We start from the raw sequence: 112,324 nt of genomic DNA, 5'->3' as shown, positions 1-112,324 counted from the left end.
GAATCTGTCACCCTCCATTCCCTCGAACCGGCTGAAGTCCAGCGGCTCCCCGATGACGATGCCGATCCGGCGCACCTTGGGGATGCGGGTGCCGGTGGGCATGGCCTTCTCGGTGTCGATCATGGCCACGGGGACGACGGGGACGCCGGCCTCCAACACCATGCGGGCCACACCCGTGCGACCCCGGTACATCCGGGCGTCCGGGCTGCGAGTGCCCTCCGGATAAATACCGAGCGCTCCCCCGCCGTTCAGGACCGCGAGGCCGGTGTTCAGGGAGTCCTCGGACGCCTTGCCCCCGGAGCGGTCGATGGGCAGCTGGCCGGTGGCCTTGAAGAACTGCTTGGTCGCCCAGCCCTTGAGGCCGGTGCCGGTGAAGTACTCGCTCTTGGCGAGGAAGACCACCCGGCGCGGCACCACCAGAGGCAGGAAGACCGAGTCGATGAAGGACAGGTGATTGCTCGCCAGAACGACACCGCCCTCCTTGGGGATGTTGTCCAGCCCGATCACCCAGGGCCGAAACAGGCCGAGCAGCAGCGGGCCGGCCACAACATTCTTCATGAACCAGTAGAACATCGGTGTCCTTAGATAAGCGGATGCCGGCCGGCGCAGTCGCGCAACACGCGGTGGAGAAACACAGCCAGCCTACTCACCGGTGACGTGTCGGCGGGCGAGGTCGGCGGCGCCGACGACGCCGGCGTCGTTGACGAGTTCCGCGATCGCGAACTCTGCCTCGGGGTGGTAGCCGCGGGCGGGCAGGTTGGCCAGGTAGGCGGTGCGGATCGGCTCCAGGAGCTGCTCGCCGGCCGCGGCGACACCGCCACCGAAGACGAACACCTGCGGGTCGAGCACCGCGGCGAGGCTGGCGCAGGCCTGGCCGAGCGAGGTGCCCAGCTGGCGCAGCGCCGCGAGGGCGCCGGGGTCGCCGTCCTGGATCAGCCGGCCGATGTCCTTGCCGGTGAGCTTGCCGCGCTTGCCACGGGCGGCGGCCAGGCCCAGGCCGATGCCGCCGGCATCCGCGAACTCGTTGGCGATGCGGGCCAACGCTCGGCCGGAGCCGTACTGTTCGATGCACCCGTGCGCGCCGCAGCCGCAGGGCAGGCCGTCGGGAACGACGCGCATGTGGCCCAGCTCGGCGCCCACGCCGAAGCCACCGCGGAACAGGCGGTCGTTGGAGACGATGGCGCCGCCGACGCCGGTGCCGATGGTGAGGGTGACCATGTCGCTGTACAGGCGGCCGGCGCCGAAGCAGAATTCGGCCCATCCGGCGGCGTTGGCGTCGTTCTCGACGATGATCGGCAGCGACAGGCGCGACTCGAGCTTCTCGCGCATCGGTTCGTTGCGCCAGTTGATGTTCGGGGCGTAGTACACGGTCGACTGGGCGGCGTCGATGAACCCGGCAGCGGCGACACCCGCAGCGATGACGTCTTCGCCGGCGGAGAGATCCTTGATCATCTCCACGACAGCGTTTTCGATCTCGCTCGGGTTCGCGGCGTCGGTCGGTCTACGATCCGACTTGATGATGGTTCCGAATTCGTCGACGAGGGCACCGGCGATCTTGGTTCCGCCGATGTCAATCCCAATGGCGTGCACGAGCGCACCTTTCGTTGGTGGAGCAACAGGAAGTTCTTCAGGTCGGCTCAAAAAAGGAACGGGGCACGCAGCGACCTGATCGACCACGCAAGGCACCCCCTAGAGTGTAGTAAATGACTACGCCGCCGGGAGAATCGCAGGTTCGTGTCGATTCAGCGGCTAGAGTGGTCGCACTTACCCGTCCGGTGCCAAAGGAGTTACCGTGAAACAGTTCGATGAGCCCGCCGTCGTCCCCGCAGACCCGAACGCGAACGTCACCGACCTGTTGGTCGACCGTCTCGCCTTGACCCCGCAGCTGGTTCTGTTCTCCCGGCCCGAGAACGGCGGTTGGCTTCCGGTTACGACCGCCGCCTTCCACGCCCAGGTCGTCGCCCTGGCGAAGGGGTTCGTCGCCGCCGGTATTCAGCCCGGCGACAAGATCGGCCTGACCTGCAAAACCCGCTATGAATGGACCCTGATCGACTTCGCCGTCTGGTTCGCCGGCGCGGTGCTCGTGCCGGTCTACGAGACGAGTTCGCCCAGCCAGGTGCAGTGGATCCTCAGCGATTCCGGTGCGACTTCGTTGATCGTGGAGACCGCGGACCACTTCGCCCGATTCGATGAGGTGCACCCCGAGCTGCCCGACGTTGAGACGGTCTGGCAGATCGACCTGGGCGACCTGGACAAGCTCGCCGCCAGGGGCGTCGATGTTCCGGATGCCGAAATCGAGCGACGCCGTCGCCTGGCCGTCGGCTCCGACATCGCCACCCTGATCTACACGTCAGGCTCCACCGGCCGGCCCAAGGGATGCGTGCTCAGCCACGCCAACTTCGTTGAGACCAGCCGCAACGCCGGGATCGCCCTCAAGCCCGTTCTCACCGACGAGAACGGCGCATCCACCCTGTTGTTCATCACCACGGCGCACGTCTTCGCCCGCTTCATCGCGGTGCTCTGCGTGCACGGTGGCGTCCGGGTGGGTCACCAGCCGGACACTCGGCAGTTGCTGCCGTCGCTGGGCAGCTTCAAGCCGACCTTCCTCCTCGCCGTCCCCCGGGTCTTCGAGAAGGTCTACAACTCCGCCGAGCAGAAGGCCGAGGCCGGCGGCAAGGGGAAGATCTTCGAGGCCGCCTCCGAGGTCGCCGTGGCGCACTCCAAGCTGGTCGAGGCCGGCGAGCGGATCCCGCTGGGCATGAAGATCAAGTTCGCGCTGTTCGACAGGCTGGTCTACAGCAAGCTGCGCACCGCGATGGGCGGCAACGTCAAATTCGCGGTCTCCGGCTCCGCGCCGCTCGGCGCTCACCTGGGCCACTTCTTCCACAGCCTGGGCATCGTCATCCTCGAGGGCTATGGCCTGACCGAGACCACGGCCCCCGCCACGGTGAACCTGGCCACCAAGTCCAAGATCGGCAGTGTCGGCCCGGCACTGCCCGGTGTCTCGGTGCGGGTGATGGACGACGGTGAGATCGAGGTCAAGGGTGTCAACGTCTTCACCGAGTACTGGAAGAACCCGGAGGCCACCGCCGCCGTCTTCGACGACGGCTGGCTGAAGACCGGTGATATCGGTGCCCTCGACGACGACGGGTTCCTCTCGATCACCGGGCGCAAGAAAGAGATCATCGTGACCGCCGGCGGCAAGAACGTCGCTCCGGCAGCCCTCGAAGACCCGATCCGGTCGAACCCGCTGGTCGGCCAGGTCGTCGTGGTCGGCGACCAGAAACCGTTCATCGCGGCGCTGGTCACCCTCGACCCCGAGATGTTGCCGGTCTGGTTGAACAACAACCACGAAGACGCCGGGATGTCTCTCATGGACGCGTCGGTGCACCCGAAGGTCCTTGCCGAGGTCCAACGGGCGATCGACCACGCCAACGAGACGGTGTCCAGGGCGGAGTCCATCCGCAAATTCGTGGTGCTGCCCATCGAACTCACCGAGGCCGCAGGCTACCTCACGCCGAAGATGAGCATCAAGCGGGACGTGATCCTCCGGGACTTCGCCGCCGAGATCCAGAACCTCTACGGTGCGAACCCGATGACGGCAGCCGTGCCGGTGCGCGAGACCGCACAAGACTAGGCGCGCACACACGAACGAGCTGCCCGGCTACAGCGGGGCAGCTCGTTCGTCTGTGTTGGCAACAACCTCTACAGGTTAGAACCAGTCGGACTCGCGCACTTCCTTCATCGCCGCACGGCGGTTTTCCTTGTCGAGCCGGTCCAGGTAGAGCAGCCCGTCGAGGTGGTCGGTCTCGTGCTGCAGAGCCTGCGCCATCAGGCCCTCGCCGGATACCGCGACGGGGTTGCCGTCCAGGTCGATGCCGGTAACCCTGGCGAACGGGTAGCGCTTGGTCGGGTACCACAGGCCGGGCACCGACAGGCAACCCTCGTCGACCATCGCCGGCTCCCCCGCCAGCTCCACCAGAACCGGGTTGAGGATATAGCCGATGTCCCCGTCGATGTTGTAGCTGAAGGCACGCAGGTTCACGCCGATCTGGGCCGCGGCAACGCCGGCCCGGCCCGGCAGCTTCACGCTGTCCACCAGGTCTTCGACGAGGCTGCGCACCCGGGCGTCGATGGTGCCGATCGGCTCTGAGCGGGTCTTGAGGACGGGATCGCCCAGCAGGCGGATCTGGCGTTCGGGCACGGGGAAACTCTCTTCGGGATGAACGGATGGATCAGATGAAACGGATGGAACGGATACGGTGCGAGGGAGTCAAGCGCGGCGCTCGGCCGGCAACCCTTCGACGACGAGGGCAGCGAGGGTACGCGCGGCCAGTCGGGTGATCGGCTTGAGGTCCTTGAAGGACACCACACTGCCGGCGGCCAACTGCGGGTCGTACGGGATCCGCACGATCTCGCGTACCCGGGACCGGAAGTGCGACTCGATCTCCTCGAGCTTGACCAGGTTGGTGCCCTGGGTCGCGGTATTGAGGGCGACGATGGCGTTGCGAACGAGTTCACCGTAACCGTTGGCCTCGAGCCAGGTCAGCGTTTCGGAGGCCAACCGGGCCTCATCGACACTGCCGCCGGACACGATCACGATGGAATCGGCGCGCTGCAGGGTCGCTCGCATGACCGAGTGCACGATCCCGGTGCCGCAGTCGGTCAGGACGATCGAGTAGAACCGGGCCGCCAGGTCGGCGACGACGTTGTAGTCGTTCTCGTCGAACGCCTCGGACAGGAGCGGGTCGGTGTCGCTGGCCAGGATGTCCAGACGGGTCTCGTCCCTGGATACCAACGCCGAGAAATCGGTGAAACCGCCGATGGAGGCGGCCTTGGTCACGACGTCGCGCACCGTCGACCTGGTCTGCTTGGAGACCCGTTCGCTCAGGGTGCCGCGGTCGGGGTTGGCGTCGACGGCGATGATGCGGTCTTCCCTGGCGTCGGCCATGGCCATCCCGAGCAGTGCGGTGACGGTGGTCTTCCCCACTCCGCCCTTGCGGGTGAGGATCGGGACGAACCTCGCGCCGCCCTCGAACTGCTTCTGGATGCGTTCGTCCATGGCCTGGTGCGCGCGCACGGCGGCCGAATCGCCCAGGTTGACCAGGTGGAAGGTGGCGTTGTAAACGAACCGGTTCCAGCTGCCGTTCGGCGGGCGCCGGGTCTTGCGGTTGATCTCCAGCAGCCGGTCGGAGGTGAGCATCGATGCGGATTCCGGGGCGACGGCATCCGTTCGGGTGCGGTCGCGCCGGCTGGCCGTTGCCGCGCTCGTGGGTCCGATGCTGCGGGACAGCGCTGCCGCTGCGGTGCCGCTCGCGCCCAGCGGAGCTGTGACGCCTCGCGCCGGCTGCGGGGTGACGATCTCGATGGTGTGAGTGCCGGGGTGTGCGCCCGCCATCGGGGTGGCCGGGTCGTGCGCGGCGCGGGGCGCGACAGCGGACCTGGGCAGGCCGGCGGCGCCGAGCGAGACGAAGCTCTCCGGCAGGGCGGCCGCGAGGTTGTCGAAGGTGTGCGGCGGGAGTTCGCTGTGGTACTCGTCACCCGGTCGCGCTCTGGCAGCGCCGGACACCGGCGACCCGGCCCCTGCCGGGGCCGGGCTCAGCTGGCCGTCGCCTTCATCGTGCGGTTGGGCATCGTCTGTCCGTCGATCTGTCACAGCAGACTCCTCGTTTTTTCGCGGGCCACGAATGCGCCCCAAATCAGGCCTCAGCCTAGCGTGGCCGCACCACTACGAGCAGGTCACCCGCGTCGACCTGCTGGGTGGCGGGGATCGCGACCCTTTCGACGACGCCGGCGATGGGCGAGGTGATGGCTGCTTCCATCTTCATGGCCTCGATCGAGGCGACGCTCTGGCCGGCGGTCACGTGGTCGCCATCGGCGACCTGCAGGGTGACCACACCGGAGAACGGTGCGGCGATCTGGCCGGGCTGGTTGGCGTCGGCCTTCTCGGCCGCCTTGCTGACCACCGCGATGCTGCGGTCACGCACGAAGACCGGACGCAGCTGCCCGTTGAGGATGGTCATGACGGTGCGCATGCCCTTCTCGTCGGCCTCGCCGATCGCCTCGAGCCCGACGTAGAGCCGCACACCCTTGTCGATCTCGACCGAGTGTTCGGTGCCCTGTCGCAGACCGTAAAGGTAGTCGACGGTGTCGACCACGGACAGGTCGCCGAAGAGTTCGCGGATCTGTTGGAAGGTCCGGGTGGGAGCCGGGAAGAGCAGCTGGTTGAGCATGGCGCGTCGAGTGGGGCTGTCGGCGTCGAGGGCGGTACGTTCCTCGTCGGTCAGCTCGGTCGTGCTCACCCGGATGCTGCGGCCCTCGAGCACCTTGCTGCGGAAGGGCTCCGGCCAGCCGCCCGGCAGGTCGCCGAGTTCGCCGGCCATGAAGCCCACCACGGAGTCCGGCACGTCGTACTTGGAAGGATTGGCTTCGAAATCGGCCGGGTCGGCGTTCACGGCCGCGAGGTACAGGGCCAGGTCACCGACGACCTTGGAGGACGGAGTCACCTTGGGCACGCGGCCCAGGATCTCGTTCGCTGCCGCGTACATGTCTTCGATGAGCTCGAAGTCATCGGCGAGGCCGAGCGCGATGGCCTGGGTGCGCAGGTTGGACAGCTGCCCGCCCGGGATCTCGTGCTTGTACACCCGGCCGGTGGGGGCGCGGAGGCCCGATTCGAAGGGGTGGTAGACCCGGCGCACGTCTTCCCAGTACGGCTCGAGGTCGCAGACGTTCTGCAGGGAGATGCCGGTGTCCCGTTCGGTGTGAGCGAGCGCGGCCACGAGGGAGGACGCCGACGGCTGGCTGGTGGTGCCGCCCATCGGGGCGCTGGCCACGTCCACGGCGTCGGCTCCGGCCTGGGAGGCCGCCAGCAGGGTCGCCAGCTGGCCGCCGGGGGTGTCGTGCGTGTGCACGTGCACCGGTAGGTCGAAGCGTTCGCGGAACGCGGTGACGAGCTTCGCGGCGGCGGCGGGCCGCAGCAGCCCGGCCATGTCCTTGATGGCCAGGATGTGCGCGCCGGACGCCACGATCTGGTCGGCGAGGCGCAGGTAGTAGTCGAGCGTGTAGAGGTCCTCGGCAGGGTCGAGCAGGTCGCCGGTGTAGCAGAGCGCCACCTCGGCAACGCTGTCGCCGGTGTTCAGCACGGCGTCGATGGCCGGGCGCATCTGGTTGACGTCGTTGAGAGCGTCGAAGATGCGGAAGATGTCAACACCTGAATCGCTGGCCTCGCGGACGAACGCATCCGTCACCTCGGTGGGGTACGGGGTGTAGCCCACGGTGTTGCGGCCGCGCAGCAGCATCTGGATGTTGATGTTCGGCAGGGCCTCGCGCAGGGCGCCGAGACGCTCCCACGGGTCTTCGCCGAGGAAGCGGAGGGCCACGTCGTAGGTGGCACCGCCCCAGGCCTCGACCGAGAGCAGTTCGGGGGTGAGCCTCGCCACGTAGGGAGCCACGGCGACGAGGTCCTTGGTGCGCACCCGGGTGGCCAGCAGCGACTGGTGGGCGTCACGGAAGGTCGTGTCGGTGACGGCCAGCGCCGTTTGGGCGCGCAAGGCGCTGGCGAAGCCGACCGGGCCGAGCAGCTGCAGCTTCTGCCGCGAACCCTCCGGCGCCGGAATGGACAGGTCGAGCTTGGGCAGCTTCTCTGCGGGGTTCAGCAGGGTCAGGGGCACACCGTTGGGCTGGTTCACGGTGACGTCGGCGAGCCAGTTGAGGATCTTCGTGCCGCGGTCCTTGGAAGCCCGGCCACGCAGCAGCTGCGGACGCTCGTCGATGAAGGAGGTGCTCAGGTCGCCGTTGGCGAAGTCGGGGTCTTCCAGCACGGCCTGCAGGAAGGCGATGTTGGTGGAGACGCCGCGGATGCGGAACTCGGCCAGCGCGCGCTTGGAGCGGGTGACGGCGGACGCGTAGTCGCGGCCGCGGCAGGTGAGCTTGGCGAGCATCGAGTCGAAGTGCGGGCTGATCTGCGCGCCGGGGTTGATGGTTCCGCCGTCCAGGCGGATGCCGGCGCCTCCGGGCGAGCGGTAAGTGGTGATCTTGCCGGTGTCCGGGCGGAATCCCGCGGTGGGGTCCTCTGTGGTGATGCGGCACTGCAGGGCGAAGCCACGCAGTTTGATCGTGTCCTGGCCCAGGCCGAGGTCGGCCAGGGTCTCCCCCGCGGCGATGCGGATCTGGGACTGCACGAGGTCGACGTCGGTGACTTCCTCGGTCACGGTGTGCTCCACCTGGATGCGCGGGTTCATCTCGATGAACACGTGCTGGCCGGCGCGTTCGCCGACGGTGTCGAGCAGGAATTCGACGGTGCCGGCGTTGACGTAACCGATCGACCTGGCGAAGGCCACGGCGTCGGCGTGCAGTCGCTGACGGATTTCCTCCGGCAGGTTGGGGGCCGGTGCGATCTCGATGACCTTCTGGTGGCGGCGCTGCACCGAGCAGTCGCGCTCGAACAGGTGCACGGTCTCGCCCGTGGCGTCCGCAAGGATCTGCACCTCGATGTGGCGGGGCCGCAGCACGGCCTGCTCGAGGAACATGGTGGGGTCACCGAAGGCGCTGTTGGCCTCGCGCATGGCCTCTTCGAGGGAACCGCGCAGGTCGGCCATGGAGGCGACGCGGCGCATGCCGCGTCCACCGCCGCCGGCGACGGCCTTGGCGAAGATGGGGAAGCCGATCTCCTCTGCGGCCGCGATGAGCTCCTCGACGTCTCGCGACGGCGCGCTGGACTTGAGGACGGGCACACCGGCAGCGATGGCGTGTTCCTTGGCGGTGACCTTGTTGCCGGCCATCTCGAGCACGTGCGAGCCCGGCCCGATGAAGGTGATGCCGGCGGCCTTGGCCGCTTCGGCGAGCTCGGGGTTCTCGGAGAGGAATCCGTAGCCGGGGTAGATGGCGTCTGCGCCGCTCTCCTTGGCCACCCGGATGATCTCGGACACATCGAGGTAGGCGCGGACGGGGTGTCCGGGTTCGCCGATCTCGTAAGCCTCGTCGGCCTTCAGCCTGTGCAGTGAATTGCGGTCTTCGAACGGGAAGACGGCGACGGTTTTCGCGCCCAGTTCATAGGCGGCGCGGAACGCGCGGATTGCTATCTCTCCACGGTTGGCGACGAGGATTTTGGTGAACATAGAGACCTTTCGATCCGGGAGCGGCACACAGCTGACGGTTAGGTTCTCTAAGACTAGTGAAGGTAACGTATCTACTTGTGCACGTACTTAGCGTTAGCTCCCTCAAGGGAGGGGTAGGCAAGACCACGGTAACCCTTGGTCTGGCTTCTGCCGCCTTCGCCCGCGGTGTTCGGACCCTCGTGGTCGACCTCGATCCGCAATCAGATGTCTCTACCGGGCTCGACATCCAGCTCGCCGGCCACCTCAATGTCGCCGACGTGCTGGCTTCGCCGAAGGAAAAAGTCGTTCGGGCCGCCATCGCGCCCAGCGGCTGGACCCGCGGTCGCCCCGGCACGATCGACGTCATGATCGGCAGCCCCTCCGCCATTAATTTCGACGGCCCGCACCCCAGCATCCGGGACATCTGGAAGCTCGAGGAGGCCCTCTCCACGGTGGAGAAGGACTACGACCTCGTGCTGATCGACTGTGCCCCCTCGCTGAACGCGCTCACCCGCACCGCGTGGGCCGCCAGCGACCGGGTTGCCGTGGTCACCGAGCCCGGCCTGTTCTCGGTGGCCGCCGCCGACCGTGCCCTGCGCGCGATCGAGGAAATCCGTCGTGGCCTCAGCCCCCGACTGCAGCCGTTGGGCATCATCGTCAACCGCGCCCGCACCGCGTCACTGGAGCACCAGTTCCGGATCAAGGAACTGCGCGACATGTTCGGACCGCTGGTGCTCAGCCCGCAGCTTCCGGAGCGCACCAGCCTGCAGCAGGCCCAGGGCGCCGCGAAGCCCCTGCACACCTGGCCGGGCGACAGTGCCCAGGAGATGGCGCACTACTTCGACCAGCTGCTGGACCGGGTCCTGCGCACCGCACGCATCGGCGAGTACGCGGAAGTCCCCGCGCGCTAAGAGCTCTCGAGCTGTGAGAAAAGCCCCGAAACGCGAGCGTTTTCGGGGCTTTTCTCACAGTTCGTGCGGCTAGGAGACCTTGCGGGAGACGCGACGGGCGGCGAGCTCGTCGGACGGGTCGGCCGTCTGGGTGTCGAGTTCGACGAGGGTGGTTTCCACCTCGCGCAGGACCTTGCCGACGGCGATGCCGAAGACACCCTGGCCGCGGCTGACGAGGTCGATGACCTCGTCGTTGGAGGTGCAGAGGTAGACGCTGGCGCCGTCGCTCATGAGGGTGGTCTGGGCCAGGTCGTTGACGCCAGATTCGCGCAGCTGGTTGACCGCGGTGCGGATCTGCTGCAGGGAGATGCCGGTGTCGAGCAGACGTTTGACGAGCTTGAGTACCAGGATGTCGCGGAAGCCGTAGAGCCGCTGCGAGCCGGAGCCGGCCGCGCCGCGAACCGTGGGCTCCACGAGTTCGGTGCGGGCCCAGTAGTCGAGCTGGCGGTAGCTGATACCCGCGGCGCGCGCCGCGACGGCACCCCGGTAGCCGGAGTTCTCGTCGAGCTCGGGCATCCCGTCGGTGAAGAGCAGCCCCTGACCGTACCGAGACGAATCATCTCGGGGATTGAGTTCACTCATACAGAACGCCTCTCGGGGTGGATGCGAACCTTCAGGCCGCACTTCAACGTTAGCGAGACCGACGGCCCCTACCGATGACATCCGCCCGAACGTGTCGGCGTGTCGAGAGAACGCTGGTTCTCGGTGCGTTGAACTTTCAGTCTACGACTTATTTGGTCAGGCGGCCCAGGGCGGAGCGGATCAGGCTGCCACGGATCACTTCGAGCTGCCCGGCGATCTCCACGGCCATTTCGGCCGCCTTGGCGCGGCTGGAGGCGTCTTTGCGGCGGGCCAGCGGAACCAGGGCGCTCTCGATCAGGCCGAGCTCGCGTTCGGCCGCACCGCGGAAGCCGCGGAGGTGCCTGGGTTCGATCCCGCTCTGCTGCAGGTCGACCAGGGCGCGGAGCACCTTGAGGGCGTCGTCGCCGTAGTGTTCGGCCGGCACGATGATCGACGCGGTGACGGCGTCGTGCAGAAGAGTGGAGGAGGCTCCGGACTCGCGCAGGAGGTCCTCGCGGGTGAAGCGTCGCGCGATCACGAGCATGCTCGGACCGGGTGCCCCGCCGCCGGGAAGAACCGGTGACAGGCCCGCGTCGAGGTCGTCGAGGTAGGCGCGGATCACCTTCAGCGGCAGGTAGTGGTCGCGCTGCATCGACAGGATCAGGCGCAGCCTGTCAACGTCGCCGCCGTTGAACTTGCGGTAGCCGGACTCCGTGCGTGCCGGGGAGACAAGCCCCTGTTCCTCAAGGAACCGCAGTTTGGACGGGGTCAGGTCCGGGAATTCCGGTGTCAACCGGGCCAGGACCTGGCCGATACTCAAGAGTGACGTCGCGCCCGGCAGTCTGGCCTGGGCGGAGGACGCCGACACTAGTCGCTCGCCAGGTGAACGAGGTCGAGCCGCGAGGCGTAGAACGTGAGGCGGAATTTGCCGACCTGAACTTCGGATCCGTCGGTGAGGACGGCCAGGTCGATGCGTTCGCCGTCAAAATAGGTGCCGTTGAGCGATCCCAGGTCTTTCACCTGGAAGATGCGGCCGTTGCGCAGGAATTCGGCATGGCGACGCGACACCGTGACGTCATCGAGGAAGATGTCGGCATTCGGGTGTCGTCCCACCGTGGTGACATCGGCATCCAGGAGGAAACGCGCACCCGAATTGGGACCGCGGCGCACCACCAGGAGGGCTGACCCTGAGGGCAGCGCCGCAATGGCCTCCTGCTCCTCGACGGTGACGTTGGCGTCGAGCGCGGCCAAGGACGCCGCGAACTCCTGGCTGAACGTCATCGTCGTGTCGACGTTGCCCGTGGCATTCTCAGGCGCCACCTTACGCACGGGTTCTTTCTTGTCGTCGGGATCGACCACGGTGCACCTCCTACTGGGTAAATCGTATCGGATGGAACGGACCTTCAAGCGCGCGGAAGCCGAATCACCCGAACCGTTTCAATCGCGTAGATGGCCCCGGCCCACCAGTAGAGGTAGGCACCCCAGAGACCGAACGCCCAGCCGACGGGCTGCGACCACCAGGACAGCTCGGGGAACGCCTGGCCGAGCATGATCATCGGGAGGGCATAAAAGAGGCAGAACGTGGCCACCTTGCCCAGCTGATGCACAGGAAGCGGGCCGAAACCATGGTTGGCCAGCACAACTCCCAAGCCGAGCAGGAACACATCGCGACCGACGACGACGGCAACGATCCACCACGGCACCAGATCGCGAAAGGCGAGCCCGACGAGTGCGGCAAAGATGTAGAGCCGGTCCGCGGCCGGGTCGAGCAGTTGGCCGAGCCGGGTGATCTGGTTGAACCTTCGCGCGATCACGCCATCGAGGTAGTCGGTGAGGCTGGCCACCGCGAGGACCAGGAGCGCCCAGGCGTCCTCACCGCGCACCAGCAGGGTGAGGAAGACCGGGACGAGCGCCAGTCGCAGGAAACTGAGCACATTCGGGACCGTCAGCACCCTGGAGCTGAGGTGAGGTGGAACGGGCCCGGTCACGACACGAGTCTATCGAGCGGCCACGGAAGAGGCTCAGGCTTCTTTCCTGGCGGCGGGCTTCTTCGTGGCGGCCTTGGTCTTGGGGGCACCGGTCTTGGTTGCTGCCGTCTTGGTTGCTGCGGTCTTGGCGGCACCGGTCTTGGCGGCACCGGTCTTGGCGGCACCGTCCCCGGACCGGCTGCGGTCGACGCTGCGGCGCAGCGCCTCCATCAGGTCGAGCACCTCTCCCCCGCCGGCCTCCTCGTCGGCACCGCCGAAAGTGGCCTCGGTGTCGATCGCGTCACCCTTCTCGAGCTTCTCTTCGATGAGGCGGCGCAGTTGGGCCTGGTACTCATCGGTGTAGTCGCCCGGGCTGAAATCGGCGGCGAAGGAGTCCACCAGGGCCGCGGAGAGGTCCAGCTCCCGGTCGGAGATCTTCACGGCCTGCTCAAGCGCCGGGAACTCGGCCACCCGCACCTCGTCGTCCCAGAGCAGGGTCTGCAGCATCAGAACGCCGTCGCGCACCCGGAGTGCGGCGAGCCGCGTTTTCTGCCGCAACGCGAAGTGCACGATGGCGGTGCGGTCGGTCTGCTCCAGGGTGCGCCGCAGCAGCACGTAGGCCTTGGGCGAGGAACCGTCTGGCTCGAGGAAGTAACTGCGGTCGAACATGATCGGGTCGAGCTGGTCGCTGGGCACGAATTCGACGACGTCGATCTCGCGGCTGCGTTCCTCTGGCAGGGACTTGAGGTCGGCATCGGTGATCACGACGGTCTTGTCGCCGTCGGTGAAGGCCTTGTCGATGTGCGCGTAGTCGACGACCTTGCCGCAGACCTCACAGCGGCGCTGGTAGCGGATGCGTCCGCCGTCAGCGTCGTGCACCTGGTGCAGTTCGACGTCGTGGTCTTCGGTGGCGCTGTAGACCTTGACCGGCACGTTGACCAGCCCGAACGTGATGGCGCCCTTCCAGATTGATCGCATCGTTCGTCCTCCAGAGCCCAGTACACACCCGTCCTATGGGGTGAGGCTAGACCGGTGGGCGGGCGTGGAGCAAGCTGGGCACATGGTGACTGGCGCGGGGGCTGCGGGGAATGGCGCTGTGAGCGCCGACGGCGCTCAGCGGGAGGTCGTGACGGTGGGTGGCCGCCGGGTCACCCTCACCCATCTGGACAAAGTGATGTACCCGGAGACCGGCACCACCAAGGCCGACATCCTGGGCTACTACGCGGCGGTCGCGGATGCGCTCATCCGCCATGCGCGGGACCGGCCGGCGACCCGCAAGCGCTGGGTGCACGGCGTGGGCACGCCCCAGGAGCCCGGGCAGGTGTTCTTCCAGAAGAACCTGGCCGAGGGCACGCCGGACTGGGTGGAGCGCCGGGAACTCGCTCACAAGGCGCGCACCACCGTGTACCCGCTGGTGAACGATCTGGCCACCCTCACCTGGCTCGCCCAGATCGGCACCCTGGAGATCCACGTGCCGCAGTGGCGGTTCGACGTGGCGGGCGCCCCGGCCCGCCCCGACCGGCTGGTGCTGGACCTGGACCCCGGCGAGGGCGTCGGCCTCGCCGAGTGCGCGGAGGTGGCCCGGTGGGCCAGGGCCCTGCTGCTGGACATGGGCCTGGACACCCTGCCGGTGACCAGTGGGAGCAAGGGCATCCACCTGTATGCGGCGCTGGACGGCAGCCACACCTCTGAGCAGGTGGGCCAGGTCGCGCATGAACTCGCGCGGGCGTTGGAAGCGGACCATCCAGGAGAGGTGCTCAGCGCGATGACCCGGTCGCTGCGGGACGGGAAGGTCTTCGTGGACTGGAGCCAGAACAGCGCGAACAAGACCACTATCGCGCCGTACAGCCTGCGCGGACTGCTGCGGCCGCTGGTGGCGGCACCGCGAACCTGGCGGGAGCTGGAGTCGCCCGGACTGGAGCAGCTGGATTACCGGCAGGTGCTGAAGCGACTGGAACGACGCCCCGACCTGCTGGGCCCGGTGGCGGACGCCATCGACGCGGGCGCCGGCTCGGCCTCACGGACCGACGAGGACCGCCTGCACCAGTACCGCAGCAAGCGCGACGCCCGGCGCACCCCTGAGCCCGTGCCGACGGCGACACCGCCCGCGCCCGCCGGTGGTGGCGGGGCATCGTTTGTGATCCAGGAGCACCACGCCAGGGCCCTGCACTTCGACCTGCGCCTGGAACAGGGCGGCGTGCTGGTCTCGTGGGCGCTGCCCAAGGGCGTGCCCGCCGACCCCACCCACAACCACCTGGCCGTGCACACCGAGGATCACCCGCTGGAGTATCTCGAGTTCCAGGGTGATATTCCGGCGGGAGAGTACGGCGCCGGCACCATGTCGATCTGGGATTCCGGCACCTATTCGCTGCAGAAATGGCGGGACGATGAGGTGATCGTCACCCTGCACGGCAAACCGGACGGCGGTCTGGGCGGTGCCGAACACGAGTTCGCGCTCATCCGGACCGGCGGTGCGGAGTCACGCAACTGGCTGATCCACCTGATGAAACCGAAACGACCGGTACCGGCCGGCGGGGGTCCTACCGAGGCCCGATACTCCCCCATGCTCGCCAGGCTGGGCAGCCTGCGCGAGCTGTCTGCGGAGTCCGACTGGGCCTACGAGATGAAGTGGGATGGCATCCGGATGCTGGCCTACCTCGACGGCGGCGGGAAGGTGCGCTTCCTCACCCGGAACGGCAACGACGTCACGGCATCCTTCCCCGAGCTCGTGGACGACCTGCGAACGGCCGTGGGAACCGGCGGCGCCGTGCTCGACGGGGAGGTCGTGGCCCTGGACACCACAAACCGGCCCGACTTCTCACTGCTGCAGACCAGGCTCGGGCTCACCGATGAGGGTGATGTGCGCCGGGCGCAGCGGCGGGCCCCCGTGCACTATTTCGTCTTCGACCTGCTCGAGAACGACGGCGCTGCTCTGGTCGACCAGCCGTACGCGGAGCGCCGGGCGGCCTTGGAGGCCGGTGTGACGGCCACCGGAACCGTGCAGGTGCCGCCGTCCTTCTCCGGCGATGCCGCCACGGTGCTGGCCACCAGCCGGCAACTCGGCCTGGAGGGACTGATCGCCAAGGAGACCGGCAGTACCTACACGAGCGGACGCCGCACCGACCGGTGGGTGAAGATCAAACACGTCAGGGCACAGGAGGTCGTGATCGGCGGCTGGCGGCCCGGAAACGGGCACCGCGGCGACACCTTCGGCTCGCTTCTCGTGGGCGTGCCGACGGCCGGCGACACAGCCCGTCTGCGGTACGCCGGGCGGATCGGCACCGGCTTTCGCGACCGCGACCTGACCAGCCTGCGCCGCCGGCTCGACGAGCTGCCCACGACGGACACCCCGTTCGACGACGTTCCGTCGGAGGAGGCGTCCGACGCCGTGTGGGTGCGCCCGGTGCTCGTGGGCGAAGTGGAGTTCGCCGGGTGGACACCGGCCGGCCGGCTGCGGCACCCGAGCTGGCGGGGCCTGCGCCCAGACAAAGCGCCCAATGATGTGGTGCTCGACGAGGCGATGCCGGCGGACGCGGCGCCGGATGCCGCGGCGCGGGATGCCGCGGTGCCGGAGGGGACGGCGCCCCGATGACCGCCGCCGCATCCGCCCTGCTGGTGTGCCTGAGCCTGTGTGGGGCCGCCATCGCCACAACCTGGCTGCTATCGGTTCTGACCCGGGAGTACTCCTGGGTGGACCGGGGCTGGTCGGTGCTGCCGCCGGTCTATCTGTGGGTGTTCGCCGTCACTGGCGGGCTCACCGATCCCCGGCTGGTCGTCATGGCCGTGCTCGGCACGCTGTGGGGCCTGCGACTGACCTTCAATTTCGCGCGGAAGGGCGGCTACCGGCCCGGCGGGGAGGACTATCGGTGGGTGGCGCTGGGGCGCAGGATGAGCCGGCGCCAGTTCGCCCTGTTCAACCTGGCGTTCATTTCCGGCTACCAGAACCTGTTGCTGCTGCTCATCACCCTGCCCGCGTGGATCGGGCTGCAGCACCCACAGACACCGTTCGGCGCCGCCGACCTGGTCGCCACCGTGCTGTTCCTCGCCTTCCTCGCCGGGGAAACCGTGGCCGATCAGCAGCAGTGGGACTTCCAACGCTCCCGCACCGTGCTCCGTGCGCGGGGCGGGGCCGACCCGGGGTTTCTGCGGAGCGGACTCTTCGGGTTCTCCAGGCATCCGAACTACTTCTGCGAGATCGCCCAGTGGTGGGTGATCGCCGGCTTCGGCGCCATCGCCGCCGGCACCTGGCTGCAGCCGGGTGCACTCGGCGCGGTGTTGCTGACCCTGCTCTTCGCGGGATCCACCGCCTTCACCGAGAGCATCTCGGTCTCCAGGCATCCCGGCTATCGGGCCTATCAGCGCGAGGTCTCCGCCCTCGTGCCGTGGCCGCCGCGCCGACCGGCGCCCGACTCGGTGGGCGCATCCGCCGGCGACGGCCCGGTCAGACCAGGCGGTCCCTGAGCGCGGGCCAGCTGGCCGCGAAACCCGGATGCAGCGGCAGCTGCTGCACCTCGGCCGGCGCCACCCAGCGCAGTGCGATGCTCTCGGTGTCACTGATGATCGGGTCGAACGGTTCCAGCGCCCGGACGACCACCGTGGTGTACGACCAGAAGCCGAGGTCGACCACCGAACTGAAGCTCAGCCTGAGCAGGTGCGCGGGAACACCGGCCTCTTCGCCGGCCTCCCGGATCGCGGCGTCGAGGGCGCTCTCGTTCTCGTGCCTGGCGCCGCCCGGGACTCCCCAGGTGTCGCCCTGATGGCTCCACAGGGCACGGTGCTGCAGAAGGACACCGAGGTCCGGATGGTGCACGAGCAGACCGGCCGCCCCGTACCGGCCCCAGAACCTGGCACCGTCGGGGCCGTAGACCCACGCATCACCGCTCCCGCTCATAACTCAAGCATGCCGCACCCGCCAGGGAACATCATCCGCTCGCCGGGTAAGATCGAGCCAGGCGGACACCTCGCCGCCCCTCCCAAAGGACTTACGAGCATGACCTCTTCCACCCCCGCCCCCGCACTCGACGCCGCCGGCCTCGCCCGCTATATCGACCACACCCTGCTGAAGCCCGAGGCCACCCAGGCCGACGTGGCCGGCCTCATCGCCGAGGCCGTTGAGCTCGGCGTCTACTCGGTCTGCGTGTCGCCGTCGATGTTGCCGCTGACCCTTCCCGCGGATGCCGACCTCAAGGTCGCCGTGGTCTGCGGTTTCCCGAGCGGCAAGCACGCCAGCTCGATCAAGGCTGCCGAGGCCGCTCTGTCGGTGTCGCAGGGCACCGACGAGGTGGACATGGTCATCGACATCGGTGCGGCCAAGGCCGGCCGGTTCGATCTCGTCGAAGCCGACATCAGCGCCGTGCGCGCCGAGATCCCCGCACCCCTGATCCTCAAGGTGATCATCGAGTCCGCCGCCCTCACCGACGACGAGATCGTCGGCGTCTGCCGCGCGGCCGTGGCCGCGGGCGCCGATTTTGTCAAGACCTCTACAGGGTTCCACCCTGCCGGCGGCGCCACCGTGCACGCCGTGCGCCTGATGCGCGAAACCGTCGGCGATGCCCTCGGCGTCAAGGCCTCCGGCGGCGTGCGCAGCCACGCCGACGCCCTCGCCATGATCGAGGCCGGCGCGAGCCGTCTCGGCGTGTCCGGCAGCAAGGCCGTGCTCTCCGGCGCAGCCGTCGAGGCGTCGGCCAACCCCGCAGCCTACTAGCGGCACCCGGGCCTGACCCCGCCACGAACGTCACGGCGCGGGTTAGCCCCGGCGGCACGTGGTAGTCGCGGCGGCCTGCGGTCCAACCCGGGCCGTCGGAAATACCACGTGCCGCGAGGAACAACCTGTGCCGTCGGAGACGACCCGTGCCGAAGGCACCATCCGACAGGGGTCAGAAGGCGGGCGGCTAGACCGAGACGATGGTGTGCACGGGTGCGTCGCCGATACGGCTACGACCGTCGAGCTCGGCCAGTTCGAGCACCACGCCGACACCGATCGTCAGGTAGCCGGCCCGTTCGATGAGGCGCGCGGTGGCCGCGACGGTGCCGCCGGTGGCCAGCACATCATCCACGATGAGCACCCGGGACCCGGCGGGCAGCTGCCCGACCTCCAGTTCGAGGCGTGCCGAGCCGTACTCCAGGTCGTACTCCTCCGTCAGCACCGTGCCGGGGAGCTTTCCGCCCTTGCGCACCGCGAGGACCGCGCACTGGGCGGCGTAACCGATGCCGGCCGCGAGCAGGAACCCACGGGCCTCGATGCCGGCCACGGCGTCGAACTGGCCCCGGTAGCGCTCACTCAGGTCGTCGATGATCGCTCGGAAGGCCACGGCATCGGCGAAAACCGGGTTGAGGTCACGGAACAGGATCCCGGGTTGGGGGAAGTCCGGATACGAGGCGAGGAGGGTGTGCACGTGCTGGGCGGCGGGAATAATCACGTACTCAAGGGTACCGCCCGGTTTCCTCGCCCCTCGGCCACCAGCAGCCGCCGCAACCCGCGAGTCAGGGTGCGGTGGGGGCGTCGGTGTCGGGCGCGGCCGAGTCGGCCGGCTCGTCCATCGCTCCGCTGAGCTCGTCGAGGAAACGCACCACGGCGAGCTGCTCCGGCGCGGTGAGCTTCTCGGCGGCGGCCAGCATCCGCTGGTGTGCCGCTCCCAGGGTGCGCCGCATCTCGTCGTGAGCGCGCCGGGTAGCGTGCAGCACCTGCGCACGCCGGTCGCTGGGGTGCGGCTCCCGGCGCAGCCGACCGGATGCCTCCAGCCGCGAGAGCAGCTTGGCCGTGGCGGCCGAGGTGATGCCGAGAACGGCGCTGAGGTCCTTCGGGCCGATCGGCTCCGAGCGCTCCTCCGCCGCGATCAGGTGCCGCAGGGCGACCAGGTCGGAGTCGTTCATGTCCATGTCGGAGCGCGCCCGGATGCGCATCGCCACGTCGGCCGCGCGGAACCTGCGCACGGCGCGGAGCACGTCGACCGCGGTGACCCGCTCCGGGCCGGCACCGGAGGCGGCATCCGGGTACCAGTACGCGTCGGAACCGACTCGACTCGGCTCCGCGGCGGGTACGACGGCTGGAGGCATAGGCACCATGCTAGCCTCGAATATCGCTAACTCGGTTAGGTACTTTTTCGGGTATCTTGGCTGCACGAGAGGAAGTCCCGTGATGCACACAGCAGAACACACGATCGAATTCGACACCATCGAATCTCGGCACGCCGCCCCTGCCGACGATCTGGTCGTTCTGCTGGACGAGGAGGGTCGCGAGATCGGCACCGCCGCCAAGAGCAGCGTGCACGGCGCCGACACCTCCCTGCACCTGGCGTTCTCCTGCTACGTCTTCAACGATCGCGGTGAGGTCCTGGTGACCCGGCGGGCACTGACCAAGAAGACCTGGCCCGGCGTCTGGACCAACTCCTTCTGCGGCCACCCGGCCCCGGCCGAGACTCTCACCGACGCCGTGCACCGGCGCGCCGACTTCGAACTCGGCCTCGACATCGACCGCATAGACCTGGCCCTGCCCCTGTTTCGCTACCGCGCGACCGACAGCAGCGGCATCGTCGAGAACGAGGTGTGCCCGGTCTACCTGGCGCGGGCATCCGCGGATCCGGTGCCCAACCCCGACGAGGTCATGGAATTCACCTGGACCCAGCCCGAGACCCTGCGGCGCTCGGTGCTGGCCAGTCCGTTCGCTTTCAGTCCCTGGATGGTGTTGCAGATGCGCGAACTGGAGACCTTTCGTGCATGAGATCGCGACGCTGGGCGTCGAAACCGAACTGCACAGGTTTTTCGCCGCGGCCCGGTTGCGCGCCAGCGACTACGGCGACCACTACGTCGCGCTCTGGGATTCCCTGGACCAGGCCAGCCGCGGCGGCAAAAGGGTCCGGCCCGCCCTGGTGCTGGCCGCCTACGACGGCTTCGGCGGCACCGACCGCACCCTGTCCACACCCGTCGCGGTGAGCTTCGAGCTCCTGCACACGGCGTTCCTGATCCACGACGACGTGATCGACCGCGACCTGTCCCGCCGCGGGATGGCCAACATCGCCGGCCGGTTCACCGAACGTGCCATCGCGCACGGTGCGGCAACCGGGCAGGCCGAGGCATGGGCCGCCACAGCGGCCATCCTCGCCGGCGACCTGGCCCTGAGCGAGGCGCATCGCGCTCTGGCCCTGCTGCCGGTGCCCGCCGAACTGCGCGGCCGGCTGCTCGATCTGCTCGACCGGGCCGTGTTCGTCTCCGCAGCCGGCGAACTCGCGGATGTGACCAACACCGTCAGCCGGGACCCCCTCACGATCGACCAGGTCGTCACCACGCTCGAACACAAAACGGCGATCTACTCCTTCGAGGCTCCCCTGCAGGCCGGCGCGGTCCTGGCCGGCGCGCCGGAGGAGGCCATCGACGCCCTCGGCCGGTTCGGCCGCCTGATCGGTGTCGCCTTCCAGCTCACCGACGACCTGCTGGGCGTGTTCGGCGACCCCGCCAGCACCGGCAAGAGCGTTCTCGCGGACCTCCGCGAGGGCAAGCAGACCGCCCTGATCGCGCACGCCGGCGCCACCGACCGGTGGCCCCTGATCGCGCCGTTCCTGGGCAAGGACGACCTCACCGAGGCCGAGGCCGAACTGGTGCGCGGGCACCTCCGCGACTGCGGAGCCCCTGACACCGCGGATGCTCTCGCCCGAGAGTACGCCAGCCGTGCGGTTGAGGCCCTGCAGGGCCCGCTCATGCCCAACGAGCTGCGCGCCACCCTCACCCAGCTCGCCCTCAGCGCCGTGACGCGGCAGAAATGAGCCGCGACACGGCCGGTTCCCTGGTCGGCGCGGAGACTACGGGCCTGGACAGCTACAACGCCGCCGCGCTGGCCAGCGCGAATACGGTGATCGCCCAGTACTCCACCTCGTTCGGCCTGGCCGCCCGACTGCTCGCCCCGGCCCGGCGCGACGAGGTGCGCAGCATTTACGCGCTCGTGCGCATCGCCGACGAAATTGTCGACGGCGCCGCCAGCGGGGCAGGCATCGACCTGGCCGGACAGCGCGAGCTGCTCGATGATCTCGAGCACGAAACCGAACGCGCGATGGCGCGCGGCTTCAGCACCAACCTGGTGGTGCACGCGTTCGCCGTCACCGCCCGCCGGGTCGGCATCGACCCGGCCCTGACCCGCCCGTTCTTCTCCTCGATGCGTCGAGACCTCGACCCGGCCCCGTTCACCGAGGCGGGTGTCGCCGAGTACATCTACGGGTCCGCGGAGGTCGTCGGGCTGATGTGCCTGCGCAGCTTTCTGCGCGAGTCCCCCCGGACACCGCAGGAGCAGGCCGTCCTCGAACACGGTGCCCGCAGCCTCGGCGCCGCGTTCCAGAAGGTGAATTTTCTGCGCGATCTGGCCGCCGACCGGGATGCGCTGGGGCGCAACTACTTCCCGGGTATCGACCTCACCCGGCTCACCGAACCGCAGAAGAACCTGCTGCTGGACGACATGGATGCCGACCTCGACGCGGCCGCGCGGGTGCTGCCGCTCCTGCCTCCTGGAAGCCGCCGCGCCGTCACCGCCGCCCACCGGCTGTTTGCCCGGTTGTCTGCGAAACTGCGGGAGACACCCGCCCAGAGTTTGATGAGCACCCGCGTTCGGGTGCCGGATCCGGAGAAACTGATGATCGCCCTCTCGTCCTCGCTCGGCCCGCAGGCGTGGCGACGGTGAGCGGCCAAACCGGCCAGACCCGCCCCGCCCCGACCAGAACAGCGCCGGCCGGACACGCGCCGACCAGGACAGTGGTGATCGGGGGCGGCATCGCGGGCCTGGCCAGCGCGGCACTCCTGGCCAGGGAGGGCCACCAGGTCACCCTGCTGGAGGCCCACGACACGCTCGGCGGCCGGGCCGGCTTCTGGGAGGCCGAAGGTTTCCGCTTCGAGACCGGTCCGTCCTGGTACCTCATGCCGGAGGTGTTCGAGCACTTCTACCGGCTGATGGGCACGAGCGCGGCCGAGCAGCTGCAGCTGACCCGCCTCGACCCCGGCTATCGGGTGTTCTTCGAATCGGACACCGAGCCCGTGGATGTGCGCGCGGAGCGGGCCGACAACATCCGTCTGTTCGAGAGCCTCGAACCCGGTGCCGGTGCCCGCTTGGAGAAGTACCTGGCCAGCGCCAAGGAAACCTACGACATGGCCGTGGACAGGTTCCTGTACACGAGCTTTGCCTCCTTCAAGCCCCTGCTGGTGCAAGACGTGCTCTCCAGGATGGGCCGGCTCGGCCGCCTCCTGCTGCAGCCGCTGGATAAATTCGTTGCCGGCTACTTCCGCGACCCGCGCATCCGCCAGATCCTCGGCTACCCGGCTGTGTTCCTCGGCTCCTCGCCCGACCGGACCCCGTCGATGTACCACCTGATGAGCCACCTCGACCTGGCCGACGGTGTGCTCTACCCGCAGGGCGGCTTCAGCCGGCTCATCCAGAGCATCGTGGATCTGGCCCGCGCGGAGGGCGTCACCATCGAAACCGGTGCCACCGTGCAGGCCATCCGCAGCGGGCCCACCCCTGCCGGCCGGCGCGCCAAGGCCGCCGTCGAGGGTGTCACCTACACCAACGCGGCCGGTGCGACGGTGCGACTGGATGCCGATCTGGTCGTCTCGGCCGCCGACCTGCACCACACCGAAACCGAGCTGGTCGAACCGGCCAAGCAGACCTACCCGGAGCGCTGGTGGCAGAAGCGCACCTCGGGCCCCGGCGCCGTGCTGGTGCTGCTCGGCGTGAGCGGCGAGCTGCCCAAGCTCGCTCATCACACCCTGTTCTTCACCGAGGACTGGGCCGACAATTTCGACCGCATCTTCGGCAAGGAGACCTCGGTGCCCAACCCGGCGTCGTTCTACGCCTGCCTGCCGAGCGCTACCGACCCCGGGGTGGCGCCCGACGGTGCCAGCAACATGTTCCTGCTCATCCCGGTGCCCGCCGACACCGGCATCGGCCACGGTGGCATCGATGGCGCCGGTTCGGCCGGTGTCGAGGGCATCGCGGATGCCGCGATCGGCCAGCTGGCCGAGTGGGCCGGCATCCCCGACCTCGCCGAGCGCATCCTGGTGCGGCGCACCATCGGGCCGGCCGACTTCGCCGACGACCTCAACTCGTGGAAGGGCGGGGCGCTGGGACCGGCGCATACCCTCAAGCAGAGCGCGTTCTTCCGCGGAACCAATGTGTCCAAGCACATCGACGGCCTGTACTACGCCGGTGGCACCACCATCCCCGGCATCGGCCTGCCGATGTGCCTGATCAGCGCCGAGATCCTGCTCAAGCGGATTCGTGGGGACGTGAGCACCGGGCCGTTGCCCGAGCCCCTGGCCGCCGTTCTGCACTGATGCTGGGTTTCGCGTATCTGCTTGCCCTGCTGGTGTCGCTGACCGGGATGGTCGTGCTCGACCGCCGGTTCGGCCTGTTCTTCTGGCGGACGCCCCGCGCCGCGGCCGTCGTGCTCGCGGCGGGGGTGCTGTTCTTCCTGGCCTGGGACCTGGTCGGGATCGGTACCGGCATCTTCTACCGCGGCGAGACCGTCTTCATGACCGGTCTGCAGGTGGCCCCCGAGCTGCCGATCGAAGAGGTCTTCTTCCTGACCTTCCTCTGCTACCTGTTCATGAATGCCCTGCAGGGCGCGCGGATGCTGCTGGAGCGGCGGCGACCCGCGTGAGCTACCTGACGCTGAACGCGATCTTCCTCGGCCTCGCGGTGCTGGCGGCTGCCGCGGCCCTGTGGCGGCGGCCGGCCTCCAGACGGCTCTACGCCGCATCCGGGCTCGCCCTGGTCGCTGTGCTCGTGCTCACCGCGGTCTTCGATAACATCATGATCGGGGTGGGGCTCGTCGCGTACGACCCGGCCCTGATCTCCGGAGTGTTCGTGGGAATCGCGCCAGTGGAAGACTTTGCGTATCCGGTGGCAGCGGCCCTGCTGCTTCCGGCCGTCTGGTCGCTGCTCGGCGGCGACACCCGGCCGCCCATACGCCGCCGGACCACCCCACGATCGGAGCAGGACGAATGACCGAGTCGATTCCCCCCACCGGCGCCGCGGCGACCGGACTCGGCCACACCTTTCGGCAGGTGCTGCTGTCGTCCCGCCCGCTGAGCTGGATCAACACGGCCTTCCCGTTCGCCGCCGCCTACGTCGTCACGACGGGCCGCATCGACGCGCTGCTGGTGGTGGGGACCCTGTTTTTCCTGATTCCCTACAACCTGCTCATGTACGGCATCAACGACGTCTTCGACTACGAATCCGACCTGCGCAACCCCCGGAAGGGCGGCGTCGAGGGGGCCATGCTCGAACAGAGCCTGCACCGCACGGTGCTGATCTCGGGCGTCGCGACGGCGGTGCCGGTACTCCTGCTGATGCTCGTGCTCGCCGGCGCGAACCCCGGGTCCTGGCTGGTGCTGATGATCAGCCTCTTCGCCGTGGTCGCGTACTCGGCACCCGGGCTGCGCTTCAAGGAACGGCCGGTGTTGGACTCGGTCACCTCGAGCATCCACTTCGTGAGCCCGGCAGTGTACGGGCTCGCCGTAGCGGGCGCCCTAGTCACGCCAGACCTCGTCGCGATGCTGGCGGCGTTCTTCTTCTGGGGCATCGCCAGCCACGCCTTCGGTGCCGTGCAGGATGTCGAACCCGACCGGCAGGGCGGCATCAGCTCGATCGCGACGGCGTTCGGTGCCGCGCAGACCGTGCGCCTGGCCATCGGTTTCTGGCTGCTGGCCGGGGTGCTGATGCTGGTCACCGACTGGCCGGGGCCGCTCGCCGCATTGCTGGTGATCCCCTACGTTCTCGCCGCCTGGCCGTACCGGTCGATCAGCGACGCCGAGTCCGAACGGGCCAACAACGGCTGGAAACGGTTCCTGCGGCTGAACTTCTTCACAGGGTTCCTGGTGACCATGCTGCTCATCCTCTGGGTCGTGCTGCGCTGACCCTGAGCCCTGGCCCGCGTAGAGTCTAGGCATGGAGTTGAGCAGTGCACGGGTGGACAGCTGGGCCTGGGCGGTGCGGATGTACAAGACCCGCTCGCAGGCCACTGCAGCCTGCCGGGCCGGGCACGTTCGGGTGAACGGGGACCGGGCCAAGTCCGCCCAGTCCATCAAGCCCGGCGACGAGGTGCGGATCCGGGCCAACGGCTTCGACAGGGTTCTCGTGGTGTCGCGGATCATCGTCAAGCGGGTGGGTCCGAGCGTGGCCGCCGAGTGTTTCGTGGACAACACGCCGCCACCGCCACCGCGCGAGGAGCTGGCCCTGGTGCCGATGCGCGACCGCGGCGCCGGCCGGCCCACCAAGCGTGAGCGCCGCGAGATCGAGGAGCTGCGCGGGCACTGACCGGCCGGGACGCCCAGCCAGGCCGGGTCACGACGCGCTGCGGTCCTCGGTGTCGGCCGGCAGCCGTACGGGCGGCACCAGGGTGCCCACCTCACTGCGCACCCACCACACGTGTTCGGCCCGGCGTTCGGCCGGCGTGCTGAACCTGTACAGGAACACCCGGGCACGCACATAGCGCGGCGGCGCCGCGGCGAACGGATTGTGCGCGAGCATCCGCAGGGTGGCGCGGTCGCCCTGCAACAACCGGGCCAGGAACACCTCGAACCACCGGGACTCGCGTGACCCGAGGGCCAGGAACCACATCAGCCAGTCCAGCCGCAGGTGGTACGGCGCGAATTGCCCTGGCACCCGGGTCACGTCACCGGGCTTGCCGCGGAACTCGTAGGCCCGCCAGGCCGTGGGGTCCCGCGGGTCGGCGGAATCGCTGCCCTCGACGACCACCTCGAACCGCTCCTTTGTGACGGTGCCGAACGCACCGTAAGCGTTCACCAAGTGGAACGGGTTGAAGCTCGCGTTCATGAGCTGCCGGCGGCGCAGCAGGTTGCGGGCCGGCCAGTAGCTGAGCACCACCAGGCCGAGGGTCACGGCGAGCACCACAACCACGAACCAAGCCGGCTGCTCCCCCGCCGCGGCCGCCGACCCCGGCGCGCGCAGGGCCGGAACGAACAGCCCGCCGACCCACCGGAAGGCAGCGTCATCGACCGCCGCGGCGGCCAGCACGATGGTGATCCAGTTCAGCCAGGCGAAATTGCCGGTGAGCACCAACCACAGCTGGCTGAGCACGATGACGCCCGCCGCAACCGAGGCCACGGGCTGCGGAGCGAACAGCAGGAACGGGGCAATGAGCTGCACGGTGTGGTTGGCGAGCACCTCGCCGCGATGGAACCACCTGGGCAGGTGGTGCACGAACCAGCTCACCGGGTTGGGCATCGGCTGAGTCTCGTGGTGATAGAACAGCGCCGTGAGGTCACGCCATTCCCGCCCGCCACGCAGTTTGATCATGCCGGCACCGAACTCCAGCCTGAACACCAGCCAGCGCAGGAAGTACAGGACGGGCAGCGGCGTGGCGACGTCGGCAGAGCCCAGGAACGCCACGACGAAACCGGCCTCGACCAGGAGACTCTCCCAGCCGAACCCGTAGAAGGTCTGCCCCACGTTCACGATCGACAGGTAGCCGGCGAAGAGCAGCAGGAACACGATCATCACCAGCCAGGCCGGGCCGAGCTGCGGCAGACCCAGCACAACGGCAGCGGCCAGGACGATCCCCGACCAGGCGACCAGGCGACAGAGCCGGTCGGAGTAGCGCCAGTGGAACAGGCTCGGGCTACGGCCGAACGGCACCCGCGCGACAAAATCGCGCACCGGCAGCAGCCCGTTGTCACCCAGGAGGGCCGGGAACTGGGCCAAGGCCGAGGCGAACGCGACCAGGAAGATGGCGGCGATCCCCCGTTGCAACACCTCGCGTGCGATGTCGTAGTCCCCGGTTCCGAACCAGTCCATGGTGCAGTTCACCCTAGGCTCGGGCGGCCGCTGCCTCAATGTGAGAAGTGCTTGACTTCGCCGACTAAACCGGTATAGGTTTGCCCTAAACCGGTTCAGGCATCCGAGGATGCGGCCCGGTCGCCATCAACGAGGAGGCCCCGTGCAGTCCACCCAGGATTCGGTCAAGAGCTCCGCAAAGGTGACCATTGCCGATGTGGCCAGGGAGGCCGGGGTCAGCAAGGGCCTCGTCTCGTTCGCGCTCAATGACCGGCCCGGCGTCGCGGCCGACACGCGGGCCAGGATCCTCCAGGTGGCCGAAGCCCTCGGCTGGACACCGTCGCTGCGCGCCAGGTCGCTCTCGTCGAAGCGGTCTTTCGCGCTCGGCCTGGTCATCGCCCGTGACCCGGAGGTGCTCGGGTCTGACCCGTTCTTCACCTCCTTCATCGCCGGTGTCGAAACGGTTCTCGCCCCGGAGGGACTCGCGCTGGTGCTCAGCGTCGTGCCCGACGAGGAGACCGAGCTGCAGACCTACCGCACCCTGGTCTCGGACGGCCGTGTCGACGGGGTGTTCCTCAGCGACCTGCGCATCGACGATGCGCGCATCCAGTGCCTGGCCGACCTCGGGCTGCCCACGGTCACCCTCGGCCGGCCTGACCAGCCCAGCCCGTTCCCCGCCGTGTCGATCGACGACACCCACGGCATCGCGGAATCCGTGCGCCACCTGGCCGGTCTCGGCCACCGGCGCATAGCCCACGTCGCCGGCAGCCCCGCCATGCTGCACGGCAGCCGGCGGCAGGAGGCCTTCACCAGCGCCATGCGCGCGGCCGGTCTCGGGGACGGCCAGATCGTGGAGACCGACTTCTCGATCGCCGCCGGCGCCGACGCCGCACGGCGGCTGCTCAGTCAGCCCGAACCGCCCACCGCCATCGTCTTCGCCAACGACCCGATGGCCATCGCCGGCATCGGGGTGGCCCAGGAACTCGGCATCAGGGTGCCGGAGGATGTGTCGATCACCGGGTTCGACGACATCGAATTCGCACGGTACGTGTACCCGGCGCTCACCACCGTCGGCGCCACTCCCCTGGTCTGGGGCCGCGCGGCCGCCGCCACGCTCCTCGGGCTCATCCGGACCGGAAGCGCCGACGACGTCGACCTCCCCGCCGCCCGGCTGATCATCCGGGGCTCGGCGTCCGTCCCGGCACCCGGCTAGTCGTCCCACCTGCACAGAGCCTTGTCAACTACACACCATGCCGCAGCAGAGCCGCAGCGGATTCATGAATGGAGAAGGAAATGCACAGCAGCACCACAAGACCGCACCGCAGTGCGCGAGCAACCCGGCGACTCTTGGCCGCCGCCGCCACCTCAGCGGCCATGATCGTCACCCTGGGCGCCTGTTCCAGCGGCGGCGACTCCGGTTCGGCCACGGAACGCGGCGACATCACCATCTGGTACTCGAACAACGAGAACGAAGTCAAATGGGGCAAGGCGATGGTCGACGCCTGGAACGCCGACAATCCCGACGAGCAGGTCAAGGCCCAGGAGATCCCGGCTGGCAAGAGCAGCGAGGAGGTCATCGGCGCCGCCATCACCGCCGGCAATGCGCCCTGCCTGATCTTCAACACCGCCCCGGTCGCGGTGCCGCAGTTCGTCAAGCAGGGCGGTCTGGTCGACCTCAGCAGCTTCGAGGACGGCGACTCCTACATCGAGGAACGCACCGGCGACCTGGCCGAGCAGTACACGAGCGAGGACGGCAAGTTCTACCAGATGCCGTGGAAATCCAACCCGGTGATGTTGTTCTACAACAAGGACCTCTTCGCCGCGGCGGGGCTGGACCCGGAGAACCCCGAGCTGTCCACCTACGACGAGTTCCTGGCCACCGCGCGCACCCTGGTCTCCGCCGGCGTGTCGCAGTACGCCATCAACCCGTCGGCGACGAGCGAGTTCTTCCAGAGCTGGTTCGACTTCTACCCGGCCTACGGGAACGAGACCGGTGGCACCTTGTTCGTCGAAGACGGCGAAGCCACCTTCAACTCGGACGAGGGTGTCGCGGTCGGCGAATTCTGGAAGACCGTATACACCGAGAACCTCGCCGGCAAGGAAAAGTACACAGGTGACTCGTTCGCGGACGGCGTGGCCGCCATGGCCAGCGCGGGACCGTGGGCGGTGTCCGTCTACAAGGATGTCGTGAACTGGGGCGCCGTTCCCTTCCCCACCAGCTCCGGCGTCGCCCCTGAGGACGCGTACACCTTCAGTGACGCGAAGAACGTCGGTATGTTCACGGCCTGCGAGAACCAGGCCACGGCCTGGGATGTGCTGAAATTCGCCACCAGCGAGGAGCAGGACGGCCAGCTGCTCGAGCTGACCGGCCAGATGCCCCTGCGCCAGGACCTCCCCGAGGTCTACCCGGACTACTTCGCGGCGAACCCGGCCTACGAGCAGTTCGGTGACCAGGCGTCACGCACGGTCGAGGTGCCGCAGGTGCCGAACTCCGTCGCCGCCTGGCAGGCCTTCCGGGATGCCTGGACGAAGACGGTCATCAGCGGTGAGGGCGACGTCACCGAGGCGTTCGACGCCGCGGCAGACAAGGTCAATGAACTGATCGCGGAGCCGTAAGTCTGATGTCCTCGACCGTCTCCTCCGGGAGCGTCACCCCGAGCCCCGCCGCCAGGCCCGCACGGCCTGGCGGCGGGGGCCCCCGCCGGGGCCGTCGGCGCCAGCCGCTGGGAAGGAATCCCCTCGGGCTCCTGCTCAGCGCCCCCTATCTGCTCTTCGTGCTCCTGGTCTTCGCCTACCCGTTGGTCTTCGCCTTTTACATGTCGTTCCACGACTATTTCTTCGCCGCTCCCGGCGCCGTAGTGGACCGACCGTTCGTCGGGCTGGCGAATTTCCAGGAGGTGCTGACCGACCCGGCCATCATCCGCTCGTTCGGCAACGTCGCCATATTCCTGCTGATCAACGTGCCCCTCACCGTGGTGCTGTCACTGGTGCTCGCCACGGCGCTGAACAAGGTCGTGCATGCCCGTACGTTCTTGCGGGTGTCCTTCTACGTGCCGTACGTGACGGCCAGCGTCGCCGTCGTCGTCGTCTGGCTGTTCCTGTTCAACAGCAATGGCCTGGTCAACCAGATCCTCGGTCCGCTGGCGCCTGAACCGACCTGGCTGATCAACCCGCTCCTGGCGATGCCAACGATCGCAATCTTCGTCACCTGGAAGCAGATGGGTTTCTTCATCCTGCTCTACCTGGCCGCCCTGCAGAACGTCTCCGACGAGCTGTACGAGGCCGCGGCCACGGACGGTGCGGGCAAGATCCGCATGTTCTTCTCGATCACCGTGCCGGGCGTGCGGCCTGCGACCGTGCTGGTCCTGCTCCTGGCCACGGTCACCGGCGCGAACCTCTTCACGGAGCCGTACCTGCTCACCGGCGGCGGTGGCCCGAACGGGGCCTCGTCGTCGCCCGTGCTGATCATGTACCAGCGTGGCATCGAACAGGGCGAGCCGGGAATTGCCGCCGCAATCGGGGTCATCCTCGTGATCGGCGTGCTCATCCTGGCATTCGCCCAACGCAAGCTGGCCGGAGGGGACGACTCATGAGCAACGCACAGAATCCGGCGGTCGCAGCGGACCTCGCCGGAGCAGACCCCGCTAAGGCGAAAAACATGCGTGGAGGAACCGGACGCCCCCGCGTCCGCAAGGTCGACGGCTTGAGCAGGGGGCAGAACATCCTGCGGTACGTGGTCCTGTCCAGCGGCGCCCTGCTGTTCCTGTTCCCGTTCTATTACATGGTGATCGGCTCCCTGCAGACAGCACCCGACCCGACCATCGCCGGGGCATTCCCCAACCCGGGGAACATCACCGGCCAGAACTACGTCGACATCAACAGCCGCATCAATCTGTTCCAGGGACTGGTCAACTCCGGGATCTTCGCCGGGGGCGTCATCCTGTGCACCGTCGTGTTCGGTGTGCTGGTCGGCTACGCCCTGGCGCAGCTGGAGTGGCGCGGACGCGGCGTCACCTTCGGGCTGATGCTGCTCGTGCAGGTGATTCCCTTCCAGCTGCTGATGATCCCGCTCTACGTGATGATCGCCAGGGACTACGGGCTGGCCGACACCTACGCGGGCATGATCCTTCCGTTCGCGATCAACTCGACGGCGGTACTCGTGTTCCGGCAGTATTTCCTGCAGGTGCCGAAGGCCCTCTTCGACGCCGCCCGGATCGACGGCGCCGGCGAGCTGAAGATCCTGTGGAGTATCGCGCTCCCGCTCGTGCGGCCGGCGCTGCTGACCGTGGTGCTGCTGACCTTCATCGGCCCGTGGAACGAATTCCTCTGGCCGTTCCTGATCACCAAGGAAGCCTCGCTGCAACCACTCGCGGTCTCGCTGGCGAACTACCTCACCAACATCGCGGGCACCGCGGCGAACCCGATCGGCGCCGTCCTCGCCGGCGCCTGCGTGCTGGCCGCCCCCATGGTCCTCCTCTTCATCATCTTCCAAAAGCACTTCGTCTCGAGCGACATCGGCTCGGGCGTGAAAGGTTAGTCATGAGCGCACCAGCACCCTTCCCGTACACCCTTACCCGGATGGGCGTCATCATGACGCCGGAGGACGGCAACGAACTCGAGGCCGAAGGTGTTCTCAACCCCGGCAGCGGGCACACCCCGGACGGCACCCTGTACCTGCTCCCCCGGCTCGTGGCCGCTGGCAACGTCTCCAGGGTGGGCCTGGCCCGGGTCATCATCGAGAACAGCGTGCCCACCGGCGTCGAGCGGGAGGGCGTGGTCCTCGCCCCCGACCGAGGCTGGGAGCGCGGGGCGAACAACGCCGGCGTCGAGGACCCCAGGGTCACCTTCGTGCCACGGCTTGGCCTGCACGTGATGACCTACGTCGCCTACGGCCCGCTGGGCCCGCGCACCGCGGTGGCCGTGTCGGAGGATTTGCGCGAGTGGCGGAGGCTGGGCCCGGCCCTGTTCGCCTACGACGAGGCCCTGGACATGGACCTGAACCTGTTCCACAACAAGGACACCGTGTTCTTTCCCGAGCCCGTCACCGCACCGGACGGCGTGGAGAGCTTCGCGGTGCTGCACCGGCCGATGTGGGACCTGGACGAGACCAAGCCCGGTGAGGGTATCCGGGTGCCGGCCGGCGTCACCGACCAGCGGCAGAGCATCTGGATCAGCTACGTGCCCGTCGCCGACGCGGTGGCGGATGTCGCGGCTCTGACCTTCTGGCGCGGGCACCGGTTTCTGGCCGGACCCGAGTTCGCCTTCGAGGAGCTCAAGATCGGCGGCGGCCCCGCGCCACTGCGGGTGCCGGAGGGCTGGCTGCTGCTGCACCACGGCGTCACCGGCATCCTCGCGAAGGCGTTCGACCAGCAGCAGAAGGTGAACTACGCCGCCGGGGGCATGATCCTGGACGCCGATGACCCCACGATCGTGCTCAGCCGCACGAGCGAACCGTTGCTGAAGGCCGAGACCGCCGACGAGACCAGCGGCATCGTGCCGAACGTGGTGTTCCCCACCGCGATCGAGGAGATCGACGGGCAGCTGTTCGTGTTCTACGGCATGGCCGACTCGAAGATCGGCGTGGCCAGGCTCGACCGCCGCGCCGCCGAGTAGGCCCCGCGAGCAACAGTTGGCGGTTCGGTTCGGGCCGGAGTGCTCGGGCGAGGGCTAGGGCTGGGCTGGCGGCGGCGGGGCGGCGGGGAGCAGGCCCAGGCTCGACTTGAGCTGGTCGGCCGCGACCTGGTCGTCCCGGTCCGCGGCGAGGTTGGCCTCGAGGTTGGCCTCGGTGACGGCCTTGAGAATCTCGGCGCGCTGGATCGAGATGCCCCGCGGGGCGTCTACGCCCAGGCGGATGCTGTCGCCGCGGACGTCGAGCACGGTGATGACGATGTCGTCACCGATGAGGATCTTTTCCCCCTGTTTGCGCGTGAGAACCAGCATCCGCTCAGCCTATCGCGAACGGGTCAGACGGCCCGGCGGTCGCCGCCGGCGCAGGGGCGAGCCAGCCGATCGGCAGGCCCAGTTCCCGCACGGTTCCCGGGGTGGCGGTGGTCTCGATGCCGAGCACCGCGATGCCGTCGATGCTGACGTCGGCTCCGGCATCCCGCACCCAACGGGCGGTGTCCGAGGGCTTGCGGCCGGCGTGCACCACGGCCCAGACCTGGTCGGCCCCCAGCGCGGCCACGGGACCGGCGGGCAGGCCCTGGACCACGAGGATGCCGCGGCCTCGCTCTACTCCCCTGGCCCGCGCGGCGAGGGCCGACCGCCGGTCGGTCATGGCGTGGTCGGTGCCGTCGAAGATCGGTGCCGTGGGTCCGTTGGAGATCAGCCGGGCGGCCTCGAGGACATCGTCGTGCAGCCCGATGAGCAGTACCAGGTCGCCGGGGCCGGCCAGGATCCGCGGCGCCCCCGGGGTGAGTTTCACCGAATCCTGGGGTGCGGCGGCCGCCGCGGCGTCGGTCGGCGCCACGGCAGCCCAGGGCACCGGCGTCGGCACAGCCACAGGCTGGGCGGCCCGGGCGGGGGACGTCGCAAAGGTCAACTCGTCCATCAGCCGGGCGAAGTCTGGCGTATCCGTCGACACGACATCCGGTGACGCTGCGGCTTGGCGGGCGCGGCGACGGGCCGGGGCGGCGCTGGTCGAAGCGGGGCCGGTCGAAGCGGGGCTGTTCGAAGCGGCGCCGCTCAAGGTGCCACCGAAGGTCGGCCCTGGTGCCCGGTCGCCGTGCAACAACGACTCGGCATCATCCGCGTCGTCGAGCAGTGCCGCGATGCCGAGCCGGGTGCTGAGCTCGTCGCGGATGTGTGCTGCGCGCCGGCGCCCCGAGGGGACCGCCACGAGGATGTCTGCGGGGTCGTCTGCGGGCACCTCAACGGTCACCTCGATGTGGCGTTTGGCGAAGAAACCGCGGATGCCGCCCACGGTGACCTGCTCGGCCGCGATGATGCGGGCACCGTCGCCATGCTCGGCGACCACCCGGGCCTGCAGCTCGGGCAGGGTGGCGCCCTCAAGCCGCAATCGTCTCGGTTCCACGGACCACCCCCACGGTCTCGATCGCGACCCGCGCGGAGGTGACCTCCTCGTAGGACAACACCGGCAGGCCGCTGGCCTGGGCGGACACCAGGCGGCGAATGGCCGGTCGCAGTGCCGGCGCGCAGACCAGCACTGCCGTGAGGCCGCTCGCCTCGACGGTGGCCATGGCCGTGCGGAGCGAACCGAGGATCGCGTCGATCCGAACCGGGTCGAGCAGGATCTGGCTGCCCTGGTCGCTGGGGCGCATGCCCTCGAGCATGGACTGCTCCAGCCCGGGTTCGATCATGATCACCCGGAGCACCGCGCCGTCCAGGTACAGCGCGGTGAGCGCAGGACCGAGGGCCTGCCTGGCCGCCTCGATGAGGCCCTCGGGATCGCCGGACACCTTGGCCCGCACCGACAGGGCCTCGTAGATGCGGGGCAGGTCGTTGATCGGGATCTGCTCGGCGAGCAGCCCCTGCAGCACCCGCTGCACCTCGGCGAGGGACAGCAGGCCGGGGATCAGGTCGTCGACGGCCGACGGGCTGACCTGGCGGACGCCATCCGTGAGCACCCGCACGTCTTCGCGGGTGAGCAGCCGGGCGGCGTTGCCGGTGATGATGGACGACAGGTGCGTCACGAGCACCGAGACCCTGTCGATGACGGTGGCGCCGACCATTTCGGCGCGGGGCCGCATCTCGCCCGGCACCCACTTGCCGACCAGGCCGAACACCGGCTCGACTGTCGCTGTGCCGGGCAGGGACTCCAGGTTGTCGCCGAGCGCGAGCACCTTGCCGGCCGGGGCGATGCCGCGGCCGGCCTCGACGCCGGCGATGCGGATGGCGTAGGTGGACGGCGGCAGGTCGATGTTGTCCCTCGTGCGCACCGGCGGCACCACCATGCCCAGGTCGATCGCGACCTTGCGGCGAAGTGCCCGCACCCGGGCGAGCAGATCGTCGGAGGCCCCGGAGACCAGGTCGACGAGGTCGGGGGCGAGTTGGATCTCCAGGGCGTGCACGCGCATCTGCTCGATGAGGTCTTCGGCGGTGTCCGACCGGGGCGCGAGGCTTTCCACGGCCGCCGCCGCGGCGGCTCCGGCCCTGGCCTTGGCCTCGTTGCCTTTGATGCGCTGGGAGATGACGATCAGCCCGGCGCCGACGATGATGAACGGGATGATGGGCATGCCCGGGATCAGCGCCATCAGGATCGCGGCGGCGCCGGCGATCATCAGGGCGGTGCGGGACTGGGTGAGCTGGGCCGATGCCGTGGCGCCGATGTCGGATTCGGCGTTGGAGCGGGTGACGATCATGCCGGTGGAGACGGCCATCAGCAGGGCGGGGATCTGGGTGACCAGGCCGTCGCCGATGGTGAGCAGGGCGTAGGTGTTCAGCGCGTCGCCGACCTCCATGCCGCGCTGCAGCATGCCGATCGCGATGCCGCCGATCAGGTTGATGATGATGATGATCAGGCCGGCGATGGCGTCACCCTTGACGAACTTGGAGGCGCCGTCCATGGCGCCGTAGAAGTCGGCCTCGGCGGACACCTCTGCGCGCCGGTCCTTGGCCTGCACATCGGTGATCAGGCCGGCGTTGAGGTCGGCGTCGATGGCCATCTGCTTGCCGGGCATGGCGTCGAGGGTGAACCGGGCGCCCACCTCGGCGACGCGTTCGGCGCCCTTGGTGACCACGACGAACTGGATGACCACCAGGATCAGGAAGATCACGGCACCGATGATGATGGACCCGCCGACGGCGACATGGCCGAACGAGGCGATCACCTGGCCGGCGTAGCCCTCGCCCAGCACCAGCCGGGTGGACGCCACGTTGAGGCCGAGCCTGAACAGGGTGGCCACCAGCAACAGCGACGGGAACACCGAGAAGTCCAGCGGCTTCTTGACGAACATGGTGGTGAGCAGGGTCACCAGGGCGAGCAGGATGTTCACGATGATGAGAACGTCGAGCAGCCCGGCGGGGATGGGCACCACCAGCAGCAGGATGATGCCGACCACCCCGATGGGAACGGCGAGTTTTGCGAGCGTGCTGTTCACTTAGGTGGCCTCCGAGGAACGAAAGGGTTGGGTCATGGTGTGCACGCCGGCCCGGGAGCCGCGCGTCTTGAGGGCCAGGACGAATGCGAGCACCCGGGCCACGGCGTTGTACAGCTCGACCGGGATCTCCTGGCCGAGTTCGCAGGCACCGTGCAGCGCCCGGGTGAGCGGGATGTCCCTGACGATGGGTACGGTGTCGGTCTCGGCCTGCTCGCGGATGCGGGCGGCGATCACCCCGGCGCCCTTGGCGACGACCCGGGGTGCGGACTTGCCGGGCTCGTACCGGAGCGCGACGGCGAAGTGGGTGGGGTTGATCAGCACGACGTCGGCGGTGGCTACGGCGGCGATCATGCGGTTGCGGCTCATCGCCAGCTGGCGGGCACGACGCTGCGAGCGGATCATCGGGTCACCTTCTGAGCTCTTGTGCTCGTCGGTGACCTCCTTCTTGGTCATCCGGGTGCGCTTGCGGTTCCGCCGCATCACGACCATCACGTCGGCGGCGGCCAGCACGAGCCCGGCGATCACCGCCGACTGCACCAGCGCGGCGGTGCCGTCCCCAGCCGCGCCGATCAGCACGTTCACCGGCAGGCCGCCCGCGGTCATCAGCACCGGGGTCAGGCCCTGGATCACCGACAGGAGCACCACGCCGACGACGATGGTCTTGAGCAGGGCCTTCACGCCCTGCCAGAGCGCCTGGGTGCCGAAGGTGCGGGCGAGCCCGGTGACCGGGTTGAACTGATCGTACTTTCCGGCGATCTTCTTCACGTGGATGCCGCCCTGCGCGACAGATCCCGCCAGCACCGCCACGCAGACCACGGCGAGCATTGGCGTGAGGATGCCGCCCATGGCGCCCAGCCCCTCGCCGAGCAGCTGCAGGGCCCGCTCGGGGTCGGGGTTCTCGGCCACGGCGCGGATGTCGAACAGCTGCGCCCGACCGGCCGCGGCACCGGCCTCGATGGTCATCGGCATCATCACCGCGGCCGCGCCGATGCCGACCCAGGCGGTGAGATCCTGCGAGCGGGCCAACTGGCCCTTGGAGCGCACCTCCCGCATCCGCTTCTCGGTGGCCTGTTCGGTGCGTTCGCCGGAGTCGCTCATCTAGCCCACCCCCCACATGCCGGCGACGGCGTCGTCGGTGAGGGAGGCGACGATGCCGGGCAGGGCCATGAACCCGGCGGCGCCGAGGGTGAGGGTGATCAGGATCTTGAGCGGGAAGCCGAGCGCGAAGGCGTTGAGCGCTGGGGCCACCCGGGTGAGGAGGCCGAGGCCCGCGTCGGCGAGGAACAGCACCACGATGAGCGGGCCGGCGATCTGCACCGAAGCGAGCAGCATCTGGCCGACGGCGGCGGTGATCGCCTGCATCGGCACGGCGAGGTCGATGCCGCCGCCGACGGGCAGCGCGGCGAACGAGCGGGCCAGACCGCCCAAGATCAGCTGATAGCCGCCGGAAGCGAACAGGAGCGCCAGCGCGGTCATCTGGTAGAGCCTGGTGAATTGGGCGCCGTTGACCATCGACTGCGGGTCGAAGCCCTGCGCCAGCTGGAAGCCGCCGAACTGGTCGATGAGGTTACCGGCCGACTGGATCGCGGAGAACACCACGAGCACCAGGAAGCCGAGCACCCCGCCGACGACGATCTCCAGCAGCAACGCGAGAATGAACCCGCCGGTGTCCGGCGAGACGTAGCCGGGCACCACCCTGGGGGCCACGGCCAGGGCCAGGCCGATCGAGAGCATGCCCTTGATGCGCAGCGGGAACGCGTTGAACGAGAACGGCGGCGCGACGACGAGGAACACGACCATGCGCACCCCGGCCAGCATCACCGCCTCCAGCCAGGCGACGTCCAGGGTGATGTTCACCTAGCCTCCGCCGATCAGGCCTGGGATCTTGTCGAACAGGTTGGTGGTGAACGAGACGATCTCGGAGATCATCCAGTGCCCGCAGATGAGCATGGCGAAGCAGACCGCGATGGCCTTGGGCACGAATGAGAGCGTCACCTCCTGAATCTGGGTGATCGACTGCACGAGGGAGATGGCAAAGCCGACCACCAGAGCGGTGATCAGGATGGGCGCGGAGAGCTTGGCGGACACGACGATGGCCTGCAGGCCGATGTCCAGAACGGCGTTGGAGTCCATCAGCCACCCCGGTAACTGTTGACCAGGGTGGTGATGACCAGGCCCCAGCCGTCGACGAGGATGAAGAGCAGGATCTTGAACGGCAGCGAGATCATCACCGGCGGCAGCATCATCATGCCCATCGACATCAGCGCCGCCGACACCACCAGGTCGATGACCAGGAACGGGATGAAGATCACGAAGCCGATGATGAACGCCGCGCGGAGCTCGGAGATCATGAACGCGGGGATCAGGGTGAGAAGCGACACCGCGGCGGGGTTGGCCGGGTTGGGCTGGTCGGACGCGCGCACCATCAGAGCGAGGTCTTCCTGCCTGGTGTGCGCGAGCATGAAGGTGCGCAGCGGCTCCGACCCCGTCGTGACGGCGTCGTCGAAGGTCATCGACCCGTTCAGGTAGGGCTGCAGAGCGTCGGTGTTGATGTCGGTGAGGATGGGCGACATGATGAACAGCGACAGGAACAGGGCCAGCCCCGCGAGCACCTGGTTCGGCGGGATCGACGGCAGGGCGAGGGCGTTGCGGGTCATGGCGAGCACCACGAAGATCTTGGTGAACGACGTCATCATCAGCAGCAGCGCCGGCGCCACCGATAGCAGGGTGATGCCGATCAGGGTCACGATGGCCGAGGACGGCGCCCCGTTCGGACCGTTGATCTCCACGGTCAGGCCGGCGCCGGGGGTGGCGGCCGGTGTGGGGGTGGCCGGGTCGGTGGGCGCGATCGGCTCGGTGAGCTGCGCCGCGTGCCCGGTCGAGGCGACGAGGAGCTGCAGGGCACCGACGATGACGAGCACCAGCGCCACCATGACGAAGACGCGGGCCAGCCGCCGGCGCCGCTCCCGCACGGCGGCGGCGTGAGCCGCGATCTCTGACCGGCCGGGAGGGTGGTTCGTGGTGGTCACCGGCCGGGCCGGAGCAGGGCGGCGGTCTGTTGCCAGGTCGACGGCGAGAGGATGGAGCCGCCGAGCCGGGCGCCGGCGCTGCGGTCCTTGCGCGGACGGAAGGTGAGGGGCGGCTCGTCGGCCTGCATCTCGGTTTCCGGCGGCACGAGGGTCGGGCCACCGGATGCGGCGTGCAGCGACCTGGCGAACGCCACCGCCGACCGATCGTTGCCGGAGCCGGCCCGCACGGGGCGGCTCGCCCGGGCGGCGCCGTGGTCGGTCTCGGCGTCGTGCAGCACGTTGATCGACTGCTCGGTGACGCCGAGCACGAAGCGGCGGCCGTCGACATCCACCACCACCACGGATGCCTTCTGGCCGACGCCCTGCCGGCCCACGACGGTGACGACATTGTTCGCGCGCGCTCCGGCGCCCCGGCTCAGGCGTCGTTGCAGCACCCAGAGCAGCCCGAGCACGACGGCCAGGGACAGGATCACTCGCAGGGCGACGACGACGGTGTCCACCTAGGTCAGGCTCTCGGCGACGTCGAGGATCTTGGTGATCCGAACCGCGTAGTCCTGGTCGACGACCACGATCTCGCCGTGGGCGATCAGCCGGCCGTTGAGGAGGATGTCGGCGGGCGATCCGACGGACCGGTCCAGTTCGACGACGGCGCCGGGTTCGAGGGCGAGCACGTCGCGTACCGTCATCCGGGTGCGGCCGATCTCAACGGTGAGCGCCATCTCGACGCTGTTGATGCGGCCGAGGTTGCCGACCACGGTGCGGTCGCCGGCCGCGACGGCCGTACCGTTCTGGCGCAGGCGGATCGCGAACCAGCCGAAGGTGACGCCGGCGCCGGTGAGATCGAAGACCACGGTCTCCGGGTCGAGGAACAGCGTCGTGGCATCGTCGATCCGCGCGTCGCCCAGTACGCCCAGGCCGAGGACGACCGCGGCGCGCTCGAGGGCCGGGCGGATGATGTCCTCCCGTGAGACGAGTCCGCCGTCGGCGCCGGCCGCCGCGTCGAGGGAGCCCGGATCGGCCAGCACCACGGCGAGGTCGGCGGAGGTGGCGCCCACGAACGAGGCGACGACGGCGCCGTGCACCGCTCCCCCGGCGCGGCCGAGGACGACGGTGCCGGAACCGGCCGCCGCGGTGAGGACGGTGGGCGTGGGCAGCACCGTCAGCAGGGCGTCGACAGCCGCACCCGCGACGCCGTCGGAGAGCCCGGAGCCGAGAACCCCGGTGCCGCGGGCGGCTGACGGTGACTGGGCGGAGGCGGGGCTATGAATCGTCATGGAGTCTTTTCCTCGGTGTCGATGATGATGCAGGCCAGGCGGGAGCCTGTGGCGCCGACGGCAGCCCGGGCGAGAGTGCGGCCATCCACCACCAGGTCGAGCGGCCGGTGGGTGGGATGCGGGATCGCGAGGACGTCGCCGACGGCGAGGGCCAGGATGGCGCTCGGCAGCACCCGCGCGTGGGCCAGGCGCAGCGAGACATCGACGGGCACCCAGCCGAGCTGGGCGCGCAGCAGGTCCACCGGCGGGGTGGCCGACACCGGCGGACCGGGCTCGCCGAGCTGGGGAAGCAGCGCCTCGGCCGGCAGGGCCAGGGTCGCCGCCGTGGTCTTGTCGCCGACCCTGATGATGAAGGATGCCACGATCATCAGATCGGAGGTGGCCGCGGCCTGGGCGAACTGGGAGTTGTACTGGATGCCGCCGACCGCGATGGGCAGGGTGAGCAGGCCGCCGAGCGAGTAACGCAGGTCCTCGAGGGCGTCGTCCATCAGCCGGCGAACGAGGGCCTGTTCGATTTGGGTGAAGGGGCGCTCCGGCGGTGCGGGCAGCCCGGTGCCGCCGAGCATGTGGGCGACCCAGAACAGCGCCGCGGCCGACGGGAACTGGAGGACGGCCTGCGCTTCGAGGCCCTCGACGGTGCAGAGCACCATGGTGGTCGTGGCCGGCAGTGAGGCCGCGTACTCGTCGTAGCCGCTCATCACGACCTGCTCGCAGGTGACCTGCGAGATCACCCGCACCTGGGCGGTCAGCTGGGTGCCCCACTGGCGGGCGAAGGTCTCGAAGGCCAGCTCCAGCACCCTGGCGTGGTCACGGGCCAGCGTCGTCGGTCGGCTGAAGTCGTAGACTTCCACCGCCCGCGCGGGTTTTCCGGGCACGCCGGTGCTGATGTGTTCCTGGACCGTCACGACTGGCACTATCGGCCGGTCGGAAACGGATGTTAGCGGCGTCGGCAAAATTGCCGATGCCAAAGCCGTTTCTTTCGTAGCTTCGTCGGGCTGCAACGGGAAGGACTGACGACCGTTGTGACGGAAGCGAAAACGAGCGCGACGCCTGCGCCCTGGATCCAGGTCAGGGTCTCGTTGGCGGCGGCAAGCCCGATGGTCAGTGCGACGATGGGGCTGAGCAGGCCGAGGAATGCCGGGATGTGGGTGGGCAGCAGTTTGATGCCGCGAAACCAGAGCAGGTAGGCAAGCGCAGTACCGACGAGCGAGAGATACGTGTAGCCGGCGATGTTGCTCAGCGAAGGGGCGAGCGCCGGGAGGGGCTCAAGGACGGTGGTCAACAGTGCAAGGAAGAGCCCGCCGGCGAGCAGTTGCCACGCGGTGGTGACCAAAGGCGACTGACCGTCAGACCACTTCTTGGTGAGCACCACTCCAATCGCCATCGAGACCGCGCCCCCGATCGCAGCGGCCACTCCGATGGGGTCGAGGCCAGCCTGAGAGCGCAACACGATAAGCGCGACCCCGGCGAACCCTCCTGCACCGGCGACAAGCACTCTGCTCCCCACGCGCTCAGAGAGCACGCCGGATGCGAGCACCGCGATGAGCAGCGGCTGGATGCCGCCGACGACCGCAGCGACACCGCCGGGCAACCGTTCTGCCGCAACGAACAGCAGCGCAAAGAAGACACCGATATTGAGAATGCCCAGTGCGGCCGATTTCCACCACCACGCCCCGTGTGGCAGCTGGCGCGAGACGCCGAGCAGTACGACACCCGCGGGAAGCGCGCGCAGAGTGGCGGTGAGGAGGGGGTGTCCCCCAATGAGAAAAGTGGTCGATGTGTAATACGTCGTGCCCCACATCACGGGCGCGGCAGCGGTGACCAGGAGGAGAGACATTCGTTTGCTAAGCACTTAGCAATACTAGCTAAGTCCTTAGCTATAAGCTGAGTTCATGGATCATGTTGACCACATCATCGAGCAGTGGCGCATTGAACGACCCGATCTGGATCCGTCACCGATGGCCGTGATCGGACGTCTGAGTCGTGCAGCCGCGATAGTGGACGCGCGGCTTTCGGCGACCTTTGCAAGGCACGGCATCGATTCCGCCACTTTCGACGTCCTGGCGACTCTGGCGCGTCAGGGTGCACCGTATCGGATCAGCCCTGCAGCGCTGGCCGCAAGCAGCATGATCTCCAGCAGCGCCGTAGCGCAGCGTTTGAACCGCCTGGAGGCCGCGGGATTCATCACCCGGAAACCCAGCTCCGATGACGGTCGAGGAAAACTCGTGCAGCTCACGGAGCCCGGACATGAGCTGCTGAACAGGGTTCTCCCCGATCACCTCGCGGCCGAGGAGCGGATTCTTTCCCTGTTCACATCAACCGAGCGGGAGACCCTCGCTGATCTCTTGGCTCGACTCGCCCCCTCGGAGTGACTGTTCCGGCGGGAACCCCTCGGCCCGTTCCGGACCTGCTGACCCGGCATCAGCGTCCGCGCGCTGCCCTCGCTCGCGCTTTGATAGCCATGACGACCTCAGTCTTGGCGTCGGCGTAATCGTTCATGTCGTCCCACCGTTTGCTGAGCAGTTCCCTCTTGGTGTTCTCGTAGAGGGAGCGGTCTTCCGCATCGGTACGGAGATGATCACGCAGGAGGAGGTAGCCGTCCACGGCAGGATCGTCGTGTTCGAAGAGGTGCACATGCACGTCGCGTGCCGGCGTGCGCACGAGGCGATGTCTCGGTTCGCGGACCCTCAGTTCGTATCCGGCGTCCAACAGCGCATCCAGGTAGTCCTCTTCAGCGGTGATGTCGTCCACCGTGACCACGATGTCGATGATCGGCTTCGCTGCCAGGCCGGGGACGGAGGTGGAACCGATGTGCTGGATCCCGATCTCCCCTACCGTGGGAGCGTCGCTGATCCGCCGCCGGTGTTCCAGATAGGTGCCCGCCCAGCGCTCGTCATAGGGGTGGAGCTGGAGTTTGAGCGCCTCGGCTCCCCCGACGAGCTCGACGGTCGTGACATCGGGACGCCGCGGCTTGCGCATTCTGCTCATAGAGACATTCTCGCCCTCGAAATTCAGGGGTCGTGACGCACTTCGGTCACGGGACACCTAACGGACGATCTTCTGCAGAAACGCGTTTCTCTGCTCGATCAGTTTCCGCATGTAGTTGGCGAGCACCAAGCGTTCGACTACCCGACCGAGGAGCCCCAGGGGCGCCGCAAACGACACCCGATCAATCATGAGAGTGCCTCCGCGAGTGGGAGCCATGGGCTCAGACCGAGCAGACGCTAGAGGGAACCGCGGCGTATACACAATTCCAGCTCGAGCAGTTCGCCACAGGGTCCGCAGTGCCTGGGATGATCCTGCGCGGCGACACGGCCATCGGATCGGTATCTCTGAGAATCGATGCGTGTCTGCACACTGCCGAGCTTGGCTACTGGATCGACGAAGAAGCAGAGGGGCGCGGGGTAGTGACTCGCGCTTGTGCCCGGATGATCGAGCACGCGGAATCCGTTGCTGTTCGCCGCATTGAGATTCGAACGGCGGTGGGTAATAGACGTAGCGCTGCCGTTGCCGAACGGCTCGGGTTCGAACGAGAGGGAGTTCTTCGTCAGGCGTTGCCGATCGGCGCCGACAGGCTGGACGTCGTCATCTACGGACGCGTCTTGTGAACATGTGTCTCACCGGTGCTCACTGAGAGAATATGCTGCGCGCTAGGGGTCTCGACCATCGTGCTGCTGCGGCTGCCAGCCTCACCGTCGGGGCACGGGCAGTGTGATTGCATCGACCGCTGTCTGAACCAGCAACTCTCCGTCGATGGACTCAATCCCGGTGAGGTCCCATGTCCATCGAGCCACCCATTCCGTACCCGTCCCCCCCTTGCCTTGGATCTCTCGTCCGATCGTCCGCATTGCTCTTGGGGGTGTCACTCGAATCTCCGCCAGCAGCACCTGTGCACCGGATAAGGGAGGCGCTCCGGCGAAGCGAATCCCCTTGCGGGCCGCTGCGTCGAGATAGCGCTTGAGGGCCCGCCCGTAGACAGCATCAAATTGCCGTGTCGCGGCGGAAGGAATGGCCGTAGCTTCGAGCACTATCGCCGTGTTGGACGGGAAGAGCGTGGTTTCAGACCGGGATAGCGTGAGGAGCGCTTCAACTCCAGCACTGGTCATCAGAATGGTCTTGTCGTTGGCCATGAAAGACCTTCCTGACGGAGCCTGGAATTGAAGGTTATCCGGGCAAGCCTGTTCCTGGGCGGACGCTGCCCGGCCGGCGGCGGATTCCGGGACCTCAGTGGCCGGAGCTGACCACGGGTTTGTCACTGCCCGTCTTGTGGCCGCTCTTGGCCGGGACGCTCTTGGCCGGCGCCGTCTCGTCGGGCACGGCCGTGCCGTCGAGCACCGACGGGATCAGGGCACGCACGCTGTCTGGCTGATTGGAGAGCAGCACCACGTCGACCCTCCGGTTGCGGGCCATCGCGGCCAGGTCGTCACCGGTGTCCACCGGCCGGGCCGAACCGTATCCGATCGCGCCGATCCGGTCCTGGGCCACCCCGGTGCGCTCCACCAGGTGCCGCAGCACCTGGGTGGCCCTGGCGCTGGAGAGCTCCCAGTCGGTCGGGTAGTTGATGGTCACGCCGTGCCGGTCGGCGTGCCCCTCCACCGACACCCCGCGCTGACTGCCGGCCAGCACCGGGCCGATGGTGTCGAGCACCGAGACCGCCTGGCCGCTGAGGGTGGCGACGTTGGGTTCGAAGAAGGTCTCGGAGCCGATCAGGCCCACCGAGAGGCCGCGTTCGTCGATGGTGTACTCCACGAGGGCGTCGAGGCCGACCGCGCTGAGCGCCGCCTGCATGGCCGCTTGCACCGCGGTGAGGTCGTTGACCTCGGCTATCGCGAGATCGAGGTCGGTGAGACCGACATCCTGGTTCACCGCCGGGGTGTCGACAAGGTCGGCCGGCACCACGATGCCCTCCGCGGTGTCCACCTTGCCCACGTCCACCGCTCCGAAGCCCGTCGCCAACGAGTTCTTCAACTGCACGAACTTGGCCTGGTCCACCGTCGACATGGCGAAAAGCACGATGAACATGCACATCAGCACGGTGACCATGTCCATGTACGAGGCCATCCAGCGCTCGTCGACGTGCTCCTCGTGTTCCTCCTCGAGTCCGCGACCACGGCCCCGGCCGCGTCCGCTCACGCGGCCTTCTTGAGCGGCTTGGACGACGACTTTCCGGCCTTGGCGCCCTTGGCGGATGCCATCGGAACCATGGCCTGCAACCGCTCGCCGAGCAGGCGTGGCTGACTGCCGGCCTGCACGGCCAGCGCGCCCTCCATGAGCAGGATCATCCGCTCAGCCTCGATGTCGGAAAGCCTCTTCAGCCGGCTGCCGATCGGCAGCCAGAGGAAGTTCGCGGACAGGAGCCCCCAGAGCGTCGCAACGAACGCGGCGGCGATCATCGGGCCGAGGGTGGACGGGGTGTCGAGGTTCTCGAGAACGTGGGTGAGCGAGATCACGGTGCCGATGATGCCGACCGTGGGGGCATAGCCGCCGAGGGTGGTGAAGAATTTGGCCGCGTTACGGCTCTCCTTGGTGCGAGTGGCGATCTCGTCTTCGAGCAGGATGCGCAGCTCATCACCGTCGGTGCCGTCGGCGATGTTCTGCAGTGCGCCGCGCAGGAACGGGTCCGTGATCGTGTCGGCCTCCTGCTCGAGGGCGAGCAGGCCGGAGCTGCGGGCCTTCTCGGCCAGACCGACGACCTGGTCGATGAGCTTCTGGGGCGGGGTGGTCTTACCCAGGAAGGCACCGGGAAGCGCCTTGATGGCCTTGACGGTGTCGCGCAGGGTTCCGCCGGCGATGCCGACGGCGATGGTGGCGCCGAAGACCAGCACGATCGGGGCGGGCAGCAGGATCGCGGTGATGTGCGAGCCCTCGATGGTGATCATCGCGAAGAGCGCGCCGAAGGCGAGCACGATGCCGATCAGGGTTGCGGGATCCATCTATATTCTCCGGGGGCGCAGGGGGACAACGGCGTCCGGTCGGGTGTCGGGGTCGCCGGCGGAACCATCTCCGGCGCTGTAGGCCAGGCCGATCACGTGCGCCCGGTAGGCCGCGATCTTCTCGATGACCTCGGCCAGGTTCTCGGTGACGATGAACTTGGCGCCATCCACCATCACGAGGGTGGTGTCGGGGTTGACGTGGATGCGTTCGATGAGGTCGGGATTGATCGCGAACTGACTGTCGTTCAGCCTGGTTACAACGATCATGGACCCGTCCCTGGTTCCCGGACGACTCCAGCAGCCGTCGACAACCACTGTCGGCTGCTCACTGCGTTGCGTTAGCGGCCGCGATGTGAGCCGGAGCCGTGCGGGCTAGAACGCAACCACGGTGGGCATCCCGTCGCCTTCGAGGACGGTCACCGAGAATGGCGCGCTGATCGTGGGTGCGCCGACAGCGGCCATCCCCGCCTGGCGGCTTGCGGCGTTGTCACCCATGATCGACACCACGATGACTCGGGGCTGAGTGGTGGGATCCGACCCGACCGTGAATCCTGCAGTCGATCTCAGTCCCGCCTCGTCGAGTGCATCGACGACCTGGCTTGTCACGGCGTCAGCGGCGGCCTGGTACTCGGTCGCAGAGAAGCCGAGGCCTTCGATGGTGGTGTAAGGCAGACCGGTAGCATCGAGCACCGCGATCGCCCCGGCCGGCGCATCGCCGGCGAAGCCCATCGTGAAGGTGTGCGACTCTCCGAAGTAGCAGTAGGCGTAGTCGTCGGCGAACTCGGTCTCGATGACACTCGCGGCGTCACCCAGAGGCTTCTGGTAGAGCGCCCACTCCTGCTCTTGAGGCGAGTAGTTCAGCTCGGCAAGGGTGTGGCCGGGGTAGATCTCCCGAGCCATGATGGCGTCATGGTCGGTGGCGAGCCCTGCCCCGGCGTGCTCGGTGACGCGCCACGGTGCCGCCGCTTCATTGGCCTCGCTGGTGCCCGGTGCCGGGGCCAGCGCAACGCCCAGGCAGAGCGCAGCCGCGGCGAGGATGGCTCCGGCCCGCGTGGCCCTGGCTGCTGCCGTTCTCATGTGTCCCCCATAGCCGATCGCTCGTGCGTCCATGAGGTCAAGCTAACGCACGGGGCCCAGGAATGGCCCAAAAAAGAGGTTATCCACAAGTTGACTTTTGCTCACACAAAGTTTCGGAATCGGGCTAGATTCGGGGCATGACAAACCAGTCGAGTATCGCAGACATCTTCGCCGCTTCCCGCGGCGATGGGCTGGTGGATGCGGCGGTCGACGTGGCCCGACTGGGCTCTTGCAGTGTCGATTACGACAAGCTCACGGATGCCGCTGTCCTGTCCGGTCAGCAGACCCTGGCCCGGGCCCAACGCGAGCTGGACACCCGCAAGGCGTGGCTGGCGAAGACCCTGGCCCAGCGGTCCCGGTGGGAGCTGGGCCAGTCCGGTTTGGCTGCGCAGCAGGGCTTTTTGAATCCCGAGGGGTTGATTCAGAAGCTGACCGGCACCAGCAAGGTCGAGTCCCGCAAGCTCGTGGGGGTGGGCCGGATGCTCGCCGAGGTTGAAGACGCCCAAGCGCAGGCGGCCGCGATCGACGCCGAAGCGGCCCGCCGGTTGCTCGAGGGGGCGCTGGACCCGGACATCCCTGATGGGGTCGACGGGTTCGACGGCCACGGCGGGGTCGCTCCGGTCGTTCCGCTGCCGGCGCCGATGCCGTGGCACGCACCGATCTCGCACGCCGTGACCGGCGGAACCCTCTCGATCGATGCCGCGCACGCCCTACGCACCGGCCTGGGCGACATCGATACCGTCGTCACCGGCCCGGTCCTCGCCGATGCCTTGGCCGGGCTGCTCGCCGACGCCGCGGCGATGGACGTGGACCAGCTCCTCAAACGGGCCCGGCAGACGCGCGACAGCCTCGACGAGGCCGGCATTAGGGTGCGAGAACAGAAAGCCTGGGACGACCGCTACCTGCGCATCTGGACCCTGAACACCGGCCAGGTCCGCATCGACGGGCTCTTCCCGGCGGAACAGGGCGAGTTCATCAAAGCCACCTTCGACAGTCTCACCAGCCCCCGCCGCGGCGGCGTGCGCTTCGTCGACACCGAACGCGCCGCCTGGGCCAAACGCGTCAAGAACGACCCCCGCAACACCAGCCAAATCACCTGCGACGGTTTCCTCGACCTCCTCAAAGCCGGCACCACCATCAACCCCAACGAGATGCTCGGCGGCCGCCGCCCCGCCGTGCAGATCCTCACCACCACCGCCACGACGGCCAGACCCGCCGCACCCACAGGACCGGCCGCCGCCGACGACATCCTGATCTGCCTACCCGGCCAAACCGGGCACGGCTACATCGAGGGCAACAACGCCCCGGTCTCCCCCGAAACCATCGAACGCCTCATCTGCGACTCGGGACGTGTTGAGATCACCGTCGACGAGTTCAACCGGCCCCTGGACCTGGGCCACGAACAACGCCTGTTCAACCGGGCCCAACGCCGAGCCCTCGCCGCCCGCGACGGCGGCTGCAGGTGGCCCGGCTGCGACCGCCCACCAGCGTTCACCGAAGCCCACCACATCGAACACTGGCTCAGAGACCACGGCAGAACCGACATCAACCAGGGCATCCTGCTCTGCCCCGCCCACCACCTGCTGCTCCACAACCAGCACTGGCAGATCTTCGAAAACACCGGCCGCTACTGGCTCCGCCCACCCACAACCATCGACCCCGGCCAAGCACTCATCGAGATGCCCGGCCGCACCCGGGACGGGCCGCCAGAAACAACAGCACCGCCCAGGGCCTGATCAAGCCGGCACGTGCGCTGCGTTAGCGCTTGAGGTTGGTGAGTTCCTGCAGTACCTCGTCGGAGGTGGTGATGATGCGGGCGTTCGCCTGGAAGCCGCGCTGGGCGACGATCAGGTTGGTGAACTCCTGCGACAGGTCGACATTCGACATTTCCAGGGCTCCCCCGGTGAGCGAGCCCAGCCCGGTGGAGCCGGGCGCGCCGAGTTCGGCGGTGCCGGAGTTGAAGGTGGCCCGGTAGCCGTTCGAGCCGGTCTTCTCCAGCCCGCCGGGGTTGGTGAAGGTGGCGAGGGCGATCCGGCCCAGCGCCTTCTGCTCGCCGTTGCTGAACAGGCCGATGAGGGTGCCGTCCTTGCCGAAGGAGTAGGACTCGAGTGATCCGGGCGCGGTGCCGTCCTGAGACGAGGCCGTGACAGTGCTGATTCCGGCAAGTGCGGTCAGCGTACTCAGGTCAATCCTGATGCCGGTGGTCGTGATGTCCCCGATGTCTAGTGTGCCGCCGGAGGTCACTCCTTTGCCGGTGAAGGCCAGCGCGGTCGATCCGGAGGAAGTGCCGTCCACGCCACCGACGGTCCAGCCGCTTGCCGCTTTCGTGAAGGTCAGGGAGAGCGTGCGAGCTGCACCCGAGGCATCGTAAACCTTGATGTCACGTACCAACTCGGTTCCAACGATGGCGTCGGAGGGCAGCGTTCCCGTCATGGTTACCTTGCTCGTCCTGTCCCCCGCGATGACCGCGTTCAGCGGCAGGGACAGGTCCCCGACGGCACCGCCCTCGTTGACCACGCCGTCGACCGCGCCCCAGCCCTGCACGATCGCACCAGACGGGGTGACGAGGCGGCCTGCGGAGTCGAAGTCGAAGGAGCCGGCCCTGGTGTAGATGGTCTCGCCGCCCTGCTGGGTGAGGAAGAACCCGTCGCCGGAGATGAGCATGTCGGATGCCTTGCCGGTGGCCTGCGACGACCCCTGTGCAAAGTTGGTGGCGATGCCGGCAACCTGCACACCGAGGCCCACCTGCGCCGGGTTGGTGCCTCCGGTCGTGGCGCCCGGGCCGCCGGCGCCCTGGGTGAGCTGGGAGAGGGTGTCCTGGAACTGGGTGGCCGAGCCCTTGAACGCCGTGGTGTTGACGTTGGCGATGTTGTTGCCGGTCACGTCGAGCATGGTCTGGTGGGCGCGAAGGCCGGAGATACCGGAGTACAGGGAGCGAAGCATGAGTGCTGCCTTTCAGGAGGTGATGAGGAGGAAGGGTACGGCGACCTCGCCCGGTTTGCGGGCGGGTGTCGTGTTGGTGCAGATCGAGCTGGCGAGGGGCGGGCTCGCTGGATGCGAACGCGGTGCCGGATCACCCGGTGGGGGCGGTCACCCCCGAGATCGCGTCGAGAGCCACGCTGGCCGTGCCGACGGTGACCTGAGGCACCGGGCCGGCGTAGGACACCGCTGACGCGATGCCGGTGACGCTGGCGCCTGCGGCATCCGTGTACGTGACGCTCTGGCCGACGAGAGCGGCAGCGGCCGTGCGCATCTGCAGCGAGAAGTTCTCGTCCGCGGTCGTGGACAGCGCGGTGAGCTTCTCCATCATGGCCAGCTGGGTGGTCTGAGAGATCATCTGGTTGGTGTCCATGGGCGAACTCGGATCCTGGTTGCGCAACTGGGCCACCAGAAGCGACATGAAGGTCTCGGAATCGAGAGTCTGCTTGGGAGTGCGCACCGGTGTCGTCGAGTAGAGGCTGGCTCCGGCGCTGGAGTCTGCGGCGGCGGTGGACACGGAGCCGACGGCGTCGATTGTCATGGGATCTCGTTTCTGGGAGGCTGCGTGCGGGGTGAGGTGCGGGGTGAGGTGCTCCTGGGCGGTGGGTCAGGCGAGAACATCAACACGTCCCCTGGCCAGGTCGGATCGGGTCGGGTCAGCCGCGGAGTCCGCCGTATCCGCGCCGATCGGCGGGGACCGCAGCCATTGATCGGCGGCACCGGATTCCCGGCGGCGGTCATGGGCTCCGTGCTGACCACCGCCGAGCGCCGGATTTCCCTGGCCGGGCTGATCGGCGTTGCGGTCCTGCCGGCCTGACGAGCCGGCGTCGCCGGGCTGGTTGCGCGCGGAGACGTCGAGGCTCGCCGTGAGTGCGCCGCCGGCCAGGTCGCGGCGCAGGTCGGGCAGGATGAGCCGCAGCGCGTCCCGTGCGACGTCGGTAGGGGCGAACAGCTCCAGACGGATGCCGGTGGCGCTGATCTGCGCCCGCACCAGGACCGGCCCGAGATCGTCGGGAGTGACGCTGATCGACATCGTGTGTTCACCGGGTCCGGCGGCCGCCAGGGTGAACAGCGGACGGGCCACCTGGCTCGCCAGCGGCGCCGGAACGGCAGGACCGGTAGAGGGCGGAAGCGCCGGGGCACCGGCGGTTGAGCCGTTGACGGGTACCGCGGCCACCGGCCCGGAGGCGGCCGCCAGAGTGAGGCCGGCCGCTGGTGCCTCAGCGCCAGCGGGTTCGTCTGTAGCCGCACCGGGCGTCCGGGGCGACCCCACGGCACCGGCGGCGCCGGCGGCAGTATCGGTCGCCGCAATCGCCGTCGTGCCAGCACCGGTGACTGCAGTCGCCGTCGCGGCAGGGCCGGTCGTTGCGGTGCCGGTCGCTGCAGTGCCGGTCGCGGCAGCCGCGGTGCCGGCAGAGGCGGTCGCGGCAGGGGCGGTCGCGTCGGTGGTTGTCGCGTCGGTGACTGTCGCGTCAGTGGTGGTCGGAGCAGTGTCGGTCGCTGCGGCCGCGGTCAACGAGGTCCCGTTCGCGGCAGGGGTGGTCTCGGCAATGATGGTCGCGACAGCGGCGGTCGCGGCACTAGGGGTCGCGGCAGTGGCGGCCGTTGCGGGCGCGATCAACGCGGCCCCGTCCGCGGCGGTGCCGTTCGCGGCAGTTTCGTCCGCGGCAGTGCCGTTCGCCGCGGTGCCGATCGGGGCGATGCTGGTGTCGGTGCTCCCGGTAGTAGCGGGTGCTGCGTGCCCGGTGGCGGCGGTTCCCGCCGGCTGGCCCAAGGCCGGTGCCATCGGCGCAGCGGGGCCGGCTCCGGATCCGACACCGGCATCCCCCGCTCCGACCGGGGCGACGATGCCGGGGCCGATCGGGGTGGCGCCGGGATCGGCAGGTGAAGCCGACGCTTGGCTCATCCCGCCCGGCAGGGCTCCGGCCACGGCCGAACCTGATCCCGGCTGAGGTGACGCGACGATTGCGGAATATACCGACGGCGACCCTGTGGGAAGGGACGCGGCAGGCGCAGACGCGAAGGGTTCGTCGTTGAGTTCAGCGTCGTCGCCGGGTTCAGTGTCGCTGGGTTCGGTGCGGCTCGCGGATGCGGTTGTGGTGGGTGAGGGCCGGGTGGGCACGGGCCTGCTGAGCGCGGTGCCACCGCTGGAAGGAACACCGCTACGGACAGCTCCCCCGGGCCCAGCACCGCCGGGGCCTGCAGAAGCTACGCGACGTGCCCCAACCGATCCGGCGCCGGATTCCGGACCGGACGCGGCACCGCGCAACGCTCCCGCGAACGCGTCGGCGCCGACGGCGGGATCCGGCTGGGAACCGCGGGACCCGCGACCGGGGGCGACCCCGGGCGCTCCCGGGGCCCGAGGGAACTGCGTGGGCGCGGTCACGAGAGCAATCCAGACAGGGACAGTGCCGAAGCGGACGAGGAGCCGGTGGACGCGCTGCCGTTGGACGCGGCGCCGTTGAACATCGACGCGAATGCCGCCGTGAGCAGGTCGGTGGAGCTCGATGCCACGCTGGCGGTGGCCGCCTGATCGGGGATCACCCGGCGGATGGTGGTGATCTCGGAATCGTCCATGTAGGCATCCACCTTGCTGACCGTGCGCCCCTCGTATGGCGCGTGGATCACCTGGTTGTTGCCGGCGTAGATCAGGATGTGGTCGCCGCCGCCGGTGACGATGAGGTCACCGGGCTTGGCCTCGGCCAGCGACGCCACCTCGGTGCCGATGGTCATCTGCCCGGACACCAGACGGGGCACCTCGATGCCGAGGTCGGCGTAGACGCGTTGCACGAGACCCGAGCAGTCCATTCCGGTGCTGTCCTCGCCGCCGAAGACGTATGGCACGCCCAGGTACTTCTCGGCCGCCGCGACGACGCCGGCACCGGTCGCTCCCGAGCCGGCTGCGCCGGTGGTCGGGGCTGTCGTGCCGGTGGCCGCGGCGAGGGCATCGGCGAAGCTGGTCGCGGAGACTGACGACCCGGCCCCACTGCCGGCCGTGACGCTCGTCGCTCCGGTACCGCCGGCGACAAGGTCGTTGAGCTGCACCAGCCTGGCCTGAATCTCGCCCATCCGGCCGAGCGCTTCCACCATCGTCATCGCTTCTCCCCCGTTGGTGCCCCGGTGCCCGACGAAGCGGTGCCGGCTCGTTCGTCGCCCAGCCGTCGGTGCCAGCCGGTCGACGCTATCTCGTCGATGATGGTCTGTTCGGCGTGCAGGTCTTCGGCCGCGGCCAGGTCGCCGTGGCGCCCCTCGAGCTTCTCCAGGCTCACGGCGGCGGACTTCCTCGACTCGAATTCGCGTTGCGCGTCGACGACGCCCTGCTGGGCGACCGCGTCGAGGGCCGCGAGTTCAGCCAGCATGCTGCGGGATGACGCCCGGGCGGCGGCGATCGCGTAAAGGGTGTCGGCGCCGGTGGCGCTGATCGGCAGGTGCTCCAGCGCGGCACGGGTCTCGTCGATGCGGGTCGCGGCGGCCCGTAGCCGTGCATTGGCGACGGCGAGGTCGCCCGCGGCCTGGTCCTGCTGCAGGTGGCGCAGGCGCAGCAGGCCGGCGAGAGAGAACTGGCGGGTCATCGGGCACCGCCCAGCAGCCGGGCCAGCGCGGCGAGTCTGTCCCAGGCCTCGGCGGCCGGGGTGTGCTCGTCCATCCGCTGCTGCAGGAACGCGGTGATGGCGGCGTCGTGCTCCACGGCGGCGTCGACCAACGGGTTGGTGCCGCGGCGATAGGCGCCAACGTCGAGCAGGTCCTGTGCGGCGCGCCGGGCGGCGAGCACCGCACGCAGGGTGCCGGCCACGGCGGCCTGCTCAGGCGTCGTCACCCGTGAGGCCACCCTGGAGATCGAGGCGAGGGCGTCGACAGAGGGAAAATGGCCGAGCACGGCAAGTCTGCGGTCGAGCACCACGTGGCCGTCGAGGATGGACCGGGCGGCGTCGGCGATGGGTTCGTTGTGGTCGTCGCCGTCGACGAGCACTGTGTAGATGCCGGTGATGGAGCCGGCCTGGTCGGTGCCGGCCCGTTCGAGCAGGCGGGCGAGCAGTGAGAACGTCGACGGCGGGTAGCCGCGAGTGGCGGGCGGCTCGCCCACCGACAGTCCGATCTCCCGCTGGGCCATCGCCACCCGGGTCAGCGAGTCCATCATCAGCATCACGTCGGCACCCCGGTCGCGGAACGACTCGGCGATGCGGGTGGCGACGAACGCGGCCCGCAGGCGCATCATGGCCGGCTCGTCCGAGGTCGACACGACGACGATCGACCTGGCCAGTCCCTCGGCGCCGAGGTCGTCCTCGAGAAACTCGCGCACCTCGCGCCCGCGCTCGCCCACCAGGGCGATCACCGACACTTCGGCATCGGTGCCGCGGGCGATCATCGACAGCAGCGACGACTTGCCCACGCCGGAACCGGCGAACAGGCCCATCCGCTGGCCCTTGCCCACGGTGGTGAGGGTGTCGAGCACCCGTACCCCCAGCTGCAAGGGCGACTGGATGCGCGACCTCGCCATGGCGGACGGGCTGTCGTGGTCCAGGGGCACCCGCTGCGCAGCGACGAGTGGTCCCTTGCCGTCGATGGGACGGCCGAGCCCGTCGATCACCCGGCCGAGAAGGCCCGAACCGGTGGGGACGAGAAAGCCCGTGCCGCCGCCGCGCACGGGGTCGCCGACCCGGATGCCGGTGAGCCTGGCCAACGGCATGCAGCGCATGCCATCGGGGGTGGTGGCCACGACTTCGGCGTCAACGCCCCCGGCACCGGTGCCTGCCTGCGATCCGGGTCCGCCGATCACGACGAGGTCGCCGATGGCGCCGTTCAGCCCGCGCACGTCCACGCTCAGGCCCACGATCGACGAGACCACGCCCACCCGCTCCGGGCGGGCCGCCGCCAGGGCTCTGGCCAGGCGGTCGGTGCTGTCCGGCCTAGTGAGGGTCATGACACGCCTCCGGCCAACGCCGCCCTTGCCCGCTGCAGGGCACTGCCGATGCGGGCGTCGAGGTAGCCGTCGGGGAACTCGCTGACGGCGTCGCCGCGGGACAGGCTCGCATCCGCCACCAGGGTGACGCCAGACCCGGCCAGCGCGGAGCCGTCGAGGGCAGCGAGGTCGTGCGGGTTCAGCCGCACAGTGTGACCGAGAGACCCCGCTGCCCCGTCGGCCCGGGTGCGAGCCAGCGCCGAGCGCACCGCGGTCGCCTCGTCGGCGAGAGCGTGGCCGATGATCGCCTCGGCCAGGTCGACGGCGGCGCCGAGCAGGGTGTCTTCGACGTCGTGGAGCACCGGCACGGTACGGGTCTCGAGCGCGCGGACCACGGCGTTGAGCACCTCCAACGTGCGGTCGCGCTGCCGGCCGGCGGCCTGCATCAGCTCGGCATGCTCGGCCTCGAGCGTGGCCACCCGCGCGTCGACGGCCGCCGCCGCCGCCCGCAGTCCCTCGGCGTACCCGGCGGCGTGGCCTCTGGCCTGCCACTGGCGCTCGACCCTGGTGCGGTCGTCATCGCGTCCGATATTCCCCCCGGCGTCGGCGAGGGTGGGAAAGACCAGCGCCGAGAAGTCGGCATCCGGAACCCCAGCGCCGGTGCGTGCCGCGCTAAACAACGAAGTCATCCTCGTCGGCACGCTGCACGGTGATCGCGCCCTGCGCGGCCAGGTCGCGGATCGACCGCACGATGGTGGCGCGGGCCTCTTCCACCTGCGAGACCCGCACCGGTCCGAGGCCGGTGACCTCGTCGTTGAGGATCTCGCGGTTCCGCTCGGAGAGGTTGCGCTGGATGATGTCGACGACCAGCTCGGTGGACCCCTTCATGGCCACGGCCAGCACGGCGGCGTCGATGCCGCGCAGCACCAGCTGCACATCGCGGTTTTCCAGCTTGATGATGTCGGCGAAGGTGAGCATGCGGGAGCGCACCTCTTCGGCGAGCACCGGGTCGCGTTCATCCAGCGCCTCGAGCAGGGCCCGTTCGGTGTTGATGTCGGCGCGGTTGATGATCTCCACCAGCGGTTGCACACCGCCGACGACCTCGGCGGAGTCCCGCGACGCGGCGACGGCTCCGATGCGTTTCTTGAGGATGTCGGTGACCACCCGCACGGCCTCCGGCGTGGCCGGCCCTGTGGAGGCGATGCACTGGGCGACATCGGTGCGTACCGGGCCGTCCAGCCCGGAGAGGATCGCGGAGGCGTGTTCCGGACGCAGGTGGGCGAGCACCAGGGCGATGGTCTGCGGCAGTTCGCCGTCGAGAAGCGCGAGCACCTGCATCGAGTCGACGGTGTCGAGGAACTCGAATGCCTTGCCGGCCATGGAGGTCGCCACCCGGCTCATCACGCCGGCCGCCCGCTCGGCGCCGAAAGACTTCTCCAGCAGTCCGACCGCGACGGCGTGACCGCCGCGCGGGTTGCGGGCGCCGATGGTGGTGAGTTCGTGGAACTCGGCTACGGCGCTGTCCATGACCGACGCGTCGACCCGGCGCAGCTGCACGATTTCGGCGATGATCTCGGCCGCCTCGACCTCGGAGAACTGCTTCATCACCTCTGACGCGCGTTGCTGGTCCATGGTCATCAGGACCACGGCCACCTTCTGGGTGCCGGTCAGGCCGGTCTTGGCGTCCATCATGCGGGCTGCCGATCGTCCATCAGACCGCGCAGCATCTCGGCCGCCATCTGCGGGTCACGCAGGGCAAGGGCGTCGATGTCGGCCACCCGCTGGTCGCCGCCGCTGGGCAGGGCACCGCCGCCGGCGACCGGGTAGACCTCGGTGGGCGTGGAGTCGATGAACAGTGGCGCCATCTGCGGCGGCAACGACAACGGCACCGTCGGCGCATCCAGCGCAGACCGCGCCTGCACCAGGTCACTCAGCTCGATGGCCTTGCGGCTCTGCCGGCGTGAGCGCCTGGCATAGAGGATCAGCCCGAGCACAAAAGCGATCACGGTGCCGGCCACGATCAGCCCCACCTGCAGGATGCCGGCATTGCGGGCGGCCTCTTCGGCCGCGGCGGCCTCGGCCAGCGCCGCAGCCGCGGCGTCGGCGCCGGCGGCGTTGAAGCTCACGACCTCCACGGTCACGGCGTCTCCCCTGGCTACGTCGATGCCGGCGGCGGAGGACACCAGGCTGGTCAGGTCGGTCACGTTGAGGTCTTCGGCGACCGCGGCGTTCACCGCCACCGACACCGTCTGCCGGTTGATCTCCCCTGCGGGCACCGTGCGCGTTTCGGTGACCTTGTTGATGGCGTTGTTACGGGTGGTGTCCTCGCTGGTGAAGGTGCCGTCCGCCGTGGTCTCGGCCGGCACGGCGATGTTGTCGGGTCCGAGCACACCGGCCGCGGCATCCCCGGCACCGGAGTAGGACTCTGTCGTCACGGCCTCGTTGAGCGCCGGGGCGTTCTCGGGAACCGCGAAGGTCTCCTCCACGACCTGGGCGCTCTGGTTGCTCATATTTGCGGCGACCACGACGGTGGCGTTGCCGGGTCCCACGACCTTGTCGAGCATGGCCTGCACCGAACCGCGCACCCGTTCCTCGTAGTCGCCGGCCTGCTGGCCGGCCGACCCCGTGGCCCCGACGCCCACGGCGGAGAGCACGACGCCGGCCGCGTCGATGACCGCGACATCCGTGGGCTTCATGCCGTCGATGGAGGCGCTGGTGAGGTGCACGATGGCCTGCACCTGCTCGGCGTTCAGGGTGACGCCGTTCCGGGTGCCCACGAAGACGGATGCGGTGGGATCATTGGTCTCCTCGGTGAACACCGTGGCCTCGGGGATCGCCAGCCGCACCGAAGCGGTCTGCACACCCTTCATGGCCTCGATGGTCGCGGCGAGTTCGCCCTCGAGGGCCCGCTTGTAGGTGACCGACTGCTGGAACTCGGAGGCGGTGACCCCCATGGTGTCCAGCAGCGAGTAGCCTCCGGTGCTCGACGTCGGCAGGCCGGCGGCGGCGGATTTGAGCCGCTGGTCGTAGACGTCGGCCTCCGGCACCAGGATGGTCGCTCCCCCGTCGCTCAGCTCGTAGGCGACACCGTCGGTGCGCAGCTGCTCCACGATGGTGTTGGCGTCGGAGCCGCTCAGTCCCGAGTACAGCGGGGTGTACGCCGGTTGGGTGGCCCACATCGTGAGCGCGGCGGTGCCCAGGGCGAGCACGGCGACCCCGATGATGGCCATGGTGCGCTGGGCGACGGTGAATTCGCGGACGGCGTTGCCCAGGCGACGGAACACCGAGGTGATCTGAGCGGGCATCAGGCCTGCATTCTCATGATGTCGTTGAACGCTTCGACGCCCTTGTTGCGCACGGCAGCGACGAGCTCAAGGGTGACCGCGGCGCGTGAAGACGCGATGGTGGCGGTGTGGATGTCGTCGAGGTCACCCGTCACCGCCTGGATGGCGTAGCTGTTGGAGGTGGACTGCAGCTGCTGGAGGTTGTTCACCGCGCCGGTGAGGGCGCTGGCGAAGCCGGTGTCAGAGGATTCGGTGGCGCCCGTGGCCGTGCTGGCGGGCAGGTACGACGTGGCGCTGACGGCGGGCACGGAGCCGATGGCGGGGATGGTCATCAGTTGCGTCCGATCTGCAGGGCGGCTTCATAGGAGGTCTTGGCCCGGTCGATGACCGCGGCGTTGGCCTGGTAGCCGCGCTGGGCCATGATCAGCTCGCCCATCTGTTCGGCCATGTCGATGTCGGGGCGGCGCACGTAGCCGTCGGCATCCGCGATGGGGTTGTCGGGTTCGTAGACGAGCAGGCCCTCGGCGTCGCCCAGCGCGGCGCCGGCCACGTAGGCACCCGAGACGCCCTCACCCTCCTGGGCGACGATGTACCGGGCCTGGAAGGCATCCCCGGAGGTGGCGGTCGCGGTGTTGGCGTTGGCGATGTTGTCGGCGACAGCGTCGAGCCACTTGCGGTGCAGGGTGAGACCGGTGCCGGCGATGCCGAGAGCGTCGAGGCCCATCAGCTGGTCCGGAGCGCTGCGCGCATGCTCGAGTCGGCGCCCGCCACGGCCTGGGCGGCGAACTGGTAGCGCAGCACGGTGTCGATGTTCGAGACCGTTTCGGTGTCGAGGTTCACGTTGTTGCCGTCGAGTCTGGTCGGCTCCAGCGAGCGTGCGGTGCTGGCCGCGGTGTGGCCGTCGCCGTCCCGCACCGACTGGGCGAGGGCGTCCTCGAACGAGACCCGCTGGGCCTGGTAGCCGGGGGTGTTCACGTTCGCGATGTTGTTCGCGATGGTGCGCTGGCGCAGGGCCAGTCCGTCCAGGGCGCTGGTCAGCGCCGCGGTGGTCACGGATTCAATCACGCAGGGGCCCGATTCGTCGTCAATGTGCCGGACGGCCGATCCGTGGCCTGTGATGAGCAATCCGTGCTCATCCGTAGCTATCGGCCGTCGACGAGCGTTCGTTAGGACGTTTCGGGATATTTGTCAGGGAATCTGTCAGAAATTCTGCCGGGTCAGCCCGCGATATCCAGATAGACCGGCTGGTCGGAGAGGTGGGTGGAGAGGATGGTGCGCACGGCGGCCAGGTGGGCGCCGGCGGAGCGGCGTGCATCCTCGATCTCGCGGATCAGTTCGAGCTGGCCGGTGAGCAGCACCCGCGCCCGTTCCTCGAGTTCGCGCGGGAGCTGGCCGATGTGTTCGGGGGCACGCCACTGCACCCCGGTCACGAGTTGGCCGCCCTGGGCGGAGAGCACGGCGTCCCGGGCACCGCTGCCCAGGCTGGTCTCCAGCTCGTCGAGCACCTGCAGCCATTCGGCGTTGCTGGTGCGCGGCTCCCCCGGCGCGGCGAGGCCCGAACGGGTGCTGTGGGGCCGGGCGCTGCTGGAGTGGACCTCAGGCGACTCCACGGTAGCCCTCTCCGCTCGCCGCGGTCGGCGTCGCCGGCAACGCAGCGGCCGCTTCGTGCCAGGCCTGACGCAGCGGCTCGAGCAGAACGATGCTCTCCCGGGTGCGGGCAACGTCACGGTGGATGTTCGCACCGATCAGCGCGTTCGAGACGTAGGTGTAGATGGCGAGCAGCCCGTCGGCTCCGTCCCACGCGGTGACGTTGAGCGAGGTGGTGAGTTCGTCGACGATGGCCTGCGCGTGCAGCAGGTTCTCGGAGGCGATCGGCCAGTTCTCGCCGTCCTGGGCGGCCTCGGCGCGGTCCAGGTCGAGCATCAGCCTGTCGTAGAGCATGGTGAGCAGGCGCACCGGCGTGGCCGACAGCACGGCCTCACGGTTGAGCTGGGCGCGTTTGCCCTGTGCGGCGGCCAGCTGGGCCGCCGAAGGCTGGGCTGACTGCTGTGGCATCGAAAGCTGGTGGGGTGGGAACAGTGCGGTGGTCATCAGCTGGAGCTCCCTGTGTAGGTATCGGGTAGTGAATTGATCTGCGAGGTGAGCCAGGAGGACTGCGTTTTCAGCTCACCCAGCCTGGATTCCATGGCCGTGTAGACCCGTTCGAGCGAGGTGCGTTTGGCCGTGAGCCTCAGGTCCCAGTCGCTGATCTCCAGGCCCATCGTGCGCACCTGGGACTGCTGGCTGGTGATGGTGGTGGTGAGGGTGCCGTCGTATTTGTCCGATGCCGTCGCCGCGGCCGACGCGACCCGGCCGGAGATCTCCTGCACGGTTTTCATCACGCCGGCCGGGTCCTTGGCCAGGGCAGCGGCGAACTTCTCGGCGTCGAATTCCAGGGTGCCGCTCTTGGTGATGCTGATGCCGATCTCCGACGGGGAGCGCCCGTCCACGGGCATCGACGCGGCGGTGAGCAGGTTCTGGTTGACCGTGCGGATGGTGCCGTCGCCGGCGAAGAGCCCGGCGGTGGTGACGCTCTTACCTGTGGAGTCGGTCGTGGTCGACACGGCCGACCGGTTGGTGATGACGGCGAAGATGTCGTTGAGGCCGCTGACGAGGCCGCCGGCGATCTTGGTGATGGCGGCGTCGTCCCGTGTCACGGTGAGCGTGACCGGTGTGGTGGAGACCGCTTGGACGGTCACATCCAGGCCGGGCAGCAGGTTGGTGAAGGTGTTGCTGCCCGAGGTGATCGTCTGTTCGGCCGTGGTGCCGGCCCACAGCGTGACCTGGGCATCCTGGGCGGCCTTGACCTGGGTGGTCGGGACCGTGCCGCCGGTGAGAGTGAAAGACGCGGCGGCGCCGGGGGCGGCACTGCTGAACTGCACGCGGAAGCCGTCGGCGCCCACGGCGACCTTGGTGGCGGTGATGCCGAGCCCGGCCGCGTTGACGGCGGTCACGACGTCGTCGAGCGATGTGGAGGCCGGGGTGAGCACGGTGGCTTTTCCGGCCGCGTCGGTGAGGGTGAGGGTGGCGTCGGGCCAGGCGGTGAGCGGCCCGGTGACGGTGACCTGGTTCTGCGCGAGCCGGCCGACGGTGATGTCGAGCACGCCGGCGGCGGCGCCGGTGCTCGTGGTCGCGGTGACCTGGCTGGAACTGCTGGTGGCGGTGTAGAGGTCGTAGCTGGCGGGTTTGGCGGCCTTGGTGGCGGCGTCGTTGAGAGCGGCGACCTGGGTGTTCAGGCCCTGCACGGCGGTGGTGTAGTTCTGGGCGGCGGAGACCTTGCCCTTGAGCAGGGTCTGCGGGATCGCCTCGACCGCGATGAGGTTGTTGATCAGGGTCGTGGTGTCCTGGCCGCTGATCAGGCCATCGATGGAGAGTCCCATGGTGCCGTGTCCGTTCCGTTGTCTGCGGGTGTGCGAGTGGCCGGCGGCCCGCTCGGTCTGAGGTCCAGGTCAGATCGTGCGTGCCACCGGCCGATTCCCGGTCAGTCGACTCTGCGGCTTTTGGGCCGGTCGGTCGGTCAGTCCGTGATTTAGCGCAGCAGCGAGAGAACGCCCTGGTTGGACTGGTTCGCCTGCGCGAGCATGGCGGTACCGGCCTGCGACAGGATGCTGGAGCGGGTGTACTTGACCATTTCCTCGGCCATGTCGGTGTCGCGGATACGCGAACCGGCTGCGGTGAGGTTCTCCTTGGAGACGGCGAGGTTGCGGATGACGCTCTCGAACCGGTTCTGGTCGGCACCGAGCGAGGCGCGCGAGGTGGACACAGCGGTGATGTGGCCGTCGATCGTGTTGATCGTCGCGAGTGCCGCTGCGGAGTCGGCGAAGCCGGCTGTCGCGAGTCCGGAGACGGCGGTTCCGATGGCGGAAACGTCGGTGAGCTTGACGTCGATCTGGTCGGCTGCGGCGGTGCCACCGGCGCCGATCTGGAACGTCAGGTCGGTGGTCGCAGCCGCCGTGTTGAGCAGCTTGGTGCCGTTGAAGTTGGTCGACTCGCTGATGCGGGTCAGCTCCAGGCCCAGCGCCGTGACCTCGGTGGCGATGGCGTCGCGGGACTTGGCGTTGTTCGAGCCGTTACCGGCCTGAACGGCGAGGTCACGAACGCGCTGCAGAATGGTCTGCACCTCGCTCAAAGAACCTTCAGCGGTCTGGATGACCGAGACGGCGTCCTGGGCGTTGCGGCTGGCGACCGTGAGGCCACCGACCTGCGACTTCAGTCCCTCGGAGATGGCCAGACCGGCCGCGTCATCGCCTGCGCGGTTGATGCGGAGGCCGCTGGAGAGGCGTTCGAGCGACTTGGCCATGTCGGTCTGGGTCGAAGCCAGGTTGCGGTAGGTGTTGTTCGCCGCGAGGTTGGTGTTGATCTGCATACCCATGATGTGTTCCTCCGTGATTGGGTGGTGTGCGCCGGCCCATCCATGGGCTGACACTGAGACCTATCGGCCCCACCCCGCGGCGCGTTAGCCGTTGCTGGAGAAAAGTTCGCGGCTGTCGAGCGTGACCGCCTCCGCGTGGGCGATATCGGTGACGCCGGCCAACCCGTCGACCGTGTAAGCCATGGGAGCGGCGGGGGCCGCGGAGAGGACGGGAACTGCGGCCGGCATCCTGTCGTGCGCCAGGTGGGCCATGCCGAGCATCGCCTGGTCGGCCATCCGCGATAGGTAGGCGCTGCGGCGAGCCGGCGCCACGGTGGACTCCGGTACGAAGTCGGCCTCCGCGTCGTCCGCGTAGTGGGTGCCCAGGCCGTCACGCAACAACCGGATGGCCTCCGAGCGTTGCTGGGACACGGCGGAGTGGGTGATGCCGAGGCTAGCTGCGATCTCCTTGACCGAGCGGTCCTCGAAGTAGACCTGCTCGATGATCAGCCGCATCCGCTCGGGCAGCGCAGACACGCCCGCTCGCAGGTAGGCGAGTCGCTCGGCAGACAGCAGGGACTCCTCGGGGAGCACGGTGTCGGCGACGAGGAACTCGGCGGTGCTGTCGTCGAGGGTGCTCAGCGTGCGCTCGGAGTCGGCCAGGCCGGCCAGAGCGGTCTCGCGGTCCACGCCGAGCGCGGAGGCGATCTCGTCGACGGTGGCGCTGCGGCCGAGCGCGGAGGCGAGGGTCTCCTGCACCTGGCGGGTGTCCTTGATGCGGCGGCGGGCCATCCGGGTGGCCCAGTCGTTGGAGCGCATCTCGTCGGCGAAGGCACCGATGATGCGGCGGCGGGCGAAGGCGCCGAACGGCACGCCCAGGGCCGGGTCGAACGCGTCCGCGGAGGTGATCAGGGCCAGAGAGCCGGCCGAGGCCAGGTCGTCGCGGGAGAGGTGGCGAGCCTTGGCCCAGACTTCGGAGACGAGATAGCCGACGAGGGGCAGGTTGTCGACGACAAGCCGGTTACGTTCCGAACGGTTCAACGGTTGCCCTCCTGGTTGGTGCCGGCGTTGTTCTCGCTGACGGTGAGCGCAAAACTGGTTCTGCGTTTCACTGCCGGGTAAGCACGCGTGGGGGGTGACGTCGTATCAAGAGCGCAAACAGCCCGCCGGAACAGGGGTTCGGGTCCCGTTTCGGTGTGTTTTCGCCTAGCTATTACGGTAACAACCGCGCTTGTTGATTCTGGCGTAGGCGTGCCCCCAGAACGGGGCTTACGGTGTCCTCTCTTTAGAGGACTCGGCCACCGGAAATCGGGTCCTGCGTGCGCCGTGTGACCAGAATTCCGCTAACCAACCGGGAGAACCGGCCGATAGTACCCCCGAACGAGCATGGGCTCGTACGATGGACCAACGGTGCCTGCAGGGGCGGAAAGGCAGTGTCGACGTGAGCGCCAATGAATTGTCCGCGCTGTTATGGCGCGAACGCGAGCTGCTGGAATTGTTGGTGTTCAAACTCGACGAGGAACAGCTGTTGCTCAGCGCCGGTCGCACACGCTGGGTTCAGCACGCCACCCGCGAGGTCGAGCAGGTGCTCGAGCTGGTGCGCGAGGCTGGCCTGGGCCGATCGGTCGAGGTGGCGGCCGTCGCCGCGGAGTGGGGCACCTCAGCGGATGCTACGCTGAGCGAACTCGTCCAGCAGGCTCCCGCCGGGCCGTGGGGCGACATCCTCAGCGCCCACCTCACCGCCATGACCGAGCTGATCGCGCAGATCCGCAGCCTGCGGGACGTCAACGAGCAGTTCCTGCGTTCGGCCGCGCGTTACACCCAGGAATCCCTGGCCGGCGTCGACGCGCAGGCCACCACCTACGATTCCCGCGGTGCCTCCGGGGCTCAGAGCGCCGGTGCCCGACTCTTCGACCAGAGCCTGTGAGACTTCCGCGATGACTCCACCACTGAGGACCCCATGAGCACATTCGGCGGGTTGAACACCGCATACTCCGGACTCGTCGCGGCACGCGCCGGGCTCGACGTGGTGGGGCAGAACATCGCCAACGTCAACACCGAGGGCTACACCCGCCAGCGGGTGACGACCTCCGCCACCAACGCCGCAGCGCGGGCCGGCCTCGTCGCCTGGGGCGCGACCCCCGGCACGGGAGTATCCGTCGACGGCATCGCGCGCCTGGGCAGTGCCACCCTGGATGCCAAGGTTCGGGCGACCGCCGCGACCGCCGGCTACACCGCCGTGCGCGCCAATGCCCTCGGCTCGGTCGAGAACTCGCTCAAGGAACCCGGCGTCAACGGGCTTTCCCACCAGCTGCAGGAATTCTGGGCGGCCTGGCAGGATCTCGCCAACGGGGCCGACCCCGCCGCATCCGCCGGGCTGCTGCTCGGCGAGGCCGGCCAGCTCACCAGCCAGATCACCGCCGGATACCGCGCCGTGACCGACGAATGGGCCGTTGTACGCAGCAGCGCCGACGCGCTGGTCATCGAGGTCAACGGGGCCGCGGCGCAGGTGGGCGAGCTCAACGGCATCATCCGCCAGACCCTCGCCTCCGGCGGGTCGGCCAACGAACTCATCGATAAGCGTGACGCGCTCACCGCCACGATCTCCGCCATCACCGGGGCCAGCGTGCGCCCCCAGGCCAACGGCACGGTGGACGTCCTGATCGGCGGAAACCCCCTGGTGTCCGGTACCGACGTGCAGGTGCTCACTGTGACCGGGCCCACCAGCCTGGCGGTCGCCAACGGCCCCGTTCAGCTCGAGTGGTCCCATCACCCCGGCCAGCCCGTTGCCGTAGACGGCGGCGAGCTTGCCGGCGCCCTGTCCCTGCTGGGACCGGCGGATACCGATGGCACCGGGGGCGCCCTCGCCGAAGCCGCCGCCTCCTACAACGGCTTCGCCACCCACCTGGCCGACTCCGTGAACAGCATCCATCGTGGTGGGGTCACCAGCGCTGGAATCCCCGGCGGCACCTTCTTCGACTACGTCGCGGGCGATGCCGCAGCGACGCTGGGCGTCTCTCCGAAGAACGCGACCGAGATCGCCGCTGGCGCCGTCGGTGCCGGGGCAGCCAACGGCGCCAACGCCGACAAGATCGCCCAGCTCGGTACCAAGCACGCGGTGGACAAGGATGGGCTCCCGGTCGCCTCCCCCAACTCGGTCTGGTCCGAATTCGTCACCAGGCTCGGCGTCGCCACCGGCATCGAACTCGCCCAGGCGTCGTCGGCGAACCTGTCGGCGACCGCCGCGGTCACCCTGCAGCTGTCCAACTCCTCGGTCGACATCGACGAGGAGAACGTCAATCTGCTGACCTTCCAACACGCCTACCAGGGCGCCGCCCGGGTGATGACGGCCGTGGACGAGATGCTCGACACCCTGATCAACCGCACCGGACTGGTGGGAAGGTAGCCGATGATCCCCCGCGTGACCAGCCAGACCCAGATGCGCGCCGCCCAGGCCAATCTGCAGGCCAGCGCCCAGCGCCTGGCCCAGCTGCAGGAGCAGTCCTCTTCGCTGAAGACCATCAGCCGGGCCTCCGACGACCCCGCCCGCGCCGCCAACGCCCTCGCGGTGCGTGCCGAGCAGCGTGCCACCGCCCAGTACACCCGCAACGCCGACAACGGCAACGGCTGGCTGACCACGCTGGACACCGCGCTCGGCGCGAGCACCACCATCCTGAACCGGGTGCGCGACCTCACCGTTCAGGGCGCGAACGCCGGCACCATGTCGCCGGCTGCCAGGGAAGCCATCGCCCTGCAGATCGACGGCCTCAAACAGGACCTGCTCAGCCAGGCCAACGCGACGCACCTCGGCCGCACCGTCTTCGCCGGCAATTCCGACACCGGCGTGGCGTTCACCGACGCCGGCGTGCACAGCGGCGGATCCACCCCGGGGGTCGACCGGCGCGTGGGCGCCGACAGCACGGTGCGGGTGGATGCCGACGGCTCCGCCGTCTTCGGCAGTGGCCCCGACTCGATCTTCGCCCTGCTCGCGACGGTCTCGGATGCCCTGCGCAACTCGCCAGCGACGGTGTCGAGCCATCTGGGCGCCATTGACACCGCCCTGAACAGGGTCATCGCCGCCAACTCTGACGTCGGCGCCCGGCAGACCCGCATCGAAAGCGCCACCGCGGCACTGGTCACCCAGAAGGGCACCCTCGAGGCACAGCGGGTGCAGCTCGAGGATGCCGACCTGGCGACGGTGATCCTCGACCTCAAGCTGCAGGAGGTCGCCTACCAGTCCGCCCTCGCCGTCACCGCCCGCGTGATTCAACCGACCCTGATGGACTTCCTTTCATGACCGCCACCCTGAGTTTCCTCTCCCCGCCGCCCGGACTGGCCCCGCTGACCGACTTCCAGCTGCGCGAGATCACCGGCGCCGCCGGACTGTTCGCCCTGCAGTCAGCCATCGACGAGCACACCCGGCTGTTCGTGCTCGACGCGTCGGTGTACCTGCCGGACTACACGCCCGTGATCTCCGACGAGCACGCCAGGGCCCTCGACCTCGCCGCACCAGAGCAGGCGATGGTCCTGGTGGTGACCAACCCGGGCGAGACCGGCACGACCGTGAACCTGATGGCTCCCATCGTGGTGAACGCCGACACCGGCCGGTGCGCCCAGATCATCCTGGACGGCCAGGATTGGCCGCTCCGCGCCGAGCTCACCCCACGCGCCGCGCCGCAGGACCTGCAGGACCCTGCCGTCTAGAACGAGCACCGTCGGGATAGGCTCGGCAACGGTTCAATAGCTGGAGGACGCGTGCACACTGGGATCGGGGCAACACCGCCCGACGCATCAGCGACCCCGCCGTCCCAACGAACGCCGTCCCGACCGACGCCGTCCCGCCCGGGCGCCTCCCGCCCCAATGCCACCCGCACCGTCACGATCCGCACGACAGCGCCGGCCGAGGCCCCGCAGCCCCGCCCGAGGCCACCGGCCCGGCCGCCGACCAGGCCCCCAGCCGCGCCGCCGTCCACCCGCCGGCGGGACATCCAGGGGCTCCGAGCCCTCGCGGTCATCGCCGTCATCTTCGACCACGTGCTCCACTGGCCCGCCGGCGGATTTGTCGGTGTCGACATCTTCTTCGTCATCTCGGGTTTTCTCATCACGGGCATCCTGCTGCGCGAACACGAGCGCACCGGGCGTATCTCGCTCCGGTCCTTCTACGGCAGTCGGCTCCGCCGCCTCCTTCCGTCCGCGGCCGTGGTGCTCGTCGCCACCGGCGCGATCGGCTCCGTCCTGTTCAACCAGACCCGGGCGATGTCCACCCTGTGGGACGCTGGCGCGTCGTTCCTCTTCGTCGCCAACTGGCGGTTCGCTGCCCTCGGCACCGACTACTTCAGTGCCCTCGCGCCGGCCTCGGCGGTGCAGCACTACTGGTCGCTCTCGGTGGAGGAACAGTTCTACCTCGTCTGGCCGTGGCTGATGGTTTTGGTGCTGTTCGTATTGGCCCGGGGATCCCGCACGCCAGGTCGCGGCCGGCGCTCCGTCGGCATCCTCGCGGCCGTCGTCATCGCGGCATCCTTCGCCTACGCCGTCTGGGACAGCGCAACGAATCCGACAGTTGCATACTTCTCGACGTTCTCCAGGGCTTGGGAGCTCGGCATCGGCGCGATCCTGGCCGTCGCCGCCCCGCTGGCCGCACGGATGCCCGTCGCCTGGCGAGTCGTCCTCGGCTGGGCCGGCCTGGCCGGCATCGTCGCATCGTTCGTCGTGGTCACCGGGGACATCGCCTTCCCCGGCCCTGGTGCCGCCCTCCCCGTGCTGGCGACGGCGCTCGTGCTCGCAGCCGGTATCGGCGGCCCGCAGCGCACCCTGGTCCCGCTCACCAACCCGGTCAGCGTGTATCTCGGCAACATCTCCTACTCGCTGTACCTCTGGCACTTCCCGGTCTTCGTCTTCCTCAGCATGCTGCTTCCCGCCCAGAGCCTGCAGAGCACCCTGGTCATTCTCGGCACGATCCTCGCCGTCTCGGTGACGTCGTACTACCTTGTTGAACAGCCGTTCCACCGCTCCCCCTGGCTGCGCGGCCGCCGCCCGGCCGGTGAGCGCCGCGACGCTTGGCACAGCTGGCGAGAGGCCTTCGGCAGCCAGTTCATCCTGTCGTCGATGGGCGTCCTCGTCATCGTGATCGTCGTCGCTGTGTCATTCCAGCCCGCCGGCGGGCGGGCGACGACCGAGGCGCCCTCGGTCGCAGGCGCCGACTCCGCCGTGAACCCCGAGGTGGCGTTGCAGGCCGAGCTGGCTGCCGCCGTGGCCGCGACCGCCTGGCCGGACAACCTGTCCCCCTCCCTCGACGACGCCATGGCACGGACCTCGAACGACAACCCCGCACGCGACTGCTTCGACATCGGCGACACCCCCGACTTCGGCCGCTGCACCTGGGGTGCCGACAGCGCCCCCAACCATATGTACCTCGTCGGCGACTCGGAAGCACTCTCCTACGCCCCCGCGTTCAAGGCCATCGCCGAAGCCAGCGACGGACAGTGGAAGATCACCACGATCGGGCTCTACGGCTGCCGGTTCACCGAGGTGCTGGTCGCCAACGAGGGTGCCGGGGTGATGGACGCCTGCCCGCAACGCAAACTCGACATCAGCGACCGGATCGTCGCGGACGCCCCGCAGCTGGTGGTGGTGGCCAACGCCTTCGCCGAGGGGCAGGACGCCAACCGGTCACCGCTGTCGGTCGAGAGCCTGGTCGCATCGACCCTCGCCGAAACGGCCGGCTACAACGCCGCCGGGAAGATCGTCTACCTCGCGCCCCCACCGCTCGGGGCAGATCTCGGCCGGTGCTACTCGGCGGTGTCCAGTCCGCAGGACTGCAACGTCGGGGTCGGATCGGTCTGGCAGCAGTTCGCCGCAGGGCTGTCGGCCCCGTCTGCGACCGGTGACCATTTTGTCAGTTCGCTGCCTTTCAGCTGCTCGGCGGGCATCTGCCCGGCTTTCGCCGGAACCCTCCCGACCAAGTACGACACCGTGCACCTGACCCCCGCGTACGCGGTACACGTGGCCCCGGCCATCCGCGACGCCCTCACCGCCCTGGGCGTCATCTGACCCGGCGTGCCGCAATCCGGTCGTGTGGCCGCGCTCTCAACGCCGGTATAGTCGGTGCTGGCACCAGCGTTGGTGCCGGCGACCTCACCCCGCGACAGCCGTGGGCTCCGACAGCTCCCGGCTGAGGACGCACCTCCAGCCCCTCGACCAGTGTCGAGGTTGCCGCCGCGCCATCAAGCGCCGCGGATGAGCTCCAAAAGGTCTTCAATGGGTGATAATTCCGCACTGCGATCGATCGAACGGTCCTTCGTCGCCTCCTCCCCGGTCCGCTCGCTGTTGCGCCTGTTGATCCCCCACCGCGGCCGACTCTCCCTGGCCACGGTGGCATTTCTCATCAAGGACAGCCCGGCCTGGCTGCTGCCGCCGATCACCGCGGCCGTCATCGACATCGTCGTGGACCGCGGTCCCCTGCCGCAGCTGTGGCTCTGGGCAGCCTGCGCCCTGGCACTGCTGAGCCTGAATTACCCGTTCCACATGATCTTCGTGCGGCTGTCCAGCCGGGCGATCCGGTCGATGGCCGTGGATGTGCGCAACGCCCTCGCCGAGCGCCTCCAACGGCTGTCGATCGGCTTCCACAACCGGCAGAGCGCCTCGATCGTGCACACCAAGGTGGTGCGGGATGTCGAGAGCATCGAGATGATGATGCAGCAGGCCCTGCCCACCTTCCTCTCCGCCCTGTTCACCCTTACCGGCGCGGTGGTGCTGACCGCCCTCACCGTGCCCGCCTTCGTCGGAGTCTTCGCCGTCACCGTGCCCCTGGCCGTGCTGCTCATCGGCTACATCCGATCGCGCGCCGCCGACCGCAACGAGAACTTCCGGCACGAGGTGGAACGATTCTCGGCCGGTGTGGGCGAGATGGCGGCGCTGATCCCCATCACCCGCGGGCACGGCCTCGAACGCGTCGCCACCCGTCGTGTCGCCGGCCAGGCCGAGAACGTGCGCGTGGCCGGGCAGGCACTGGACACCCTCAACGGCCGGTTCGGGGCGCTCTCCTGGTTGTCGTACCAGGCGCTCGGCGTGATCTGCCTGATCGGCGCATCCGCGGCATCGATCACCCGGGTCATCGCCATCAGCCCGGGCGAGGTTGTGCTGCTCAGCACCTACTTCACGGTGCTCACGGGCGGCATCGTGGCCCTGCTCAATGTGACGCCGATCTTCACCCGGGGCATCGACTCCATTCGGTCGATCGCCGAGGTGATGGAGGAGCCAGACGTGGAGGTGAACGAGGGCAAGCAGCTCGTGACAGCGGTTGCCGGCCGGATCGACCTTGAGGGCGTGGGCTTCAGCTACGAGGATGACCGGCCCGCCCTGCGGGACATCTCCCTGTCGATCCGGGCCGGCGAGACCATCGCGCTGGTCGGCCCGTCCGGGTCGGGCAAGTCGACCCTGCTCAACCTGGTCCTCGGCTTCGTGCGGCCCAGCACCGGGCGGCTGCTGCTGGACGGCGTCGACGCCGCCACCCTCGACCTGCGCAGCGCCCGGTTCTTCGTCTCCGTCGTGCCGCAGGAATCGGTGCTGTTCGAGGGCACCATCCGCGACAACGTCGCCTACGGCCTGACCGGCGTCAGCGACGAAGCCGTGCTGGCCGCCCTGGCCGGCGCCAACGCGCTGGACATCCTCGCCGGCCAGGGCGCTGGCCTGGACTCCGTGGTCGGCGACCGGGGCGCCCGGCTCTCCGGCGGCCAGCGCCAGCGCCTCGCCATCGCCAGGGCCCTGGTACGTGACCCGCGCATCCTCGTGCTCGACGAACCCACCAGCGCCCTCGACTCCGTGTCCGAGGAGAAGGTCAAGGATGCCCTCAGCACCCTCTTCCGCGATCGCACGACGATCATCGCGGCGCACCGGCTGTCCACCATCCGTGAGGCCGACCGGATCGTCTACATCGAGGCCGGCCGCATCGTCGAACTCGGCAGCCACGACGAACTGATGGCGCTCGGCGGCCGGTACTCGGCCATCGTCCTGCACCAGAACTCCTGACAGAACCCAGCCACCCGCATTCGCCCCTCCAGAAAGGCAACCAGTGCCCCGCTTAGACATGCCCCTGCCCGAGCTCACGCAGTACCGCCCCGCGGTCTCCGAACCGGCCGACTTCGACGCGTTCTGGCAGCGCACCCTGGCCGAGTCCCGGCTGCACCCGGACGAGCCCCGGCTCACCAGGGTCGACTCGCCGCTGAGCGAGGTGGAGGTCTACGACGTCACCTTCAACGGCTTCGCCGGTGACCCCGTCAAGGCGTGGTTCATGCTCCCCGTCGACAGGGCCGGGTTGCTGCCGGCCCGGTTGCCCGCGGTGGTCGAGTACAACGGTTACGGCGGCGGCCGGGGCTTCCCGCACGAGCACCTCGGCTGGGTGGCCAGCGGCTACGCCTACCTGTTCATGGACACCCGCGGGCAGGGCAGCGGCTGGGGCTCCGGTGGCGACACCGCCGACCCGCACGGCAGCGGACCGGCCGGCTCCGGCTTCATGACCCGCGGCATCCAGTCACCCGACGACTACTACTACCGGCGGGTGTTCACCGATGCCGTGCGCGCGATCGATGCCGTGCGCACGCTCGACAGGGTCGACCCGGAGCGGGTGTCGGTGTGCGGCGGCAGCCAGGGCGGTGGCATCGCCATCGCGGCCGCGGCCCTCTCCACCGGCCTGGTTGCGGCGATGCCGGAGGTGCCCTTCCTCTGCCACTTCGAGCGCGCCGTCGGAATGACCGGCAACGACCCGTACCAGGAGGTCGTGCGCTATCTCGCGGTGCACCGGGACGAGGTCGAGCAGACCTTCGCGACGCTCTCGTACTTCGACGGGGTCAACTTCGCCAAGCGGGCCACCGCTCCCGCGCTGTTCTCGGTGGGGTTGCTCGACCCCGTCTGCCCGCCGTCCACGGTTTTCGCCGCGCACAACCACTGGGCAGCGGATGCCGACATCGAGGTGTACCCGTTCAACGAGCACGAGGGCGGCCAGGGCCACCACTTCGTGCGCCAGGCCGCCTGGCTCGCCCGCCAGCTGGCCGGGTAGCCGCCCGCCGGTGCCAACGGGCCCGCCGGCCGGCTCAGCGCGGCGGCGGGATCTCACCGGAGCCGCGGTGGATCAGCCGGGTGGGGATCTCGACCTGTTTGGTGAACGAGTCGGGGTCGGCCAGGTGCTCGAGGGCAAGTCGAGCGGCGGTGCGGCCGAGTTCCATCGGGTCGTAGGCCACGACGGAGATGTCCAGGGCGTCCGCCAGCTCGAAATCGTCGAAGCCGATGAACGCCACCGGCGGCTCGAGATTGCGCAGCACCCGCACGGCGCCCGCGCTGCCGCGGTTGTTGCCGGCCACGATCGCCGTCGGCGGGTCCGGCAGGTCGAGCAGGCTCTGCACGGCGAGTTCCGGAGAGATGTCGGGGTCGTCGTCGAGGCGCTCCCACTGCGCGGTCTCGGTGACGCCCACCTCGCGCAGCGCCTCGCGGTACCCGGCCAGGCGTTCCCGCTGGGTGTACATCGCGGACGGGTTGGAGATGAAACCGATCCTGCGGTGGCCGATGGCCGTGAGTGAGCGCACCGCGTCCGCCATACCTTGGCGGTTCTGCAACACCACGGAGTCGGCGACAAGGTTGCGGGCCGGCCGGTCGACGCTCACCACCGGGGTGCCAAGCTGACGTTCGCCCTCGAGGTAGGACTGGTCGTCGGCGATGGGGATCAGCAGCAGCGCCCGCACCCGTTGCGAGATCAGGGCGTCCACGACGCGTTCCTCGCTGTCCGGTGAGTCATCCGTCGTGGCGAGCACCATCGTGAGACCGCGAAGCGCCAGTTCGCGTTCGATACCGGCCGCGACGTGGAAGTAGAACGGGTTCTTCAGGTCGCCGATCACGAACGCGACGGTGTTGGTGACTCCCCCGCGGCGCAGGTTGCGGGCCAGGTTGTTGGGCCGGAAGCGCAACCGCTTGGCGGCCTTGAGAACCCGCTCCCGCGTGTCCGACGAGACGTTGCCGGCACCGGCGAAGACCCGCGACACCGTCTTGGAGCTCACTCCCGCGAGCATCGCCACGTCGGCCAGTGTCGCACGCGATTGTGTCGTCATGAGATCTCCTTCGATCCGCGAGCAGTCCAAACCGGCCAGATCATCGCCATGTCAACGTAAGACATTTTGCAGACATTGGCAAGAGTTCTTTGATCGAGAAACCCGTGAGTTCCCCGCTATTCCAACGATCTGCGGCACCCAAGTGCGAATAGGACAACTTCGGACAGCGCTGACATTTTTGTTTGACGGCCCGCCAAAACCGGGCCTAGCATGAGGCCCAACAGCAACACCAGAGATCCACGGGCGGGAAGTCGCGGTCGTGTCTCAACGGGTCAATGGTGATACCGATTAGGAGAAAACCGATGGCAAAGAAGCTCATCATGGGGGTAGCCGCTCTGGCGGCCACCGCACTACTAGCAGGATGCTCCGGGTCGGCCCCGGCAGACGAGGGCGAGATCACCGGGGAGATCACCGTGATCACCCAGCGCACCGACATCGTCGACACCGTCTTCAAGGACTACGCCGCCCAGTTCGAAAAGGCCTACCCCGGCACCTCCGTCAAGTTCGAGGCCATCAAGGACTACGAAACCGACATCTCCACCCGGTTGTCCTCGGGCAGCTACGGTGACGTGCTCCTCATTCCCAGCACCGTCACCAAGGTGCAGCTGGCACAGTTCTTCGAGCCGTTGGGTTCCCTGGAGGAGATGAGCGAGACCTACCGCTTCGTCGCCGAGAAGGCCTACGACGACCTCGCCTACGGAGTCGCCATCACCGGAAACGCTCAGGGCATCGTCTACAACAAGAATGTCTGGGCCGACGCCGGCGTCACCGAGATGCCGACCACCCCCGATGAGTTCCTCGCCGACCTCCAGCTCATCAAGGACAACACCGACGCGGTGCCGTACTACACGAACTACGGCGACGGCTGGCCGCTGAGCCAGTGGGACGGCAACCGGGCCGCGACCGGCGACAAGGACGCGTCAATCACCCTCGTCGAGTCCGACGCCCCGTGGGCGACCGGCGAGTACCACGAGATCGCCGACGGGCTGCTCTACGACATCGTCGCGCAGGGCCTGAGTGAAGAAGACCCCACCACCACGGACTGGGAATCGTCCAAGGGCGGGCTCGGCAGCGGCGAGATCGGCTCCATGGTCCTGGGCTCCTGGGCCATCACACAGATGCAGGATGCCGCGGTGACCGCCGGCGGATCGGCCGAGGACATCGGCTACATGGCCTTCCCCAGTGCCGTAGACGGACAGTCGTACTCCACGATCGGTGGCGACTACCAGAACGCCATCAGCATCAACTCGAAGAACAAGGCCACGGCCCGCGCCTGGATCGACTGGTTCGCCCAGGAGTCCGGCTACGCCACAGACCAGGGCGGGCTCTCCCCCGTCGTCGACGGCCCCGCCCCGGACGCCCTCGCTGACTTCACCGCCAGCGGCGTCGAATTCCTCGAGCTCACGCCGGTGCCGGCCGACCAGGCCACCCTGGAGAACGACATCACCAGCGAGTCCGAGATCGACCTGACCGGCCCGCTCTACCGCCAGAAGATCGTCGACACCGCCCGCGGTGCCGCCGACGGCGACAAGGCGTCGCTCTTCGCCGACCTGAACGCTGCCTGGGCCAAGGCCAAGGCATCCGTCGAGGGCTAGGCCCCGTCCCCACCCGCACCACCAGGGGAAGTCCGCAGTAACAGCCGGCCGGCCGGGCATTCAACGGCCGGCCGCGCTCTGCCCAGACCGACACTGCCCCAGGCAAAAGAAAGGACGCTCGGTGTCTCAACAACTGGCCCCAGCGAAAGCGCCGGACCTGTTCAGCCGGTTCTCGCACCGCTTCATCCGCACCACCATCAGCGCAACCGGCAAACGCAAAGACTCCATCGTCATGCCGTGGCTGTTCCTGGCCATCCCGCTGGCCCTGCTGATCACGTTCACCTATATCCCGGTGGGCAACATGATCTGGTACAGCTTCACCTCCTGGGACGGCCTGGACAAGACCAAAGACGTCGTCGGGCTGAACAACTTCGTCAAGATCTTCACCGATCCCAAGTACTGGCAGGTCTTCGTGGTCAGCCTGTACTACTTCGGGGCGTCGTTCCTGCAGATGGCCCTGGCGCTCTACTTCGCCACGATCCTCAGCTTCAAGACCCGGTTCCGCAACCTGTTCAAGGGCATCCTGTTCTTTCCCTACCTGATCAACGCCGTCGCCATCGCGTTCATCTTCCTGTTCTTCTTCCGCCCGGGCGGCACCCTCGACGCCGTGCTCGGCTTCGTCGGCCTCGGCGAGCTCTCCACCCAGTGGCTCGGTAACCCGGATGTGGTCAACTACTCCCTCGCCGGCGTCGCCATCTGGCGCTACATCGGCCTCAACTTCGTGCTCTTCCTCGGCGCGATCCAGTCGATCCCCGGCGAACTCTACGAGGCGGCCGACCTGGACGGCGCGAACAAGTGGCAGCAGTTCCGCTACATCATCGCCCCGGGCATCCAGCGCATCATCAGCCTGTCCTTCATCCTGGCTATCGCCGGCAGCCTCTCCGCGTTCGAACTGCCGTACATCATCACCGGCGGCACCAACGGCAGCATGACCTTCGTCATCCAGACCATCCAAACGGCCTTCGTGTACCGCAAGGTCGGACTGGCCTCGGCGATGGCGGTCATCCTGCTCATCATCGTGCTGCTCGTCACCTGGCTGCAGCGCAAGGTCGTCCCCGACGAGAAAGTGACGTTGGCCTCATGATCAGACATCTCGGCACCACGGGGAAGTACCTGTCCCTCGTTCTCGGTTCGCTCGTCGCGCTCGTGCCCATCATCGTGATCCTGTTCGCGTCGCTGAAGAGCAACACCGAATACGCCACCACCGGCCCCCTGGTGCCTCCGTCGAACTGGTTCAACTTCGCCAACTTCGCCACGGCCTTCGTCGACGGACGGATGATGCTCGGGTTCCTGAACACCTCGATCATCGCGGTGATCTCCGTCACCGGCACCATCCTGATCGGCACCATGGCCGCGTACGTGCTCGACAGATTCGAGTTCCGCTTCAAGAAGGTGGTCTTCGGGCTCTTCCTCGTGGCCACCCTGGTTCCGGCCGTCACCACCCAGGTGGCGACCTATCAGGTGGTGAACTTCTTCCACCTGGTCAACACCCACGGGGCGGCGATCATCCTGTTCATGGGTACAGACATCCTCTCGATCTACATCTTCATCCAGTTCATGCAGTCGATCCCCCGGTCGCTCGACGAAGCCGCCATGCTCGACGGCGCGAGCCGGTTCGGGGTGTACTGGCGCATCATCCTGCCGCTGCTCGGCCCCGCCATCGCCACGGTCGTCATCATCAAGGGCATCGCCATCTACAACGAGTTCTACATCCCGTACCTCTATATGCCCGCTCAGGACCTGGCCGTGATCAGCACCTCGCTCTTCAGGTTCCAGGGACCGTACGGCGCACAGTGGGAGATCATCGCGGCCGGCATCATGATCGTCATCGTGCCGACCCTGATCATCTTCCTGTTCCTGCAACGATTCATCTACAACGGCGTCACGTCCGGAGCCACCAAGTAATGTCTGGAAACCCGTAATGTCTGCACACACCATCCCCTCGTCCTCCCCTGCTCCCGTCACCCGGTTGCTCGACACCGACTGGAGTGTCACAGCTCTGGACGGACCGGTGCCGGCGAGCATCCGGCGCCTCACCGTGCCGGCCACCGTGCCCGGATCCGTGCACACCGACCTGCTGGCCGCCGAGCTGATTCCCGACCCGTACCTCGACGGCAACGAGCAGCTGCTCTCCTGGATCGGGCTGACGGACTGGCGCTACAGCACCACCTTCGCCTGGAACCCGGCCGGGGCCGAGAAGACCGACCTGGTCTTCGCCGGGCTCGACACCATCGCCGAGATCGAGCTGAACGGGGTGTCGCTGGGCAGTACCCGCAATATGCACCGCAGCTACAGCTTCGACGTGAGTGCCCGCCTCAAAGCCGGCCTCAACGAGCTCGTGGTGGTGTTTCGCTCCCCCATCAAGGCCGCGGATGCCGCGAGCCTGGACCTCGGCTACCGTCCGCACGTGAACCACCACCCCTACAACGCCATTCGCAAGATGGCCTGCAGCTTCGGCTGGGACTGGGGCATCGACACGTCCACCTCCGGGCTATGGAAGCCGGTGACCCTGGTCAGCTGGTCGACCGCCCGGCTGGCGAGTGTGCGCCCGATCGCCACGGTGTCTGACCCGACAGGGCCGACCAGCACCGGGCTGGTGGACGTGCACGTGGAGGTGGACCGCGCTACGGAGACCCCGGTCAGCGTCACGGCATCCGTCGCCGGCGTCAGCCGCACCGTGGAGCTGCCGGCCGGAGCGACCGGCGCGACCGTGAGCCTGAGCGTGCCCGACGTGGACCTGTGGTGGCCGCTCGGCTACGGTGAGCACCCGCTCTACGAGCTGGAGGTCACTCTGCGCGCGGCCGACACCGCGGTGGAACTGGACCGGTCGAGCACCCGGATCGGCTTCCGCACCGTCGAATTCGACACCACGCCCGACGAGAACGGTACCCCGTTCACCCTGGTCATCAACGGCCAACCGGTGTTCGTGCGGGGCGCCAACTGGATCCCCGACGACGCCTTCCCGCACCGGGTCACCAAAGCCCGCTATCTCGACCGGCTCACACAGGCCGAGTTCGCCAACATCAACCTGATCCGGGTGTGGGGCGGCGGCATTTTCGAGAGCGACGACTTCTACCACCTCTGCGACGAGCGCGGCATCCTCACCTGGCAGGACTTCCTGCTCGCCTGCGCCGCCTACGCCGAAGAGGCCCCGCTCGGCGACGAGATCGAGGCCGAGGCCCGGGAGAACGTCGCGAGGCTCGCCGCGCATCCGTCGCTCGTGGTGCTGAACGGCAACAACGAGAACCTCTGGGGCTTCGAGGAATGGAACTGGAAGCTGCGCCTGGACGGCGAGACCTGGGGCGGCGGCTTCTACTACGACGTGTTTCCCGCCCTGGTCGCCGAGCTGGCCCCGCACATCGGCTACACGCCCGGCAGTCCGTTCTCCCCGGTTGCCGGCACTGCCTCCAATGACCTGCACCCCAACGATCCCGAGCACGGCACCATGCACATCTGGGACCTCTGGAACCAGCGGGACTACCCCGCATACCGCGAGTACCAGCCGCGCTTCGTGGCCGAGTTCGGCTGGCAGGGCCCGCCCACCTGGTCGACCCTGACGGAATCGATCCACGATGAGCCGCTGACCCCGGAATCGCCGGGCATGCTCGTGCACCAGAAGGCCATGGAGGGCAACGTCAAGCTCACCGACGGGCTGCTGCCGCACCTGCCGCTGCCCAGAGAGACCGGCGACTGGCACTGGGCGATGTCACTGAACCAGGCCACCGCTATCAGCACCGCGATCGAGCACTTCCGCTCGCTCTCCCCACACTGCATGGGCAGCATAGTCTGGCAGCTCAACGACTGCTGGCCGGTCACCTCCTGGGCCGCCGTGGACGGCTACGGCCGGCCGAAGCCCCTGCTTTACGCGATCAAGCACGCCTACGCCGACAGGCTGGTCACCATCCAGCCCCGCGAGAGCGGCCTGGCCGTCATCGCGGTCAACGACTCCGCCGACACCTGGAGCGGCGAGCTCCTGGTGCGGCGGTACACAGACACGGGAGCCGTCCTGGCCGAGCACGCCGAGCGGGTCACCCTGCCGGCGCGGTCGAGCGTGACCGTGCCGCTGCCCGCATCCGTGTCCGCGGCAACGGATGCGGCAGCGGAGCTCCTCCGCGCCGAGCTGGCCGGGGTGCGTGGGCACTGGTTCTTCGCCGAAGCCCGAGACAGCACCCTGACACCGGCCAACCCCGAGGTGAGCGCCGTGCGCACCGCCGACGGCTACAGCGTGCGGGTCACCGTTCCGGTGCTGACCCGCGACCTGGTCTTGTTGGTCGACAAGGTCGACCCGGATGCCCTGGTCGACGACATGCTGGTCACCCTGCTGCCCGGCGAAAGCGTGGTCTTCACGGTCACGTCTCTGCTCGAGGTCGACCCGGCAGCTTTCACGGTGCCGGGTGTGCTGCGCAGCACCAATCAGCTGGTGCGGCGGTGAGGAACAAGACCGGGCCCGATGCGGCATCCGTTCTCACCGAACCGGTCTGCGGCATGACCTGGGGCTGGACGGGCGTTCGGGGAACCTGGGCGACCCCGGCGGCCGCCGACTCGATGCGGCTCATGGCCGGCCTCGGCGTGAACTGGACCGCCCTGGCCTACGCGGCGTTGCAGGATACCGCCCAGTCGGAGGAGATACCGTTCGGCGACGCGCCGACGGTAACCGACGACGAGGTGCGCTGGGCCATCCGTGAGGCCAAAGCGCACGGGCTCAAGGTCTGCCTCAAGCCCGTGGTCAACTGCGCCGACGGCACTTGGCGCGCCTACATCGGCTTCTTCGACTGGGAGGTGCCCGGCGAACCCGGCTGGACCGCCTGGTTCCGGTCGTACACGGCGTTCATCCTGCACGCCGCGCGGCTCGCCGAGGAGGAGGGCGCAGAGATGCTCTGCATAGGCTGCGAGATGGTGCGCGCCGACGGCCAGGATGCGCGCTGGCGCACCCTGATCACCGCGGTGCGCGAGGTTTACAGCGGCCTGGTGACCTACAACTGCGACAAGTTCCAGGAGGACCACGTCTCCTGGTGGGACGCCGTCGACGTGATCACCTCCAGCGGCTACTACCCGATCGACACCTGGGACGAGCAGCTGGATCGCATCGAGCAGGTCGTGACGGCCACCGGCAAACCGTTCTTCTTCATGGAGGCCGGCTGCCCGAGCCGCACCGGGTCACCCGACAAGCCCAACGACTGGGCCCTGCCAGGGGTTCCCTCCGGCGCCGAGCAGCTGCGCTACTACGAGGACATGATCGCGGCCACCGGTCGGCGAGAATGGATGCGCGGCTTCATGCTCTGGGACTGGCCGACGACCCTGTACGCGGCGGCCGATGCGGCGCAGAATGACGACTACTGCGTCTACGGCAAACCCGCCGCAGACTTCCTGGGCCGCCAGTACCGGGCCTGGCTGGCCGCACCGCCTAGTTCCGCACCGCCGAGTTCCGCACCGCCCGGTTCCGCACCGCTCAGTTCAACACCACCCGCACCCGTACGACCCGCACCCGTACCACCCGCAAGAACGGACCACCCATGAGTGTCGAATCCAGCTCCCTCACCATCGATGCCGGCCAAACCGGTATCCGGGCGCGCCTGCACACCGGGAACGGCGAGTGGGTTCCGTTCGAATTCGGCGGGATCCGCACCGACAGCGCCCTGATCCCCCAGCTCGGCGAGGTCGTCGCCTCCGTCGCGTCATCGACCCGGCAGCCGATCGTCACCGTCAGCGCCGGCATCTCCGGCTTCTCGAAGGCCGAAACCGACCCGCGCGAACTCCTCGCCGCCGGCGCGGCACTCGGGGTGCGCGAGGTCTTCCTCGCCCACGACTCCGTCACGAGCTACCTCGGCGCCCTCGGGGACGAGCTCGGCGTGGTCGTCGCCGCCGGCACCGGCGTGGTCACCCTCGCGGTGGGTGCGAACGATGTGGCCCGCATCGACGGTTGGGGCAACCTGATCGGCGACGCCGGCAGCGGCTACTGGCTCGGTCGCGCAGCCCTGGACGCCGTGATGCGCGCCTACGACGGCCGCGGCCCCGCAACCGCGCTGTCCGCCGTCATGCGCCGGGAGTTCCCCCACATCGAAATGGCCTACCTCGAGCTGCAGGCCGATCCGCTGCGGGTGAGCCGCATCGCCGCCTACTCCCGTCAGGTCACCGAACTGGCCGCAACGGATGCCGTCGCCGCCGCGATCTGCGCCGGAGCCGCCGCAGAGCTGGTGCTCTCGGCCGCCACCGGGCTCCGCCGGGTCGGCGAAGACATCAGCCCGTCCCCCGTGGTCTGCGGCATCGGCGGGGTGCTGCGCGCCCCCGAGATCGCCACCCGGTTCGAGCGGGGTCTGCGCGAGCTGTGGCCAGACGTCGACATCCGCCCCGCCATCGCCAACGCCCTCGACGGCGCCGAGTACCTGGCCCGGCTGGCCCCCACCAGCGCCCTGCGCGACCGCATCGCCAGCTCGATCGGCTAGCGCCGGCAGGCCGGATTGTCAGTCGGCTAGCCCAGCTGGAGCAGGGCGGCCTCGAAGGCCACCCAGGGCAGCATGGCGCACTTGACCCTGGCCGGGTACTTGGAGACGCCGGCGAACGCCGCGGCGTCTCCGAGCACCTCTTCGTCGGGTTCGATGGTGCCGCGGGAGCGCAGCATCTCCCGGAACAGGTCGAGCATGACCAGCGACTCGGCGACGCTGGTGCCGCGCACGGTGTCGTAGAGCACTGAGGCCGACGCCATTGAGATGGAGCAGCCGACGCCCCGCCAGGCGAAGCCGTCGATCCGGGCATCCGCCCCGGCGCCGGACAGGGCCACCCGCACGGTGATCTCATCGCCGCAGGTGGTGTTCACCTGGTGCGACTGGGCCTGGCGCAGACCGGCGGCGGCGGCGACAGCTGCCGCGTCCTCGTCGAGCTCCGACAGCTCGGCGACGGCGCCGTGCGCGGACTTCGCGTGGTCGAGGATGATCTGCTGGTACAGCTGCTGCATGGCGGACGAGGTCATCGGGGTACTCCGAAGAACGGGCCGACCTCGGCGAGCACGGCCAGGAACTGGTCGACCTCGTCGTCGGTCGTGTACAGGTAGGTGCTCGCGCGGGTGGACGCGGTGACGCCGAGTTTCTTGTGCAGCGGCTGGGCGCAGTGGTGCCCGACCCGCACGGCGATGCCGGCCTCGTCGAGGAACTGGCCGACGTCGTGCGCGTGCACGCCGGCGACATCCACCGCGGCCAGGCCGATGCGTTCGACCCCGAGGCCGGGGCCGAGCAGTCGCACGCCGGGGATGGCGGTGACGCCCTCGACGAGCCGGCGGCCGAGTTCGGCTTCGCGGGTGCGGATGCGGCCCATGCCCGTGTGGCTGAGGTAGTCGACCGCGGAGGCCAGCGCGATGGCCTGGGAGATGCGCTGGGTGCCGGCCTCGAACCGCTGCGGCGGGGTGAGGAACTCGGCGCCCAGCATGTCGACGGTGGTGATCATGGACCCGCCGGTGAGGAACGGCGGCATCGCGGCGAGCAGCTCGGCCTTGCCGTAGAGCACGCCGATGCCGGTGGGGCCGAGCATCTTGTGCCCGGAGAACACCGCGAAGTCCACGTCGAGCGCGGTGAGGTCCAGGGCCAGGTGCGGCGCCGACTGGCAGGCGTCCAGGAAGACCAGGGCGTCGACGGCGTGGGCCATGGCCACGAGCTCGTCGATGGGGTTGATGGTGCCCACCACGTTGGAGGCGTGGGTGACGGCCAGCAGCCGGGTGCGCGGGTTCAGGATCTCGGCGGCGGCGGCCATGTCGAGGGTGCCGTCCGGCAGAACCGGGATGAAACGGAGGGTGGCTCCGGTGCGAAGCGCCAGCTGCTGCCAGGGGATGAGGTTGGAGTGGTGCTCCATCTCGGTGACGACGATCTCGTCGGCGGACCCCAGCTTGAAGCGGGCGGCGGCGGGGCCGCCGAGGCCGAGGGACGCGTTGGAGAACGAGTACGAGACGAGGTTCACACCCTCGGTGGCGTTGGAGGTCCAGACGATCTCGTCTTCCCGGGCGCCGACGAACGCGGCGACCGTGGCGCGGGCGGCCTCGAACACCTCGGTGGCGGCGAAGGCAAGGGTGTGCGCGCCGCGGTGCACGGCGGCGTTCCGCTGCTCGTAGTACTCCTGCTCGGCCTCCATCACGCTGATCGGGTTCTGCGAGGTGGCACCGGAGTCGAGGTAGGCCAGCGGATGCCCGTTGACGAGCTGGTGCAGCACCGGGAAGTCATTGCGGATCCGCAGCACCTCATCGGAACTCAGAGTCTGGTCGGCCAGGCTCTCGTCAGGCAGGCTCTCGTGATGCGGAGCCTGGTCACGCGCGGGGGCAGAGGGTGGTGCGACGAACGTCATACTTCAGGGTACCGCCACCGGCCGGGCCCCGGCAGAGGATGACGGCAGGATACAAAACGCCGGCGCCGGCAGTCCTGGCGCGGTTCAGGCCTAGGCTGGAAGCCAGCAGAAAGGGCCGCCATGCCGCACGCTCCCCTGGTTTCGCCGGGACCGCCGCTCACCCCGGCCCAACGCCAACGCTACGCCCGGCAGCTCTCGCTCGAGCAGGTCGGCGATCTCGGTCAGCGCCGCCTCGCGGCCGCCAGGGTGCTGATGATCGGTGCCGGCGGGCTGGGCTCCCCGGTGCTCACCGCCCTGGCCGCCGCGGGCGTCGGCACTCTCGGCATCGTGGATTCCGACAGCGTGGAGGTCTCCAACCTGCACCGCCAGACCATCTACACGATGGCCGACCTGGCCCGGCCCAAGGCCGAGGCCGCCGCGGCCGCCCTGCGCGCGCACAACCCGCTGATCAAGGTCGTGGCGCACCAGACCCGCCTCACGGCCGCCAACGTGCTCGCCCTGATCGCCGACTACGACATCGTCATCGACGGCACCGACAACTTCGCCACCCGCCACCTCGCCCACGACGCCGCGGCGCTGCTGCACAAGCCGTACATCTGGGGCTCCGTGCTGCGCTTCGACGGCCTGGTCACGACGTTCTGGGTCGACGGGCCGGCCGGCGGCACCCGCCTGGAAGACCTCTTCCCGAGCACCCCGGGCCCCGACGAGGCCGAAACCTGCGCCATGGCCGGAGTGCTCGGCTCGGTGTGCGCCAGCGTCGGCGCCATGATGGCCACCGAAACGCTCAAACTCATCGTGGGCTTCGGCGAACCCTTGTTCGGCCGGCTGCTCGTGCACGACGGCCTCGACGCCTCCTGGCGGGAGCTGCCATACGGTGCGGCCACCGCGACAGGTGTGACCGGCCCCCTCGCGCCGGCCGCGGCCGCCGACCCGCCCCGCGACACCAGCCACAGCCAGGTGCACACCCACCCGATCCCGGTGCAGGCGCACCCCGGCGCACCGGCACCCGACGAGGTCACCTCGGCCGAGCTCGCCGGCCTGCTCGCCGACCGGCAGGCGGGGCTCGCCGACTTCGTGCTCGTGGACATCCGGGAGCCGTGGGAGCGCGACATCGTCGCCATCGACGGATCGGCGCTGGTGCCGATGGCGCAGCTGCTCACCGACGAGGCCCGCACGGTGATGGAACCCGACGACCGCGTCATCCTCTACTGCCACCACGGCGCCCGGTCCGAGTACGCCCGCGAGGTGCTCCGCGACAACGGCTGGTCGGCGGTCACCCACCTCGCGGGCGGCGTCGACGACTGGGTGCGGCAGATCGAACCGGACAAAGCGCGGTACTGATCTCGCCGCACGCTGAGACAGCAGTAGGAGAGCCGGCTGGCGTCCCGGTCGAGGTGGGCCGCACCGAGGGTGATGCCCGCGCTGGCGCCTGGCCCGTGGAAATCGCGGGGTGGTTGCCAGGTGGGCGCCCGGTTATGGTGTGCGCAACGGGCACGGTAGAACGTCCCGAGAGAGCACGGCAAGAGAGGTGGTCATCATGGGCGATGACAAACATCCAACCGGGAACACGGCGACGGGGTCGCGCGGCAGCGACGAGGCCGTCGACCGTGGTTTCCTCGGCACCCTCGACCCCCTGATCATCCACGCCACCGACGGCCGGGTGGTCTGGGAGATGGAGTCCCTCGCCTTCCTGGCCGGTGCGGGGTCGGAGAATGTGCACGACGGTCTCTGGCGGCAGAGCGCCCTGACCGCCAGGCACGGCCTGTACCTGGTGACCGAGGGCATCTATCAGGTACGCGGCTTCGACCTGTCCAACATGACTCTCGTCGAGGGCGACCACGGGGTCATCGTGATCGACCCGCTCATCTCAGCGGAGACCGCAGCGGCCGCACTGGCGCTGTACCGCAGCCATCGCGGCGACCGCCCGGTGTCGGCGATCGTGTACACCCACGCACACGCCGACCACTTCGGCGGCGTGCTCGGTGTGATCGAACCCGACACCGGCATCCCCATCGTCGCCCCCGAACACTTTCTCGACAACGCGGTGTCCGAGAACGTCTACGCCGGAACCGCGATGTTCCGCCGCGGCTACTACTACGACGGGCACCCGCTTGCCCGGAACGCCGCCGGCCGAATCGGTATCGGCCTGGGCGCCGGCGCGTCGACAGGCAGCATCGGCCTGGTCGTGCCCACCCTCGACATCACGGCGACGGGCCAGGAAGAGGTGCTCGACGGCGTGCGGATCGTCTTCCAGCTCACCCCCGGCACCGAGTGCCCGTCGGAGATGAACCTGTACTTCCCGGCGCAGCGCGCCCTGTGCATGGCCGAGAACGCCACCCACACCATGCACAACCTGCTCACCCTGCGCGGCGCGCAGGTGCGCGACCCCCGCATGTGGTCCCGTTACCTGAGTGAGGCCACCGAACTGTTCGGCCACCGGTCCGATGTGGAATTCGCGTCGCACCACTGGCCGACCTGGGGAACCGACGCCATCGTCGCCTTCCTCACCGAGCAGCGCGACCTCTACGCCTACCTTCACGACCAGACCGTGCGACTGATGAACCAGGGCCAGACCGGTAGCGAGATCGCCGAGGCCTTCGAAATGCCGCCGTCGCTGGCCGGGAAATGGCACACCCACGGCTACTACGGGTCAGTGAGCCACAACGTCAAGGCGATCTACCAGCGCTACCTCGGCTGGTACGACGGCAACCCGGCGCACCTGTGGCAGCATCCGCCGACGGCCGCGGCCACCCGGTACGTCGATGTGATGGGCGGCGTCGCGGCCACCCTCGAGCACGCCAGGCGATACCTGGATGCCGGTGATCTGCGGTTCGCCGTGGAGCTGGCCAGTCACGCCGTCTTCGCCGACCCCGGTGACGGCGCGGCCCGCGAACTGCTGGCCACGGGCCTGGAGCGGCTGGGCTTCGGCGCGGAGAACGCCACCTGGCGGAACGTCTTCCTCACCGGGGCGACCGAGCTGCGGTACGGCGTGGGCCGCAACGACCTCGAGGCCGGCGGTCTGCTCGACGTGCTCACTGTCACCCAGCTCTTCGACACCCTGGCGATCCGGCTGGTGGGGCCCCGGTCGTGGAACGAGGGCTTCGCCATCAACTGGGTGATCACGGACACGCGGGAGCTCTACAGGCTCGAGCTCAGCCACGGAGCACTGATCCACTATCCGATCGACAAACCCCGCCCGGCGGACCTCAACGTGCGCATCACCCACGCCCGGCTGGCCCAGGCCGTGGCCGGCGGCTCCTTCAGCGGGGTGGACATGACCGGGGACGCCGGCGTGCTGCCGAGGTTGTTCGCGCTGCTGGACAACCCGGATCCGACCTTCGCCGTTGTGACGCCGTAGCGCCCTGACCCTCCGGACAGGTCAGCCGCCGGCGAATGGCGGCAGGACGTCGAGCCTGTCGCCCTCGTTCAGCACGCGGGCGCGGTCGGTGGTGGCCGTTCCGTTCACGATGAAGGAGCAGCGGGCGAAGACGGCGGGCGAGCTGCCGCCCAGATCCGTCAGGAAGGCGCCGATGGTGGCCCCGGCGGGCAGGTCGCGGGTTTCCTCAGCTACCCCCGTCGCCGCCTTGGCCGCGGCGTAATAGCGCACCTGCACCTGCATGGTGATGAACCCTTCGTCGGTGGGCGGGCCGTACCTGCCGGCCCGTTCGTCCAGCCTACGACGGGTCACCACTCCGGAGCGGCGCGCAGGGCGTAGTGAAGCTCGACCAGGCCGTCATCGAAGCTCTGCGCACCGCGCAGGTCGAGAACGGCCGGGTCGGAGTCGGCCGGGAACACCCCGCGGCCGGCGCCGATCACGACGGGCATCACCACGAGGCGCACCTCATCCACCTCGCCGGCGGCGAAGAATGCCCGGCTGAGGCTCAGGCTGCCCCACAGCACGACGATGCCGCTGGTCTCGGCCTTGATCCGGCGGATGGCCTCGACGGCGTCGCCGGACTCCAGGGTCGCCGCGGGCAGGTCGCCCCACGGGGCCTGGCTGAGCGTGCGGGAGAACACGTGGCGACGCAAAGCGTTGAGTGGGCCGGTGAGGACCTCGTCCGCCGCTTCCGGTGTGGGCCAGTAGCCCACGAACATGCGGTACGTGTTGGCGCCGAGCACCATTGTCTCGACGCCGTCGAGCCACGCCAGCTGGCTCCGGTCGAATTCGTCGGTGCGGCCATCGAGAAGTTCGTAGGCCGTGAACTCGTTGTCGAGGTTGGCCGCGAAGCCGTCGAGGGTCACGAACTGCTGCACCACGAGGTGTCCCATGAGTTGCCCTTCCGTATGAGAGCCCGTCCTACGGCCCGTGTATTCGAGGCACGATACGCCCGGGCCGAGCCGCCTTCAAGCAACCGGCCGGCGCCGGCCGCCGCCGAGCCGGTGCACACACGGCTTCGCGGCGGCGAACTGCGGCAAGATGGTGGCATGAGCGCGCGCACGATCGACCAGCACCGGGAGGCCGTGGCGGCGCTTCTCGCACCGCTGTTCCAGAACCGCGCCGCTGAGGTGCTCCCCCTCTCGAGTGCTCGACTGACCGGTGACCCCGACAGCTACCGGGACAGGTCCCTCGCGATCGCCGTCGACTCCCCCGTGGCGCTGCCTCCCTTCGACAACTCACAGATGGACGGCTACGCCGTGCGCGCCGGGGACCTCGCGGCAGCCTCGGAGCTCACACCGACCAGCCTGACCGTGGCCGGCCGGATCGCCGCGGGTGACCCCGCCGGGCAGCTGGCGCCGGGCACCGCCGCCCCGATCATGACGGGCGCGCCGATCCCGGCGGGCGCGGATGCCGTGGTGCCGATCGAGCAGGCCGATCCGCCCCGCTTCCAGCCGCAGGACCCCGACGGCATGTCTCCCGTGGTTCAGAGCGTCTCGTTCCGCGCCGCCGTTCCGGTCGGCGTGTTCGTGCGCCCGACCGGCAGCGACGTGAACCCCGGTGACAGGCTCCTCGACGCGGGAACCCGGCTCGGCCCGGCCCAGTACGGGGTCCTCGCCGGGACCGGGCTGACCTCGGTTTCCGTGCTGCGGCGTGTCAGGGTCTTGCTCATCGCGACCGGCCACGAGATCCGCGAGCCCGGCGAGAACCTGGCCGCCGGCCAGATCTACGACTCCAACAGCGTCATCCTCGGCCAGGCCCTGCGAGATGCCGGCTGCACGGTGACCGCCCGGCCGTGCCGTTCCGACGATGCCGCCGACCTCCTTGCCCTCCTCGCCGAGGCCCCGGAGGTGGACCTCGTGGTCACCGTCGGCGGCGTCAGCGCCGGGGCCCGGGAGGTGGTGCGCGATGCGCTGGGCCCACTCGGTGTGACCTTCCAGCACGTCGCGATGCAGCCCGGCGGCCCGCAGGGGCTCGGCGCGATCGCGGTGCCGATCAACACTGTGCCGAGCACCACCGTGCCGAGCACCACCGTGCCGATCCACACCGTGCCCGTGATCACCTTCCCCGGCAACCCGGTGAGCGCCCTCATCTCGTTCGAGGTGTTCCTGCGGCCGGTGCTGCGGCGCCTGGCCGGACTGGCGAGACCCGACCGGGAGTTGCGGAGCGCCCCCCTTTCCGCGCCGGTGGAGTCGCCGGCCGGCAAACACCAGCTGCGGCGCGGCATCCTGCGACCCGACGGCACCCTCGAACTGGTGGGCGGTGCCAGTTCGCACCTCCTGCACGCCTATACCACCGCGACGGTGCTCGTGCACCTGCCCGTCGGGGTCGGCAGTGTCGCCGCGGGCGAACCCGTGGACTATTGGAGTATCGATGACTGAAACACCGTCCGACAACACCCCGGCGCCGCCCGCCCGGCTCAGCCACGTACGCGCCGACGGCGCCGCCCTCATGGTGGACGTGACCGACAAGCCCGTCACCAAACGACGAGCCACCGCCACGGCCACCCTGATCACCCGGCCCGACGTGATCGCCCTGCTGGTCGCCGGCGAACTACCCAAGGGTGAGGCCCTCGCCGTGGCCAGGGTGGCCGGCATCATGGGCGCCAAGCAGACCTCGGCGTTGATCCCGCTCTGTCACCCCCTCCCGCTCAGCGGTGCCACCATCGACTTCGCTCCCGGTGACGATCGGGTTCTCATCAGCGCGACGGTGAAGACCACCGGGGTGACCGGTGTCGAGATGGAGGCGCTGACCGCGGTGTCTGTGGCGGCGCTCACCCTGTACGACATGATCAAGGCCGTGGACAAACACGCGGTGATCACCGGCATCAGGGTGCTGGCGAAGTCCGGCGGCAAGAGCGGCGACTGGAGCACCGAGTGAGCGCGACAGTCGGGCCGAGCGGACGGCCCGGCGACGGGCGCACCGGGCAGGTGATCGTGGCGTCGACCCGCGCGGCCGCCGGCGTGTACACCGACCGCACCGGACCCGTCATCGACGCCTGGCTGCGCGAGCGCGGCTGGCTGGTCTTGGACCGGGCCGTCGTCGCCGACGGCGAATCCGTCGGCGACGCTCTGGCCGCGGCCATCGAAGCCGGCCTCGACCTGGTCATCACGACAGGCGGCACCGGCGTGAGCCCCACCGACCAGACCCCGGAGCAGACCCTGCCGCTGCTGGATCGCCAGCTGCCCGGAATCATGGAGGAGCTGCGGCGGCGGGGCACGGCCGCCACACCGCTCGCCGTGCTCTCTCGCGGTTATGCGGGCATCGCCAGGGGCCGCACCGTCGTGATCAACCTGCCCGGTTCCACCGGGGGCGTGCGCGACGGGCTGGCCGTGCTCGCCGAGCTGCTCGACCACCTCATCGACCAGGTGCGTGGAGTCGACCATGCCGGTACGCCGGCCGCCGCCGACCACCAGGCCGCTCCCGCCAAGGCCTCATCGTCGAAGGCCCCATCGCCCAAGGCCGTCGCCCGTAATGGCACACCCCCCAAGGACCCCCGACATGGCCACTGAGCCCACCCCGCACGTGCTGTTCGCCCGCGTCGACGACACCCCGATCACCGTCGACGAGTGCACGGATGCCGTGGCCGACGCCACAGCAGGCGCCGTCGTCTCGTTCGCGGGTGTTGTGCGCAACCACGACGAGGACCGCGGCGTGACCTGGCTGCGCTACAGCGCCCATCCGAGCGCCCAGACCGTGCTCGAGGAGGTCGCGCACGAGGTGGCCCTGGCCCACCCGGGCTGCCGGATCGCCGCCGCGCACCGGGTGGGCGATCTGGGCATCGGGGACGTGGCGCTGGCCTGCGCCGTGGCGTCCGCGCACCGGGCCGAGGCCTTCGCGGCCTGCGCCGCCCTGGTAGACGAGATCAAGGCCCGGGTGCCCATCTGGAAGGAACAGGGCTTCACCGACGGCAGCACCGAGTGGGTCGCCGCGCTCCGCTGACCCGTCCCCCGACGCCCCGCCAACGGTTCCCCCAACGGACAAATGGTCCGGGTACACCGGGCGCAGAAGTCCGCACGGGCAACAGGTGCACCCAGATCACGCCGCAAAACTGGGCATCGGCTGAGGGCGGCCGGGCCGGTTTACACGACCGACACAATGCTGCGCTTGACTAGGGATGTCGGCGCCCGCGATGGCGCCCCTCGGCGGGCCCACAGGCCCGGCGACACCCGGATGCCGCGCATCCACGACATTGGGAGGCACGGATGGACCTGACCACCGTTGCGACCATCACGCAGGCCCGCACCCGCGCCGACCTGGCCGCCCTCGGCGAGACCGTGGTGCCGCTGGCCGGCGGTTCCGAACTCTTCGCCGACCCGCGCATCCACCTCACCGGCCTCGTCGACCTGCAGACCATGGGCTGGCCGGCGCTGACCACCGGGGCAGACGGACTCGAGATCGCCGCCACCTGCACCCTCGCCGAACTGTCGCGGATGCCCGCCGAGCCCGGCTGGGTCGCCCACCCCATCTTCCACCTGGCCTGCACGGCCCTGTTCGGCTCCTTCAAGGTCTGGAACGTCGCCACCGTCGGCGGCAACCTGTGCACCTCGCTGCCCGCGGGCCCGATGATCTGCCTCACCGCCGCCCTCGACGCCGAGGTCCTGATCTGGCACGCCGACGGCACCGACAGCCGGATGCCGGCCCTCGACTTCGTCACCGGCAACACCACCAACGTGCTCGAACCCGGCGACGTGCTGCGCTCCATCCACGTGCCCGCCGCCACGCTTACTGCCCGCACCGCGTACCGCAAGATCGCCCTGTCCCCCCTCGGCCGCTCCGGCGCCGTGCTCATCGGCCGCCTCGACACCGACGGCCGTTTTGTGCTCACCGTGACCGGCGGCACCGTGCGCCCGGTGCAGCTGCGCTACCCCTCGCTGCCCGATCCGGCCGCCTTGGCCGCCGACATCGCAGGTCTAGACGCCTGGTTCACGGATGCGCACGGCGCCGCCGACTGGCGCCGCGCCATGAGCGGACTGCTCGGCGAGGAAATCCGCCAAGAACTGGCCGCGCCGACCGACCCGCCCAGACCCGGCACCGGCGACGGGAGCCGCGCATGAAGCTGACCGTGAACGGCAACCCGATCGACGCGCCGGCCGCGGCCGGCCAGGCCCTGCGCACCTACCTGCGCCAGCAGGAACACTTCGAGGTCAAGAAGGGCTGCGACACCGGCGACTGCGGCGCCTGCTCGGTGCTCGTGGACGGCACCCCGGTGCACTCGTGCATCTACCCGGCCTACCGCGCCGAGGGTCGCGAGGTCACCACCGCCACCGGCATCGGCGGGCCGGAGACCCTGGCCCCGATCCAGCAGCGCTTCATCGACGCGGCCGGTTTCCAGTGCGGCTTCTGCACGCCGGGCATGATCGTGACGGCGTCGACCATCCAGGAGCACCAGCTCGACGACCTGCCCCGCCTGCTCAAGGGCAACCTGTGCCGGTGCACGGGCTACCGGGCCATCGACGACGCCATCCGCGACCGGCACACCCCGGCCGACGGCGGCTGCGGGCACGACCACGAACACACCGCCGCCGGTGCAGCGGATGCGGCAACCCCCGACTCCGCAGCCGGCTCCGCACCGGTCGCCGCCCCGATCTCCGGCCTCGGCCCGGTGCGTCCCACCAAGCCCCGAACCACCGCGCGCACCTCCGCCACCGACGGCCGCGTCGGCGCCTCGCTCCGCGCCCCCGCCGCCGCCAGGGTGGTCAGCGGACAGGAGCCGTACACCCTCGACGTGGCCGTGCCGGGCCTGCTGCACCTCGCCGTGCTGCGGAGCCCGCACGCCCACGCCAGGGTGCTCTCCCTCGACGACACCGCCGCCCGCGCCCTGCCCGGGGTGCACGCCGTGCTCAGCGCCGCCGACTCCCCCGCCACCCTGTACTCCTCGGCCAGGCACGAGAGCCGGCTCGACGACCCCGACGACAGCCTGGTTCTGGACTCCGTGATGCGGCACCGCGGCCAGCGGGTGGCCGCGGTGGTCGCCGATTCCGTGGCCATCGCGGAGCACGCCTGCCGGTTGCTCGAGGTGGACTACGAGTTGCTGCCCGCGGTCTTCGACCCCGTCGAAGCGCTGCGCCCCGGCGCCCCGCTGGTGCACGGCGAGAAGGATGCGACGATCAGCCGCCTGGCCGACCCGTCCCGGAACCTCGTCGCCGAGCTGCACGGCGAGTACGGCGATGTGACGGCGGCACTGGCCACTGCGCACACCGTGGTGACCGGAACCTGGCAGACCCAGCGGGTCGCCCACACCCAGCTGGAGACCCACGCCACCATCGGCTGGCTGGAGGACGAACGGCTCGTGCTGCGTACCAGCTCCCAGGTACCGTTCCTGGTGCAGAAGGAGATCAGCCGCATCTTCGACCTTGATCTCAAGGCCGTGCGGGTGTTCACCGCCCGCGTCGGCGGCGGCTTCGGCGGCAAGCAGGAGATCCTCACCGAGGACATCGTGACCCTCGCGGTACTGAAGACCGGGCGGCCCGTGCAGTACGAGTTCACCCGCACCGACGAACTCGCCGCCTCGCCCACCCGGCACCCGATGCGGGTAGGCGTCACCCTGGCTGCCACGGGCGACGGCCGGCTCACCGCCCTGACGGTCGACGTGCTCTCCGACACCGGCTCATACGGCAACCACGCCCCCGGCGTCATGTTCCACGGCACCAGCGAGTCCGTGGCGCTGTACAACGTGCCCAACAAACGGGTGGATGCTCAGGCCGTGTACACGAACAATCCGCCGTCGGGCGCCTTCCGCGGTTACGGGCTGGGCCAGGTCATCTACGGGATCGAGTGCGCCCTCGACGAACTCGCCGTCGAGCTGGGCCTGAACCCGTTCGACATCCGCCGGATCAACTCGGTGCGCCCCGGCGACCCTCTCGTGGTGACCCATCAGGAGGGCGACGACATCGGCTTCGCCAGCTATGGCCTGGACCAGTGCCTCGACCTGGCCCAGGCGGCCCTGACTCGCGGCAATGGGGTGGCCGCCCCGACCGGCGCCACCTGGCGGGTGGGCGAGGGCATGGCGTCGGCGATGATCGCGACGACCCCGCCGCGCGGCCACTTCTCGCAGGCGACCATCACCCTGGACCAGAATGGACGCTACCTGGTGCGGGTGGGCACCGCCGAGTTCGGCAACGGCACCACGACGGTGCACACCCAGATCGCGGCGACGGTGCTGAACACCGGCCCGGATCGCATCGAGATCCGCCAGTCCGACACCGACGCCGCCGGCTACGACACCGGCGCCTTCGGGTCGGCCGGGGTAGTGGTGGCCGGCAAGGCCGTGCACGGCGCGGCGCTCGAGCTGGCCGGTCTGCTGCGCGAGAAAGCGGCCCGACTCACCGGCCTTGCGGCCGGGGACTTCGTCCTCGCGGCCGACGGACTGCGGGCCGGCGACGTGTTCGTGCCGCTGGCCGCGCTTTCCGGCCCGGACGGCCTCACCGGAACCGGCCGGGAGGACGGCGCCCGCCGTTCGCTGGCATTCAACGTGCACGCGTTCCGGGTGGCCGTGAACACCGCCACCGGCGAGGTGCGCATGTTGCAGTCCATCCAGACCGCGGATGCCGGCTTCGTGATGAATCCCGAACAGTGCCGCGGCCAGATCGAGGGCGGGGTGGCGCAGGCCATCGGTACCGCGCTGTACGAGGAACTCATCCTCGACGGCGCCGGCACCGTTGAAACCAGGGTGCTGCGCAACTATCACATACCGCAGCTGGCGGACCTGCCGGTGACCGAGGTGTACTTCGCGGACACCGCCGACGACCTGGGGCCGTACGGCGCCAAGTCGATGAGCGAGTCGCCGTACAACCCGGTGGCGCCGGCGCTGGCCAACGCGGTGCGCGATGCTCTCGGCATCCGCTCGTACGAACTGCCGATGTCGCGCGACCGCCTGTGGCGCCTGATGAACAGGGGCGCCTGACAGGCGGTCGCACGTGGCTCACAGCGCCAGGGCTAGGAGCTGATCGGCTTCATTTCCTTGCCGTGCATGGTCACCGCGTAGATCACCAGAACGTCGATGGCGATCATGGTGAGCGACCAGAGCGGGTAGGCGCCGAGGAAGGCGATGTTCACCAGGGCGCTGCCGAACGCCAGGATGACGGCGACGACTCGTGCCCACATCTGCCCCGCGAGCAGGGCGACGCCGGCCAGGATCACCACAGCACCCAGGATCGTGTGCACCCAGCCCCAGGTCGTGTAGTCGACCTGCACCACCAGTCCTTCCTGGCCGACGAGGTAATAGGTGTCCTGGAACAGTGCGACCAGGCCCTGGATGACGTGGAACGCGCCCATCATCAACATCATGACGCCTGCGAAGACTATCCAGCCGGTCCAGCCCGACGTACCGCTGTCGGTTGTGTAGTTGTTGGTTTCCGCCCCGGTCGTGCTGCCCGGTGCCTGCCGTGTGCTGGTCATGGTGACTCCTCCATTCAAGGGATTCGGTGAGCACGCTAATGCGCGGGCGCGCCCGATTCGTCCCCCGAATGGGGTGAGGGCTGAAGGAAAATCCCGGTCAGCCCGGAGGGGAATCGGTCGCGTCAGACCGAGGGGTGAATCGGGCCCTGCCGGTCCCGCAGGGGGGCGCCGGATGCCCCGGAGCGGGTGGCGAGAACCTCGGCGAGGATCGACACCGCCGTCTCCGCCGGGCTGCTCGCGCCGAGGTCCAGGCCGATCGGCGAGTGCAGCCTGTCGAGGGCGGCGGCGGAGACGCCCGCCTCTCGTAGGCGCAGCATCCGTCTTTCGTGGGTGCGCCGGGACCCCATGGCGCCCACGTAGCCGACGTCCAGGCTCAGGGCCGTGCTGAGCAGCGGCAGGTCGAACTTCTCGTCGTGGGTGAGCACGCACACCACGGTGCGGGCATCGGTGTGGGTGCGGGCGAGGTAGTCGCTCGGCCACTCGACCACCACCTCGGCAGCGGTCGGGAAACGTTCGGGGGTGGCGAACACGGCGCGGGCGTCGCACACGGTGACCCGATAGCCCAGCAGGGTCGCGGCGGCCGACAGAGCGCCGGCGAAGTCCACGGCGCCGAAGATCAGGCAGCGCGGCGGGGCCTGGGCCACGAGGTAGAGCACCCGGCTGATCGCCCCGTCGCAGTCCACCGAGCCCAGGCTGGTCTCGCCGGCGTTGACAGCGGCGGCCAGCTGCGCCCGGATGCGGCGTACCGAGTCGGCGTCGAGGCCGGCGGACTCCCCGCGATCGGTTGCGCGGTCGGTTGCGCCGTCCGGTGCCAGGATCAGGCCGGCCCCCGTTCCCGCGACGACCAGGGCGAGCCCGGCGGCCTGGCCGGCCGCGGCTCGCTCCAGCTGGGCGCGCACCTCCGCGGTCATGGCGTTGCGTCCGGCCGGGGCGATCTCGGCGAGGAACACTTCGACGGTGCCGCCGCAGGACAGCCCTACGGCGAACGCGTCGTCATCGCTCACCCCGAATTCGGTGAGGTGCCCGCGGCCGGTCTCGAGCACCTCCTGGGCACTGTCGTAGATCGCACCCTCGACGCAGCCGCCGGAGATGCTGCCGAGAACCGCACCGGAGTCGGTGACGGCCATGGCCGTGCCGAGGGTGCGCGGCGCGCTGCCGAGCACCCGGGTCACCGTCGCCACGGCCACCCGGCGACCGTCCGCGAGGGCGTCCAGGAGTGCACCGGCGATTTCGAGCACGGTCAGTTGCTCGCGCTCTGGTCCATGCCCATCCGTCGCAGCACCAGGTTCTCGGCGAACTGCGCCACACCGTAGAGCACCATCGAGACGATGGTGATGACCACGACGGACGACCACACCTCGAAGTTCTTCACCTGCGAGACCGCGACGACGATGCCGTAGCCCAGGCCCTGGCCGGTGGCGAGCCACTCGGCCAGCAGGGCGCCGGTGATGGCGCCGGGGATGGAGATCTTGACGGCGGCGAAGAACGACGGCAGCGAGCTGGGCAGCGCCACCTTGCGAAGCGCGGTGAACGGGGTGCCGCCGTAGACGGCGATCACGTCGCTGACCTGAGGGGATGCCGACCGCAGGCCGAAGGCGATGTTCACCAGGGCCGGGAAGAGGACCACGATGGCACCGGTCACCACGGCGATGCTCGGTCCGCGGCCGGTGATGAGGATCAGCACCGGGACGAAGGCCACCAGCGGCACGCTGCGCAGCAGCAGGGCGATGGGCATCAGCGCGTGCTCGATGCCCTTCGACAGGGTGAACAGGGTGGCCAGCACCAGGGCGAGCAGCAGCCCGGCGACGAAACCGAGGAACGCGTCGGTGAGGGTGACACCGAGGTTGGTGAGGATCAGCGCCCGGTTCTCGGCGGCATCCGGCACCGTGAAGAGCCAGTTGAACACATCCAGCGGTCCCTTGGCGATGAACGGCGAGATCCCCAGCAGCAGGATCAGGCCCTGCCAGGCGACGAGGACGATCACGAGCGTCAGCAGGCCCGTGGCCAGGGCCCGGCCGATGTAGGCGCCGATGCCGCGCGCCTGCGTCCCGCTGCTCTTGGTGAGGACAGCGGCCTGAACGACGATGGCCTCGGCAACATGGGTTTGCGCGCTCATGAGCTGCTCCGTCCGGTGGTCCAGGGGGTGGCGAAACGGGAGATCAGCGCGAAGAGCAGGTAGCCGATGCCGGCCAGCAGACCCGCGACGAGGGCGAGGCTCCAGACCCGTTCCACGTTCGCGGCGTTGCCGGCGGCGAGCATGGCCAGGCCGAGGCCCCGCTCGGCGCCGCCGAGGTATTCCCCGAGGATGGCGCCGAGCAGCGCGGCCGGAGCCGCGATCTGCAGGGCGTTCAGCACGCTGGGCAGCCCGGCGATCAGCCTGACCTTCCGCAGCTGGGTGAACTTGGTGCCGCCGTACACGGTGACGAGGTCGAGACTGGCCGTGTCGGCGGCCTTGAGCCCCACCAACGAGCCGACCACCGTGGTGAAGAACACCGACATGGCGGCCAGGAAGATCGCGGTGCCGGACGGGTCGCCGCGCGGCGGGCCGATCACGGTATACGCGATCGGGCCGATCGCCACGATCGGCACGCAGTAGGTGATCACGGCGATCTGCAGCGCGATCTTCTCGATGCGCGGCAGCACCAGGACCAGTCCGGCCAGCAGCAGCGCCAGGCCGTTGCCCCAGAGGAACCCGATCGCCGCTTCACTGAGGGTCATGGTGATGTGCGGCAGGTAGAAGCCGAAGCCGTCGCCGGCGAACTGGCGGAATACCTCGGCCGGGGTGGGGATGGCACCGCCGGGCACCGATCCGGCGTTCTGGAAGATGGTGAGCGCGCTGATCCACCACAGGGCCACCACGACGATCACGCCGAGAAGCCCGGTGGCCCAACCGGGCAGGCCCCGGCTGACCGGCATCAGTGCGCCCCGGCGGCGGCCGGGGTGTCGGCGCCGAAGAGCAGTTCGGACGCCCGGTCGTGCAGGGCGTGGAATTCGGGGCTGCGCATCATCTCGGGCAGGCGCGGGCGGGGCAGGTCGATCTCGATGACCTCCTTGACGCGGCCGGGCCGCGGACTCATCACGGCCACTTGGTCGCTGAGGAAGATCGCCTCGGAGATCCCGTGGGTGACCATCAAGGTCGTCGCGGGCTTCTCGGTCCAGATGCGCAGCAGTTCGATGTTGAGGCGCTGCCGGGTCATGTCGTCGAGGGCACCGAACGGTTCGTCGAGCAGCAGCACCGACGGCTTGAGCACGAGGGAACGGGCGATTGAGACGCGCTGGCGCATCCCGCCGGACAGCTGGGCCGGCTTGGCCTTCTCGAATCCGGCAAGGCCGACGAGCTGGATGAGTTCGGTGACGTAGTCCTCGTCGACGGGCATCCTGGCGACCTCGAACGGAAGCTTGATGTTGCTGCGCACACTCCGCCAGGGCAGCAGGGCGGAGTCTTGGAAGGCGATGCCGAGTTCGTGGCCGCGGCGGAGTTCCGCGGGGCTCTTGCCGTCCACCCGGGTGGTGCCGCTGGTCGGGTTCTCCAGGCCGGCGAGGATCCGCAGGATCGTGGATTTGCCGCAGCCGGAGGGGCCGAGCAGTGAAAGGAAGCTGCCCTTGTCGGTGTGCAGGTTCGCGTTGTCGAGCGCGACAACCTCCCTGCGACCGACCGAGAAGGTCTTGTGCAGCGCTTCAATGTGTAGGCCGGTACCGTGCAGGCTGGTTCCCGAGGCGGTGGGTGGAGCGGTGTCGATCGTGCTCACGTCGTACATTCCTTACTGGGCGTCGTCGGATGCCGGTAGTTCAGTATCGCCGACGGCACCCGCCTCGGTGAGACGGGTGCCGCGACGAGAGTTGTGCTGCGGGTGGCTACTTGCTGTAGGCGATGAGGTCGGGGTTCTCCTCGTACACCTCGGCCAGCAGGCTCATGTCGAACAGGGTGGCGGTGTCGATGTCGATACCGGCGGCCTTGAGCGTGGCGACGGACTCCTTCTGCAGCGCGTCGCTGATGGTGAACAGCCCGTTGGCCTCGGTGTCGGGGCTGACGACGAGGTCGGTGGCCTGGATCTCCGCCTGGCGGGTCTCCTTCTCCATGGTCAGTCCGAGGTCCTTGCCGTAGGTGTCGACGGTGAGCTTCGCGGCGGCAGCGGGATCGTTGATCGCGTCGGCCCAGCCCTTGATCTCGGCGACGAGCAGTGCCTTGAGCATCTCGCGGTCGTTGGCGATCGCATCCTCGGAGGCGGTGAACGTCTCGGCGACGAACGGCAGTCCGTTGTCGGCCAGCGGCAGGTTCACCGGGTCGAGACCGGCCAGCTCGGCGTCGATCGACTCGTTGGTGAGGTACGCGAACCATCCGTCGACCTCGCCGTTGAAGAGCGGGGTCGGGTCGTACTCGACCGGGACGACGGTGATCGTGGACGGGTCGATCTCATTGACCTTGAGGAAGGCGTCCCACAGGCTCTGGTTGCTGGCCTGGACGCCGATGGTCTTGCCCGCAAGGTCGTCGAGGGTGGCGATGTTGCCCACGCCGGCGAGCGAGAGGATGGTGAACGGGTTCTTCTGGTACGTCGCCCCGATGATCTTCAGCGGTGCGCCCTCCTCGGCGATGACGGTGCCCGTGGAGATGGCGTTGCCGACGCCGAGATCGACGTTGCCGGAGATGACACCGGCCTCGGCCGACGCCGGGCCGGGGATCAGGTCGACGGAGTCGAAGCCCGCTTCGGCGAAGTAGCCGGCATCCTCGGCCACGAACTCGCCCATGAACTCGGCGTTCTTGATCCAGGACAGCTGGATGCTTGCCTCGCCGAACGAGGCTGCGTCGCCGGAGCCCGACTCGGCGGAGCCGGCGTCGCCGGCGCAGGAGGACAGCAGCAGGGTGAGTGCGGCGGCCACGGCGACGCCGGTGCCGACGCGCTTGGCCGAGCGACGGGTGAACGGGGAAACTGGGGCTTGCGTCATGACGCGGTCCTCTCGATGGTGCTCGGGGATTGCCGTGGAACTCAACGGCGTGCTGGGGCGGAATGCCTGAATGCTGAAATGGAATGTGCTGTGGTGCGGCTGTGATCGCGGTGCTGGTGTGCTGCTGGTGTGACTGCGTTGCTGGGGTGATCAAGGTGTTTCAACGCAGCGCATCCGCTGCAACAGATGTTCGGATCACTCGAACACTAATTGCTGCGTGTGACGCCGCGAAGACCGAATCATTTCCGGCTCATTACGTCCGAAAAGTCGTGCTGGAACACTGGATTCCTCCCCGAGTGGTCCCGGAACCCTGGCGTGATAGCGTCACGGAGTTCACCCAGAAAGGAACCCCAATGTCTTCCGCTATCGTACCGAGCATCGCGTTCGTCGCCGGCCTGCCCAAGGCCGAACTGCACCTGCACCTCGAGGGCACCCTCGAACCCGAGCTCAAACTCGAGCTGGCCCGACGCAACGGCGTGGACATCGGCCAGAGCACGGTGGAGCAGGTGCGCGCCACCTATGAGTTCGACTCGCTCGCCAGCTTCCTCGGCGTCTACTACCCCGCGATGGACGTGCTCGTCACCGAGGCCGACTTCTACGACCTCGCCACCGCGTATTTCCGCCGCGCCGCCGCCGACGGGGTGCGGCGGGTGGAGGCGTTCTTCGACCCGCAGGCGCACACCTCGCGGGGCATCCCCATCGAAACCGTCATCCTCGGCTACCACAGGGCCGCCGTGGATGCCGCCGGCCTCGGCGTCTCCGCGGAGCTGATCCTCTGCTTCCTGCGCGACTTCACCGCCGAGGGCGCACTGGAGACCCTGCAGTCCGCACTCCCCTATCTGGACAGGTTCATCGGTGTCGGCCTCGACTCCGACGAGCGAGGCAACCCGCCGGCGAAGTTCGCCGAGGTCTTCGCGCTGGCCAGGGCGAACGGCCTCAAGCTCACCATGCACTGCGACATCGACCAGGTCGGCAGCATCGAGAACATCCGCCAGGTACTCGAGGAGATCCAGGTGGACCGCATCGACCACGGCACCAATATCGTCGAGAACCCGGAACTGGTCACCCTGGTGCGGGAGCGCGGCCTGGGGCTCACTTGCTGTCCGGTGTCGAACAGCTTCGTCACGGCAGACATGAAGGCCGTCGAAATGGTGGCCCTGCTGCACTTCGGTGTCCTGGTCACCGTCAACTCCGACGATCCCGCCTACTTCGGCGCCTACGTGGCCGACAACTACCTGGCGCTGGCCGAGAAGGCCGGGCTCGACACCGACGAGCTGGTGCAGCTGGCCAAGAACTCCTTCCAGGCCTCCTGGCTGCCCGACGCCGAGAAGCAGGCCTACCTGGCGGAAATCGACGCGTACGTCGCAGGGTACCCGGCTGCCTGACCTGCTGGGCACCGTCGGTGTTTCATCACCGGGAATGTCGTGTGTCCGACAGGTTTCGGAACCCCGGAACGAGGCCGGAACGACTTCACTAGGGTGAGCGGTGAGCCACCGAACGGGGCCGCTGGAGTCGTTTCGGACCGGCACAGAAACCGAGAAGGAGAACCGATGTACGACCTGGTCATCCGCTCGGCTCGTGTGCTCACCGAGCAGGGTTTCATCCCGGCGGCCGTCGCGATCGCGGGCGGCGTCATCCGTGCGATCGCGCCGGTGGATGCGCCGCTGGCGGCCCGGCAGGACGTCACCCTCCCGGTCGGCCAGGTGCTGCAGCCGGGCATCGTGGACACCCACGTGCACGTCAACGAACCCGGCCGCACCGACTGGGAGGGCTTCGCGAGTGCCACCCGCGCGGCCGCGGCCGGCGGTGTGACCACGATCATCGACATGCCGCTGAACAGCATCCCGCCCACCACGACGGTGCCGGCTCTCGAGCTCAAGCGCGCCGCGGCCGCGCCCCAAGCCACGGTCGATGTGGGCTTCTGGGGCGGGGCGATTCCTGGCAACCTCGGTTCGCTTCGGCCGCTGCACGACGCGGGGGTCTTCGGCTTCAAGGCCTTCCTCTCCCCCTCCGGCGTCGACGAGTTCCCGCACCTCTCCTCGGAGCAACTCGAGGCCGCTGCGACCGAGATCGCCGGTTTCGGCGGACTGCTCGTGGTGCACGCCGAAGACCCGTCCGTGCTCGAAAGCGCCGAGAACGCCGGCGGCACCGGCTACCGGGACTTCGTCGCCAGCCGACCGGATGCGGCCGAGGACGCCGCGATCGCCCGGGTGATCGCCGTCGTGCGACGCACCGGCGTGCGCGCCCACGTCCTGCACCTGTCCTCCGCACTGGTGTTGCCCAGACTGGCCGCGGCCCGCGCCGAGGGCCTGCCGATCACGGTGGAGACCTGCCCGCACTACCTCAGCTTCGCCGCCGAGAGCATCGCCGACGGCGCAACGGCGTTCAAGTGCTGCCCGCCGATCCGCGGCGAGGACAACCGTGACCTGCTCTGGCAGGGCCTGGCCGACGGTGTCATCGATCTCATAGCCTCCGATCACTCCCCCGCCACCCGGGAACTCAAGCTCGGCCACGGCGGTGACTTCGGCCTGGCCTGGGGCGGTATTTCCGGCCTACAGCTGAGCCTGCCCGCCGTGTGGACGGCCGCCAGGGCCCGCGGGCTCACGCTCGAGCAGGTGCTGCACTGGATGAGCCGTGCCACGGCCGACTTCGTGGGCCTGCCGGCCGGGCGGGTCCGTGCCGGTGCGGCCGCCGATCTGGTGGCTTTCGCGCCCGAGGAGGTCTTCACCGTGGACGTCGATACCCTGCGGCACAAAAACCGGGTGAGCGCCTTCGGCGGCGCCACCCTGTTCGGCCGGGTGCACACCACCTGGCTGGCCGGAAACGTGATCTACGCGGTCGACGACACCGCATTCGATGGATCCGACGCATCCGCCCGGCCACCAGCCGGCCGCCTGCTGACCGCCCGCTGACCCGAACTTTTTCCCGAACACCGCATCATGTACGAACCAGAAGGAGCACCCATGTCGATAGTTCTCGGACCCAACCGCTACGGCAAGGCGGAGAACCGCATCGTGCGCATCTACCGCGACACGCCCCGCCACGAGATCCACGACATCAGCGTCTCCACTGCCCTGCACGGCGACTTCGCCGATGCACACCTCGCCGGTGATCAGCTGCAGGTACTGCCCACCGACACCCAGAAGCAGACCGCGTACTCCTTCGCCAAGGAGAAGGGCTTGCTCTCGATCGAGAGCTACGGCCTCGATCTGGCCACCCATTTCGTCGATCACATCACGTCGGTGGCAGGTGCCAGGGTGGAGATCGAGGAGTTCGCCTGGGAACGCGTTGTCGTGGACGGCACCGAGCACGACCACACCTGGGTGCGGCGCGGCCAGGAGGTGCGCACCGCGGCGATCTCGGTGGAGGGCACCGGCACCGATCAGCGGGTCTGGGTGGTCGGCGGGCTGAAAGACCTGATCCTGCTCAAGTCCACCGGCTCGGAGTTCTCCGGCTTCATGCAGGACCCGTACACGCTGTTGCAGCCCACCACCGACAGGGTGATGGCCACCTCCCTCACAGCCGGCTGGCGCTTCACCGACCACACCGTGGTGGACTGGGAGGCGAGCTACGCCGGTATCTCCGCGTTGCTGAAGACCCAGTTCGCCGTGGTGCATTCCCTGGCCCTGCAGCAGACCCTCTACAAGATGGGCGAGGCCGTGCTCGCGGCCTACCCGAACATCGCCGAGATCCGGCTCTCCGCGCCCAACAAGCACCATTTCCTCTATGACCTGTCACCATTCGGTGTGGAGAACAACAACGAGGTCTATCACGCCGCCGACCGCCCGTACGGGCTGATCCAGGCCACCGTGATGCACGATGACGCCGCGGATGCCGGGCCCGCCTGGGATTCCTACACCGGGTTGGTCTGATGAGCCTGGCCGCAGGTTCGGTGGGGCCGTCGTTGGAGCAGGTCTACCTCGGCCACGTCTTCCACGTGGCCGGCTCCCCCACCCTCGCCGAAGCGCCGGCGCACCTGGTGTCGTTGCCGCAGGGCGCACTGGTCACCGCCGTCGACGGCACCATCGCCTGGGTCGGCCGTGCCGTCGACCTGCCGTCGAGCTTCGCAGCGCTGCCGGTCACCGACACCCGCGGCGGCTTCATCCTGCCCGGCTTCGTCGATACCCACATCCACTTTCCGCAGACCTACTCCACGGATGCCTATGGCGGCGGCCAGCTGCTCGAGTGGCTCGACAACTGCGTCTTCCCGGCCGAGACCCGGCTGCAGGACGACGACTTCGCGGCGGCGATCGCCCGCGACTTCACCCGCCGGCGCACCGCGGCAGGCACCACGAGCGCCCTGGTGTTCGGGTCGGCCTTTCCGCACGCCCAGGACGCACTGTTCGCCGAGTCCGAGCGGGCTGGGCTGAGGCTGGTCAGCGGGCGCGGCATCCAGACCGTCGGCCCCGACTCGGCCAGCGCCCTGATCACCTCGGAACGCCAGGCGCTCGACCTGGTCAGCGACGAGATCTCCCGCTGGCACGCCCGCGACACCGGTGATGCCCGCACGGCGCTGCTGCAGGTGGCCGTCGTACCCAGGTTCAGCCTGTCGGTGACGCCGCACACCCTCGCGGCCCTCGGCGAGCTCTACGACGGGGTGCGCGATCGGGGCGTCTACTTCCACAGCCACCTCAACGAGAACAACCGCCCGGAAACCGGCGAGATCGACGTGGTCAAGGCGATTTACCAGGTCGAGAACTACCTGGACACCTACGACGGCAGGTTCCTGCCGGGTTCGGCCGTCGGCGGGTCGAGCCTGCTCGGCCGACGCAGCATCCTGGCGCACGCCGTGCACTGCGAGGACGTCGAGCTGGCCCGCCTGGCCGAGACCGGTTCGTCGATCGCACACTGCCCCACCTCGCAGCAGTTCCTCGGCTCCGGCACCATGCCGTGGACCCGCACCACCGGCTTCGGGGTGAACGTGGCGCTCGGTTCCGACATCGGCGCGGGCGACGAGTGGCTGATGAGCCGGGTGCTGAACGACTGTTTCAAGGTGCACCTGTCCGAACCCGGCGATGCCGGCCTGTCGATCAGCCCCGCCGAGCTGCTCTTCACCGCCACCCTGGCCGGTGCCCGTGCCCTGGACATGGAGGAGCGCTACGGCAACCTCGACGTGGGCAAGGATGCCGACTTCCTGCTCATCGAGCCCGACAACTGGGAGCCGCTCGCGGCGGTGCTGGCCAACGGCATCCGGGCCGACGACGAGGCGATGGCCACCGACCAGACCCTCTTCGCCCTGCTGATGGCGCTTCGTCAGCCGGCCATCACCGGCGTCTTCGTGCGAGGCCGCCGCGTCACGGCAGCCTAGCCCGGCCTGGTCCGCCCACGCCGCCCGTTCGGTCCCGGCCCAACTGTTGCCCGTGCGGACAAGTGCGTCCGGCGTACCGGGACCATTTGTCCGATGCGGCAACAGTTACTCGCCGACGGTCCCGTCGACGGCCTCGCGGATCAGGTCGGCATGGCCGCAGTGCCGGGCCGTCTCCTCGATCAGGTGAAGCAGGATCCAGCGCAGGCTCCACAATTCGCCGTCCCGGCCCGGTGACGCGACGAGCTCGTCGAGGCCCCGGCCGGCCGTGGCCCGTCGGCTGCGTTCGCAGGCCGACCGGTACAGCCCGCGCAGCTCGTCCGGGTCATCGCCCGCGGCGCTCGTGAACTCCCAATCGCGGTCGTCGTGCCACGGCGCGCTACCCCAGGGCTCGAGCTCGTCGTCGGAGCGGCCGAGGAACCGGGACTGGATCCAGCGGTCCTCCACGAAGGCCAAGTGCTTGAGCAGGCCGCCCAGCGTGAGAGTGGATGGTGCCACCGCGAGGTTGAGGCCCGCGCGGTCCAGTCCCTCGGCTTTGATCAGCAGCGTCTCTCGCTGGAAGTCGAGGAACTCGTTGAGCGAACGGTGTTCGTCGCTGGCGGGGTGCGGGTCGGTGCGTGTCATGACCTCAGCCTCCCACAGCACCTTCCGGCGCGGCCCAGCGCCATACTGGAACGCATGACAGCAGCCGATGCCGCACTACCCTCGACGCCGGAACCGGTGTTCTTCCCGGATCTCGTGCCCGAACTCCTGGTTGGCGATCTTGCGGTCAGCCTGAGCTTCTGGGTCGAACTGTGTGGCTTCGAGGTGCTCTACGACCGGCCAGACGACGGATTCGCGTACCTGCGGGCCGGCACCGCGCACCTGATGCTCGAACAGGTCGGCATCGGGCGTAACTGGACCCCCGCCGCCCTGGAGCGTCCGCTGGGGCGCGGCATCAACTTCCAGATCATGATGCCGAACATCGCTCCCCTGCTGGAGCGCCTCGCGGCGGCCGACTGGCCGCTCTTCATGGCCGCCGAGACCAGGTGGTACGACACCGGCGACACCCAGGCCGGCGTGGCGCAGTTCCTGGTGCAGGACCCGGATGGCTACCTCGTGCGGTTCTCGTCGCGGGTGAGCGCCGAGGGCTGACTCTGCAGCTGAACCTGACGTCGGCGCCCGCCGTGGTCTCCCCGATTCGCAGCATCCGCGTGACTCGGTCGCCCGCACGGGGTAATCTCGCCCTCATGTGCGGCAGATTTGCAATGAACGAGGACGTCGACGATCTGATCCGGGACTTCGTCGCGGCCGGCGGCCGTGCCGGGGACTGGCGGCCCAGCTACAGCATCGCGCCGACCGACTCGGCCCCCATCGTGCGCGAGTGGCAGCCGGAGGGCGCCGACGCCCCCACGCGGGAGGTCACCCTGGCCACCTGGGACTGGCCGCAACCGGCGGGGGCGCCGCGCCGCGGCCCGATCATCAACGCCCGGCTGGAGAAGCTTGACCAGCGGTTCTGGGTGGGCGCCTTCTCCAACGCCCGCTGCATAGTTCCCATGCTCGGCTATTACGAGTGGACCGGAGAGAAGGGCGCGAAGCAGCCGCACTTCATCCACGGCGACGGTCTGCTCGCGGCGGCCGGGGTCAGCTGGGCATCCAAGGATGCCGACGGTGACTGGTCGCGCGTCTTCGCCGTGGTCACCAGGGAGGCCAGGGACGCCTCCGGTGAGGTCCATGACCGGATGCCGGCCTTTCTCGAACCCGACACCTGGGCGACCTGGTTGAACCCGCAGTCGATCACCGGGGCGAACCCCACCGAGTCGGCGGCGAACCGCTCGGCCATGATCGACCTGCTGGATCGCACGTCCACCGCAGTGGCGGCCACCATACGCACCCGGTTGGTGGACCGCAGGGTCAACAGTGTGCGGGCCATCGACCCGCAGGATGCGACGCTGGTGGCGGCGCTCGAAACCTAACCGGCGGCGCCAGTGACGGCCTGCCGGGCGGCCTGCTGCAGCTCAGTCCGGTCGACGCCCAGCTGGCGCAGGGCCCGGCTCATCGTGCCATGCTCGACCTCGGCGGCCGCCCACACCACGTGAGCCGAACGGAGTTCGTGACCACGGCCCGCGCCTTCCTTCGACAGGGCCACGGCCCGCTGGAAGACATCCTGCAGACTGCCGGTGCTGCGGTACGGGCCCGTGCGCGCGAGCGACGGCGCTGCGTGTGGCGACGGCTCCGGTGGTTCTGCGTCCGCGTCGATTCCCACCGACTGGAGGGCCAGCGCGTGCGTCTGGACGATGGCGGTCCGCACATCCGCCGTCGTCACGTCGAAGGTGGCGAACGCGCGTCGTGCAGAGTCGTCCGGCAATGCCAGCACGGCCAGCAGCAGATGCTCAGCCCCCGGCATCTCGTCGCCCAGTGCGGCAGCTTCCTGTTCCGCCGTCGTGAACAGCTCATTCATGATGCGGATGTCTGCGATCGCCTGTCGAATTCCCATGTCAGAAGTCCTTCGTTGTCGGTGGTGCGCGTCGTCGTTGCGGTACTAGTCCAGGGGTGCGCGGCGCTGCGGTGAGAGCCGCTTGTGCGCCGCCTGGGCGGTCATGCCGAGAGCCTGGCCGATCTGGTTCCAGGTCCAGCCCTGTTCGAGGGCGTGATCCACCGCAGACCGCTCCAGCCGAGCCGACAGCCGACGCAAGGCGACTACGGCCGCGAAGGCTTCGTCCGGATGGTCCGGGGTGGGAATTCCGCTGGTCTCGAACATGCGTCAACTTTAGTTGATGGTCAACGCAGGTGTCAACAAAAGTTGATGACCCAGCGGGTGTCGCCGTCGGATTAGACCACTAGGTTGGGCAGCACCCTCAGTGATCTCGCTGCTGACCTGCCTCTGCATTCACAGATTGGACACCATGCCCGCGAACCTGTCCGCACGCAGCATCCTCTGGATCGGTATCGGCCTGATCACGGCCAGCGTCCTCGTCCAGGTCGGCAGGGACCTCGTCTACCGCCTCGTCGCCACCGACTCGCTCCAGGCCGTGGCGAACAGCTGGTGGTTCGGCTCGTTCGACGTCGTGTTCCTGCTGGTGGTACCCCTGGGTACATTGATGGTTGCGGCGTTTTTCGTCGCCCGGTTGATCGAGCGGGTCCCGACGGTGCCCGCGCAGCCGGCCCGCCGCATCACCGCGGCCGGGGTGTTCTGGGCCGGGATCGTCTTCACGCTGGTCGGCCTGCTCGTGGTCGCCTCGCTGGAAGGCTGGATGGGCACGCTGGCCGCACAGGGACGCCCCGGCATCGCCCTGGATGCGCTCTATTTTGTGGTCAGTCCACTGCGGAACATCGTGATTCCACTCGGCCTCGCCCTGCTCCCGGCCTCCGTATTGATGAAAAAGCTCGAGGTTCGCAGCCGGACGGCTCAGCTACCCCTCTAGTCAGCTACCCCGATAGGTCGAGTACGCGAACGGGCTGAGCAGCAGCGGCACGTGATAGTGCGCCGACTCGTCGTCCAATTCGAAGACGATGGTGACGTAGGGGTAAAACGTGCTCTGGCTCCGAGCCGAAAAGTAGCTGCCGGTCTCGAAAGTGATGCGGTACCGACCCGCAGACACAGCCTCTGGCCCGAGGTCGGCAACCCGGCCGTGGGCATCCGTCTGCGCCGTGGCGAGTTCGCGCCAACCCCCGTCGAGGTATTGTTCCAGGACCACGCCCACGGATGCCGCTGGGCTGCCGGACACCGCGTCGAGCACGTGGGTGGTGATGTGGCTGCGCGCGCTCATCACCGGGCATCCCGCGGGGCTGCTGAGTCGGTGGCTTCGGTTTTCTGCACCGAGTCATCCTGCCACTGACGGGCGAGAACCCCTAACCGGAGCAGGGCGATGTCCCGCAGCTCTGAGCCCACGATTGCGGCCTCGGTGTTGTCGTCCAGGGTGAGCCGGCGCCGTAGCTCGGCGAGGATTTCCCGGCGGCTGCGGCCGGCGGCGCGGATGAGGAACACCCTGTCGAAACGCTCCTCGTAGATCCGGTTGCCGTCGGCGATGGCCGCCGCGAGCTCGGCGTCGTCGGAGTCGACCGACGCCTGTTCTGCCCGGGAGAACCCCGCTGCCTGCGAGTCGCCCGCGGGCTTCTCGCCGATCCGCGGATGCTCCGCCATGGCCTCGTCGATCTCGCTCCGGGGCAGCGGTGTTGCGGCCGCCCTGGCCGCTTCGATGAGGTCTGCGGCCGAGGCGAACGGCGCCCGGACGGACACCGCGTCGGCCCAGCGCGGAACGGCCAGGCAGGCCAGGAGGGCGGTGCGCAGCTCCTCGCCGACGGGAATCGTGGTCATGGGGTCCTCCGGGTGACGAAAATCGGGCTGACGAGGGGCGGAATGACGAGGGTCGGGATGGCGAGCGGCGAGCGGGGCAGAAGACGACGTGCAGCCCGGGCCGCTGCCCGTACGATGACAGGCATGCACTCCGCTGAGACTCCTCGGGTGGCCGGACTGGTCCTGGCCGCCGGCGCGGGCAGCCGGTATGGCAAACCCAAGTCGCTGGTCGTCGACGCCTCCGGCGAGCCTTGGCTGGTGCGAGCCGCCCTGGCCCTGGAGGCCGGCGGCTGCGACCCCGTTGTTGTGGTGCTCGGAGCGAGTGGGACCCAGGCCGAAGGCCTGCTGCGCTCGGCCGTGGCCCGATTCGAGAGGCCGCACCGGCTGACGGTGGTGCACTCAGAGGACTGGGCGGCGGGACTGTCGGCATCCCTAGATGCCGGCCTGGCGCGGCTGCAGCAGAGCGAGAACGACATCGTCACCGCGGTAGCCCTGGTTTTGGTGGACGTGCCCGACCTCACTGCCGCCACCGTGCGCCGGCTGATCGACGGAGCAATCCCGCAGACCCTCCGGCAGGCGCACTTCGGCGGCCGGCCCGGGCATCCGGTGGTGATCGGTCGCGAGCATTGGGCGCCGCTGCGAGCGAGCCTGACCGGCGACAGCGGTGCACGACAGTACCTGGTGGCACGAGACGCGACCGCGGTGGCCTGCGACGACCTGGGCACTGGCGTGGACGTCGACGAGCCGGGCACGCGGTAGTCCGCGCCACACCCGGAACCGGGCGCGCTCACCAGGGTGCTTCGAGCTCGTCGAGGTCCTCGTACACGCTGGTGATGGCCGCGATCCTGGTGCGGCTCTCCCGCACCTGCGCGCCCATCGCGCCGGTGGCGAGCAGGTTCATCAGGCTCATGGCCGTGGCGTAGCTGTCGAAGGCCGACACCGAATCCACCGGGCATTCGAGCCAGTGGGTGGCCTGGTCGGAGTACTTGCGAGCAGAGGAGTCGGCGATGAGCACCAGCGGGACCTCGCGGCTCCGGATGGCCGCAACGATGTCCCCGAAGCCGGAGACCCGCCGGCGGAAGCCCATCAACACCACCACGTCACGCGGGCCGAGGCCGGCCAGCTCTTCGCCGAGCGACTGGCCGGGCAGCGGCGCGAGGCGCACGTGGTCGCGGGCCTGCACCAGCTGCTGGCGCAGGTGCAGCGCCAGCGGGTAGCTGTTGCGCAGCCCCACGATCACGACGTTCTGGGCCGACCGTACCAGCCGGGCCGCGGCATCCAGCCGGCCGTCCTCGAGGGTTACCAGCAGACGGCGCAGGTTGTCCTGTTCGGCTTCGGCGTGCGCGGCGAGCCGCGAGGGGGTGCCGGCGGATGCGCCGGGGCCGCCGAGCGGTGAGCCCAGGTTGCGCAGTGACCTGGCGTGCTCGCGCACCTCGGCCGAGTCCTGGAAACCGAGCCGGCGGAACAGCCTGGACACCGTGGCCTTGGACACCCCGCTGAGCCGGGCCAGCTCCGACGCGTTATAGACGGCGAGGTCGCTCATGTGGTCGAGGATGAAGTCGGCGGCGCGCTGCTCCTGCGGGGAGAGCTCGCCGTAGCGGCCGTCGATGCGTTGCCCGATATTCAGCGTCATGCCGGGTCCTGCAGCGTGTGACCGTCGGCCAGGGCGAGCACGGCGGCCTCGAAGGCATCCAGCGCACTGGCGACGTCGGGCTCGGTGACCGACTCGTCGGGGT

115 protein-coding genes and 1 pseudogene (2 of these 116 cut by a window edge) are annotated in these 112,324 nt (G+C 69.0%); 50 read left to right on the top strand and 66 right to left on the bottom strand.

Going from position 1 to position 112,324, the window contains the following annotated elements:
* Positions 1-573 carry the 5' portion of a 1-acyl-sn-glycerol-3-phosphate acyltransferase gene (locus tag E3O57_RS03975; RefSeq protein ID WP_103431705.1) on the bottom strand. 117 nt of this gene lie to the left of the window's left edge, so 573 of the gene's 690 nt are visible here — the first part of the coding sequence; it begins with the start codon at positions 571-573; the stop codon falls past the left edge of the window.
* A gap of 69 nt (positions 574-642) precedes the next feature.
* Positions 643-1,590: an ROK family glucokinase gene (locus E3O57_RS03970; RefSeq protein WP_088456045.1), complete on the bottom strand. Its 948-nt coding sequence runs from the start codon at positions 1,588-1,590 to the stop codon at positions 643-645.
* 202 nt (positions 1,591-1,792) lie between these two features.
* On the opposite strand from E3O57_RS03970, the gene E3O57_RS03965 reads away from it, so the two are divergent.
* The gene (locus tag E3O57_RS03965; RefSeq protein ID WP_103460630.1) at positions 1,793-3,637 is read left to right on the top strand and encodes a long-chain fatty acid--CoA ligase; all 1,845 of its coding nucleotides are present in this window, start codon (positions 1,793-1,795) and stop codon (positions 3,635-3,637) included.
* Positions 3,638-3,712: 75 nt separating this feature from the next.
* On the opposite strand, the gene def is transcribed toward E3O57_RS03965, so the two are convergent.
* The 3 genes from def to E3O57_RS03950 form a co-directional block, all read right to left on the bottom strand.
* Positions 3,713-4,204: a peptide deformylase gene (gene def / locus E3O57_RS03960; protein WP_103431702.1), complete on the bottom strand. Its 492-nt coding sequence runs from the start codon at positions 4,202-4,204 to the stop codon at positions 3,713-3,715.
* 69 nt (positions 4,205-4,273) lie between these two features.
* Positions 4,274-5,656: a MinD/ParA family protein gene (locus E3O57_RS03955; protein ID WP_241990294.1), complete on the bottom strand. Its 1,383-nt coding sequence runs from the start codon at positions 5,654-5,656 to the stop codon at positions 4,274-4,276.
* A gap of 55 nt (positions 5,657-5,711) precedes the next feature.
* On the bottom strand, positions 5,712-9,116 hold the full coding sequence (locus E3O57_RS03950; RefSeq protein WP_088456042.1) for a pyruvate carboxylase: 3,405 nt from the start codon (positions 9,114-9,116) through the stop codon (positions 5,712-5,714).
* A 77-nt stretch (positions 9,117-9,193) separates the two neighbouring features.
* Between E3O57_RS03950 and E3O57_RS03945 the strand changes: the two genes are divergently transcribed.
* Positions 9,194-10,006 carry a ParA family protein gene (locus E3O57_RS03945; RefSeq protein WP_088456041.1) on the top strand — a complete coding sequence of 271 codons (813 nt, stop codon included), beginning with the start codon at positions 9,194-9,196 and terminating at the stop codon, positions 10,004-10,006.
* 69 nt (positions 10,007-10,075) lie between these two features.
* Here the strand turns inward: E3O57_RS03945 and E3O57_RS03940 are convergent, their stop codons facing one another.
* From E3O57_RS03940 to E3O57_RS03920, 5 genes are all read right to left on the bottom strand, one after another.
* The gene (locus tag E3O57_RS03940) at positions 10,076-10,627 is read right to left on the bottom strand and encodes a MerR family transcriptional regulator (protein ID WP_088456040.1); all 552 of its coding nucleotides are present in this window, start codon (positions 10,625-10,627) and stop codon (positions 10,076-10,078) included.
* Positions 10,628-10,775: 148 nt separating this feature from the next.
* Entirely contained in the window at positions 10,776-11,474 is a 699-nt protein-coding gene (locus tag E3O57_RS03935; RefSeq protein WP_088456039.1) for a MerR family transcriptional regulator, read from the bottom strand.
* Entirely contained in the window at positions 11,474-11,887 is a 414-nt protein-coding gene (locus E3O57_RS03930; RefSeq protein WP_088457974.1) for an FHA domain-containing protein, read from the bottom strand. Before E3O57_RS03930 ends, E3O57_RS03935 begins: the two co-directional genes overlap by 1 nt.
* A gap of 122 nt (positions 11,888-12,009) precedes the next feature.
* A complete protein-coding gene (locus E3O57_RS03925; protein WP_241990293.1) occupies positions 12,010-12,594 on the bottom strand; it encodes a CDP-alcohol phosphatidyltransferase family protein in 585 nt (194 codons plus the stop codon).
* A 33-nt stretch (positions 12,595-12,627) separates the two neighbouring features.
* Positions 12,628-13,551, bottom strand: a complete 924-nt coding sequence (locus E3O57_RS03920; protein ID WP_103479151.1) for a Ku protein — start codon at positions 13,549-13,551, stop codon at positions 12,628-12,630.
* A gap of 82 nt (positions 13,552-13,633) precedes the next feature.
* Between E3O57_RS03920 and E3O57_RS03915 the strand changes: the two genes are divergently transcribed.
* Positions 13,634-16,165, top strand: a complete 2,532-nt coding sequence (locus E3O57_RS03915) for an ATP-dependent DNA ligase (RefSeq protein ID WP_103479150.1) — start codon at positions 13,634-13,636, stop codon at positions 16,163-16,165.
* Positions 16,162-17,034 (top strand): DUF1295 domain-containing protein, encoded by an 873-nt coding sequence (locus tag E3O57_RS03910; RefSeq protein ID WP_103479149.1) that lies wholly within the window; start codon positions 16,162-16,164, stop codon positions 17,032-17,034. Before E3O57_RS03915 ends, E3O57_RS03910 begins: the two co-directional genes overlap by 4 nt.
* Here E3O57_RS03910 and E3O57_RS03905 read toward each other — a convergent pair.
* Positions 17,015-17,464: an NUDIX domain-containing protein gene (locus E3O57_RS03905; RefSeq protein ID WP_088456035.1), complete on the bottom strand. Its 450-nt coding sequence runs from the start codon at positions 17,462-17,464 to the stop codon at positions 17,015-17,017. The two genes, E3O57_RS03910 and E3O57_RS03905, sit on opposite strands and share 20 nt — an antisense overlap.
* Before the next feature lie 99 nt (positions 17,465-17,563).
* On the opposite strand from E3O57_RS03905, the gene deoC reads away from it, so the two are divergent.
* Entirely contained in the window at positions 17,564-18,277 is a 714-nt protein-coding gene (gene deoC / locus E3O57_RS03900; RefSeq protein ID WP_103460635.1) for a deoxyribose-phosphate aldolase, read from the top strand.
* Positions 18,278-18,464: 187 nt separating this feature from the next.
* Here deoC and E3O57_RS03895 read toward each other — a convergent pair whose 3' ends face one another.
* Complete coding sequence (locus E3O57_RS03895) at positions 18,465-18,992, bottom strand: adenine phosphoribosyltransferase (RefSeq protein ID WP_088456033.1); 528 nt, start codon at positions 18,990-18,992, stop codon at positions 18,465-18,467.
* Positions 18,993-19,056: 64 nt separating this feature from the next.
* Positions 19,057-19,629 (bottom strand): MarR family winged helix-turn-helix transcriptional regulator, encoded by a 573-nt coding sequence (locus E3O57_RS03890; protein ID WP_165787919.1) that lies wholly within the window; start codon positions 19,627-19,629, stop codon positions 19,057-19,059.
* A gap of 82 nt (positions 19,630-19,711) precedes the next feature.
* On the opposite strand from E3O57_RS03890, the gene idi reads away from it, so the two are divergent.
* From idi to E3O57_RS03850, 8 genes are read left to right on the top strand one after another with little or no spacing between them, the layout of a single operon-like run.
* Positions 19,712-20,293 carry an isopentenyl-diphosphate Delta-isomerase gene (gene idi, locus E3O57_RS03885; protein WP_103460636.1) on the top strand — a complete coding sequence of 194 codons (582 nt, stop codon included), beginning with the start codon at positions 19,712-19,714 and terminating at the stop codon, positions 20,291-20,293.
* Positions 20,286-21,332 carry a polyprenyl synthetase family protein gene (locus tag E3O57_RS03880; protein ID WP_103479148.1) on the top strand — a complete coding sequence of 349 codons (1,047 nt, stop codon included), beginning with the start codon at positions 20,286-20,288 and terminating at the stop codon, positions 21,330-21,332. Before idi ends, E3O57_RS03880 begins: the two co-directional genes overlap by 8 nt.
* Positions 21,329-22,237, top strand: a complete 909-nt coding sequence (locus tag E3O57_RS03875; RefSeq protein ID WP_103479147.1) for a squalene/phytoene synthase family protein — start codon at positions 21,329-21,331, stop codon at positions 22,235-22,237. Before E3O57_RS03880 ends, E3O57_RS03875 begins: the two co-directional genes overlap by 4 nt.
* Entirely contained in the window at positions 22,234-23,883 is a 1,650-nt protein-coding gene (gene crtI / locus E3O57_RS03870; protein ID WP_370289801.1) for a phytoene desaturase family protein, read from the top strand. Before E3O57_RS03875 ends, crtI begins: the two co-directional genes overlap by 4 nt.
* Positions 23,883-24,209 (top strand): lycopene cyclase domain-containing protein, encoded by a 327-nt coding sequence (locus tag E3O57_RS03865; RefSeq protein ID WP_370289800.1) that lies wholly within the window; start codon positions 23,883-23,885, stop codon positions 24,207-24,209. The genes crtI and E3O57_RS03865 overlap by 1 nt, the downstream gene beginning before the upstream one ends.
* Positions 24,206-24,556 carry a lycopene cyclase domain-containing protein gene (locus E3O57_RS03860; protein WP_103460640.1) on the top strand — a complete coding sequence of 117 codons (351 nt, stop codon included), beginning with the start codon at positions 24,206-24,208 and terminating at the stop codon, positions 24,554-24,556. The genes E3O57_RS03865 and E3O57_RS03860 overlap by 4 nt, the downstream gene beginning before the upstream one ends.
* Positions 24,553-25,467: a prenyltransferase gene (locus tag E3O57_RS03855; RefSeq protein WP_103479146.1), complete on the top strand. Its 915-nt coding sequence runs from the start codon at positions 24,553-24,555 to the stop codon at positions 25,465-25,467. Before E3O57_RS03860 ends, E3O57_RS03855 begins: the two co-directional genes overlap by 4 nt.
* 31 nt (positions 25,468-25,498) lie before the next feature.
* Entirely contained in the window at positions 25,499-25,867 is a 369-nt protein-coding gene (locus E3O57_RS03850; RefSeq protein ID WP_103479145.1) for an RNA-binding S4 domain-containing protein, read from the top strand.
* Positions 25,868-25,894: 27 nt separating this feature from the next.
* Here E3O57_RS03850 and E3O57_RS03845 read toward each other — a convergent pair whose 3' ends face one another.
* Positions 25,895-27,367: a lipase maturation factor family protein gene (locus tag E3O57_RS03845; RefSeq protein WP_103479144.1), complete on the bottom strand. Its 1,473-nt coding sequence runs from the start codon at positions 27,365-27,367 to the stop codon at positions 25,895-25,897.
* Positions 27,368-27,509: 142 nt separating this feature from the next.
* On the opposite strand from E3O57_RS03845, the gene E3O57_RS03840 reads away from it, so the two are divergent.
* From E3O57_RS03840 to E3O57_RS03820, 5 genes are all read left to right on the top strand, one after another.
* Complete coding sequence (locus E3O57_RS03840; protein WP_241990292.1) at positions 27,510-28,559, top strand: LacI family DNA-binding transcriptional regulator; 1,050 nt, start codon at positions 27,510-27,512, stop codon at positions 28,557-28,559.
* 80 nt (positions 28,560-28,639) lie between these two features.
* Entirely contained in the window at positions 28,640-29,962 is a 1,323-nt protein-coding gene (locus E3O57_RS03835; protein WP_103460676.1) for an extracellular solute-binding protein, read from the top strand.
* 5 nt (positions 29,963-29,967) lie between these two features.
* Positions 29,968-30,939: a carbohydrate ABC transporter permease gene (locus E3O57_RS03830; RefSeq protein WP_103479142.1), complete on the top strand. Its 972-nt coding sequence runs from the start codon at positions 29,968-29,970 to the stop codon at positions 30,937-30,939.
* Between the two features lie 188 nt (positions 30,940-31,127).
* A complete protein-coding gene (locus E3O57_RS03825; protein ID WP_103460679.1) occupies positions 31,128-31,883 on the top strand; it encodes a carbohydrate ABC transporter permease in 756 nt (251 codons plus the stop codon).
* 2 nt (positions 31,884-31,885) lie between these two features.
* Positions 31,886-32,959: a glycosidase gene (locus E3O57_RS03820; RefSeq protein ID WP_103479141.1), complete on the top strand. Its 1,074-nt coding sequence runs from the start codon at positions 31,886-31,888 to the stop codon at positions 32,957-32,959.
* A 54-nt stretch (positions 32,960-33,013) separates the two neighbouring features.
* Here E3O57_RS03820 and csrA read toward each other — a convergent pair whose 3' ends face one another.
* From csrA to E3O57_RS03765, 11 genes are all read right to left on the bottom strand, one after another.
* Positions 33,014-33,286 (bottom strand): carbon storage regulator CsrA, encoded by a 273-nt coding sequence (csrA, locus tag E3O57_RS03815; protein WP_088456020.1) that lies wholly within the window; start codon positions 33,284-33,286, stop codon positions 33,014-33,016.
* A 4-nt stretch (positions 33,287-33,290) separates the two neighbouring features.
* The gene (locus E3O57_RS03810; RefSeq protein WP_133159757.1) at positions 33,291-34,379 is read right to left on the bottom strand and encodes a hypothetical protein; all 1,089 of its coding nucleotides are present in this window, start codon (positions 34,377-34,379) and stop codon (positions 33,291-33,293) included.
* Positions 34,354-36,405, bottom strand: a complete 2,052-nt coding sequence (locus E3O57_RS03805) for a flagellar biosynthesis protein FlhA (RefSeq protein WP_103479139.1) — start codon at positions 36,403-36,405, stop codon at positions 34,354-34,356. The genes E3O57_RS03810 and E3O57_RS03805 overlap by 26 nt, the downstream gene beginning before the upstream one ends.
* Complete coding sequence (locus E3O57_RS03800) at positions 36,406-37,503, bottom strand: flagellar biosynthesis protein FlhB (protein WP_103460647.1); 1,098 nt, start codon at positions 37,501-37,503, stop codon at positions 36,406-36,408.
* Positions 37,504-38,262: a flagellar biosynthetic protein FliR gene (locus E3O57_RS03795; RefSeq protein WP_103479138.1), complete on the bottom strand. Its 759-nt coding sequence runs from the start codon at positions 38,260-38,262 to the stop codon at positions 37,504-37,506.
* A complete protein-coding gene (fliQ, locus tag E3O57_RS03790; RefSeq protein ID WP_088456015.1) occupies positions 38,263-38,538 on the bottom strand; it encodes a flagellar biosynthesis protein FliQ in 276 nt (91 codons plus the stop codon).
* Positions 38,538-39,338, bottom strand: a complete 801-nt coding sequence (gene fliP / locus E3O57_RS03785) for a flagellar type III secretion system pore protein FliP (protein WP_088457969.1) — start codon at positions 39,336-39,338, stop codon at positions 38,538-38,540. Before fliP ends, fliQ begins: the two co-directional genes overlap by 1 nt.
* A gap of 92 nt (positions 39,339-39,430) precedes the next feature.
* On the bottom strand, positions 39,431-39,934 hold the full coding sequence (gene fliO / locus E3O57_RS03780; protein WP_103479137.1) for a flagellar biosynthetic protein FliO: 504 nt from the start codon (positions 39,932-39,934) through the stop codon (positions 39,431-39,433).
* Positions 39,935-40,708 carry a flagellar motor switch protein FliN gene (gene fliN / locus E3O57_RS03775; RefSeq protein ID WP_103460648.1) on the bottom strand — a complete coding sequence of 258 codons (774 nt, stop codon included), beginning with the start codon at positions 40,706-40,708 and terminating at the stop codon, positions 39,935-39,937.
* Positions 40,705-41,613 (bottom strand): flagellar motor switch protein FliM, encoded by a 909-nt coding sequence (locus E3O57_RS03770; RefSeq protein WP_241990291.1) that lies wholly within the window; start codon positions 41,611-41,613, stop codon positions 40,705-40,707. Before E3O57_RS03770 ends, fliN begins: the two co-directional genes overlap by 4 nt.
* A 32-nt stretch (positions 41,614-41,645) precedes the next feature.
* Positions 41,646-42,560, bottom strand: a complete 915-nt coding sequence (locus E3O57_RS03765) for an EamA family transporter (protein ID WP_241983645.1) — start codon at positions 42,558-42,560, stop codon at positions 41,646-41,648.
* A 40-nt stretch (positions 42,561-42,600) separates the two neighbouring features.
* On the opposite strand from E3O57_RS03765, the gene E3O57_RS03760 reads away from it, so the two are divergent.
* On the top strand, positions 42,601-43,080 hold the full coding sequence (locus tag E3O57_RS03760) for a MarR family winged helix-turn-helix transcriptional regulator (protein ID WP_088456011.1): 480 nt from the start codon (positions 42,601-42,603) through the stop codon (positions 43,078-43,080).
* Positions 43,081-43,129: 49 nt separating this feature from the next.
* Here E3O57_RS03760 and E3O57_RS03755 read toward each other — a convergent pair whose 3' ends face one another.
* Complete coding sequence (locus E3O57_RS03755) at positions 43,130-43,696, bottom strand: GrpB family protein (RefSeq protein WP_165787918.1); 567 nt, start codon at positions 43,694-43,696, stop codon at positions 43,130-43,132.
* A gap of 233 nt (positions 43,697-43,929) precedes the next feature.
* On the opposite strand from E3O57_RS03755, the pseudogene E3O57_RS03750 reads away from it, so the two are divergent.
* Positions 43,930-44,316, top strand: a pseudogene (locus tag E3O57_RS03750) (GNAT family N-acetyltransferase); the annotation flags it as partial.
* 81 nt (positions 44,317-44,397) lie between these two features.
* On the opposite strand, the gene E3O57_RS03745 reads toward E3O57_RS03750, so the two are convergent.
* From E3O57_RS03745 to E3O57_RS03725, 5 genes are all read right to left on the bottom strand, one after another.
* The gene (locus tag E3O57_RS03745; protein ID WP_103479133.1) at positions 44,398-44,838 is read right to left on the bottom strand and encodes a hypothetical protein; all 441 of its coding nucleotides are present in this window, start codon (positions 44,836-44,838) and stop codon (positions 44,398-44,400) included.
* A gap of 94 nt (positions 44,839-44,932) precedes the next feature.
* The gene (locus tag E3O57_RS03740) at positions 44,933-45,841 is read right to left on the bottom strand and encodes a flagellar motor protein MotB (protein ID WP_103479132.1); all 909 of its coding nucleotides are present in this window, start codon (positions 45,839-45,841) and stop codon (positions 44,933-44,935) included.
* On the bottom strand, positions 45,838-46,641 hold the full coding sequence (locus E3O57_RS03735) for a motility protein A (RefSeq protein WP_103460656.1): 804 nt from the start codon (positions 46,639-46,641) through the stop codon (positions 45,838-45,840). The genes E3O57_RS03740 and E3O57_RS03735 overlap by 4 nt, the downstream gene beginning before the upstream one ends.
* On the bottom strand, positions 46,642-46,908 hold the full coding sequence (locus tag E3O57_RS03730; protein WP_103460657.1) for a flagellar FlbD family protein: 267 nt from the start codon (positions 46,906-46,908) through the stop codon (positions 46,642-46,644). It abuts the gene before it with no gap.
* 105 nt (positions 46,909-47,013) lie between these two features.
* Positions 47,014-47,718: a hypothetical protein gene (locus tag E3O57_RS03725; protein ID WP_103479131.1), complete on the bottom strand. Its 705-nt coding sequence runs from the start codon at positions 47,716-47,718 to the stop codon at positions 47,014-47,016.
* Between the two features lie 137 nt (positions 47,719-47,855).
* On the opposite strand from E3O57_RS03725, the gene E3O57_RS03720 reads away from it, so the two are divergent.
* Complete coding sequence (locus tag E3O57_RS03720) at positions 47,856-49,454, top strand: HNH endonuclease signature motif containing protein (RefSeq protein WP_134456565.1); 1,599 nt, start codon at positions 47,856-47,858, stop codon at positions 49,452-49,454.
* 22 nt (positions 49,455-49,476) lie between these two features.
* Here E3O57_RS03720 and E3O57_RS03715 read toward each other — a convergent pair whose 3' ends face one another.
* The 17 genes from E3O57_RS03715 to E3O57_RS03635 all read right to left on the bottom strand — a co-directional run bounded on the left by E3O57_RS03715 (position 49,477) and on the right by E3O57_RS03635 (position 64,312).
* Positions 49,477-50,661 carry a flagellar hook protein FlgE gene (locus E3O57_RS03715; protein ID WP_103479129.1) on the bottom strand — a complete coding sequence of 395 codons (1,185 nt, stop codon included), beginning with the start codon at positions 50,659-50,661 and terminating at the stop codon, positions 49,477-49,479.
* A gap of 130 nt (positions 50,662-50,791) precedes the next feature.
* Complete coding sequence (locus E3O57_RS03710) at positions 50,792-51,238, bottom strand: flagellar hook assembly protein FlgD (RefSeq protein WP_103479128.1); 447 nt, start codon at positions 51,236-51,238, stop codon at positions 50,792-50,794.
* A gap of 66 nt (positions 51,239-51,304) precedes the next feature.
* Positions 51,305-52,627 carry a flagellar hook-length control protein FliK gene (locus tag E3O57_RS03705; RefSeq protein ID WP_133159756.1) on the bottom strand — a complete coding sequence of 441 codons (1,323 nt, stop codon included), beginning with the start codon at positions 52,625-52,627 and terminating at the stop codon, positions 51,305-51,307.
* A 452-nt stretch (positions 52,628-53,079) separates the two neighbouring features.
* Positions 53,080-53,793, bottom strand: a complete 714-nt coding sequence (locus E3O57_RS03700) for a C40 family peptidase (protein ID WP_088455998.1) — start codon at positions 53,791-53,793, stop codon at positions 53,080-53,082.
* Positions 53,790-54,269: a hypothetical protein gene (locus tag E3O57_RS03695; RefSeq protein ID WP_088455997.1), complete on the bottom strand. Its 480-nt coding sequence runs from the start codon at positions 54,267-54,269 to the stop codon at positions 53,790-53,792. The genes E3O57_RS03700 and E3O57_RS03695 overlap by 4 nt, the downstream gene beginning before the upstream one ends.
* Positions 54,266-55,618 carry a FliI/YscN family ATPase gene (locus E3O57_RS03690; protein WP_103479126.1) on the bottom strand — a complete coding sequence of 451 codons (1,353 nt, stop codon included), beginning with the start codon at positions 55,616-55,618 and terminating at the stop codon, positions 54,266-54,268. Before E3O57_RS03690 ends, E3O57_RS03695 begins: the two co-directional genes overlap by 4 nt.
* Positions 55,615-56,286: a FliH/SctL family protein gene (locus E3O57_RS03685; protein WP_206750286.1), complete on the bottom strand. Its 672-nt coding sequence runs from the start codon at positions 56,284-56,286 to the stop codon at positions 55,615-55,617. Before E3O57_RS03685 ends, E3O57_RS03690 begins: the two co-directional genes overlap by 4 nt.
* Positions 56,270-57,289 (bottom strand): flagellar motor switch protein FliG, encoded by a 1,020-nt coding sequence (gene fliG / locus E3O57_RS03680; protein WP_370289794.1) that lies wholly within the window; start codon positions 57,287-57,289, stop codon positions 56,270-56,272. The genes E3O57_RS03685 and fliG overlap by 17 nt, the downstream gene beginning before the upstream one ends.
* On the bottom strand, positions 57,286-58,902 hold the full coding sequence (fliF, locus tag E3O57_RS03675) for a flagellar basal-body MS-ring/collar protein FliF (protein WP_103461892.1): 1,617 nt from the start codon (positions 58,900-58,902) through the stop codon (positions 57,286-57,288). Before fliF ends, fliG begins: the two co-directional genes overlap by 4 nt.
* Positions 58,902-59,213, bottom strand: a complete 312-nt coding sequence (gene fliE, locus E3O57_RS03670; RefSeq protein WP_103461893.1) for a flagellar hook-basal body complex protein FliE — start codon at positions 59,211-59,213, stop codon at positions 58,902-58,904. Before fliE ends, fliF begins: the two co-directional genes overlap by 1 nt.
* On the bottom strand, positions 59,213-59,605 hold the full coding sequence (locus E3O57_RS03665) for a flagellar basal body rod protein FlgC (RefSeq protein WP_088455991.1): 393 nt from the start codon (positions 59,603-59,605) through the stop codon (positions 59,213-59,215). The genes fliE and E3O57_RS03665 overlap by 1 nt, the downstream gene beginning before the upstream one ends.
* Complete coding sequence (locus E3O57_RS03660; protein ID WP_088457967.1) at positions 59,605-59,946, bottom strand: flagellar basal body protein; 342 nt, start codon at positions 59,944-59,946, stop codon at positions 59,605-59,607. The genes E3O57_RS03665 and E3O57_RS03660 overlap by 1 nt, the downstream gene beginning before the upstream one ends.
* A 152-nt stretch (positions 59,947-60,098) precedes the next feature.
* Positions 60,099-60,491, bottom strand: a complete 393-nt coding sequence (locus E3O57_RS03655; protein ID WP_088455990.1) for a hypothetical protein — start codon at positions 60,489-60,491, stop codon at positions 60,099-60,101.
* A complete protein-coding gene (gene fliS / locus E3O57_RS03650) occupies positions 60,478-60,972 on the bottom strand; it encodes a flagellar export chaperone FliS (protein ID WP_241990290.1) in 495 nt (164 codons plus the stop codon). The genes E3O57_RS03655 and fliS overlap by 14 nt, the downstream gene beginning before the upstream one ends.
* Positions 60,972-62,300, bottom strand: coding sequence for a flagellar filament capping protein FliD (fliD, locus tag E3O57_RS03645; RefSeq protein WP_103479124.1), 1,329 nt, complete (start codon positions 62,298-62,300; stop codon positions 60,972-60,974). The genes fliS and fliD overlap by 1 nt, the downstream gene beginning before the upstream one ends.
* A gap of 149 nt (positions 62,301-62,449) precedes the next feature.
* Positions 62,450-63,292 carry a flagellin gene (locus E3O57_RS03640; protein WP_088455988.1) on the bottom strand — a complete coding sequence of 281 codons (843 nt, stop codon included), beginning with the start codon at positions 63,290-63,292 and terminating at the stop codon, positions 62,450-62,452.
* Positions 63,293-63,376: 84 nt separating this feature from the next.
* Positions 63,377-64,312 (bottom strand): sigma-70 family RNA polymerase sigma factor, encoded by a 936-nt coding sequence (locus tag E3O57_RS03635; protein WP_103461895.1) that lies wholly within the window; start codon positions 64,310-64,312, stop codon positions 63,377-63,379.
* Between the two features lie 400 nt (positions 64,313-64,712).
* Between E3O57_RS03635 and E3O57_RS03630 the strand changes: the two genes are divergently transcribed.
* From E3O57_RS03630 to E3O57_RS03600, 7 genes are all read left to right on the top strand, one after another.
* Positions 64,713-65,198: a flagellar protein FlgN gene (locus tag E3O57_RS03630; RefSeq protein WP_103479123.1), complete on the top strand. Its 486-nt coding sequence runs from the start codon at positions 64,713-64,715 to the stop codon at positions 65,196-65,198.
* 33 nt (positions 65,199-65,231) lie between these two features.
* Complete coding sequence (flgK, locus tag E3O57_RS03625) at positions 65,232-66,677, top strand: flagellar hook-associated protein FlgK (protein ID WP_103479122.1); 1,446 nt, start codon at positions 65,232-65,234, stop codon at positions 66,675-66,677.
* Between the two features lie 3 nt (positions 66,678-66,680).
* A complete protein-coding gene (gene flgL, locus E3O57_RS03620; RefSeq protein WP_103461898.1) occupies positions 66,681-67,568 on the top strand; it encodes a flagellar hook-associated protein FlgL in 888 nt (295 codons plus the stop codon).
* Positions 67,565-67,975 carry a flagellar assembly protein FliW gene (locus tag E3O57_RS03615; protein ID WP_103479121.1) on the top strand — a complete coding sequence of 137 codons (411 nt, stop codon included), beginning with the start codon at positions 67,565-67,567 and terminating at the stop codon, positions 67,973-67,975. Before flgL ends, E3O57_RS03615 begins: the two co-directional genes overlap by 4 nt.
* Positions 67,976-68,026: 51 nt before the next feature.
* Positions 68,027-70,321 (top strand): acyltransferase family protein, encoded by a 2,295-nt coding sequence (locus tag E3O57_RS03610; protein WP_241990289.1) that lies wholly within the window; start codon positions 68,027-68,029, stop codon positions 70,319-70,321.
* Positions 70,322-70,528: 207 nt separating this feature from the next.
* Positions 70,529-72,298 carry an ABC transporter ATP-binding protein gene (locus E3O57_RS03605; RefSeq protein WP_103479120.1) on the top strand — a complete coding sequence of 590 codons (1,770 nt, stop codon included), beginning with the start codon at positions 70,529-70,531 and terminating at the stop codon, positions 72,296-72,298.
* 43 nt (positions 72,299-72,341) lie between these two features.
* Entirely contained in the window at positions 72,342-73,325 is a 984-nt protein-coding gene (locus E3O57_RS03600) for an acetylxylan esterase (protein ID WP_103479119.1), read from the top strand.
* A 34-nt stretch (positions 73,326-73,359) separates the two neighbouring features.
* Here E3O57_RS03600 and E3O57_RS03595 read toward each other — a convergent pair whose 3' ends face one another.
* Entirely contained in the window at positions 73,360-74,367 is a 1,008-nt protein-coding gene (locus tag E3O57_RS03595) for a LacI family DNA-binding transcriptional regulator (RefSeq protein WP_088455981.1), read from the bottom strand.
* Positions 74,368-74,669: 302 nt separating this feature from the next.
* On the opposite strand from E3O57_RS03595, the gene E3O57_RS03590 reads away from it, so the two are divergent.
* The 6 genes from E3O57_RS03590 (at position 74,670) to E3O57_RS03565 (ending at position 82,405) form a co-directional block, all read left to right on the top strand.
* Positions 74,670-75,962 (top strand): ABC transporter substrate-binding protein, encoded by a 1,293-nt coding sequence (locus E3O57_RS03590; RefSeq protein ID WP_103461901.1) that lies wholly within the window; start codon positions 74,670-74,672, stop codon positions 75,960-75,962.
* Between the two features lie 184 nt (positions 75,963-76,146).
* Positions 76,147-77,046 carry a carbohydrate ABC transporter permease gene (locus E3O57_RS03585; RefSeq protein ID WP_240632488.1) on the top strand — a complete coding sequence of 300 codons (900 nt, stop codon included), beginning with the start codon at positions 76,147-76,149 and terminating at the stop codon, positions 77,044-77,046.
* Entirely contained in the window at positions 77,043-77,867 is an 825-nt protein-coding gene (locus tag E3O57_RS03580) for a carbohydrate ABC transporter permease (protein WP_088455979.1), read from the top strand. Before E3O57_RS03585 ends, E3O57_RS03580 begins: the two co-directional genes overlap by 4 nt.
* A 16-nt stretch (positions 77,868-77,883) precedes the next feature.
* Entirely contained in the window at positions 77,884-80,394 is a 2,511-nt protein-coding gene (locus E3O57_RS03575) for a glycoside hydrolase family 2 protein (protein WP_103479118.1), read from the top strand.
* A 53-nt stretch (positions 80,395-80,447) separates the two neighbouring features.
* Positions 80,448-81,479 carry a 1,4-beta-xylanase gene (locus E3O57_RS03570; protein WP_241990303.1) on the top strand — a complete coding sequence of 344 codons (1,032 nt, stop codon included), beginning with the start codon at positions 80,448-80,450 and terminating at the stop codon, positions 81,477-81,479.
* The gene (locus E3O57_RS03565; RefSeq protein WP_103479117.1) at positions 81,476-82,405 is read left to right on the top strand and encodes a BadF/BadG/BcrA/BcrD ATPase family protein; all 930 of its coding nucleotides are present in this window, start codon (positions 81,476-81,478) and stop codon (positions 82,403-82,405) included. Before E3O57_RS03570 ends, E3O57_RS03565 begins: the two co-directional genes overlap by 4 nt.
* Before the next feature lie 26 nt (positions 82,406-82,431).
* Here E3O57_RS03565 and sufU read toward each other — a convergent pair whose 3' ends face one another.
* On the bottom strand, positions 82,432-82,929 hold the full coding sequence (gene sufU / locus E3O57_RS03560) for a Fe-S cluster assembly sulfur transfer protein SufU (RefSeq protein ID WP_103479116.1): 498 nt from the start codon (positions 82,927-82,929) through the stop codon (positions 82,432-82,434).
* Positions 82,926-84,287: an aminotransferase class V-fold PLP-dependent enzyme gene (locus E3O57_RS03555; RefSeq protein WP_103479115.1), complete on the bottom strand. Its 1,362-nt coding sequence runs from the start codon at positions 84,285-84,287 to the stop codon at positions 82,926-82,928. The genes sufU and E3O57_RS03555 overlap by 4 nt, the downstream gene beginning before the upstream one ends.
* Before the next feature lie 120 nt (positions 84,288-84,407).
* Here E3O57_RS03555 and E3O57_RS03550 point away from each other — a divergent pair, with 120 nt between their 5' ends.
* The gene (locus tag E3O57_RS03550) at positions 84,408-85,628 is read left to right on the top strand and encodes a ThiF family adenylyltransferase (protein ID WP_103461906.1); all 1,221 of its coding nucleotides are present in this window, start codon (positions 84,408-84,410) and stop codon (positions 85,626-85,628) included.
* Between the two features lie 196 nt (positions 85,629-85,824).
* Positions 85,825-87,645, top strand: a complete 1,821-nt coding sequence (locus E3O57_RS03545) for an alkyl/aryl-sulfatase (protein ID WP_103479114.1) — start codon at positions 85,825-85,827, stop codon at positions 87,643-87,645.
* A 21-nt stretch (positions 87,646-87,666) separates the two neighbouring features.
* On the opposite strand, the gene E3O57_RS03540 is transcribed toward E3O57_RS03545, so the two are convergent.
* Together E3O57_RS03540 and E3O57_RS03535 are read right to left on the bottom strand one after the other, a co-directional pair.
* Positions 87,667-87,975: a MoaD/ThiS family protein gene (locus E3O57_RS03540; protein WP_241990288.1), complete on the bottom strand. Its 309-nt coding sequence runs from the start codon at positions 87,973-87,975 to the stop codon at positions 87,667-87,669.
* Positions 87,972-88,556 (bottom strand): dihydrofolate reductase family protein, encoded by a 585-nt coding sequence (locus tag E3O57_RS03535; RefSeq protein WP_103461907.1) that lies wholly within the window; start codon positions 88,554-88,556, stop codon positions 87,972-87,974. The genes E3O57_RS03540 and E3O57_RS03535 overlap by 4 nt, the downstream gene beginning before the upstream one ends.
* 156 nt (positions 88,557-88,712) lie before the next feature.
* Between E3O57_RS03535 and glp the strand changes: the two genes are divergently transcribed.
* The 6 genes from glp to E3O57_RS03505 all read left to right on the top strand — a co-directional run bounded on the left by glp (position 88,713) and on the right by E3O57_RS03505 (position 95,569).
* The gene (gene glp, locus E3O57_RS03530; protein WP_103479113.1) at positions 88,713-90,044 is read left to right on the top strand and encodes a gephyrin-like molybdotransferase Glp; all 1,332 of its coding nucleotides are present in this window, start codon (positions 88,713-88,715) and stop codon (positions 90,042-90,044) included.
* Entirely contained in the window at positions 90,037-90,543 is a 507-nt protein-coding gene (moaC, locus tag E3O57_RS03525) for a cyclic pyranopterin monophosphate synthase MoaC (RefSeq protein ID WP_103461909.1), read from the top strand. The genes glp and moaC overlap by 8 nt, the downstream gene beginning before the upstream one ends.
* The gene (locus E3O57_RS03520) at positions 90,540-91,175 is read left to right on the top strand and encodes a molybdenum cofactor biosynthesis protein B (protein ID WP_103479112.1); all 636 of its coding nucleotides are present in this window, start codon (positions 90,540-90,542) and stop codon (positions 91,173-91,175) included. Before moaC ends, E3O57_RS03520 begins: the two co-directional genes overlap by 4 nt.
* Positions 91,165-91,605 carry a molybdenum cofactor biosynthesis protein MoaE gene (locus E3O57_RS03515; RefSeq protein ID WP_174776303.1) on the top strand — a complete coding sequence of 147 codons (441 nt, stop codon included), beginning with the start codon at positions 91,165-91,167 and terminating at the stop codon, positions 91,603-91,605. Before E3O57_RS03520 ends, E3O57_RS03515 begins: the two co-directional genes overlap by 11 nt.
* Before the next feature lie 263 nt (positions 91,606-91,868).
* On the top strand, positions 91,869-92,720 hold the full coding sequence (locus E3O57_RS03510) for an FAD binding domain-containing protein (RefSeq protein WP_103461911.1): 852 nt from the start codon (positions 91,869-91,871) through the stop codon (positions 92,718-92,720).
* The gene (locus tag E3O57_RS03505; protein WP_103479111.1) at positions 92,717-95,569 is read left to right on the top strand and encodes a molybdopterin-dependent oxidoreductase; all 2,853 of its coding nucleotides are present in this window, start codon (positions 92,717-92,719) and stop codon (positions 95,567-95,569) included. Before E3O57_RS03510 ends, E3O57_RS03505 begins: the two co-directional genes overlap by 4 nt.
* 32 nt (positions 95,570-95,601) lie before the next feature.
* On the opposite strand, the gene E3O57_RS03500 is transcribed toward E3O57_RS03505, so the two are convergent.
* From E3O57_RS03500 to E3O57_RS03475, 6 genes are all read right to left on the bottom strand, one after another.
* Positions 95,602-96,063: a hypothetical protein gene (locus E3O57_RS03500; RefSeq protein WP_088455967.1), complete on the bottom strand. Its 462-nt coding sequence runs from the start codon at positions 96,061-96,063 to the stop codon at positions 95,602-95,604.
* 122 nt (positions 96,064-96,185) lie between these two features.
* Entirely contained in the window at positions 96,186-97,301 is a 1,116-nt protein-coding gene (locus E3O57_RS03495) for an XdhC family protein (protein ID WP_103461913.1), read from the bottom strand.
* Between the two features lie 2 nt (positions 97,302-97,303).
* Positions 97,304-98,179, bottom strand: coding sequence for an ABC transporter permease (locus tag E3O57_RS03490; protein ID WP_103461914.1), 876 nt, complete (start codon positions 98,177-98,179; stop codon positions 97,304-97,306).
* Complete coding sequence (locus tag E3O57_RS03485) at positions 98,176-98,979, bottom strand: ABC transporter permease (protein WP_103479110.1); 804 nt, start codon at positions 98,977-98,979, stop codon at positions 98,176-98,178. Before E3O57_RS03485 ends, E3O57_RS03490 begins: the two co-directional genes overlap by 4 nt.
* Positions 98,979-99,821, bottom strand: coding sequence for an ABC transporter ATP-binding protein (locus E3O57_RS03480; RefSeq protein WP_103479109.1), 843 nt, complete (start codon positions 99,819-99,821; stop codon positions 98,979-98,981). Before E3O57_RS03480 ends, E3O57_RS03485 begins: the two co-directional genes overlap by 1 nt.
* Before the next feature lie 97 nt (positions 99,822-99,918).
* Positions 99,919-101,007: an ABC transporter substrate-binding protein gene (locus E3O57_RS03475; protein ID WP_103461916.1), complete on the bottom strand. Its 1,089-nt coding sequence runs from the start codon at positions 101,005-101,007 to the stop codon at positions 99,919-99,921.
* Positions 101,008-101,360: 353 nt separating this feature from the next.
* Here E3O57_RS03475 and add point away from each other — a divergent pair, with 353 nt between their 5' ends.
* The 4 genes from add to E3O57_RS03455 all read left to right on the top strand — a co-directional run bounded on the left by add (position 101,361) and on the right by E3O57_RS03455 (position 106,315).
* Positions 101,361-102,392: an adenosine deaminase gene (add, locus tag E3O57_RS03470; protein ID WP_103479108.1), complete on the top strand. Its 1,032-nt coding sequence runs from the start codon at positions 101,361-101,363 to the stop codon at positions 102,390-102,392.
* A 165-nt stretch (positions 102,393-102,557) separates the two neighbouring features.
* Positions 102,558-103,919: an allantoinase AllB gene (allB, locus tag E3O57_RS03465; protein ID WP_103479107.1), complete on the top strand. Its 1,362-nt coding sequence runs from the start codon at positions 102,558-102,560 to the stop codon at positions 103,917-103,919.
* Between the two features lie 51 nt (positions 103,920-103,970).
* Positions 103,971-104,879: a factor-independent urate hydroxylase gene (pucL, locus tag E3O57_RS03460; RefSeq protein ID WP_103461918.1), complete on the top strand. Its 909-nt coding sequence runs from the start codon at positions 103,971-103,973 to the stop codon at positions 104,877-104,879.
* A complete protein-coding gene (locus E3O57_RS03455; protein ID WP_103479106.1) occupies positions 104,879-106,315 on the top strand; it encodes an amidohydrolase family protein in 1,437 nt (478 codons plus the stop codon). The genes pucL and E3O57_RS03455 overlap by 1 nt, the downstream gene beginning before the upstream one ends.
* A 105-nt stretch (positions 106,316-106,420) precedes the next feature.
* Here E3O57_RS03455 and E3O57_RS03450 read toward each other — a convergent pair whose 3' ends face one another.
* Entirely contained in the window at positions 106,421-106,936 is a 516-nt protein-coding gene (locus tag E3O57_RS03450) for a DinB family protein (protein WP_088455958.1), read from the bottom strand.
* Between the two features lie 54 nt (positions 106,937-106,990).
* On the opposite strand from E3O57_RS03450, the gene E3O57_RS03445 reads away from it, so the two are divergent.
* Both E3O57_RS03445 and E3O57_RS03440 read left to right on the top strand, forming a co-directional pair.
* A complete protein-coding gene (locus E3O57_RS03445; RefSeq protein ID WP_165787917.1) occupies positions 106,991-107,446 on the top strand; it encodes a VOC family protein in 456 nt (151 codons plus the stop codon).
* Positions 107,447-107,541: 95 nt separating this feature from the next.
* Positions 107,542-108,267, top strand: a complete 726-nt coding sequence (locus E3O57_RS03440; protein ID WP_103461920.1) for an SOS response-associated peptidase — start codon at positions 107,542-107,544, stop codon at positions 108,265-108,267.
* Here the strand turns inward: E3O57_RS03440 and E3O57_RS03435 are convergent.
* Complete coding sequence (locus E3O57_RS03435; protein WP_103479105.1) at positions 108,264-108,788, bottom strand: Clp protease N-terminal domain-containing protein; 525 nt, start codon at positions 108,786-108,788, stop codon at positions 108,264-108,266. The two genes, E3O57_RS03440 and E3O57_RS03435, sit on opposite strands and share 4 nt — an antisense overlap.
* Before the next feature lie 45 nt (positions 108,789-108,833).
* Positions 108,834-109,052, bottom strand: a complete 219-nt coding sequence (locus E3O57_RS03430) for a sigma-70 family RNA polymerase sigma factor (protein WP_088455955.1) — start codon at positions 109,050-109,052, stop codon at positions 108,834-108,836.
* Positions 109,053-109,197: 145 nt separating this feature from the next.
* On the opposite strand from E3O57_RS03430, the gene E3O57_RS03425 reads away from it, so the two are divergent.
* Positions 109,198-109,716: a hypothetical protein gene (locus tag E3O57_RS03425; protein WP_133159755.1), complete on the top strand. Its 519-nt coding sequence runs from the start codon at positions 109,198-109,200 to the stop codon at positions 109,714-109,716.
* Here E3O57_RS03425 and uraH read toward each other — a convergent pair whose 3' ends face one another.
* Complete coding sequence (gene uraH, locus E3O57_RS03420; RefSeq protein ID WP_103479103.1) at positions 109,717-110,061, bottom strand: hydroxyisourate hydrolase; 345 nt, start codon at positions 110,059-110,061, stop codon at positions 109,717-109,719.
* Entirely contained in the window at positions 110,061-110,609 is a 549-nt protein-coding gene (gene uraD / locus E3O57_RS03415) for a 2-oxo-4-hydroxy-4-carboxy-5-ureidoimidazoline decarboxylase (RefSeq protein WP_103461924.1), read from the bottom strand. The genes uraH and uraD overlap by 1 nt, the downstream gene beginning before the upstream one ends.
* A gap of 123 nt (positions 110,610-110,732) precedes the next feature.
* Here uraD and E3O57_RS03410 point away from each other — a divergent pair, with 123 nt between their 5' ends.
* Complete coding sequence (locus tag E3O57_RS03410; RefSeq protein WP_103479102.1) at positions 110,733-111,347, top strand: NTP transferase domain-containing protein; 615 nt, start codon at positions 110,733-110,735, stop codon at positions 111,345-111,347.
* Positions 111,348-111,375: 28 nt separating this feature from the next.
* Here E3O57_RS03410 and E3O57_RS03405 read toward each other — a convergent pair whose 3' ends face one another.
* Positions 111,376-112,221, bottom strand: coding sequence for a MurR/RpiR family transcriptional regulator (locus E3O57_RS03405; protein WP_103431617.1), 846 nt, complete (start codon positions 112,219-112,221; stop codon positions 111,376-111,378).
* Positions 112,218-112,324: the final stretch of an allantoate amidohydrolase gene (locus E3O57_RS03400; protein ID WP_103461926.1), read on the bottom strand. 1,174 nt of this gene lie beyond the right edge of the window; 107 of the gene's 1,281 nt are visible here — the last part of the coding sequence; its start codon lies beyond the right edge, outside the window; it ends in the stop codon at positions 112,218-112,220. Before E3O57_RS03400 ends, E3O57_RS03405 begins: the two co-directional genes overlap by 4 nt.

The organism is Cryobacterium sp. TMN-39-2, from assembly GCF_004402745.1.
Taxonomy (GTDB): Bacteria; Actinomycetota; Actinomycetes; order Actinomycetales; family Microbacteriaceae; genus Cryobacterium; species Cryobacterium zongtaii.
This window is presented reverse-complemented; position numbering and strand designations above follow the sequence as displayed.

Bases quoted from the DNA above. Each gene is read 5' to 3' on its own strand.
- csrA (WP_088456020.1), bottom strand. From the start codon at position 33,286: ATGCTGGTTCTCACGCGCAAACAGGGGGAAAAGATCCTCATCGGTGAC.
- allB (WP_103479107.1), top strand. From the start codon at position 102,558: ATGTACGACCTGGTCATCCGCTCGGCTCGTGTGCTCACCGAGCAGGGT.
- E3O57_RS03580 (WP_088455979.1), top strand. From the start codon at position 77,043: ATGATCAGACATCTCGGCACCACGGGGAAGTACCTGTCCCTCGTTCTC.
- E3O57_RS03835 (WP_103460676.1), top strand. From the start codon at position 28,640: ATGCACAGCAGCACCACAAGACCGCACCGCAGTGCGCGAGCAACCCGG.
- E3O57_RS03430 (WP_088455955.1), bottom strand. From the start codon at position 109,052: ATGTTCGAGACCAGCGGAATTCCCACCCCGGACCATCCGGACGAAGCC.
- E3O57_RS03425 (WP_133159755.1), top strand. From the start codon at position 109,198: ATGCCCGCGAACCTGTCCGCACGCAGCATCCTCTGGATCGGTATCGGC.
- uraD (WP_103461924.1), bottom strand. From the start codon at position 110,609: ATGACCACGATTCCCGTCGGCGAGGAGCTGCGCACCGCCCTCCTGGCC.
- E3O57_RS03725 (WP_103479131.1), bottom strand. From the start codon at position 47,718: ATGAGAACGGCAGCAGCCAGGGCCACGCGGGCCGGAGCCATCCTCGCC.
- E3O57_RS03615 (WP_103479121.1), top strand. From the start codon at position 67,565: ATGACCGCCACCCTGAGTTTCCTCTCCCCGCCGCCCGGACTGGCCCCG.
- idi (WP_103460636.1), top strand. From the start codon at position 19,712: ATGCACACAGCAGAACACACGATCGAATTCGACACCATCGAATCTCGG.
- E3O57_RS03755 (WP_165787918.1), bottom strand. From the start codon at position 43,696: ATGAGCAGAATGCGCAAGCCGCGGCGTCCCGATGTCACGACCGTCGAG.
- E3O57_RS03405 (WP_103431617.1), bottom strand. From the start codon at position 112,221: ATGACGCTGAATATCGGGCAACGCATCGACGGCCGCTACGGCGAGCTC.
- E3O57_RS03905 (WP_088456035.1), bottom strand. From the start codon at position 17,464: ATGAGCGGGAGCGGTGATGCGTGGGTCTACGGCCCCGACGGTGCCAGG.
- E3O57_RS03440 (WP_103461920.1), top strand. From the start codon at position 107,542: ATGTGCGGCAGATTTGCAATGAACGAGGACGTCGACGATCTGATCCGG.
- E3O57_RS03565 (WP_103479117.1), top strand. From the start codon at position 81,476: ATGAGTGTCGAATCCAGCTCCCTCACCATCGATGCCGGCCAAACCGGT.
- E3O57_RS03825 (WP_103460679.1), top strand. From the start codon at position 31,128: ATGGTGATCGGCTCCCTGCAGACAGCACCCGACCCGACCATCGCCGGG.
- E3O57_RS03850 (WP_103479145.1), top strand. From the start codon at position 25,499: ATGGAGTTGAGCAGTGCACGGGTGGACAGCTGGGCCTGGGCGGTGCGG.
- E3O57_RS03735 (WP_103460656.1), bottom strand. From the start codon at position 46,641: ATGGATCCCGCAACCCTGATCGGCATCGTGCTCGCCTTCGGCGCGCTC.
- deoC (WP_103460635.1), top strand. From the start codon at position 17,564: ATGACCTCTTCCACCCCCGCCCCCGCACTCGACGCCGCCGGCCTCGCC.
- E3O57_RS03715 (WP_103479129.1), bottom strand. From the start codon at position 50,661: ATGCTTCGCTCCCTGTACTCCGGTATCTCCGGCCTTCGCGCCCACCAG.
- E3O57_RS03865 (WP_370289800.1), top strand. From the start codon at position 23,883: ATGCTGGGTTTCGCGTATCTGCTTGCCCTGCTGGTGTCGCTGACCGGG.
- E3O57_RS03890 (WP_165787919.1), bottom strand. From the start codon at position 19,629: ATGCCTCCAGCCGTCGTACCCGCCGCGGAGCCGAGTCGAGTCGGTTCC.
- fliE (WP_103461893.1), bottom strand. From the start codon at position 59,213: ATGACCATCCCCGCCATCGGCTCCGTGCCCGCCGTCAGCGCCACGTCG.
- E3O57_RS03545 (WP_103479114.1), top strand. From the start codon at position 85,825: ATGGGCGATGACAAACATCCAACCGGGAACACGGCGACGGGGTCGCGC.
- moaC (WP_103461909.1), top strand. From the start codon at position 90,037: ATGACTGAAACACCGTCCGACAACACCCCGGCGCCGCCCGCCCGGCTC.
- uraH (WP_103479103.1), bottom strand. From the start codon at position 110,061: ATGAGCGCGCGCAGCCACATCACCACCCACGTGCTCGACGCGGTGTCC.
- E3O57_RS03555 (WP_103479115.1), bottom strand. From the start codon at position 84,287: ATGACGTTCGTCGCACCACCCTCTGCCCCCGCGCGTGACCAGGCTCCG.
- E3O57_RS03685 (WP_206750286.1), bottom strand. From the start codon at position 56,286: ATGACTTCGTTGTTTAGCGCGGCACGCACCGGCGCTGGGGTTCCGGAT.
- E3O57_RS03570 (WP_241990303.1), top strand. From the start codon at position 80,448: ATGACCTGGGGCTGGACGGGCGTTCGGGGAACCTGGGCGACCCCGGCG.
- E3O57_RS03510 (WP_103461911.1), top strand. From the start codon at position 91,869: ATGGACCTGACCACCGTTGCGACCATCACGCAGGCCCGCACCCGCGCC.
- E3O57_RS03475 (WP_103461916.1), bottom strand. From the start codon at position 101,007: ATGACGCAAGCCCCAGTTTCCCCGTTCACCCGTCGCTCGGCCAAGCGC.
- E3O57_RS03505 (WP_103479111.1), top strand. From the start codon at position 92,717: ATGAAGCTGACCGTGAACGGCAACCCGATCGACGCGCCGGCCGCGGCC.
- E3O57_RS03550 (WP_103461906.1), top strand. From the start codon at position 84,408: ATGCCGCACGCTCCCCTGGTTTCGCCGGGACCGCCGCTCACCCCGGCC.
- E3O57_RS03595 (WP_088455981.1), bottom strand. From the start codon at position 74,367: ATGACGACACAATCGCGTGCGACACTGGCCGACGTGGCGATGCTCGCG.
- E3O57_RS03910 (WP_103479149.1), top strand. From the start codon at position 16,162: ATGACCGCCGCCGCATCCGCCCTGCTGGTGTGCCTGAGCCTGTGTGGG.
- E3O57_RS03575 (WP_103479118.1), top strand. From the start codon at position 77,884: ATGTCTGCACACACCATCCCCTCGTCCTCCCCTGCTCCCGTCACCCGG.
- fliF (WP_103461892.1), bottom strand. From the start codon at position 58,902: ATGCCCGCTCAGATCACCTCGGTGTTCCGTCGCCTGGGCAACGCCGTC.
- E3O57_RS03665 (WP_088455991.1), bottom strand. From the start codon at position 59,605: ATGGGCCTCGACGCTCTCGGCATCGCCGGCACCGGTCTCACCCTGCAC.
- glp (WP_103479113.1), top strand. From the start codon at position 88,713: ATGAGCGCGCGCACGATCGACCAGCACCGGGAGGCCGTGGCGGCGCTT.
- E3O57_RS03745 (WP_103479133.1), bottom strand. From the start codon at position 44,838: ATGGCCAACGACAAGACCATTCTGATGACCAGTGCTGGAGTTGAAGCG.
- E3O57_RS03640 (WP_088455988.1), bottom strand. From the start codon at position 63,292: ATGGGTATGCAGATCAACACCAACCTCGCGGCGAACAACACCTACCGC.
- E3O57_RS03500 (WP_088455967.1), bottom strand. From the start codon at position 96,063: ATGACCAGCACACGGCAGGCACCGGGCAGCACGACCGGGGCGGAAACC.
- E3O57_RS03450 (WP_088455958.1), bottom strand. From the start codon at position 106,936: ATGACACGCACCGACCCGCACCCCGCCAGCGACGAACACCGTTCGCTC.
- E3O57_RS03920 (WP_103479151.1), bottom strand. From the start codon at position 13,551: ATGCGATCAATCTGGAAGGGCGCCATCACGTTCGGGCTGGTCAACGTG.
- E3O57_RS03720 (WP_134456565.1), top strand. From the start codon at position 47,856: ATGACAAACCAGTCGAGTATCGCAGACATCTTCGCCGCTTCCCGCGGC.
- E3O57_RS03485 (WP_103479110.1), bottom strand. From the start codon at position 98,979: ATGCCGGTCAGCCGGGGCCTGCCCGGTTGGGCCACCGGGCTTCTCGGC.
- E3O57_RS03690 (WP_103479126.1), bottom strand. From the start codon at position 55,618: ATGACCCTCACTAGGCCGGACAGCACCGACCGCCTGGCCAGAGCCCTG.
- flgL (WP_103461898.1), top strand. From the start codon at position 66,681: ATGATCCCCCGCGTGACCAGCCAGACCCAGATGCGCGCCGCCCAGGCC.
- sufU (WP_103479116.1), bottom strand. From the start codon at position 82,929: ATGACCTCGTCCGCCATGCAGCAGCTGTACCAGCAGATCATCCTCGAC.
- E3O57_RS03455 (WP_103479106.1), top strand. From the start codon at position 104,879: ATGAGCCTGGCCGCAGGTTCGGTGGGGCCGTCGTTGGAGCAGGTCTAC.
- fliD (WP_103479124.1), bottom strand. From the start codon at position 62,300: ATGGGACTCTCCATCGATGGCCTGATCAGCGGCCAGGACACCACGACC.
- E3O57_RS03435 (WP_103479105.1), bottom strand. From the start codon at position 108,788: ATGGGAATTCGACAGGCGATCGCAGACATCCGCATCATGAATGAGCTG.
- E3O57_RS03605 (WP_103479120.1), top strand. From the start codon at position 70,529: ATGGGTGATAATTCCGCACTGCGATCGATCGAACGGTCCTTCGTCGCC.
- E3O57_RS03700 (WP_088455998.1), bottom strand. From the start codon at position 53,793: ATGACGATGGTGGAAGCGCTCGGCCGGATGGGCGAGATTCAGGCCAGG.
- flgK (WP_103479122.1), top strand. From the start codon at position 65,232: ATGAGCACATTCGGCGGGTTGAACACCGCATACTCCGGACTCGTCGCG.
- fliN (WP_103460648.1), bottom strand. From the start codon at position 40,708: ATGACGATTCATAGCCCCGCCTCCGCCCAGTCACCGTCAGCCGCCCGC.
- fliG (WP_370289794.1), bottom strand. From the start codon at position 57,289: ATGATGGACGCCAAGACCGGCCTGACCGGCACCCAGAAGGTGGCCGTG.
- E3O57_RS03410 (WP_103479102.1), top strand. From the start codon at position 110,733: ATGCACTCCGCTGAGACTCCTCGGGTGGCCGGACTGGTCCTGGCCGCC.
- E3O57_RS03830 (WP_103479142.1), top strand. From the start codon at position 29,968: ATGTCCTCGACCGTCTCCTCCGGGAGCGTCACCCCGAGCCCCGCCGCC.
- E3O57_RS03940 (WP_088456040.1), bottom strand. From the start codon at position 10,627: ATGAGTGAACTCAATCCCCGAGATGATTCGTCTCGGTACGGTCAGGGG.
- E3O57_RS03730 (WP_103460657.1), bottom strand. From the start codon at position 46,908: ATGATCGTTGTAACCAGGCTGAACGACAGTCAGTTCGCGATCAATCCC.
- E3O57_RS03845 (WP_103479144.1), bottom strand. From the start codon at position 27,367: ATGGACTGGTTCGGAACCGGGGACTACGACATCGCACGCGAGGTGTTG.
- fliS (WP_241990290.1), bottom strand. From the start codon at position 60,972: ATGACCACCGCACTGTTCCCACCCCACCAGCTTTCGATGCCACAGCAG.
- E3O57_RS03480 (WP_103479109.1), bottom strand. From the start codon at position 99,821: ATGTACGACGTGAGCACGATCGACACCGCTCCACCCACCGCCTCGGGA.
- E3O57_RS03950 (WP_088456042.1), bottom strand. From the start codon at position 9,116: ATGTTCACCAAAATCCTCGTCGCCAACCGTGGAGAGATAGCAATCCGC.
- E3O57_RS03820 (WP_103479141.1), top strand. From the start codon at position 31,886: ATGAGCGCACCAGCACCCTTCCCGTACACCCTTACCCGGATGGGCGTC.
- E3O57_RS03445 (WP_165787917.1), top strand. From the start codon at position 106,991: ATGACAGCAGCCGATGCCGCACTACCCTCGACGCCGGAACCGGTGTTC.
- E3O57_RS03490 (WP_103461914.1), bottom strand. From the start codon at position 98,179: ATGAGCGCGCAAACCCATGTTGCCGAGGCCATCGTCGTTCAGGCCGCT.
- E3O57_RS03760 (WP_088456011.1), top strand. From the start codon at position 42,601: ATGGATCATGTTGACCACATCATCGAGCAGTGGCGCATTGAACGACCC.
- E3O57_RS03855 (WP_103479146.1), top strand. From the start codon at position 24,553: ATGACCGAGTCGATTCCCCCCACCGGCGCCGCGGCGACCGGACTCGGC.
- pucL (WP_103461918.1), top strand. From the start codon at position 103,971: ATGTCGATAGTTCTCGGACCCAACCGCTACGGCAAGGCGGAGAACCGC.
- E3O57_RS03915 (WP_103479150.1), top strand. From the start codon at position 13,634: ATGGTGACTGGCGCGGGGGCTGCGGGGAATGGCGCTGTGAGCGCCGAC.
- fliP (WP_088457969.1), bottom strand. From the start codon at position 39,338: ATGGTGGCGCTGGTGCTCGTCATCGTCGGTGCCCTGCAGCTCCTCGTC.
- E3O57_RS03710 (WP_103479128.1), bottom strand. From the start codon at position 51,238: ATGACAATCGACGCCGTCGGCTCCGTGTCCACCGCCGCCGCAGACTCC.
- add (WP_103479108.1), top strand. From the start codon at position 101,361: ATGTCTTCCGCTATCGTACCGAGCATCGCGTTCGTCGCCGGCCTGCCC.
- fliQ (WP_088456015.1), bottom strand. From the start codon at position 38,538: ATGGACTCCAACGCCGTTCTGGACATCGGCCTGCAGGCCATCGTCGTG.
- E3O57_RS03535 (WP_103461907.1), bottom strand. From the start codon at position 88,556: ATGGGACACCTCGTGGTGCAGCAGTTCGTGACCCTCGACGGCTTCGCG.
- E3O57_RS03695 (WP_088455997.1), bottom strand. From the start codon at position 54,269: ATGACCCGCCAGTTCTCTCTCGCCGGCCTGCTGCGCCTGCGCCACCTG.
- E3O57_RS03930 (WP_088457974.1), bottom strand. From the start codon at position 11,887: ATGACGTTCAGCCAGGAGTTCGCGGCGTCCTTGGCCGCGCTCGACGCC.
- E3O57_RS03800 (WP_103460647.1), bottom strand. From the start codon at position 37,503: ATGAGCGACTCCGGCGAACGCACCGAACAGGCCACCGAGAAGCGGATG.
- E3O57_RS03590 (WP_103461901.1), top strand. From the start codon at position 74,670: ATGGCAAAGAAGCTCATCATGGGGGTAGCCGCTCTGGCGGCCACCGCA.
- E3O57_RS03875 (WP_103479147.1), top strand. From the start codon at position 21,329: ATGAGCCGCGACACGGCCGGTTCCCTGGTCGGCGCGGAGACTACGGGC.
- E3O57_RS03515 (WP_174776303.1), top strand. From the start codon at position 91,165: ATGGCCACTGAGCCCACCCCGCACGTGCTGTTCGCCCGCGTCGACGAC.